We start from the raw sequence: 113,380 nt of genomic DNA on the forward strand, positions 1-113,380 counted from the left end.
CCTAGAGCCTTTTCCGCTCGAATGGAATCATTCGAGCGGAAAAATAAGGCTCTAAATCAAACATTTAGAGCGTGATAACCGCCGAAAACCGCTCACACTCTCGGCTATCACGCTCTAAGGCCGTCGCCGAACCCCATCTCCCCCAATCCCCACCGAACTTGGGCGGCGCGGCCTCGCGCCGCCCTTTTCGCATCGTTCAGCGCCGTGGCGGGCGGGAAGACGGATCTCCCGCCTTCGCGTCAGCCCGGCAGTGAGAAGTCCAGGCCTTGAACCTGGGTCAGGTCGACGTCCCGGAAACTGGCCTTGGCCACACGGGCGCCGGTGAAGTCCGAACCTCGCAGGTCCGCCCCGTCCAGCAAGGCCCCGCTGAGATCGGCCGCCTGGACCATCGCATAGCGCATCCGGACGCTTTGCAGACCGGTCTGGGTCTGACGCTCGGGTCCCAGCGGCAGGGGCGACAGGAAGGCTTGGCGAAGGTCGGCCTTGGTCAGGTTGGCGCCGGCCAGCCTGGCGCCGCGAAGGTCGGACCCCCCGCAGATTGGCCGCGCGCAGGTCGGCGTTCTGCAGATTGGCGCCCTGCAGCTGAGCGCCGGACAGATCCACCCCCACCATACAGGCGCCCCTGGCGCTCATGGCCGTCAGGCGCAGGCCTTTCAGCTTGTCGCCGAGGGGACGCAGATCCTGGCCGTCCAAACGCGCGACCGCGCCTTCCTTGCCGCCGGTTTGGCACCAGCGCTGGTTCGAAAGGCAGCGTTCATGAAGTTCCCGGGCCCTGGAAATCGCCTCGGGCGTGACCGAGCCCACCGCGCCGGCCATGCTGGCCCCGCTGACACGAGCCGTCGAGGTGTCGACGCCCGCCAGAACCGCGCCGGAAAGGTTCGCCCCCTCCAGATTGGCGCCCATCACATCGGCCCCTTCTAGGATAGCGCCGACCAGATTGGCTTCCTTGAGGTTCGCTCCGGACAGCTTCGCGCCCTTCAGCGAACAATCGCTGAAGTCAGCCTTGAACGCCGAGACGCCCTCGAAACGCGAGCCGTCGAGGGTGGCGCCGGAGAAGTTGGCCTCGTCCACCTCGCCCTGGCGAGCCTCGTGCCGCAAGGTGTCTAGGCCCCTGCGTGGGTGGGGAATGGCGATTTGACCTTCGCGAAAATCGGCCTGGGTCAGGTCGGCCTGGCCCAGGTTGGCGCCGCGCAGGCAGGCCCCGCGCAGATCGGCCCGCACAAGCGAGGCCTGGCGCAGGTCGCTCTTGCGCAGGTCACAGCCAAAAAGGCTCGCCCGGTCCAGCTTGGCGCGGACCATGCGACAGCCTTCGAGCAAGGACCCGGTCAGGTCCGCGTCGACCAGGTTTCGGAACGACAGATCTAGGCCCGACAACTGCATGAAGCGGAGCGTCGCCCGCTTGCCGCCCTGTTTGCCGGTAACGAATTTCTCGTGCGCCGTTACGATCATGTCGAGCTCGGCTTGGCTCAGGCGTCGCCGCCCAACCACGCTCTGCGCGGCGTTCATAACGATTTCCCCGTGGGTTTGTATTTTCAGCTAGGCGCACCCTAGGCGCCATGCACGAGCGAACCGTTAAGCCTGCGACGATTTGTCGCCAATTCACTCAGATAATGTCATCAAGTCCCCGAGCGCCCAGACGGATGGCGCCGGTCAGATCGATATCCCGCAGGTTGGCCCCGGTGAAGTTGGCGCGCGAGGCGTCCGCCCCGGTCAAGCGCGCCTGGCGCAGGTCGGCCCGAGCGAAATCGGCATTGGCCAGGATAGCGCCCGTCAGATCGGCCGGAAGCACGCGGTCCGCGGCGATCAGCAAGGGCCCCAACTGAACATCGCGCAGGTCGGAGCCCGTCAGCTTGGCCCCCTTCAGCCGCGCCCCGCGCAGGTCGGCCCGGCGCAGATTGCAGGCCCGCAGGTCCGCCCCTTCCAGTTGGGCGCCCTGCATCTGCACGCCCTCCATGTCGAGGCCGTAGAACACCGCCGACTTGGCCGAGAGCGCCGTCAGGTTGAAGCCTCGAATAGAGCGCAGATTACGCAGGTCGGCCTTGTCGAACACGGACGGCTTGCCCTCGACGCCGCCGGTCTCGATCCAGCGCGCGTGATCGGCGATCATCTGCTCATAGGGCATGTCGGACACGTCGGTGCCCGCCGGTTTGTCGGTCAGGGCGCCTTCGAGATTGGTGTCGTTGATGTTCCACGACATCGTCTTGGCGCCCACCAGAACGGTGTTGCGAAGGTCCGCCCCCGCCAGGTTGGCGCCCGAGAGGTCGGCGCCGGCTAGGTTCGCGCCGTTGAAATTGGCCTGTTTGAGATTGGCGCGCACCAGCTTGGCGTCCTTCAGGATCGCGTCGCTGAAGTCGGCCTTGGTGGCGACGATGCCGGAAAGCCGAGACCGTTCCAGGTTGGCGCCGGAAAGATTGGCCCCGCTGGCATAGGCTTCGCGCTGGGTCAGCTCGATCACGCGATAGCCTTCCTTGCGGTCGGCGGCGGCGATCGTGCCCTCGCGCAGATCGGCCTCGAACATGTCGGCGCCGGTCAGGTTGGCGCCGCGCAGGCTGGCGCCACGCAGATCGGCGCGGCGAAGACTGGCGTCGGACAGGTCGGCGCCCTGCATGTCCGCGCCGTAGAAATTGGCGTTGTCCAGCCGTGTCTTGCGTAGATCGCAGCCGACCAGCACCGCGCCGGTGAAATCGGCGTCACAGAGATTCCGGCCCGTCATGGACAGGCCGGAAATATCGCAGAAGGCGAAGACGGCGCGCGCCCCGCCGAGCCGCGCGGACCACAGGCGATCGTGCTTGGCGCAGATCACGTCAACGTCGTGCTGCGTCAGGCGCTTGTATTCCTGTGGTGTCGGCGAGGCGGCGCTCATGGCTCGCATGGTTCCCGGATCAGGCGGTAACCATGCGCAGAGCAAAATTAACGTCGTCTTTCCAACAAGTTCCGGCCAAGTTTAGCCGATGCTGGGGAGCGCCTCGGCCCGACTCTCGTCCAGATAGCGCGCGCCGACCGGCTTGAGCTGAGCGTCCAGTTCGATGACCAGCGGGTTGCCCGTGGGGATCTCGACGCCGACGATCTTGTCGCTCGGAACGTCGAACAGATGCTTGACGATGGCGCGCAGCGAATTGCCGTGCGCGGCGACCAGCACGGTCTTGCCCGCCTTGAGATGGGGGGCGATATCGCTTTCCCAGTAGGGCAGAACGCGCACCAGCGTGGTGGCCAGGCTTTCGGTCGCGGGCAGGTTCGCGCCCTTGTAGCGGCGATCCTTGGCGAAGTCGTACTCACCGCCCGGCGCCAGCGGCGGCGGCGGCACATCGTAGGAGCGGCGCCAGATGGTGACCTGCTCGGCGCCATGCTTCTCGGCCGTCTCGGCCTTGTTGAGGCCCGTCAGGCCGCCATAATGCCGCTCGTTCAGGCGCCAGTCCTTGGTCACCGGCACGAAGCTCTGCTTGGCCGCGTCGAGCGCCAGATTGCAGGTGCGGATCGCGCGGGTCTGGACCGAGGTGAAGGCCTGGTCGATCTCGAGGCCGGCCCGGGCGATCAGTTCGCCGCCCTTCCGGGCCTGGGCCTCGCCCTCGGCGGTCAGATCGACGTCGACCCAGCCCGTGAAGCGGTTTTCCAGGTTCCACTGGCTCTGGCCATGGCGGAGCAGGACGAGGGTCGGCATCGGGCTTCCTTCGATCGGTCGGGGAAATGTCAGGGCGGGCTAAGGCCGGACGGCGACAGCGTCAAGCGCCGAAGCCCCCGCGCCCCCTCCCCCTTGCCGCCGCCCGTGCTATAGGCGGGTCATGCCTGATCGCATTTTCATGCCGCTCCTGGGGCTGATCGCCGTGGCGCTGATCGCCTTCTCCCTCGTCTGGCCACAGGGCCAAGGCGACCGTTCCTGGGGTCCGTTCGGGCACACGCCCGTCCAGCAGACGCCCGAGATGAAGGCCGCGATCCAGCGCGAGAAGGACGCCGCGGCGCGCCGCGACGCGGCCGCGCGCAAGGCGATCGAGGACGCCGCCCAACCGCCGCCCCCGACGCCCCGATGAGCGCTTTCGACGCCGTCGCCCTGGGCCGTCGCGTTCTGAACACCGAGGCCGACGCCCTGCGCGCGCTGTCCGCGTCGCTGGACGAGACCTTCGTTCGAGCGGTCGAGACGATGTTCAACGCCAAGGGCCGCATCGTCTGCACGGGCATGGGCAAGTCCGGCCACGTGGCGCGCAAGATCGCCGCGACCCTGGCCTCGACCGGCGCGCCGGCGATGTTCGTCCATCCCGCCGAAGCCAGTCACGGCGACCTGGGCATGATCGGCCCCGACGACGTGGTGCTGGCCCTGTCGAAGTCCGGCGCCGGGCGCGAACTGGCCGACACCCTGGCCTACGCCAAGCGTTTCTCGATCCCGCTGATCGCCATGACCGCCGTGGCCGACAGTCCGCTGGGCCGCGCCGGCGACATCCTGCTGCTGCTGCCCGACGCGCCGGAAGCCACGGCGGAGGTCAACGCGCCGACCACGTCCACCACCTTGCAGATCGCGCTGGGCGACGCCCTGGCCGTGGCCCTGCTGGAACGTCGCGGGTTTACCGCCAGCGATTTCCGCGTCTTCCATCCGGGCGGCAAGCTGGGGGCGATGCTGCGCACCGTCGGCGACCTGATGCACGACAAGGCCGAGCTCCCGCTGGTCGCCGCCGAGGCGGCCATGCCCGACGCTCTGCTGGTGATGAGCGAAAAGCGCTTTGGCGCCGTGGGCGTGGTCGACGACGCGGGTCGCCTGTCCGGCCTGATCACCGATGGCGACCTGCGCCGTCACATGGACGGCCTGCTGACCCACACGGCCGGCGAGGTCATGACCCGCGGCCCGTTGACCATCGGCCCACAGGCCCTGGCGGCCGAGGCGCTGAAGCTGATGAACGAGCGCCGCGTCACGGTGCTGTTCGTGGTCGAGGATGCGCGTCCGGTCGGCATTGTGCACGTTCATGATCTGCTGCGCGCCGGCGTGATCTAGATCACAGTCGTTATTTACCGAACTTTGTCATGTGAACACGCTAGCCGTCCGCCCGGGAGACGGCTAAAGCGCCTTTATCATCATTGAAGCGAGCCTTTCGATGTTCTCCGCGCCGCGCGCCGACCTCGTTGCGAATACAGCTGCTTACGAAAACGAACCGCTGGTCAAGCCGACGGGCTTTCGCGAGTACGACGCACGCTGGCTGTTCGGCCCGGAGATCAATCTGCTGGGCGTCCAGGCCCTGGGCCTAGGCCTTGGGACCTATATCCACGAACTGGGCCAGTCGAAGATCGTGGTCGGTCACGATTTCCGCTCGTACTCGACCTCGATCAAGAACGCCTTGATCCTGGGCCTGATCAGCGCCGGCTGCGAGGTGCACGACATCGGCCTGGCCTTGTCGCCCACCGCCTATTTCGCCCAGTTCGACCTCGATATCCCCTGCGTGGCGATGGTGACCGCCAGCCATAACGAGAACGGCTGGACCGGCGTGAAGATGGGCGCGCAGAAGCCGCTGACCTTCGGCCCCGACGAGATGAGCCGCTTGAAGGACATCGTGCTGAACGCCAAGTTCGTCGAGCGCAACGGCGGCAAGCTGATCCGCGTGGCCGGCGAGGCCCAGCGCTATATCGACGACGTCGCCAAGCGGGCCAGCGTCACCCGCCCGCTGAAGGTCATCGCCGCCTGCGGCAACGGCACGGCCGGCGCCTTCGTGGTCGAGGCCCTGAAGAAGATGGGCGTTGCCGAGGTCGTGCCGATGGACACCGACCTCGACTTCACCTTCCCGAAGTACAATCCCAACCCTGAAGACGCCGAGATGCTGCACGCGATGGCCCACGCCGTGCACGAAACCGAGGCGGACCTGGCTTTCGGCTTCGATGGGGACGGCGACCGCTGCGGCGTGGTCGACGACGAGGGCGAGGAGATCTTCGCCGACAAGATCGGCCTGATGCTGGCCCGGGATCTGGCCCCGCTGCACCCCGGCGCGACCTTCGTGGTCGATGTGAAGTCGACCGGCCTCTACGCCACCGACCCGATCCTGGCCGCCCACGGCTGCAAGGTCATCTACTGGAAGACGGGCCACAGCTACATCAAGCGCAAGAGCGCCGAACTGGGCGCCCTGGCCGGCTTCGAGAAGAGCGGCCACTTCTTCATGAACGGCGAGCTGGGCTACGGCTACGACTGCGGCCTGACCGCCGCGGCCGCCATCCTGGCCATGCTGGACCGTAATCCGGGGCTGAAGCTGTCGGACATGCGCAAGGCCCTACCCGTGGCCTTCACCTCGCTGACCATGAGCCCGCATTGCGACGACGAGAAGAAGTACGGCGTCGTCGCCGACGTGGTGAAGGAATACGAGGACCTGTTCGCGGCCGGCGGCTCGATCCTGGGCCGCAAGATCACCGAGGTGATCACCGTCAACGGCGTCCGCGTCCACCTGGAAGACGGCTCGTGGGTGCTGGTCCGAGCCTCGTCGAACAAGCCCGAGATCGTGGTGGTGGTCGAAAGCACCCAGTCCGAGGACGACATGCGCGCCCTCTTCCGCCAGGAAGTGAAACCCCGCCTCGGCGACCGCGTCGGCAAGTACAATCAGGAGATCTGATCGCGACGGCCGGGGCCGGCGCGGTCTATCATCGCCGCCATGATCAAGCTCCGCCCCTCGCGTCCCGAGGATGGTCCCCGCGTCGTCCAGATCTGGGCCGCCGCCGTCGACGCCACCCACGACTTCCTGACGCCCGAGGACCGCGCCGCGATCGGACGCGAGGTCGAGGCCTTCCTGCCGTCGGCCCCGCTGACCCTGGCCGTCGACGACCGTGATCGCGCCATCGGCTTCATGCTGATCGACGGCGGCCACATGGAGGCGCTGTTCATCGATCCCGAGCATCGCGGGGCCGGCGTCGGGGCGATCCTGATCGACTACGCCCTGGCCGTTCACCCCGTGCTGACCACCGACGTCAACGAGCAGAACGCCCAGGCGGTCGGCTTCTACGAGCATATGGGTTTCGAGCGTATCGGCTGGTCGGCGACCGACGGCCAGGGTCGACCCTATCCGCTGATCCATCTGCGCTTTGGCGTCTGAGGCGGTTTTCGGCTTAGCTGACGACGTCCCTTCGCGAGTCGTCCCATGCGCCGTCTTCTCACCGCCCTCGCCCTGCTGCTGAGCCCCGGCCTGGCCTTCGCCGCGCCGCCGATCCTGCTCAAGCCCGCCAAGGTCTGGACCGCCGAGACGGCCGATCCGCCGCATGAAGGCTGGGCCGTGCTGGTCAAGAACGACAGGATCGCGGCCGTCGGTCCGGCGGCCCAAGTGGCGTCGCAAGCCGACGCGATTGGCGCGGAGATCGTCGACCTGCCGGGCGCCACGCTGATCCCGGGCCTGATGGACCTGCACAGCCATCTCTTCCTGCACCCTTATAACGAGACGTCGTGGGACGATCAGGTGCTGAAGGAGACGCCGACCTATCGGACGCTTCGCGCGGCGGTGCAGGCCAAGGCCACCCTGGAGGCGGGCTTCACCACGCTGCGCGACCTCGGCACCGAAGGCGTCGGCGCGGCCGATGCGCCGCTGAAGAAGGCGATCAATGACGGGCTCATTCCAGGCCCTCGCCTGTTCGTGGCCACGCGCGCCATCGTCGCCACCGGGGCCTATGGACCGGCGCGGCGCAACTACAATCCCGAGGCCGATCTGCCCCAGGGCGCCCAGGAAGCCAGCGGCGTTCCCGAGGTCATCAAGGCCGCCCGCGAACAGGCCGCCGCCGGCGCCGACTGGATCAAGGTCTATGCCGACTACCGCACGGGCCCGGATGGCTCGACCCAGCCGACGTTCAGCCTCGAGGAACTGAAGGCCATCGTCGAGACCGCCCATTCCGGCGGCCGCCCCGTCTCGGCCCACGCCTCCAGCGACGAGGGGATGCGCCGGGCCGTCCTGGCGGGGGTCGACACGATCGAGCACGGCTATGGCGGCGGCGAAGCCACCTTCAAGCTGATGGCCCAGAAGGGCGTCGTCTTCTTCCCGACCCTGACGGCGGTCGAGAGCACCTCGACCTATTTCGGCGGCTACGTTCCGGGCAAGAGCGAGCCGACCACGGCGATGAAGAACGCCGATCGCGCCTTCAAGCTGGCGGTGAAGAGCGGCGTCACCATCGGCATGGGCAGCGATGTCGGCGTCTTCAGGCACGGCGACAACGCGCGCGAGATCGTCTGGCTGGTCCGCGAAGGCATGAGCCCGGTCCAGGCCCTGCTGGCCGCCACCGCCGTCGACGCCAAGGTCATCGGCCACGCCGCCGATCTGGGCCAGTTGAAACCCGGCTATCTGGCCGACATCGTCGCCGTGAAGGGCGACCCGACCCAGGCGATCGAAGCCGTCCGCGACGTCGTCTTCGTGATGAAGGGCGGCCAAGTGTATCGGCGTCCCTGATCAATCGCATCGCCTCGTCATCGGTCAAACTCGCCCGAAGCATCTCGCCGCCGTTCGTTCCTCTTGGGCAAGCGGCCGACGACCGCTAAGCAGGCGGGACTTGTCGTCCTGGGAGCTTCCATGCGTCTGCCCGCCCTCGCCCTGGCCTTGCTGGCCCTGCTCGTCTCTCCCGCCGTCGTCGCGCCGGCCTGGGCCCAGCGCCTGGACGAGACCCCGCGCGTCGCGGTGATGTCCGCCTTCCCGCCCGAAATCGGCGCGCTGAACACCGCGACCAGCCAGCAGAAGACCTTCGAGATCAACGGCGTGCGCTTCACGACCGGAACGCTGGAGGGCAAGCCCGTGGTCGTGTTCCTGAGCGGCGTCTCGATGGTCAACGCGGCGATGACGACCCAGATGGCCCTGGACCGCTTCAACATCACCCGCATCGTCTTCTCCGGTATCGCCGGCGATGTCGACGAGGGCCTCGACATCGGCGACGTGGTGGTGGCCGATCAGTGGGCCCAGAACCTGGAAAGCGCCTTCGCGCGCGAGAGCGACAAGGGTTTCGAGGTGTCCGCCAGCATCCGCAACAGCGACCTGGCCAATTTCGGAATGATCTATCCGCGCGCGATCCTGCTGCCGGGCGCTGATCTTTCCAAGCCGGCCCGCGTCTGGTTCCCGGCGGACCCGGCGATGCTGGACATCGCCCGCAAGGTCGCCGCCGAGGTGGCGCTGCAGCGCTGCGTCGCCGACAAGTGCCTGGCCCATCCGCCCAAGGTGGTCGTGGGCGGCAACGGCGTCTCGGCCCCGGTGTTCCTCGACAACGCCGCCTACCGCAAGTACCTGCGCGCCACGTTCCAGGCGCGCCTGGTCGACATGGAGAGCGCCGCCGTCGCTCACGTGGCCCTGGTCAACAAGACGCCATTCGTGGTGTTCCGCAGCCTGTCGGACCTGGCGGGCGGCGGCGCGGGGGCCAACGAGATGCACACCTTCATGGCCCTGGCGTCCGACAATTCCGCGACGGTGGTGAAGGCTTTCGTGAAGGCGCTGCCGAACTAAAGAGCCGCGCCTATCGCGTCCCGAAGGTTCGATCCCCGGCGTCTCCCAGGCCCGGTACGATGTAGCCGTGGTCGTTCAGCGTTTCGTCGATGGCCGCCGTCCAGATCGGCACGTCCGGATGCGCCGCGCGCAGAGCGTCCACGCCCTGGCGCGCGGCCAGCAGGCAGACGAAGCGAAGATTGGTGACGCCGTGATGCTTCAGGCGCGCGATCGCCGCGATCGCCGAGTGGCCGGTGGCCAGCATCGGATCGACCACGATGACCAGGCGGTCGGTGATGTCCTCGGGAGCCTTGAAATAGTACTCGATCGCCTCCAGCGTCTCATGGTCGCGATAGAGGCCGATGTGAGCCACGCGGGCTGAGGGGACCAGGTCCAGCATCCCCTCGCACATGCCGAGGCCCGCGCGCAGGATCGGGGCGAAGACCAGCTTCTTGCCGGCGATCTCGTAGGCTGTCGTGGGCGCGACGGGGGTCTCGATCTCGACCTTTTCCATCGGCAGGTCGCGGGTCACCTCGTAACAAATCAGGGTGGCGACCTCTCGCATCAGGGCGCGGAAGGTCTTTGTCGAGGTCGCCTTGTCTCGCATCTTGGTCAGCTTGTGCTGGACGAGCGGATGGCCGACGACGGTGACCTGGGTCATGGGAGCGCCTTGCGAGGACAGTGACCCCAAGCTCCTAAAACCTGCCGGGTTCGGATGGAACCGTCTAAGCGACGTAAGGGGCTCTATATTCAAGCCGTTGGAGCGTTCGCGCGACCAGGCCAGGCGCCGCCGCGCCTTCCAAGCGGAGATCGCTGACGGTTTTCGCGCTGTTCTTCTCCACGCACTTAGGTATTTCAGGCTCGACGACTCACGCGATCGCGAGCGCTATTGTCGCCGCTCGCGTCGCGCGGGCCTCGGCGATGCGCCGCCGCGTAGCCAAGACCATCGTAACCGCCAGAACCGCCGCCCGCCATCGGCCGCGCGGTCCGACGACCTCAGGGTTTGAGATGAAGTGACCGATACGAGCGGGGTCAAAGGAGCTGGACGCAAGTCCGGCGGCAAGCGTCGCCAAGTCGCCGCCCTGCCCTGGCGCGGCGAGGGCGAGGCGCTGCGCATTCTGCTCGTCTCCTCCCGCGAGACCCGCCGATGGGTGATCCCCAAGGGCTGGCCGATGAAGGACAAGACCGACTTCCAGGCCGCCGCCACCGAGGCCTATGAGGAAGCCGGCCTGGACGGGATCATCGGCGAACAGTCGATCGGCGAATACGAATACCTGAAGAAGCTCAAGAACGGCATGGCGCGGCTGGTCAAGGTCGACGTCTATCCGCTCCAGGTGACGGGCGAACGCGAGGCCTGGCCGGAGCAGGGTCAACGCACGCTGCGATGGATGCCGCCGGTCGAGGCCGCTCTGGCCGTCCAGGAGCCGGCCCTGCGCGACCTGATCGTCCGCTTCGCCGGAACGACGCTCCCCGAGGAGGAATGCCCGGCCCCGGCCAAGGCCCCCACCCCGGTCCGCGTGGCCTTCGACCGTCTGCGTCGCCGCGTGACGGCGCTCTGGGGACGCTATCCGCGATAGAGGCGCGCGGGCGCCTGTGGACAAAGCCGCTCGCCGCGCATAATGTTCCCATTATGTTCTCGCGTGGCGGATTTTCCCGATGCAGCTGTCCCTAGGCCTGGCCCGGTCGCCGCTGGAAAGCGTGCGCGACGCGCTGCTGTGCGAGTTCGGTCCGCAGCGGCCAGTCGCGCGGATGGATCCGATCTCGCAATTGGTGAAGTCGTCGATCAGCGGTCGCACCCAGGACGCCGTCTCGTGGAGCGCCTTTCTGCGCCTGAGAGCCGAGTTCAAGGCCTGGGAAGACCTGGCCCGCGCTCCCGTCGCCCGCGTGGCGCGGATCATCGACGACGTGACCTTCCCCGGCGACAAGGCTCGCCATCTGACCACCGCCCTGAAGATGATCGAGGCCAAGGTCGGCTGGCTGTCATTGAACCACCTGAAGGCCCTGACCGTGGACGAGGCCCGCTGGGAATTGCAGGTGCTGCCCGGCGTGGGCGTCAAGGTCGCCGCGTGCGTGCTGAACTTCAGCGACCTGGCCATGCGGTCCCTGGTCGTCGACACCCATGTCCACCGAGTCGCCCGCCGCATCGGCCTGGTGGGCGCGGGCGACACGACCCACGCCTATCACACGCTGATGGACATGGCGCCGCCTAGCTGGACCGCCGACGACCTCTTCGAACTGCACTGGCTGCTGAAGCGTGGCCTGGGCCAGATGCTGTGCCCGCGCGAGGCTCCCAAGTGCGGGGCCTGTCCCGTCAAGGCGATGTGCGCCAAGACCGGCGTGGGCCACAGCGCCGACGTCCTGGCCTGGCGACCACGGGGCTGACCGCCCTCTCCGGCCTGAAGGCGTCCAGCAACGGAAGCTAGAATCGCGCGCTGAAGCAGGATGACCATCTACATCGGCACGGCCGGTTGGAGCTTTCCTCGCGACCTGGACTTTCCGGTCGAGGGCAGCGGACTGGCGCGCTACGCGACGCGGTTCGACGCCGTCGAGATCAACTCGTCCTTTTACCGGCCGCATCAGCGCAAGACCTATCAGCGTTGGGCCGCCAGCACGCCGCCCGGCTTTCGGTTCGCGGTGAAGGTCCCTCGCGCGATCACCCACGAACGGCGACTGATCGCGGTCGATGAACCCTTGGCGCGCTTCCTGGACGAAACCGAGGGCCTCGGCGACAAGCGCGGCCCCCTGCTGATCCAGTTGCCTCCCAGTCTGCGGTTCGAGGCCGAGCCGGTGAAAGCCTTCCTGAAGACCTGGCGAGCACACGGCGACGCGCCGACGGTGCTGGAGCCGCGGCACCCCAGCTGGTTCGCGCCGGAGGCCGAGCGGCTGCTGGCGAGAGCCCGGATCGCGCGCGTCGCCGCCGATCCCGCCGTGGTTCCGGCGGCGGCCGAGCCTGGCGGTTGGTCTGGTCTCATCTACCGACGCTGGCACGGCGCGCCGACGATCTACGAGAGCGCCTATACCCCAGCGGCGCTGGAAGACGCGGCCGCCCGCTTGCGCCATGAAATGACCACGGCCGACACTTGGTGCATATTCGACAATACTAAGTTCGGCGCGGCGACACGCGATGGCCTGGCGTTGATCGAGCGCCTGCGCGCGAGCGCATCCGACGCCGCGATATGAGAAGCCGCTCTCGTTCCCGATGCCGGCCGGCGCGATCCGCCTTTGAAAAAAGTCATCCGCCAACCGGCGGAAATCGCGATCTCGCCCGTCGGTCTTGGAAACAGGTATCGGCACGTCGGGGAACGCACCATGATGAAACCCACCCTCAAGTCCGTTCTAATGGCCACCGCGCTGGCAGGAACCTTGGGTCTGGCCGGCGTGGGCATCGCCCAAGCGGCCAAGGCCGGCGACGGCGAGGTGGTGGCGATCGTGGGCGCGACCGTCTTCGACGCGACGGGGGCGGCGCCGCATCTGGCCAATGTCGTGATCCGCGACGGCCGCATCGCCGAGGTCGGCCCGACCGTGAAGGCCCCACGCGGCGCGAAGGTGATCGACGCCAAGGGCGAGGCGCTGCTTCCAGGCTTCTTCGACCTGCACACCCACTGGACCCCGTCAGGCGTTCCGGGAACCACGCCGCAGATCGCCACGGCCTATGTCTCGTCGGGCGTCACCACGGTCAGCGACTTCAACGCCGCGCCGGAATCCTTCGCGCCCCGCCGCCAGTGGCTGTCGACCCTGGTCGCGCCGCACGTCAACTTCGCCGCCCGGATGAGCACGCCCGGCGGCCACGGCGCCGACTGGGCCGACACCGCGACCACCAAGTGGGTCAATACGCCCGAGGCCGCCCGCGCGGCGGTCAAGTCGCTGATCCCCTACAAGCCCGACCTGATCAAGGCCTTCACCGACGGTTGGCGCTATGGCGTCGCGCCGGACAACACCAGCATGGACGAGTGGACTCTGACCGCCCTGGTCGACGAGGCCCACAAGAACAATCTGAAGGTCTTCACCCACACCGTCACCGTAGATCGCGGCGAGGTCGCCGGCCGCTCCAAGGTCGATGTGATCACCCACAGCCTGCAGGATCGCCGGCTGGACGCCGAGGCCGTCGAGATTATCAAGGCCGGCGGCACGTCGGACACGCCCACCCTGGCGGTCTACGAGCCGGTCAAGCCGGGGCAGCCGCCGCGCGATCCGGACGAGAACCCGAACGTCAAACAGAGCTTCAAGAAATTCGACAACGCCCTGCACAACGCCAAGATGCTGCATGACGCTGGCGTGACGATCGCGCTGGGCACCGACGCCGGGATGCCCGGCACGCCGCACGGCGCGTCGACCCTGCACGAGATGGAGCTGATGGTCCGCGCCGGCCTGACGCCGACCGACGCCCTGATGGCCGGCACGGCCTTCAGCGCCAAGGTCATCAACCTGCTGTCGGATCGCGGCACCATCGAGGTCGGCAAGCGCGCCGACCTGGTGCTGATCAAGGGCGAGCCCTGGAAAACCATCAGCGACGTGCGCAAGACCGATCGCGTCCTGATCGACGGAAAGCTGGTCTACGGCCCCGGCGCGCCGGCTCTGACGGCCAACCAGGCGACGACCATGCCCTCGATCCCGGCCAAGGCCCAGATCGACGATTTCGAGCGCGCCGATGGCCGCTCCAGCCTCGACACCCTGCGCACCGACGACCCGGACGGCGGCCTGGACCGCACGGTCGAGATCAGCCAGGTGATCACGCGCGGCGAGCAAGGCCACGCCCTGTCGATCAGCGCCCGCATGTCGATGAAGCCCAAGCCCTATGCCGGGGTGATCATTCCGCTTACCCGCGGCTCGATCCAGCCGGTCGACGCTCGCGCCTTCAAGGGCGTGCGTTTCGAGGTGCGCGGCGACGGCGATTACGCCCTGGGCGTCAGCACGGCTGGCGGTCGCTGGTCCGCGCCGTTCTCGGCCGGTCAGGCCTGGAAGACGGTCGAGATCCCGTTCACGGCCCTGAAGCCCGCCAGCGAGCGCGGCGGCAAGAGCGAATGGACTGGCTCGGACCTGACCGAGGTCGAGTTCATGGGCGGTCGAAAGGGCGGCGAGAAAATCTGGATGGAAGTCGACAACGTCACTTTCTACTGAGCCGGAAGCGGCCGGCGCGCGGCGTCAAGATCGCGCCCGGCTGATTCCAGGGAAGACGCGGCCAAGGTCGGCCGGTTGCATCGAAGGCTCGCTCTTGGGGGGCGGGTTCAAGAAGAGGGGAACTCTAATGACTAAGACACGCGCGCTGCGCGCCGCCATGCTGGCCACCTCGGCGCTGTGCGCCGCCTGGGCCAGCCAAGCCGCTGCCCAACAAGCCGCCACGCCCGAAAGCACCGTCGAGGAGATCGTGGTTGTCGGCTCGCGCATCGAAGGCGCCAAGGCCACGGCCGCCCTGCCGGTGACGGTCGTCGATTCCAAGCAACTGGAAACGGTCGCCGCCAATTCGGGCGATGAGCTGTTCCGCGCCATCCCGCAGATGGGCGACGTCAACTACAACAGCAGCTACATTCCGGGCAGCAGCAACTCGGCCCGCGGCGACATCGGTTCGGTGAACCTGCGCAATCTGGGTTCGGGCAATACCCTGGTGCTGCTGAACGGCCGCCGCGTCGTGACCCACCCGACCAGCCAGGCCGACGGCACCAGCCTGGTCCCGACCATCACCTATAACACCAACGCCATCCCGACCACGGGCCTGCAACGCCTGGAAGTCCTGCGCGACGGCGCCGCCGCCATCTACGGCACCGACGCGGTGGCCGGCGTGGTCAACACCGTGCTGAAGGACAACTTCAACGGCGCCGACGTCTCGGCGCAATACGGCCACGCCCAGGGCACGCACCTGAAGGAATACGAATTCAACGGCTTGTTCGGGAAGAACTTCGACCGCGGCAACGTCACCGTCTTCGTCAACTACGACCACCGCACCGAGCTGAACTCGCTCGACCAGAGCTACACCGCCTCGGCCGACAAGCGTCCGCTGTTCGACGGCACCAGCTTCGCCGGCGCGGGCAGCCTGGACAATCGGGTCACCACCACGCCCTGGGGCAGCTTCACGGCGTCCGGCGCGGTCCGCGCCAACGGCGTCCTGATCACCAGCGCGGCCGGCGCCTTCCACATCCAGCCGACGACCAACAACGGCAGCCAGATCGCCGTCGGCCCGGGCATCAGCATCCAGTCGGGCGCGCCCGCGACCTCGGGCGATGATCGCAACCTGCGCTACGACGCCGCCGCCACCGGCACGTCGATCATGCCGGAGCTGAAGCGCATTAACGTCTTCTCGACCGGCCACTACGACCTGACCGACACCATCACGGCCTTCGGCGAGGTCGGCGTCTATCGCGCCAAGACCCGCGCCTACCAGGCGCCGAACAACACGACCTCGGCCCAGGTGCTGACGGCCCCGGCGTCGAACTACTGGAATCCCTTCGGCGCGGCGACCTTCGCCAACGGCACGGCCAATCCCAACCGTCTGGCCGGCACCACCGCGCCCGCCACGGGCCTCTCGGTCAACCTGACCAGCTACGACTTCGTCGATGTCGGCAAGCAGCAGGTGGACGTCACCAACAACGAGACCCGCTTCCTGGGCGGTCTGCGCGGCAAGGTCGCCGGCTGGAAGTGGGAGTCGGCGCTGCTGTACTCGCGCGCCTCGGTCAAGGACGTGTCCGACGGCATCAGCGCCACGGCCCTGGCCAAGCAGCTGGCCCTGTCGACGCCGGACGCCTACAACCCGTTCAACGGCGGCACGCTGGCCAATCCCAGCGTCGGCGACGCCACGCCCAGCAGCCAGGCGGCGATCAACGCCATCAAGATCAAGACCACGCGCTATAGCACCAGCTCGCTGGCCTCGTGGGACTTCCGCGTTTCGCGCCCGGATCTGTTCCACCTGCCCGGCGGCGATGTCGGCGTGGCGGCGGGCGTCGAGTGGCGTCGCGAGACCCAGCATGACGACCGCGACGCCCACGTCGACGGCACGATCACCTACACCAACCCGGTCACCGGCCTCGTCTATGGTTCGGACCTGATCGGCACCAGCCCCTCGCCCGACACCAAGGGTTCGCGCAAGGTCAGCTCCGCCTATGTCGAGTTCGCCATCCCGGTGATCTCGCCGGAAATGGGCATCCCCCTGGTGCGCAACGTGGAACTGCAACTGGCCGGTCGCGCCGAGGACTACAGCGACGTCGGCTCGGTGGCCAAGCCCAAGGTCGCCATGGCCTGGGACGTGGTCGACGGCTTCCGCCTGCGCGGTTCGTGGGCCCAGGGCTTCAAGGCCCCGAACCTGGAGCAGATCAACGCTTCGGTCATCAGCCGCGCCAACACCCGCACCGACTATATCCGATGCGAAGCCGACCTGCGCGCCGGCCGGATCACCAGCTTCAGCAACTGCACCCGCTCGCTCAGCGTCACGGCCCAGCGCGCCGGCAACCCCGACCTGAAGCCGGAAGACTCCGAGACCATGGGCTTTGGCTTCGTGTTCGAGCCGAAGTTCATTCCGTCCGACTACGGCAACTTCACCCTCACCGTCGACTATTGGCGCGTGAAGCAGAAGGGCATCGTCGGCCTGTTCGGCGAGGGCAACGCCCTGATCCTCGACTACCTGCTGCGCCAGAGCGGCTCCAGCAACCCGAACGTCGTGCGCGCCGCTCCGACGGCCGACGACGTCGCCGCCTTCGCGGGCACGGGCCTCGCTCCGGTCGGCACGGTGCAGTACGTCAAGGATCAGTACGTCAACACCCTGCCGCAGGAAGCTCGCGGCGTGGACATCGGCCTGATGTGGCGTAAGCACGGCACGCGCTTTGGCGATTTCGACGTGTCGGTCAACGGCGCCAACCTGCTGAAGTTCTATCAGCAGCCCTCGCCGCAGATCGCGCAGCTGCTGGCCGCGCGTTCGGCCGGTCAGATCAACGCCGGCACCAACATCACCGGCGGCGGCAGCTACATCCGCTACAACGGCAAGCCCGACTGGAAGTGGACCGCTTCGGCGACCTGGCGCCTCGACCATCTCACGGTCGGCGCGTTCACCCAGTACATCTCGGACGTGAACGACACGAGCCTGCTGGACTCGGCCGGCACGCCTTGGGTGGTCAAGTCCCAGGCCACCGTCAACATCTACGGCCAGTATGAGTTCAGCCAGGGCTGGGCCCAGCGCACCTATCTGAAGCTGGGCGTGAAGAACCTGTTCGACAAGGATCCGGCGCTGTCGTCGAACGGCTACATGGCCTCGGTGTACCAGCCCTACGGCCGGTACTACTACGCCAGCATCCGAAAGACGTTCTAAGCGTTTCTGGCCCGCGCTCTCCCTGGGGAGCGCGGGCTTCCCTTATTCGGTCTCGACATGGACCCGGCGGAAACGTCCCTGGAGATAGACCAGGGGTTCGTGATCCGGGTCGTAGCGCAGCTTCACCACCCGCCCGACATAGACGCGATGATCGCCGGCGTCGAAGGCGTGGTGGGTCTCGCACTCGAAATTGGCCATGCAGTTGGGCAGGATCGGCGCGCCCGTGCGCCAGGTCTCGGTCTCGATGCCGGCGAAGCGGTCGATATCCTTGCGCACGAACTGACGCGCCAAGGCCTGATGCTCGGCGTGCAGCACATTGACCGCCCAGCGTCCGGCCGCGTCCAGAGCCGGCAGGCTAGCCGACTTGAGGTCGACACAGACCAACGCCAGAGGCGGGTCGAGGGACACCGAGGTGAAGGAATTGGCCGTCAGCCCGACCTTGCGTCCATCCTCGCCCACGGTGGTGATCACCGTCACCCCGGTCGTGAAGCAACCAAACGCGTTGCGCAGAGCCCGGGCGTCGTGATCGCCGCCCTCCCCTAATTCGATCGTGACCGCCTTGCTCATCGAGCCAGCAGTAAGCCCCTTCCCCTTCGCGGGAAAGGGGTTCCCGTCAAGGCTCGACCAGCACGCCCGGCCGGCTGGCGTCCAGCCCGAACGTCGTCGGCAGATGGCGCACATGCGGCGTTTGCAGGCCCAGGGCCTTGGCGCCGCGCGCCACGGCCAGCTTGCCCAGAGCGGCGGGACCGAAACCCTCTTGGATCCGCGGCTTGGCGCCCAGACGCCGGCGCAACACGCCGTTGGCGTAGATGACATTGGCCCGCATCAAGGCCGGCGGCGTCATGAACTCGATCGAGATCGAGACATTCAGCATCGGGCCATTCTCGATCCGATGCGGGGCGTTCTGCTTCCAGGTGACCATGTCGCCCGGCGTCAGTTCGACCATCTGGGCGCCCTGATCCCATTCCGGCTCGAAGGCGAATTGCTCGGCGGTCTCGCGCAGCACGATCCGCTCAAGGGCCTGGTCGCCGACATAGGGGTCGGCCACCGGATAGACCCAGACCTTCTTGCGCCCCCGTAGCTGCCAGAGCGACACCAGCGGCACGTCCAAATGGTAGAAGACCTGGGCGTTGGCGCTGGAGATCAGCATGCCAAGATCGCGCTTAAAGGTTCTCAGGCCCGGAACGCTCGCTTCCTTGTCCGCGAAGATCTCCTGGCAGAGGGCGGCGTATTCGGGCACGTGGTCGTTGGTCTGGCGAAGGTTCAGCCAGATGCGGCCGCTCTTGGCCGCGTCCAGCAGTTGGTCGCCGGTCAGGGTCCCCGCCGAGCCCTTGCGCCAGGTCGTCCAGGCCTTGGGGTCCTCGCCCATGGTGAAGACGCCCAGCTTGTCGCGCGGGTAGAGATCCAGAAGGCGCGCCAAGCCCTCGTCGTCGAACATCGGACGCTCATGCAGCGCGTGCTTGAACATCAGAGTCTCGCGGCCGAAGGCCTTGGCCTTGTCCGCCGTCCAGTCGGTGATCACGCTCACGCGGTCCTCCCGTAGAATTGGATCTTGAAGGGGCCCCACCAGAAGGTCTTGCCCAGCCCCCGCGCGGCGCGGTCCAGCCACTCGGCCCGGTCCTTCGCGCGGGTCAGCCACTTGAACCCGGCCATCGCGCCGAACAGCGTGGCCTGGACGACCCCGATCGCCATCCACCGGGCCACCCCGAGGCGGTCCGGCGGCGTGGCGGCGGCGCAGTGCGAACTGGGCCCTTGTCCATAAGCAAAGGCGCGCGCGATCGTGTAGGAGAGGCTGAGGCGCGAGGGGACCGGATCTTCCCAGACCCAGGCCGCTGGCTCCCAGGCGAAGCGCGCGCCGGCCGCGCCCATGTGGCCGAACAGCATGTCGTCCTCACCGCCAATGTGATTGCGCTCGGCGGCGAACGGCGAGACGGGATCCGGCAAGGCCGCGCGACGGATCAGGCTGTCGCCGCAGCCGTAATGCCGGTCCAGGATCCCGGCTTCCGCTGGTCCCTCGCGCGAGAAGAAGCGCTCCAGATAGTCGCGGTGCTCGACGATCTGGGCCGGCGCGCGGGCCTTGACCGGGCCGAACACCACGTCGGCGTCGAAGCGGTCCTGGGCGGCAAGCAGCGCGGCCAGCCAACCGGCCGGAGCCTCCTCGTCGTCGTCCAGGAAGGCGATCAGGTCGCCGGACGCCTTGGCCATGCCGGCGTTGCGAGCATTGGCCACGCCGGCCTTGGGCTCGTGGACATAGATCAGCGGAAACGGCGCGTTCTTGGCCAGATCCTCGGCCACGGGGCGCGCCGAGGGGACCTGGTCGTTGTCGACGATCACCAGTTCCAGCGTCGCGGGATCGACGCCGACCTGCCCGAACACCGAACGCGCCGCCACGGCCAGGCCGTCGGGACGTCGCTGAGTCGGGATCATGATCGTCACGCGCGCCATCAGGCCTCCGAGAGCTCTCCGCTTCGACGCTGGGTCCGGGAGGCGACGGCCTCGACGAACTCGCGCACGCGACCGCCCATGGTCAGTTCGGTGCTGGCGATGGCGTCCATCCGGCGGCGCAGACGACCGACGGCCCCTTCGCCCCGGGCGCCGGCCAGGCTCCAGACATTCTCGACCGACATCGCCATGCGCCCGCCCAGGCCAGCGGCCGTGGCGCCCCCCTCGCCGATCGAGATCGTGTTCAGGGCGTAGGCGCGCTTATAATGGTCATGGCCCGGACCCAGATCATAGCGGGTCAGCCCCATCTCCGGCATGGCGGCGATGGCGCGCAGGAAGAAGATCTGCCCCGGCGACCAGGCGGCGTGTTCGGGGTTCGTCGAGGCGATCCACGGGTGGTAGGTCTGGCCTTGTCGGACGCCGAAATGACCCGCCACCAGGGTGTCGCCCGCATAGAGGCCGATCATCAGGCCGCGCATCGCCCCCTCGCGGGTCTGGAACAGGTCGGCCATCAGCTCGCGGGTCCAGTCGGCGCGCAGATAGTCGTGGCCGCCCGTGCGGATCAACTGTTCCCGCTTCCAGTCGATCAGCAGATTGAAACTCTCGCGCGAGATATCGCCGGCCACCAGACGAACGGGACCCACCTCGCGGTCCAACTTGTTGTCGAGACGGCGGTAGTTCTTGATCTTCTTGGGGCTATCCGCGCGAACCGCCTCAAGATAGCGCTCGACGTCCGTTTCGCGCAGGTCGATCACATAGGCCGCGCGCTCGGCGGTAGGGGCGGCCGCGAAGACGCCGTTCGGATCCAGCAGGCCGGTGTATCGAAATAGACGCACGTCGGCGGCGCGAAGCACGTCGCCAATCTTCAATCCCGCTTCGGGACGGCTGACCAGGCCGTGATAGTCGGACAGCGGAGAGCCGATCGGCCGCGCCAGGCCGCCCGGGCGGCGGTGATAGGCCAGGAAGCCCACGGCTTCGCCATCCTGCCGGACCACGGCGACACGCGCGTCTTCCCGAACCTTTCCAACGGCTTGCGCGAAGTCAGGCCCCAGCAAGGGATTGGTGAAAGCCGGCTGCGAAGCGGCCAGCCCCCGCCAGACCGCCACGTCGATGGGGGCCAGCAGGCTGGGATGAAGGGTCTCGACGTCCAGCATATCCACCTGTCCTACTCCGGCTCGGGTTAGGGAAAGATGGACCTTTCACTGCAATCCCCGCGCCAAAGGCGGGACGCCTTTGGCTACCCGAAAGTCGCCTTCAGGATGGTCTCCAGCCACCGCTGATCGGTGTCGTCAAAGGCGGCGGGCTTGTCGGAATCGACGTCGAACACGGCGATCAGCTGGCCGTCCGCGTCGTGGACCGGCACGACGATCTCGCTCTGGGAACGACCGTCGCAAGCGATGTGTCCCGGAAAGGCGTGCACGTCCGGGACGAGCTGAGTCTCGCCGCTAGCCGCCGCCGCGCCGCAGACGCCGCGCCCGTAGGCGATGCGCAGGCAGCCCAGCGTGCCCTGGTAAGGCCCGACCACCAGCTCACGCGGCTTCAGCGGATCGACGATATAGAAGCCGGTCCAGAAGTAGTGGTCGAAGCTGTTCGCCAGCATCGAAGTCACCGTCGCCATGCGCGCGGTGAGGTTGGGCTCGCCGTCCAGCACGGCGGCGATCTCGTCGGCGACCTCCGCATAACGGGTCGCCTTGTCGGCGGAGAGGGTGATGTCGTTGAACGCTTCGGCCATGGCCCGGATATAGCGCGCCCTAGAACTCCTGCCACTCCCCCGGACGCGAGCTAGGTTCGACCTTCAGCGCGTTGGCGCCTTGGACATAACGCTGGCGGAAGCTTTCGCGGGTCGGGGCGGCGGTCGGTCGCGCGGTCGAGGGCGCCGGAGCCGCCGGACGCGGGGCGCGGGGCGTGGGCATCTGGCGAACCTCCGCGCCGACCTGGAAGCGGCCGATCAGCTGTTCCAGCTCGGCCGCCTCGACCGAGAGGGCGTGACTGGCGGCGGTCGATTGCTCGACCATGGCGGCGTTCTGCTGGGTGACCTGGTCCATCTGGTTCACGGCCTGGTTCACCTCGGCCAGACCCACGGCCTGCTCCTTGGCAGAAGCGGCGATCTCGCCGACCAGTTCGTTGATCTCGGCCACCTGGACCAGGATCTGCTCCAGGGTTTCCCCCGTCTCTCCGACCAGACGCACGCCCTTGCCGACCTCGGCCGACGAGGCGCTGATCAGGCCCTTGATCTCCTTGGCCGCGTCGGCCGAGCGCTGGGCCAGCCCCCGGACCTCCTGGGCGACCACGGCGAAGCCGCGGCCCGCGTCGCCGGCGCGCGCGGCCTCGACCCCGGCATTGAGGGCCAGCAGGTTGGTCTGGAACGCGATCTCGTCGATGACGCCGATGATCTGGGTGATCGACCGCGAGGACTTCTCGATCCCGCCCATCGCCTGAACGGCCTCCTTGACCACCACGCCGCTACGTTCGGCGGCGGCCTTGGCGCTGAGCGTGACCTGGCGCGCGCGTTCGGCGCCTTCCGAGCTGCGCTTGACCGTGGCGGTGATCTGGTCGAGGGCGGCGGCGGTCTGTTCCAGGCCGGCGGCCTGCCGTTCGGTCCGCCTCGAGAGATCGTCGGCGGCGGCGCTGATCTCGGCGCAACCGCCGCGGATGCTGCGGGCGGCGCTGAGGATGCCGGCCATCGTGGCCTGCAGGCTTTCGACGGCGGCGTTGAAGTCGCGCGGCATCTTGGCCGCCTCGCCTTGGAAACCATCCTCGCGCATCCGCCAGATCAAGTCGCCGTCGGCGAGACGCTCCATGCCCTCGCCCAGGGTGGCGACGGCGCGCGCCTGGGCGCGGGCGAAGGCCTCGGCCTCCTCGGCGTGCTTCTGGCGCTCGCGCTCGGCGACGGCGCGCTCGGCCTCCTGCTCGGCCCGGCGGCGCTGGCCGTCGGCCAGATCGTGGCGGAAGCCGTCGAGCGCGCGGGCGATGGCTCCGATCTCGTCGCCGCCGTCGATGCCAGGCACGGGCTCGTCGTAGCGGCCGGCGCTCAGCCGATCGACGCTGCGGGTCAGGCCCGTCAGCGGCTTCTTGACCAGCGCGGCGCTGGCGAAGAACAGCGCGGCCAGCACGGCCGCGGTGATCACCAGCCCGCCAACGAACAGGATCTTGGCCAGACGGTCGGCTGGACCGGTGATCGCCGCGACCGGCACGTCCATGACCAGGGCCCAGGTGGTGTTCAAGGCCGGCATCGGCACGGGACGGATGATGCGCGCCATCGGGACGCCGTTGTCGACCACGCCTTGGACCTCGACCGCCTCGCCGCCCGCCAGGACGCCTTGCAGTTGATCGGCGCCGACATCGACATAGGGCTTCATGCGCTTGGCCGGGTCGGGATGGGCCAGCCACTTGCCTGTCGAGGACAGCAGCATCACGTGGCCGCCGCCCAGCGGCTTCAGACCCGAGAGTTCGCGAGAAATGCTGTCCAGGGCCATGTCCAGGCCCGCCACGCCGATGAACTTGCCATGCGAGAACACGGGATAGACCACGGAGGTCATCAGCACGGACTTGCCGGCCACGTCGTAGGGATAGGGCTCGACGACGGCGGCCTTACCCGTCTGCTTGGGAACGGCGTAGTAGGGCTCGGCATATTCGTTGCCCTGGTCCAGCGGCTGAAAGATCACCTTGCCGCCGTCGTGCACCCAGTAGGGCGAGAAGTTTCCGGCCTTGTTGGCGCCGAGAGCCGTATTGCCCGCCATCTCGGCGTCCTTGCCGTCAAAGGCGTTGGGCTCGGCCATGAACCAGCTGCCCAGCACCATGTCAGAGGACTCCGCGTTCGGCTTCAGCATCCCGATCACGGTGGCGCGGTCGACCATGCCGCTTTCGTGCGCCGCCCCGATCGAGACGGCCATGGACCGCACGGTCGACTGCACCTTGCCCAGGTCGGCCTGAACGCTCTGAATCGCGTCGTCGGCGACCGCCCCCGCATAGCGGTTGGTCAGGCCCGAAACGATAGCGCTGGTGTGGGACGACACGGCCACGGCCGCCGCGATCAACATCAGACCAATCGCGAGCCCGGCCACCAGGATCAATTTCCAGGCGATGGTCAAACGACGGAACGCTGTCATCTAGGAGAATCTCCGGCCGCGACTATGGCTTTGACCATCTCTCGCGCCCGAATCCTAAACTCCGCGTTAACCATACCGATCGCTCGAGCGACCGCGACAATACGCCACGATCCATCTCGGCCAGCCGGGCTCTACCGCGCGAAGCGGGCCTTCACCGGCGCGTAGCTGTCCCACACCTGGCCGTCACTGACGGATCGCAGCAGCTTGACGTATTCTGCATGGCTCCAGGCCAGAGGCGTGGCGCTGTCGGTGCCCTTGCCCCGCGTGTAGCCGTGCGGGCTGTCGGCGCCGACTCCGTCCCAGACCTGCTCGGGGATCAGCAGGCCTTCGTTGGCGAACAGCTCCATGGCGCGAACAAAGGTGTCGCGAATGCGCTTGAGCGCGGCGGGGTCGGGTCGGCCAGACAGGCCCGCCAAAGCCAGCGCGTAGTGACCCCGTTCGCCGGTGAAGATCGGCCACACGCGACCGCGCTGTCCCGGCCGCATCCGCCCGTCCGCGCCGTAGTTGGCGCCGGTCTTGACGTCTTCGCCATAGCCGTCGACGCCATAGCGACGCCAGCCGGGGAAAGTCCCCTCCACGCCCGGGAACGTGAAATCGTACCGGACGCGATAAAGGTCCTCCATCGCTTGGTCGTCCAGCTTGGGCAAGGTCGCGACGATGGCCGGATCGTCCGCGCGGCGCACGCCGTAGCGCACGAGCTCCAGGAAGCCGGCGTCCAGCATCTGATCCTCGGGAACCGCCGCCTGACCGTTCCGCGCCTCGACCTTACTCTTGTTGTCGGGATCCTGGTCGCCATTCAGGCGCAGATAGTAGTGACCGTCGCCGAACGCGCCCTTGGTCGTCACCGTCCGGGCCTCGACCTTGTTGGAGTAGTCGTCGGCGGTCTTGCGATAGAGATCCGCGCCGGCCTCGTCGCCCGCGGCCTCGGCGATGTCGCCGGCCACGACTAGGCCCGCGATCACGGCGGCGGTCGTCGAGGGCGAATAGCCGCCCTGCTCTTCCCAGCGTTCCTGCTGGGTGAACGGCGGGGTGATCGTCGCATGGTTCCAGCCCAGATCTACCTTGCCGCCCTTGACCAGGAAATCGGCGGCCGGCTTGAGCATACGGCCGTAATAGGCCTTCAGTTCGGCTTCCGGCAGCCAGCCCAGTTTCCAGAGCTTCCAGCCCAGCATGATCGGCATGGCCGTCTGGTCCAGCTGGACGCCGACCCACTCGGGCGTCCCGTCGACGTGCGACTTCTGCAGGAACCAGCCGCCGTCGCCCTTGTTGCCCGGCGTCTTGGGCCCGACCTGCACGGTCGGCAGATACCGGAACGCCGCCAGCGGGGTTTCCCGATCGCCCAGGGCCGCGAGGGCCATGGCGCACTGATAGAAATCGCGCGGCCAGACGGCCTTGTAGCCGGTGGAGGACTTGGTCGCGTCGACGCTGTCGCCCCAAGGGTTGGACAGCGAGGCGATCAGGGCGCCGGCGTGGGTGCGATCCTCCTGGACCTTGAGCATCAGGGCCGAGGCCTGAACCAGCTTGCCGCCATCCTCGGACGCGGCGCGCAGGCGCGGCAGTTCGGTCAGCGAGGCCAGATAGTCCTCCCAGCCGACGCGATCGCCCTCGCCGTTGAAGCGGGCCAGCACCTCGCGATAGCCGGTCTTGAGAGAGGCGCTCGCCGCGGAGCCGGCGGCCTTGGCGTTGCGGCCAAAGCCGATGACGAAGTCGTAGGTCGCCTCCTTGGCCACGGCGGGCATCTGGCCGGTCAGGACGATCGCGCCCTTGGCCGAGACCGTCGTGGCCTTCAGGCCGGCGATGGCGTCGTTGTCCTTGAGCGCGCTGGCCGACGCCCTGGCGAAGGGCCTTGAGCCCTTGAGGCTCAGGAAGTCGCGCCCCTCGAAGGCGGTCAGGGCGGCGTTCGAGGCCGCGCCCGTGTCGCCGCCACCGGTGTTGGCCATGTGGGGCTCGAGCACCAGGGTGGGCGTCACCGGACCTTTCAGCGCCTTGACGATCACCCGCACGAACAAGGCGTCACGGTCGGGGTCGGTGAAGATGTGCTTCTCGATGACGAAGCGGCCCTGCTTGTCGGTCGTGATGATCCTGTAGGCCGGCGACAGCGGACGTCCCGCCGCGTCGACATGCAGATATTCGGTCTTCGAGGTGGTGTCCGCGCCCTCCACCGCCAGACCGGTCGCGGTCTGGACGGCGACGCGCATCTGCTTGACCTGAGCCTCGTGGATCATGCCGTACATGGTCTCGGTCAGGATCCCGTCGGCGATCGAGAACCAGACCTTGGACACCGCGCCCGTCTTGCCGCCGGGCTTGTAGGCGCCGTCGACATAGACCTCGTAGGACGCCCCGACGCCGGTCTTGGCCGAATAGGCCCAAGTGGTCTCGGGCGTCGCGGCGTGGACGCCAGCGGCGACCAGGGAAGCGGCCGAGGCCAGGGCGAGAAGTTTCAGGCTGCGCATGGCGAGGACCTCGTCAGGCTTTGAAAAAAGGGGATCAGGCGGGCTGGGCGGTGTCGCGCACGGCGAACACCGCCGCGCCGGCGATGGCGAACGCGACCGCGCCCAGCACCAGGGCGAAGATCGCCTGGCCGCCGAAGAAGGTCTTCAGCAAGAGGCCCAGGACCGTCGCGGCCAGCAGCTGCGGGATGACGATGAAGAAGTTGAAGATGCCCATATAGACGCCCATCTTCCCCGCCGGCAGGGCGCCGGCCAGCATGGCGTAGGGCGTCGAGAGAATGGAGCTCCAGGCGAAGCCGACGCCGATCTCGCCGATCCACAACAGGCCCGGCTGGCGCACCACCAGGAACGACAACAGGCCCAGGGCGCCGAGACCCAGGCAAAGGGCGTGGGCGGCCTTGCGCCCCACGGCCTTGACCAAGAGCGGAATGATGATGGCCGCCAGCGCCGCCACGCCGTTGTAGATGGCGAACAACACGCCCACCCAGTCGGCGCCCTCGTTATAGGCCTTCGAGGTCGGATCGGCGGCGTGGAAATGGACCGCCGCCACCGCCGGCGTGGTGTAGATCCACATGGCGAACAGGCCAAACCACGAGAAGAACTGCACCACCGCCAGCTGGCGCATCGTCCGAGGCATCCGGAAGATGTCGGCCAGAACCTCGGAGAAGCCGTTGTCCGTCTGGCCGATCCGCTTGAAGCGCGCTCCGGCGACGCCCGCCGCGCCGAAGCCCAGCAGCAGGACGGCCAGGACGTAGAGCTCCTTCTCCAGGCGCGCCGTCCAGACGAGAAAGGCCAGGGCCAGTCCCAAGAGCACGCCGCCGACGCCGATGGCGATATAGGCGTTGACCGACGGCTCGGGCTCCTCGTGCGGACCAAAGCCCGCCGCCCGCCGCTCCGAGGTTTCGAAGGCGCGCAGTTGGTCGGGGCTGTACTCCTTGGTGGTGAACACGGTCCACATCACCGACAGCAGCAGCCCCGCGCCGCCCGTGTAGAACGCGATCCGCACCGCGTCGGGGACATGACCGGCCGGCGCGGTGTTGGCGACATGGAACGCGTTGGTCAGAATCCACGGCAGGGCCGAGGCCAGCACCGCGCCCAGACCGATGAAAAAGCTCTGCATGGCGTAGCCGGTCGCCCGCTGCTCGTCCGGCAGGTTATCGCCGACGAAGGCTCGGAACGGCTCCATGGTGATGTTGATCGAGGCGTCCATGACCCACAGGGTCGCGGCCGCCACCCACAGCGTCGGGGCGTTGGGCATGATCAGCAGCGCCAGGCTGGTGATCACCGCGCCCCAGAAGAAATAGGGCCTGCGCCGCCCCATCCGCCCCCAGGTGCGATCGCTGAAATGACCGATGATCGGCTGGACCAGCAGTCCCGTCGCCGGCGCGGCGATCCACAGAATCGCCAGATGCCCCACGTCGACGCCCAGGGTCTGGAAGATGCGGCTGGTATTGGCGTTCTGCAGGCCGAAACCGATCTGGATTCCGAAGAAGCCAAAGCACATGTTCCAGATCTGCAGCAGACTGAGCCTCTGCCTGGCCATGGATCCTCCGCCCCGCTCCGACCGCCGGTAGCCCCGGCTGGTTCGCAAGTTTTTTCATAATTTGACGCAAGGCGCATTTGCGCACGCGCCCGCGGGAGACGCAATGTAAAATCCATATTTAACAGGACATATCCGCTCATTTCGACGCCACCGCCCAGCGCTGCGGCTCACGGAGACGACCAGCGCCTCGATTTTGTTTGCATCCTTTTTCAGAGCCGATTCCGTCGAATCCGCGCCTTGACCGGGTTGCAAACCCGACCAAACGACGGCTTATGGACGGACTGAAAAAGTTTGCAGAAATCTTTGCATTAGGGACGGCTTGAGGTGAGCAAGGGGGCGACGCGACTGGAGGACCTGGCCAAGCTGGCGGGGGTCTCGATCTCGACCGCGTCGCGGGCCCTCAACGACAGCCCGGCCGTCAACAAGCGCACCAAGCAGCTGATCTGGAAGCTGGCGCGCGAGATGGACTACCCGTTCCGCCGCTACATGCCGGCCGGCCCGATCGGGGCCGAGGCGACCATCGCCATCGTCACGCCCCGCGCCCAGAGCCGCGACAGCGGCATGTCCGACCCCTTCTTTCTCGAACTCCTGGCCGGCGTCGGCGAGGCGGCGCGCGAGCGCGGCTGCGACGTCATTCTCAGCCACATCGCCCCGGCCAATTTCGAGGACCTGTCGGCGGCCATGACCACCAGCCGGGCCGAAGGCGTGATCTTCCTGGGCCAGAGCTCGCTGCACGCGGCCTTCAACCGCCTCGCCGAGACCGACAACCGCTTCGTGGTTTGGGGCGCCCAGTTCCCGGACCAGAACTACTGTTCGGTCGGCTCGGACAATATCCATGGCGGTCGGCGAGCGACCCTGCATCTGGCGCGCCTGGGCCGAAAGCGCATCGTCTTCCTGGGCGACACCGAAGCGCCCGAGGCGATGCACCGCCATCGCGGCTATCTGGACGCGCTGGAGCAGGCCAAGCTGGAGGTCGATCCCGCGCTGATCGTGCCCGCCCATTTCGAGGTCGAGTCGGCCGAGGCGGCGCTGGATTCCCTGATCCACAACGGCGTCAAGTTCGACGGCGTGGTCGCGGCCTCCGACCTGATCGCGCTCGGCGCTCTAAGGGCCCTGAAGCACGCGGGCCTTTCGGTCCCCGGCGACGTCTCGGTGATGGGCTTCGACAACGTGCCGTTCAGCCGCTACGCCAGCCCCGCGCTGTCGACCATCGCCCAGGACACCGCCAAGGCCGGCCGCCTGATGGTCTCCAAGCTGCTGGACAGCGGCGAGCGCGCCAGCCGCTCGGAGCGGGTGCCGACGGACCTGATCATCCGGGAAAGCTGCGGGGGCTGAACGCTCCCGGCGTCCGCGGAGGAAATCGGCTTCGGAAAGCCCTCACCCCCGCCGCGCGATCACCCCCGCGCACGGCGGCATCTCGCCCTCCCCGCCAAGGTTGACGCCGTCGACCAGAGTCCAGCCGTCCGGCAGCGACCAGGCCGCGCGCTCGTGACCGAGATTGAAGGCCAGCAGCAGGGCGTCGTCGCCCTCGCCGCGCTGGAAGATCAGCAGCGGGCTATTGGTCTCGAGGAAGCTGATCGCGCCGGTGCGCAGCGCCGGATAGGCCTTGCGCAGCGCGATCAGGCGGCGGGCCACATGTAGGGTGGAGTTCGGGTCGGCTTCCTGGGCGTCGACGGCCAGGGCCTGGTGCTCGGGATCGACCGGCAGCCAAGGCTCGACGGGGGAGAAGCCGGCGTTCAGCGCATGCGCGATCCAAGGCATGGGCGTCCGCGCGCCGTCGCGCCCCAGCGTCTGGGGCCAATTGGCGATGGCCTCGGGGTCCTGCAGGCGCTCGAAGGGCACATTGGCCTGGGGCAGACCCAGCTCCTCGCCCTGATAGACGAACACATTGCCGCGCAGCCCCATCAGCAGCAGCAAGCACATCTCGGCGAAGGCCTTGCGGTCGCGCCCCTCGGCCCAACGCGACACCGCGCGCGGCGCGTCATGGTTGGAGAAGGTCCAGGACGGCCAGCCCTCCCCGTCCTCGCCAGGCCACATGGCCGCGCCCCTGGGGATCATGTCCCCGGTCAGCTTGTCGGCGTAGAGGTAGAGGAAGCCATAGGCGCTGTTCAGGCGATCGTTTCCGGCGGTGAACAGCTTCATCTCGCGGTCGGCGTGGTCGCCGCCCACCTCGGCCACCGAGAAGCGGCCGCCGCTGGCGTCGGTCAGGGCCCGGATCCGGCTCAGGAATTTCGGGATGTCGGCGTGGCTCTGGTTGAAGATCTTGTCCTGGAAGTCGAACGGCCGCGTCCGCTTGCCGCCCGGCGGCAGCGGCGGGTTGTCGGTGAACTTCGGGTCGTGCATCGAGAAGTTGATGGCGTCGAAGCGGAAGCCGTCCACGCCCTTGTCGATCCAGAACTGGGTGACGGCCAGCAGGGCCTCCTGGACGGCCGGATTGTGCAGGTTCAGCTGCGGCTGGGCGGCCAGGAAGTTGTGCATGTAGTACTGGCCGCGCCGCGCGTCCCAGGTCCAGGCCGGACCGCCGAACACCGATTGCCAATTGCTGGGCGGACTGCCGTCCGACTTGGCGTCGGCCCAGACGAACCAGTCGGCCTTGGCGTTCGTCCTGTTCTGACGGCTTTCGGCGAACCAGGGGTGCTCTTCCGAGGTGTGTGAGAACACCAGATCGATGATGATCTTCAGGCCCAGATCGTGGGCCTTGGCGATCATGGCGTCGAAATCGGCCAGGGTCCCGAAGATCGGGTCGATGTCCCGGTAGTCCGAGACGTCGTATCCGAAATCCTTCATCGGCGAGGTGAAGAAGGGCGACAGCCACACCCCGTCCACGCCCAGCGAGGCGATATGATCCAGATGGGCGGTGACGCCCGGCAGGTCGCCGACGCCATCGCCGTTCGAGTCGGCGAAACTGCGCGGATAGACTTGGTAGATCACGGCGCCGCGCCACCATTCGGCGTTCATCGACGTCTCCGCGCCCGGGCGAACAAGAACCTCAGCTGTCACTATCGTCCCTCGGAAACGCAAATCATGAAGTCGAGCGGCTTGAGCTCGACGGAATAGCTGCCCGGCGCGCTGGCCGATACCGCGCAGGCGCCATGCAGGGCGCGCCAGGTGACGGAACCGGGCTCGACCGCGATATTGGCCTTGGCCGGGCGGTCGCCGGTGTTGAACACCGCCAGCACCTCGGTCTTGCCCGCCAGACGGGAGAACGCCAACAGACCGGGCTGGTCGCTGGCCAACCTCGTCACCTGACGTCCGTCGCGCAAGGCCGCCGTGGCGACGCGCAGCTTGGCCAGTTCGGCGATGCGGCCGTAAAGCGCCGCGTCGGTCGCGAAGGTCGCGCGCGGCCCCCCGCGCGTCGCGCCGATCGGCCGCTCGGCGATGTAGCCGGCGACCCGGCTGGGGAACATGTCCTGGCGCGCGGCCGCGTAGTCGCCCTCGCCGGCGAAGCCCTGCTCGTCGCCATAGTAGATCGTCGGGACGCCCCGGGCGGTCAGCATGATGGCGTTGGCCAGGGTGACGCGGGCCAGGAGCTCGTCATCGCCGATTCCCGGCCGGGCCTTCCGCACGAACCAGCCGATGCGGCCCATGTCGTGGTTGCCCAGGAAGGTCGGCAGTTGCCGGGCGCCCGCCTCGCCGCCCTCGTAGACGGAATCACTGGCGAAGACCCGCGCCAGTCTCTCGGGGCCGGCCTTTCCGGTGACGACGTCGGTCACCGCGGACTGGAAGGCGAAGTCCAGCACCGCGGGCAACTTGTCGACGCGCGTGTGGCTGGCCAGGATCGCCACGTCGGGATCGAACACCTCGCCAAAGATATGGAAGTTCGGAATGCCCCGCGCCTTGGCGCGCGCCAGCATGGCCGGCGCGAAGGCCCGCCAGAATTCTGGATTCACGTGACGGGCGGTGTCGATGCGGAAACCGTCGATCCCGAAGTCGTCGATCCACTGGCCGTAGATGTCGATGAAGCCCCGAACGACTCGCGGGTTTTCGGTGAACACGTCATCCAGCGTGGTGAAGTCGCCCAGCAGGGAGCTCTCGCCCGCGAACGTGCTCTCGCCCCGGTTATGGTAGTAGATCGGGTCGTTCAGCCAGTCTGGCGCCTTGGCGTGTTCCTGGCCGGCCGGAACATAGGGCGTGTAGGCCCAGTCGGGCCGCGTCAGCTTGCCGAAGTCCTTGCCGTCGAACCCGTCGTTGATCGGCGCGCCCGTCGTCCCGCCCTTGCGCGTGTAGGGATAGTCGGCGACGCCGCGATAGGGACAGTGACCGCCCGGGCATTCGCGATACTGGATGACGTCGGCCGTGTGGTTCACGACGATGTCCATATAGACCTTCAGGCCTCGGGCGTGGGCCGCGTCGACCAGGGCCTTGAAGTCCGCCTTGGTCCCGAAGTGCGGATCGACATCCGTGAAGTCGGTGATCCAGTAGCCATGATACGCCGCCGACTCGTGGCCCGGATCGCCCTGCACGCTCTTGTTCTTGAAGATCGGCGCCAGCCAGATCGCCGTCGCGCCCAAGCCCTGGATATAGCCCAAGCGTTGGGTCACGCCCTTCAGATCGCCCCCATGGTAGAAGTCGGCGCGCGTGGGGTCGAAACCATCGACCAACGCCCCCCGATCCGCGCCCCCGTGATCATTGGCCGCGTCGCCATTTTCGAAGCGATCGGGCAGGAGGAAATAGATCACCTCGTCCTGGGGCGGGCGCTGTCGGTAGTCGCCAGGCGCGGCGGACGCGGCCGTCGTCAACGCGGTGGCGGCCGTCAAGGCCAGCGTCAGGCGTCGCGTCCAGGACGACATGGCTCCCCTCCCCTAGGCCAACCTTAAGGCGTCGACCCTTCATTGCAATTCTTTGCAAGAATTTGCAGAAGCGGAGCAAGCCTGTCAATCCGGCAGATTGGACCACTTTGCAGCCCTGGTGACCGCGCCCGCCACGAATTAGTGGAGCAATTTCGCCACACCCGAGCGGGATGAAGCATCTCAATCCAGTCGGTTTGCAATTTTTTGGGTTGATTACGATTGGGTAATTTGCAGTAGTTTTCATCAACGGCCCGATCGCATGACTCAAAGCGCAGAGCCGGACAGGGAGGGTGAGACTCATGACCACTGAATTTTCGCGCCGCCGCGCCTGGCTGATGACCGGCGGAGCCACGGGCCTCGCGCTGGCGTTCGCGCTCGGCGGCTCGGCGCACGCGCAAGCCACCGCATCGAATGCCGCCAAGGACGACACCAAGGTCGAGGAGATCGTCGTCACCGGCATCCGCAAGGGCATCGAAGGCGCCATCACGCTGAAGAAGAGCTCCAGCTCGATCGTCGAAGCCGTCTCGGCCGAGGACATCGGCAAGCTGCCAGACGTGTCGATCGCCGAGTCCATCGCCCGTCTCCCCGGTCTGACCGCCCAGCGCCTCGACGGCCGGGCGCAGGTCATCTCGATCCGCGGCCTGGCGCCCGACTTCACCACCGCCCTGCTGAACGGCCGCGAGCAGGTCTCGACCGGCGACAACCGCGGGGTCGAGTTCGACCAGTATCCGTCGGAACTGCTGAGCGCCGTCGTGGTCTACAAGACCCCCGACGCCGGCCTTATCGGCCAGGGTCTGGCCGGCACCGCCGACATGCGCACGGTCCGCCCGCTGGCCTTCGGCAAGCGCGCCCTGGCCGTCGGCGCCCGCTACGAGTGGAACGACATCGGCGCTCTGAACGCCGGCACCAAGGCCCACGGCAACCGGGTCAGCATCTCGTACATCGACCAGTTCATGGACGGTAAGCTGGGCGTGGCCCTGGGCTTCGCCCACATGGAGTCGCCCTATCAGGCCGAGCGCTTCAATTCGTGGGGCTATCCTACCGACGCCTCGGGCAAGAACCTGGTGATCGGCGGCGCCAAGCCCTACGTGCAGTCGAGCATGTTGAAGCGCGACGGGGTGATGGCCACCGTCGAGTTCGCGCCCACCGACCGCTTCACTTCGACGCTGGACGGGTTCTACTCGAAGTTCAAGAACCACCAGATCCAGCGCGGCGTCGAGTTGCCCTTGGTCTGGGGCGGCGTGCCGCTGACCAACGCCACGGCCTCGAACGGCGTGGTGACCAGCGGCGCGTTCAATGGCGTCAAGGGCGTGGTCCGTAACGACGGCAACAATCGCGACGCCACCATCAAGTCGCTGGGCTGGAACAACCAGTTCAAGGCCGGCGACGGCTGGACCCTGACCAGCGACCTGTCGTGGTCCAAGGTCGATCGCACCGACATGGTCCTGGAGTCCTATTCGGGCACCGGCCGCTCGGGCGCCGGCGCGACCGACAACATGACGTTCAACGTCAACGGCGATGGCGAGACGATCTTCAAGTCGACCCTGAACTACGCCGATCCCAACACGATCAAGCTGACCAGCCCGCAAGGCTGGGGCGGCGACATCATCAGCGGCGGCCAGGACGGCTATCTGAACCAGCCGCATATCGTCGACGAGCTGAAGGCCGCGCGCTTCGCCGTGACCCGCGCCCTGGACGACGGCCTGTCCAGCGTCGAAGCCGGCTTCAACTACAGCGAACGCACCAAGGACCTGGTGAACGACGAGTGGTTCCTGCGGGCCAAGGGCTCGCCGGCCAGCGTCGCCATCCCGTCGTCGGCCATCCTGGGCTCGACCTCCCTGGCTTTCGTCGGTCTCGGCAACGTCATCAGCTACGACCCGTTCGCGCTGGTGAAGTCGGGCGCCTATGACCTGGTCCGCAACCCCAACGCCGACGTGCTGGTCAAGAGCTGGGGCGTCGAGGAAAAGGTCGCCGTCGGCTATCTGAAGGCCAATATCGACGCCGAACTGGGCGGCGTGCCCGTGACCGGCAACTTCGGTTTCCAACTGGTCCACACCGATCAGAGCTCGACCGCCCTGGGCGCCAGCGGCACCGGAACGGGCGTCATCCAGACCAAGCTGTCGGGCGGCAAGAAATATCTCGACTTCCTGCCCAGCATGAACCTGCAGTTCCGCCTGCCTAACGAGCAGAGCCTGCGCTTCGCGGTCGCCCGCACCCTGGCCCGTCCCCGGATGGACCAGATGCGCGCCAGCACCAACTTCGGCTACGACCCCAGCAAGTCCTCCTCGACGAACATCAACTTCTCGCCGTGGAGCGGAAGCGGCGGCAATCCGGCGCTGCAGCCCTGGCGCGCCAACGCCTATGACGTGTCCTACGAGAAGTACTTCGGCCGCCAGGCCTATGTCTCGCTGGCCGCCTTCTACAAGGACCTGAAGACCTACGTTTACGACCAGAGCGTCATCTACGACTTCACCGGCTTCCCGACCGGCGGCAATCCCGCGCCGGTGCTGCGTCAGGGCCTGCTGACCACGCCGCAAAACGGCAAGGGCGGCTCGCTGAAGGGCGTCGAATTCGCCGCCTCGATGCCGTTCGCGCTGCTGACGCCGGTGCTGGACGGCTTCGGCGTCCAGTTCAGCGCCTCGTACACCAAGAGCTCGATCCAGCCCAACCCGGGCGATCCGTCCCAGCCGATCCCGGGCCTGTCCAAGACCGTGGCCAACCTGACCGGCTACTACGAGAAGAACGGCTTCTCGTTCCGGGTCAGCGACCGCTATCGCTCCAAGTTCCTGGGCGAGGTCACCGGCTTCGGCAATGGCCGCAACTACCGCCAGGTCAAGGGCGAGTCGGTGGTCGACAGCCAGATCGGCTACACGTTCAGCGATGGACCGATGAACGGCCTATCCCTGCTGGTCCAGGTCAACAACCTGACCAACGAGCCCTTCGTCACCTACCAGAACAACGATCCGCGCCAGGTCATCGACTATCAGACCTACGGCCGGACCTACCTGGTGGGCCTGAACTACAAATTCTGACCGAGGTTCGGAAACCTAAAGCGCGCCAGGCGGACCGACCGCTTAAATCGCCCCTGGCGCGCCGATCCCTTCCCCAAGCCTGACAAGGCCCCTGTCGGACCTGCCCGACAGGGGCCCTTTTTTGTCCGCGTCACGGAGCCCGCGCGCCCGCCCCGCCCCGCCCCGCCCCGCCCCGCCCACGGGTATGGCGGTTCAAGCTCTTTTTAGGATTGAACCCCATAGTGGCGCTTCATCGTGGGGGAGCGCATCCATGTCGACCAAGTCCATTCGCCTGGCCGCCCTGCTGGCCAGCGCCGCCGCCGTGCTGGGCGCGTGCGCCACGCGCGACGAAGTCGCCGCCCTGCGCCAACCGCCGCTGCCGCCCGCCATGGTGGCCAAGGCCTCGCCCGCCCGCGCCTTCTATCGAAACGTCGTCGTCCAGTCGGTGGAAGGCGCGCCGGAGTTCCGCTGGTTCGACGGCGGCGGCGTGGTCACCACCCGCCCAACCCGCGTCCAAGTCGTCCAGAGCCTCGGCGACCACCTGCGCAAGGCCGAGATGCTGGCTCCCAGCCGCCTCGACGCCGAGTACATGCTGTACACGACCTTCGAGGACCTCCGCGGTCCGAATGTCTGGCTGGGAACCGACAAGCTGGCCTCGGCCCGCGTGACCTTCCGCCTGGTGCGCTGGCGCACGGGCGAGGTGGTGCGCGAAAAGACCATCGACGCCGCCTATGAAGCCCGCTGGACCGGCGTGACGCCCGAGATCGCCCGCGCGGCCATCGCCGGCCCGCTGGGCGTCTCCCAGGACCGCGTGCTGGCCCTTCCGGGCGGCGCGATCGGCGGCATCGCGCTGGGCTATTACGTGAACCAGAACCTCGTCGTGTCGATCGCCGACGCGCCCTATGCCGGCCTAGTGGGCGCCGCCCAGGCCGCCACGATCGGCGGCCCCAACCGCTCGGACCCTGGCTACGCCGCCGCCTTCGCCAGCGCCGTCGCCGTGGGGACCGCGCGCGGCCGCTTCCAGGACCTGGAGGCCATGCTGGCAGGCGGCGCGATCAGCGCGGCCGGCGCCGCGATGGGGCCCGCTCCGGTCGGTCGCGCGACCGCGTCCAGCGGCGAGATCACCACCGTCTTCAACGGTCGCGACCGGCGCCTGGCCGCCACGCGCGGCCTGATGGACCTGGCCTTCGACCTGTTCATGAACGATCTCGGCCGCGACGGGTCGGTGGTCTACAAGACCGCCGTCTCGTGTCGCGCGCTGAACGGCGAGTTCACCCACGGCCCCCACCTGACCGAGACCGCCACGGCCTACGCCGTCGATTGTCCGGGGGCGACCTACAACGACGCCAAGACCGCCAACGCCTATCCGCGCAAATTCTAGAGCGCGTTAGGTTTAAGTGTGAGCGGTTAAACCGCTCGAACGCGCTCTAAATGTTTGAATTTAAAGCTTCTCCGCGCGCTCGACGGCCCGACGCTTGACGATGCGAAACAGCACGGGAAGCAGCTCCCAGCTGAAGGCGCCGACCGCGAAGCCGAACAGATAGGCCTCGCGCATCGGCGGCCACGGAATCAGCGGCAGCGCCGCCTTGACGAAAAAGGCGGCCAGGATCACCGCCGACACCGCGGCGCAGCCCAGTCTGAACAGGTGCTCGAACAGGTTGGCGCGCTCGGCCGCGCCCAGCGCGCCGATCTGCACCAGCCCATAGACGGCCACGCCGCCCAGCGCGCCCACGATCGCGCGCAGGCGATCAGGATCGATGTCCATCGCGGCCTCCTCCAGCCCGGGATCCTTGGGGTGACGGCGTCCGGACGTTCCACCTGCGTCGCGGCCACGACGGCGTCGCGAAACATCCTCGCCGTTAACAAATGTGCCTACGCGGCCGCCCGGAGTCGACGGGGCTTGGAAGGCCATACGTCCGATTCTGACGCCGACGCGGCGCGATGATGAGACCTCGCGCCAAGACCGGAACAAAATAAGAACAAATGCCCGAGGTGCACGGCGAGTGGCTGCGCTGTGTTGATTTCGAGATCGCCTCAGCCCTGCTTCACAAATTAATAGCTTTCGCCAGGCCCCATAGTCAGCTCCTAGGCGGATATGTCCCCCCGCGAAAGCACTAGGCTTGTCACGCGACCTCACCACGTCCAAGTACTGTTGGGGCGACCGTCAAGAATGATCGGCCCAATTTGTCGCGGAGCCCATCATCATCCATCGGATTAGGAGTGAGACCTTGGCGCACCAATATAGGGAACATTTTCTTGGAGATCATACCGGGCCCGGCCACCAAGTCTTTGATATAACCATTCCAGTAGTCATCCCCACCTAGACGATGTCCCATGGACATTTGGGACAGCCCCCTCACGTCGCCTCGCACGGGCCTGACACTTCCCGCAGAGACGTTGTTGCCCCCCGGCCTGCCCACACTCAAGCGAGCTTGGCCTCCCCCTAAAACCTGAGCGAGCAGCACTACTTCGTGAAGCGGAGGCTCGCTCCGAATGCAGACAACGGCTTCACCATCAACTTTTAGGAACCATGCGCCGTCTATGCCGCCATAGCCGCAGGTAACCGACCGCCCCCGGTCGTCACGCATCTCCGCCAGGACGAAGTCTTGAGCAATCTGTTGACCAGCCCATCCTCCGGGCGAGCCACGCGCGAATAAGTAGCCCCCATGTGTCCATGGGACTACGCGCGCTATAGATTCCACTCCGTTGAGGGCATGAGCATCCCCCCAGTCGCGCACTACCCAGAGCGATTGGTGAGCTACAATTCCAGCCCGCTGAGCCTCATCAATCAGCGGGAGATCGTCGGTGATCAGCACCGCTCCAATTGAGTTGGCAGTACGTGCTAGAGGCTCATCCTTCGGATTGATCCCAACCAAAGCGCGCTCAGCCGCAACCTCGAGGTAGATCACACCCTCCGACCTCAAGACTGCATCAACACCGTCCCAATGGCTCGCACCGCCGCGCACAAGTTGGTTTCGGCGCGCCAGCCCCTCAGCTTCCCTACGGCTATATTCGGAAACGTATAGCTGTACGCCACGCCGCCGAAGGTGCGTAAACGCAGACGCGGCCAATCCAGTTGGATTATGGATGGCATTCAATATGAAGTTCGTATCGAGAAGCGCTCTATTCATAGCGGCCTAGCCTGCCACCACAGGCGCACGGGGACCAGCTGCGGCTCGCCTCCAAATGATCAGCCTTACGTATCGCGGGCAATCTATAAGACCTTGAGCTTCCTTCCTTTCAGCAAGATCAAAGTCTTAGAAAAGTTTTGGTAGGCCTGGAGGGACTCGAACCCCCAACCAGACCGTTATGAGCGGTCGGCTCTAACCATTGAGCTACAGGCCCGCGCGAAGCGTTTTCACGATCGGCGAGCGCGCGGATTAGCACGGGCCGAACGCGGCTTAAAGCTCCGGTTCAGGTTGAGCCTGTCACGAAGAACCCAACAAGGTTCGGCGACGTTTTGTAGCCTCGACCTTCCGTGGAGAATAAGACCGATGACCCGCCCCGTCCGTAGCGTCCTGACCACCCTCGCCCTGCCCGTCCTAGTCGGCGGCGGGCTGCTGATGGGCGCGGCCGCGCCAGCCCTGGCCCAGACCGATTCCGACGCCGCCTTCAGGGCCACCACCTTCAGCCTGTCGGCCTATGGCGAGACCCGGGTCGCGCCGGACATGGCCACGATCACCCTGGGCGTGCAGACCGACGCGCCGACCGCCGCCGAGGCCATGAAGACCAATGGCGCGCGCATGAACCAGGTGCTGGCCACGCTGAAGAAAGCCGGGATCGCCGAACGCGATATCCAGACCTCGAACCTGAATCTCAACGCCCAGTACGCCTATGAGCAGAACCAGCCGCCGAAGCTGACCGGCTACCAAGCCTCGAACCAGGTGACGATCACGGTGCGCGACCTGAGCAAGCTGGGCGCGGCGGTCGACGCCACGGTCGGCGCCGGAGCCAATACGGTGGGCGGCATCAGCTTTGGCCTGGCCAACCCGAAGGCGGCCGAGGACGCGGCCCGCCTGGACGCGGTGAAGGCCCTGCAGGCCAAGGCCGAGCTCTATGGCCGCGCCACCGGTTACAAGGCCGTGCGTCTGGTCAATCTGAGCGAAGGCGGCGGCTACACGCCTAACCCGCCCGCCGTGCCGATGTTCGCCATGGCCAAGCGCGAGATGGCCGACTCCACCGCCGTCGCCGCTGGCGAGCTGAAGATCCGCGTCGACGTCAACGCCGTCTACGAAGCGACCAAGCAGTAGCCAAGACGGCCGTCGCCGGCAGGGTCCGGCGACGGCCGCGTCACGCTTGGGCGGCTATTAGAAGCCGGCCTTGGCGAAGGCGTGCAGCACCCGGTCCTGGATCTCGACGCCCGGCAGGGCCCGGTCGCCCTCCATCACGGCGACGTAGCTGAAATGGCTGTCCGGCTTGCCCGGGCTGGGCGGCACGGGGCCCATGGCCCATCCGACCGAGTTGCCGGCCGCCGACGGACTGGGGCAGCTGATGAAGCGGGCGGGCTTGCCCGCCCCGGTCTTGGACAAGGCTTCGGCCGTGGTCTGGCCGCCATCGCAAGACGGCAAGGTGCGCGCGCAGGTGACGTAGCCGCCGCCTCGCCACACCATATGCCCCTGGGCGTCGGTGATGATCACGCAGGTCGAGGGCGAGCCGATGGAGCGTCCGATGGCCTGGGCCAGCTTGGTGTCGTCGACCCCTTCCGGCAGCTTCTGGGCGCAGGCCGAAAGGCTCAAAGCGGCGAGCGCGAAAAAGGCCGTGCGCCGCATCGCCTAGGCCGCCTTCTTGATCAGGTTGCCTTCATCCAGCAGCACGACCGTCGGGGCGTAGTTGCGCGCCTCCTCGGCCGCCATCTGGCAATAGGCGACCACGATCACCAGGTCGTTCTTCTGCACCAGGCGGGCCGCGGCGCCGTTGACGCCGATCACCTTCGAGCCGCGCGGGGCTTCGATGGCGTAGGTGGTGAAGCGCGCGCCATTGGTGATGTTGAGCACGTCGACCTGCTCGTTCGGGAGGATGCCCGAGGCGTCCAGAAGGTCGCGATCGATGGCGATCGAACCCTCATAGTCGAGGTCGGCCTGGGTCACCGTGGCGCGGTGCAGCTTGGCCTTGAGCATGGTAAGCATCATGGCGACGGGATCCATCCCTTTGAGAAATATCGTTTTTCGAGCCGCCACACACTAGAGCCTTATCCGCTCGAATGGAATCATTCGAGCGGAAAAATAAGGCTCTAAATCAAACATTTAGAGCGTGATAACCGCCGAAACCGCTCACACTTTCGGCTACCACACTCTAGGCTCATCCATCCGGCCCAGCCATATAGACACAAGCCCCAGCCCGTTCAATCGCGCCGGGCTGGCGGGCTTGGCCAAGTCGTCAAAGCTTGAACGCGCCGCTTTCGATCTTGGCGTGCAGGGCCTTGGTGATCTTCACATAGCCATTGGCTGGATCGCGGAAGTACAGCGGGTCCTTGGTCTTGGCCGGGTCGAAGCCATCATTGACCAGATCGATCTTGCGGTACTTGAACGTGCCGGTCGTCTCGATCGCCTTTTGCAGCCGCACGAAGACCGGCCGCGCGTAGCCGGGCATATGCTCGTCGACATGCTTGCCGAAACCCTCGAGGTCGAATTCGTCGTCGGTGACCAACGAGGCCATGCCGGCCTTGCCGTCCAGGTCGCCGACCTTGACCCCGTAGACATTGACCTCCAGCACGCCGGGGAAGCCGGCGATGCGCTCGGCCACCTCGCTGGTGGCGACGTTCTCGCCTTTCCAGCGGAAGGTGTCGCCGATCCGGTCGACGAAATAGATGTAGCCGTCGCCGTCGATCTTCATCAGGTCGCCGGTGCGGAACCAGGCGTCGCCCTTCTCGAAGACGTCGCGCAGCACCTTCTTCTCGGTGGCGGCCTTGTCGGCGTAGCCGGTGTAGTTCGAACGCGCGTCGCTGCCGATATGGCCGATGCACTCGCCGACCTCGCCCGGCGCGACCTCGACGCAGCAGCCGTTGGCTCCGCGCACCGGCATCTCTTCCTCGACGTCGAACTTGACGATGCGGATGTTGAACTTCTTCTTCAGATAGCCAGGCACCCGGCCGATCGCGCCGCGCTTGCCGTCGAAATTGAACAGCGAGACGTTGCCCTCGGTCGCGCCATAGAATTCAAGCACGCCGCCGACCTTGAATCGGTCGAGCATCGTGTCCCAGACGTCGGGACGCAGGCCGTTGCCGAAGATCAGGCGCAACTTGTGGGCGCGCTCCAGCTCATGTTCGGGCTGGTTGGCGAGGTAGCGGCACAGCTCGCCGATATAGACGAACATCGTGCAGTTCTCGGTGACGACGTCCGGCCAGAAATGGGTGGCCGAGAACTTCTTGCGCAGCACGATCGAGCCGCCGTTCAACAGCCCCGCGCCCAGGGCGCAGAGGCCGCCGGTGGCGTGGTACAGCGGCAGGGTCACGTAGATGCGGTCGGTCTCCTTGGCCCCCGTCGAGCCGGCGAAGCCGCGCATGTAGAGCTGGGCACGCATGTGAGTGATGCGCGCGGCCTTGGGCAAGCCCGTCGTGCCGCTGGTGAAGATGAAGAGCGCGGTGTCCTTGGCGGTGATGCCGTCGCGGGCCGTCAAGCGGTCGGGCCGCAGCTGGCTGCAGCTCTTCAGCGCCTTGACCAGATCGCGCTGGTCGTCGTGGACCGGCCCCAGCACCCACTGCTGCACGTGGCGCTCCAGCTGCCCCTTCACGTCCTCGAAGCAGGGCGAGGTTTCGGGATCGACGATGCAGTGCAGCGCTTGGGAGATGTTCAGGCAGTGGGCCAGGGCCGCGCCGGTCAACTGGTTGTTGATCAGCGCCGTGGCGACGCCGACCTTGGTCAGGCCGTACCAGATGGCCAGGTATTCCAGCCGGTTAGGCATGAACAGCGCGACGGTCTGGCCGCGTGTCAGCCCCTGCCCCTTGGCCCAGTGCGCGTAGCGGTTGGCGATGGCGTCCAGCTCGGCATAGGAAACCGTCTTGCCTTCGAAGGTGATCGCGGGCCGGTCGCCATACTTGTCGACGGCCGCCTCCAGGTCGTCGCAGATCAGATTGACACTGTCCGGAGCGATGGATTTCACGCGCTTGAGCGTGCGGGAAAGGCCCTTCAGGAACCGAACTTCCCGCCGAATCTTCTGGCTCAAGCGCATCTAGACTCTCCCTTCAAACAACCATTGGAGAGCCCCGCGCGACGGGTCAAGCCGCCGCGTGCTGCATTGCAAACCTTTCGCTGTTCGTTGAAAAACGGTGATCAGTTTAGGCCGGTCATACTGAAGCGAAACTCGCCTCGCTTGAAGTCGAGGGCCACGGATCGGAACTTCTGAAGCACGTCCGCGCCGATCAACAGCGCCGGGCGATCCGTCAGCCCCCAGTAGTCGAAAGTGTGTATCGGCCCCATAACAACGGGAACCGCGCGGATCTGGACCGGCCCGATACGCAGAAAGCTGAGAATGGCCACGGTTCCGGACATCTCTTGGCCCGTGACGCTCTTGAGGCGCAGATCCAACGCCGAGCCAAGGATGGCCTCGTGCGCCTTCGCCGCCCGCAGCAAGGCGAGATTACCGATGGTGGTCGTCGAGCCGCTGTCGATAAAGGCCGTCAGCGCCACACCGGGAATCACCGCGTCGATCAAGGTCAGGCCGTTGCGCTGGGTCTTGGCTGGTACGGTGAAGGTGTCCCCGCGTGGCAGCGGCAGATGCGGCGCGATGGTCATGCGCCGCCGCGAATAGTCCAGCATCACGTTGTTGCCCGCCAGCCAGTCCAGACCCAAGAGACCATCCGCGCCAAGGTTCTGGCGCGGCACGACCGGGACGCGCATGTCCGCCCGCTCTCGCCGACCCGAGCGCATCGACGCCACCACGACTTCGTCCACGACCGCCGAACCGGCGACGCCATGCAAGACCGTGCGTCCGGCCCGCGCTAGACCCAGGGCGTCGGCCAATTCCATTGAGATCGCGGAATTGTCGGCTCCGGTATCGACCAAGAAAGCGTAAGGCCCCCGTCCATTGACCGACACTTGAGCCGTCAGGCGCTCGGCGGGATCCAGCAAACGCAGAAGGTCCGTCGTGGCCGTTTCCGATCTCGCCACGGGCGATGGGGTATTTCGATCTTGAGCCCAGGACAGCGCCGGCGCTAGGCCCGCGCCCACGGCTGCCGTCAGGATCGCTCTTCGCGATGTCCCTTGGCGAAACAATCAGCGTCCTCCCGGATCTTTGGGAGGACGCTATGTCCAATACCGAAGTTAAGCCAGCGATCTCACCCTAAACACGCCGCGAACAAACGATATTCGGTCGCGACCATGGCGCCTCACCCCGCCGCCAACCGGCGCTGATCGTCGCGGGCCGACTTCAGCTTTTCCGCCACCAGGAACGCCAGTTCCAGCGCCTGCTCGCCGTTCAGGCGGGGATCGCAGTGCGTGTGATAGCGGTCGGCGAGGTCCGTCTCCGAGACCGCCCGGGCGCCGCCCAGGCATTCGGTGACGTTCTGGCCGGTCATCTCCAGGTGGACGCCGCCGGGGTGGACGCCCTCGGCCTGGGCGATCTCCACGAAGCTCTTCACTTCGCTCAGAATGCGGTCGAACGGGCGGGTCTTGTAGCCGGTCGAGGCCTTCAGCGTATTGCCGTGCATCGGGTCCGTGGCCCAGACCACCGAGCGGCCAGCCGACTTGGTCGCCTTCATCAGGCGCGGCAGGCGATCGGCGATCTTGTCCGAGCCGAAGCGACCATAGAGGGTCAGGCGGCCCGGCTCGTTGTTCGGGTTCAGCACGTCGATCAGGCGCAGCAGGTCGTCGCCCTCCATGGTCGGGCCGCACTTCAGGCCGATCGGGTTCTTCACCCCCTTCATGAACTCGACATGGGCGCCGTCCAGCTGACGGGTGCGCTCGCCGATCCACAGCAGGTGGGCGCTGGTGTCGTACCAGTCGCCGGAGGTGCTATCGACGCGGGTCATGGCTTCCTCGAAGCCCAGCAGCAGGGCCTCGTGGCTGGTGAAGAACTCGACGCGGCGCAGGTCCGGCTGGGTGTCGGGCGTGACCCCGACGGCCGACATGAAGGTCAGGGCCTCGGAGATCTTCTCCGACAGTTCTCGATAACGCGCGCCCTGCGGGCTGTCGCCGACGAAGCCCAGGGTCCAGCGGTGGATGTTGTAGAGGTCGGCATAGCCGCCGCTGGCGAAGGCCCGCAGCAGGTTCAGGGTCGCGGCCGATTGGCCATAGGCCTTCAGCAGCCGATCCGGATCGGGCACGCGCTCGGCTTCGCTGAAGTCCATGCCGTTGATGATGTCGCCCCGGTACGACGGCAGGGTCCGATCGCCGACGGTCTCGACCGGTTCGGAGCGCGGCTTGGCGAACTGGCCGGCGATGCGGCCGACCTTCACCACCGGCTTGCCGCCGGCGAAGGTCAGCACCACCGCCATCTGCAGGATCAGGCGGAAGGTGTCGCGGATATTGTCCGCGTGGAATTCCTTGAAGCTCTCGGCGCAGTCGCCGCCCTGAAGCAGGAAGGCGCGGCCCTCCGCCACATCGCCCAGCAGCGTCTTCAAGCGACGCGCCTCGCCGGCGAACACCAGCGGCGGCATCTGGCGAAGCGTCTGCTCGACCCGCTCCACGGCGCCCATGTCTGGATAGTCGGTGGGCATGTGCTTGGCGGGTTTGGCTCTCCAGGCGGCGGGGGTCCAGCGGGCGGTCATGACAGGCTCGATCATTGCAAGGGGCGGGGTAGATATCGCGAAAAGGACGGAAAGGCAAAATCGTGCGGCTAGATAGCGTCAATCCAACGGAGCGAGAAAAGTCGTTGTCGCGCTAGCGCGGCGAAGCGCTCGATTTTTGCGCGACGCCGCAGGCGATAGCGGCCAGAGCGCCCAGGGCGATCCACCACTCCTGCCAGACGCCAAAGCTGATGCCGCCGATGGTCAAATAGGCGACCAAGGTCGCCGCCGCCATGGCGCCGTCGCGACGGTCCTCCCCGGTCAGCCCCACGACGCGATAGGCGAGCCAGGCGAAGAAGGCCCCGGCCAGGGCCGCGCCGATCGAACCCAGCTCCAGCCACAGCTGGATGGCCGCGTCGTGGGTGTGCAGCGGGATGGCGTTTCCAAACATCCGACTGGCGTCGATGCCCCAGCCGCGCAGCGGATGCTGAACCGTCTCGTTGGCGGCGAAAGCCCAGATATTCAGGCGCGCGTCCCATGACGGCGGGGCCAGCACGTGCAGCCAGGCGATGAAGCCGCTCCGCACCGACCACAGCACCACCATCGGCGCGAAGATGAACGGCACGGCCACGATCGGGATCAGGGCGCGGGCGACCGGCTTGCCGATCAGGCGCACGCCCAGCCAAACGAGACCGCCCGCCAGCAGGGCCGCGATCGGCGCGTCGGCCCCGGTGAAGTGCGCGCCGGCGATGGTCAGAACGGCCATGGCCGCGATGATGATGGTCCGCCCCCGCACGCGCCAGGCGTCCAGGATGCGAGCGCATGGCCATAACAGCAGCGCCAGCGGATAGGCGCCCATCGACACCTTGACCATGGCCAGGTCCGGCCGGATCGGGTCATGGCTGGCTCGCCGCAGCGCCTGGAAGATCTTGGCCTGCAACGCCCCGTCCAAAGCGGTGATCAGAGCCAAGGCCGCGGCGGCCACGATCATCACCGCGCCCGCCCGCCGCGCGGAGCGCCGCGACAGGGTCCCCAGCGCCGCGACGGCCGCGCCGTAGAAGCCCAACTCCAGCGCAAGCTTGAAGGCGGTGAAGGCGCCGAGAGCCTTGTCCTTCTTCAGGTCGGCCAGATGCGGCGCCGCGGGGCTCCAGTGAAGGCTGATCAGCGCCCACGCCAGCAGCGGCAAAAGCACGAAGATGGGCAGCATCGGCGGCCGCGCGCGGGCCAGGGTCGGCGTGACCAAAAGGCCGGTCAAGGCCAGCAGCGGCGCGAACCCCAGCGGCGCCAGGTAGCCCACCAGCGGGATCATCGCCATCAGGAAGACGGCGACCGCGCCCAGCCAGGGCGTGCGGCGCTCGGGCGCGAGCTCCGACGTCATCCAATCCCGCCGACTTCGACCGGAATGTATTTCTCCCGCAGCGTGACCAGTTCCTCGGCCAGGGTCGGGTGAACCGCGCAGGTCGAGTCCCACTGCGGCTTGGTCACGCCCATCTTCACGGCGATGGCGGCCATCTGGATGATCTCGGGCGAGTCCGGCCCCACCACATGGACGCCCAGCACGCGCTGGTCGTCCTGCTTGACCACCAGCTTGATCAGGCACCGCTCCTGGCCGCCATAGAAGGTGATCTTCATCGGGCGAAACACCGAGCGGTAGATGTCGACGCCGCCGAACGCATGACGCGCCTCGGCCTCGGTCATGCCCACCGAGCCCACCGGCGGCTGCGAGAACACCGCCGAGGCGACCATCTCGTGATCGAAGGTGGTCGGGTTGTCGTAAAACTCGGTCTGGGCGAAGGCCGCGCCTTCGCGGATAGCCACGGGCGTCAAATTGATGCGGTCCGTCACGTCGCCCACGGCCCAGATGCTGGCGACATTGGTCCTGGAGTGCTCGTCGACGGCGATCGCGCCCTTGTCGTTGAGCTTCACACCGGCCTTCTCCAGCCCCAGCCCCTGGACGTAGGGCTCGCGGCCAGTGGCGAACATCACCGCCTCGGTCTCGAAGGTCAGGTCGTTGGACAGGGTGCTGACCAACACGCCGTCCTCGGCTTTCTCGATGCTCTTGTGCGAGCATCCCAAAACCACCTTGATCCCGCGCTTTTCCAGCTCGTCGGCCAGGTGCGAGCGCACATCGTCGTCGAAGCCGCGCAGAATATTGGCGCCGCGATAAAGCAGCGTGGTCTGCACGCCCAGGCCGTTGAAGATCCCGGCGAACTCGACGGCGATGTAGCCGCCGCCGACGATCAGGATGCTCTTGGGCAGCTTCGGCAGATGGAACGCCTCGTCCGAGGTGATGCCCAGCTCCGCGCCGGGGAAGTCGGGGCGCACGGGCCGGCCGCCCGTCGCGACCAGGATCTTCCGGGCGGTGTAGGTTCCCGCGTCCTTGCCGCCTTCCTTGGGCAGGACCTCGACGGTGTGGGCGTCCAGGATCTGGGCGCGGCCATGCAACAGATGCGCCCCGGCCTTCTGCAGGTTGGTGACATAGATGCCCGACAGACGCGCGATCTCGACGTCCTTATCGTGCAGGAAGCTCTTCCAGTCGAAGTGGGCGTCGCCGATCGTCCAGCCATAGCCCTTGGCCGTCTTCAGCTGGCTCGTGACCTCGCTGGCGTAGACCATGAACTTCTTGGGCACGCAGCCCCGGATCACGCAGGTGCCGCCGACTCGATACTCCTCGGCCACGGCGACCTTGGCCCCGGTCATCGCCGCAAGGCGCGCCGCGCGCACGCCGCCGGAGCCCGCGCCAATGACGAAGAGATCGAAGTCGTAGTCAGCCATCACGGCCTCCGGAAACTGCGGTTTGGCGGCTTATCTAGGGCGGCGAGCGCCGAAGGTCAGGGGCGCAGATGGATAACGCCCTGATCCGTGCCGACTAGGGCCTCATCGGCGAGGTCCAGGAACAGGCCGTGATCGACCACGCCCGTGACGCTTTTCAGCGCCGTGGCCAGGGCCGCGGGCTCGTCGATGCGGCCCGAGGCCATGTCGTAGATCAGGTTGCCGCCGTCGGTCACCACCATGCCCCGATCGGCCTGGCGCAGGCGCGGCGGCGGCAGGTCGAACTCGGCGGCGATATCGGCCAGGCGGCGGCCCGTATGGACGTGACCGAAACGCACGACCTCGATCGGCAGCGGGAACTTGCCCAGGACGTCGACCTTCTTGGCGGCGTCGGCGATGACGACACAGCGGGTCGAGGCCTCCCAGACCAGCTTCTCGCGCAGCAGGGCCGCGCCGCCGCCCTTGATCAGCGACAGCCCCGGACCGATCTCGTCGGCGCCGTCGACGGTCAGGTCGATCGTCTTGACGTCGTCCAGCGCCGCCAGCGGCAGGCCCAGCTCTCGCGCCATGTTGGCGGTGGCCTCCGAGGTGGGCACGCCGCGAATGTCGGACAGCCCGCGCGCGGCCAGCGCCTTGACGAACCAGGCGGCCGTCGAGCCGGTGCCCAGCCCCACCACCATGCCGTTCTCGACGAGCTCCGCCGCGGCTTCGCCCGAGAGGCGCTTCTGATCGTCGGCGCTGCTCATGCCTTGTTGTCCTTCTTCGCCTGCTTCAGGGCGCGGAACTTGGCCGCCCACCCCGCCTTGACGGTTTGCTCGGCGCGTCCTAGCGCCAGCGCCCCGTCCTCGACATCCTTGGTGATCACCGAGCCCGATCCCGTCATCGCTCCGTCGCCCACCCGCACGGGCGCGACCAGGGCGCTGTTCGAGCCGATGAACGCGCCCTTGCCGACGTGGGTCTCGAACTTGTCGAAGCCGTCGTAGTTGCAGAAGATCGTCCCGGCCCCGATGTTGGCCTTCTCGCCCACCGAGCCGTCGCCCAGATAGCTGAGGTGATTGGCCTTGGCCCCGGCTCCGACCTTGACCTTCTTGACCTCGACGAAGTTGCCGATGTGGGCTTCGGCTCCGATTTCCGCGCCGGGCCGCAGACGAGCATAGGGACCGATCAAGGCCCCCTCGCCCACCACCGCGCCTTCCAGGTGGCTGAAGGCCTTGATCACCGCGCCGCTGGCGACGCTGACGCCCGGACCGAAGACCACGAACGGCTCGATCGTCACGCCGCCGGCGATCTGGGTGTCCCAAGACAGGTGAACGGTGTCCGGAGCGGGCATGGTCACGCCCTCGGCCATCAGCGCCTTGCGTCGGGCGGCCTGCCAGACCGCTTCGGCGGCGGCCAGCTCGGCCTGGGCGTTGACCCCCTGCACCGAGGTCTCCGGCGCGAAGGCGGCGCGCGCCGTCATCCCGCGCCCGTTGGCCAGACCCACGACGTCGGTCAGGTAGTACTCGCCCTTGGCGTTGTCGTTGCGCACATCGGCGAGGATGCCGAACAGCGTCGCCCGATCGGCCGCCATGACGCCGGAATTGCAGGCCTTCACCTGTTTGGTCGCCGCGTCGGCTTCCTTTTCCTCGACAATGCTCAGAAGCAGGTTGTCGGGCCCCAGGACCAGCCGGCCATAGCCGGTCGGGTCGGCCGCCTCGAAGCCCAGCACCGCGACGTCCGCGCCCTCGGCCAGGACCTGGAACAGCGGTGCGATCACGCCAGCCGTCGTCAGGGGGCAATCGGCGTAGGTGACGACGACGTCGCCCTCGAAATCGGCCAGGGCGTCCTTGGCCGCCAGCACGGCGTGGCCGGTGCCCATCGGCGGATCCTGGATCACGGTCGAGCCCGCGCCCAGCCGCTTGCGGACGCTCTCGCCGACTTGGGGGCTGTGCGCCCCGACCACGACGACGATGCGCTCGCAGCCCAGGTTCTGAGCCGCGTCGATAGCGTGGTCGGTCAGGGTGCGGCCAGCCAGCTTGTGAAGCACCTTGGGCGTCGGCGACTTCATCCGCGTGCCTTGGCCAGCGGCCAGGATCACGGCGGCGCGCGGGCGGGCCGGCTTGGAGACGAGATCAGTCATGGGCGTGGGCGACTCCCCAAAGCGCGTTCAGCGTTGCATTAGCCGCGCAATTGACGGAAATGCCAGAGCCATGCGCGCGCTTCATGACCTGAACGGGGCGACCATCGCCTTCGATCTCGACGGCACCCTGGTCGACACGGCGCCCGATCTGGTCGGGTCGCTGAACTTCATCCTCGCCGAGGAGGCCCTGCCGCCCCTGCCCTTCGACGCGGTGCGGCTGATGGTCGGTCGCGGCGCCCGGGCCTTGCTGGAGCGCGGTTTCGCGGCCGCTGGCTCACCCCTCGACGCCGAGCGCGCCCCGCCGCTGGTCCAGCGCTTCATCAACCACTACCTGACCCGCATCGCCCAGGACAGCGCGCCCTTCCCTGGCGTGGTCGAGGTGCTCACCGACTTGAAGGCGGCCGGCGTGAAGCTGGTGGTCTGCACCAACAAGCTGACCCATCTGTCGGACGCCCTGCTGGAGGCGGTGCATCTGCTGCCGTTCTTCGACGCCGTGATCGGCGCCGACAGCGCTCCGGCCGCCAAGCCCGACGGCCGCCACGTCGCGACCGCCATCGCCGCCGTGGGCGGCGAGATCGGCCGCGCCGTCATGGTCGGCGACAGCATCAACGACGCCCTCGGCGCCCGCAACGCCGGCGTTCCCAGCGTGCTGGTCTCCTTCGGCTATACCGAGGCGCCGGTCGACACCCTGGGCGCCGATCGGGTCATCCACAGCTTTTTGGACGTCCCGGAGGCCTGCGCGACGCTTTTGGCCTCTTGCCCCGCGCCGAACACCAGACTATAGACCCCCTCCTCTCGCGGATCGGTCCCGCACGGACCGGCCCCAAAGGCGGATGCGTAGCTCAGCGGGAGAGCACCTCGTTCACACCGAGGGGGTCACAGGTTCAATCCCTGTCGCATCCACCATATTTTTCCGACATTGCCATGGCGCGGCGGAGGAACTCCTCAGGCATATCTCAAGCCTGGCGCGCCGTTCGCCTTCCAGTCGAAAAGCGTCGGGAGCCAAAGCCAAGTTTGCGCGTTCCTTACCGATACAGGGCTTTGGTCACGCTAGCGCCGCACAATGAGCTTAACCATTGATCCGAATCGCGCCGGACGATCGGGAGCCGCGCATCGGATGCAAACGTCGCCAGAGTCGGCGCGCCTCGTCGACACGACCATGTTCTATGCCCCCGCCAGCGGCGGGGTCCGACGCTATCTCTCGGAGAAGAGCGCGTGGATCGCCCGCGCGCGGCCCGATCTGCGTCACACGATCATCGTCCCCGGGCGGAAGACCGGCGCCCCGGGACCTGGCCTGGGCTACGTGCGCTGTCCTCCCCTGCCCCTCAGCGGCGGCTATCGACTGCCGCTGCGCCGCTCGGCCTGGGTCGATCGTATCGTCGCCGAGCAACCCGACCTGATCGAGGCGGGCGACCCTTATGTGCCGGGCTTCGCCGCGCGGGAGGCCGGGCGGCGACTGCACGTGCCGGTCGTCGGGTTTTTCCATAGCGACCTGACCGCCCTGGCCCGCGTGCGCTTCGGAGCCTGGACCGGTCCCGCCGCGCGGCGGGCGACCGCTCGGCTCTGCGATGGATTCGACCTGTTGCTCGCGCCCAGCCAGTCCGCCGCCACGACCCTGCGCGACGTCGGCTTCGACCGGGTCGCCGTGATGCCGCTCGGCGTCGATCTCGAGGTCTTCCGGCCGACACCCGAGGCGTCCCATCGCCTGCGCCACCAGCTGGGCCTGGCCAAGGACGACCGCCTGCTGGTCTTCGCCGGACGGCCGGCGCCAGAAAAGCGCGTCGACGTGCTGGTCGAGGCGGTCCGGCAACTCGGACCTCAAGCCAAACTCCTGCTGATCGGCTGCGGCGACCGCTTCGCGCGGGACCCGCAGGTGCTGGCCCTGCCCTTCGAGGCCGACTCCGATCGCCTGGCGCTGTGGCTGGGCGCGGCCGACGCCCTGATCCACGCCAATCCGTCCGAGACCCTGGGTCTGATCGCCCTCGAGGCCATGGCCTGCGGGACCCCCGTCATCGGAATCGACGCCGGCGGCATCGGCGAGGTGGTCGACGTGTCGGCCGGCGAGCTGGCCTCGGATGGCTCGCCCGAGGCCTTGGCGCGGGCCGCCCGCCGCCTGTTCGCCCGCGACCAGGACGCCCTGCGGTCGGCGGCGCGCAAGCACGTCGCCCGCCACTACAGCTGGCCCGCCGCCTTCGAGCGGCTGATGGGCGTTTATCACGAGCTGACCGGCCTGGCCGCCTTTCGGCCGCCCGTCGCGGTCCCATCCGCTCCTTTATAGCGTCGCGGCGGCCGCCTGGCAGACGCTCAGCAACCAGTCATTGGGCGAGCCCGGGCCATCCGTCGCCCGCAGCACCGCGCCGAACGGCGTCGGCGAAGGAGCGACAGGCGGTTCGATCATCATCACCTTGCCGCGCTCGGCAGCCAACTGGGCCAGACGCCGGGGAAGAACACAGACCATGTCCGAGCGACCGACCATGTTGAGCGCGCTGAAGGAGTCCTGCACCGAGAAAGGTCGCGGCGAATCTTCGCCCAGGGCATAGCGCTCGCCCCACGAGGTGACGCGGCGAAGGCCGAGGTGCCCCGCGGACGTGCGATCGGGATCGTCATTGCCGCCCGTGACCGCCAGATGCGGCAGACCTGCCAGAACCTCGTAGCTGACGCCGTCGACAAAGGCGGGATGGCCCACCCGAGCCACCCAGACGCCCGTCTCCTCGAAGAGCTGGCGATAGCTGAAACGCCCGGGGATCGCCTCGAAGCAGCCGATCACCATGTCCAGCGCGCCAGTGTCCAGATCCTCGGTCATGCCCGCGTAGAGATTGCGGAAGTGAACCTGGACGTTCGGGGCCAGCGCGAGCACGCGTTCGGCGATCAGCGGCCCCAGGACGTAGGAGATGTAACTCCCGGCCGCGATATGAAAAGCGTGGTGATCAACGGAAGGATCGAACCTTTGGGCGGTCACCGCCGTTTCCAGAAGCTTGAGAGCCGTGCGGGCCGCATCGGCGATCTCCAGCGCGCGCGGCGTCGGCCTCAAGCCTGTCTGCCCGCGCACGAAGAGGTCGTCGCGCACCATTTCGCGCAGGCGGCGCAGCGCGTGGCTGACCGCCGATTGCGAAAGGCCAAGACGCTCGCCGGCTCTTGTCGCGTTCTTCTCTTCCAGCAGAGTGACGAAGACCCGGAACAGGTTCAGATCGGCGGTTCTAAAATTCATGGGATTCATGGCTGTTGTGAAAATATATCATTTCCATCATGACAGGCGGAGTCCTATTTCGCGGCGAGGGTTCGCGACCGAACGAGCCCCGAGGATTCCCCAAAACCCAAAGACAGTTGGAGCAGCGCGTGAGCGACGCTGAAGGCTACGAGGCTATCGCCGACGCGGAGGTCGACCTGGCGGGTCGCCGCCGAAAAAGGACCTTGGGTCAAAGGCTGCGCTGGCCGTTGATGATTGGCGTACCGGTCCTGATCCTGGTCGGCGTCGGCGTCGCCATCCTGACGGGCGGCAAGTCGGAAACCACCGACAACGCCTATGTCCAGGCCAGCCGCACGGCGATCAGCGCCAGCATCGGCGGTCGCGTGACCGAGATCGACGTCCGCGAGAACCAGCCGGTCAAGAAGGGTCAGGTGCTGTTCCGCCTGGATCCGGCCGACTATCAGGTCGCCGTGTCCGAAGCCGAGGCCGCCCTCGCCCAGGCCCGCTTCGACGTCCAGGGTCGCCGCGCCATCTACGACCAGCGCCTGGCCGACCTGGCCGCAGCGCGGGAAACCTTCGGCTACGCCCAGCGTGAAGCGGCCCGCCAGCGCGATCTCGCCGCCGCCGGCGTCGCCACCAAGGCGCAGGCGGACGAGGCCAAGCACGCCGCCGACCAAGCCCAGCGCCAGATCGCCGTGGTCCAGCAACAGGTCGCCGCGGCCCTGGCCGATCTGGGCGGCCGGGCCGACACGCCGGCGGATCGCCAACCCAAGGTCCTGGAGGCGCAGGCCCGCCTGGAGCGCGCCAAGCTGGATCGCTCCTACGCCGCCGTGATCGCGCCGAGCGACGGGGTCGTCGCCAAGGTCGAACAGCTGCAGGTCGGCCAGCGCGTCGAGCAGTCCAAGCCGCTGTTCTGGCTGATCTCGGGCAAGCCGTGGATCGAGGCCAACTTCAAGGAAGACCAGTTGGCCCACATGCGCATCGGTCAGCCGGCGACGGTCAAGGTCGACGCCTATGACAAGGCGCTGAAAGCCCACGTCGAGAGCTTCAGTCCCGGCACCGGCTCCAGCTTCGCCCTGCTGCCGGCCGAGAACGCCACCGGCAACTGGGTCAAGGTGGTCCAGCGCGTGCCCGTGCGCCTGGCGCTTGACGAGGCCGCCCCCGCCAATCTCGGCGCGGGCCTCAGCGCCAAGGTCAAGGTCGACGTCCGGTCGGGTCGCTAGGATGTCCCAAGACGGCCACGCGCGTGACGTCGCCAACCGGATCCCGATCACGATCTCGGTGATGCTGGCGACGATCATGATCTCACTGGACACCACGATCGCCAACGTCGCCCTGCCCCACATCCAGGGCAGCGTCTCGGCCTCGACCGACCAGATCACCTGGGTGCTGACCTCCTACATCGTGGCCTCGACGATCATGACGCCGCTGACCGGCTTCCTGACCGAGCGGATGGGACGGAAGATGGTGCTGATCGTCTCGATCATCGGCTTCACCGTCGCGTCGATGCTGTGCGGGATCGCCGGCAACCTGGTCGAGATCGTGCTGTTCCGCCTGCTGCAGGGTCTGTTCGGCGCGGCGCTGATCCCGTTGTCCCAGGCCGTTCTGCTGGACATCAACCCGCCCGAGCGCCACGGCCAGGCCATGGCCGTCTGGGGCGCCGGCGCGGTGCTGGGTCCGCTGCTCGGCCCGGGCCTGGGCGGCTGGCTGACCGACAATCTCGACTGGCGGTGGGTGTTCTTCATCAACCTGCCGATCGGTATTCTGGCCTTTTGCGGCGTCTTCTTTTTCCTGTCGGAGAAGAAGAGCGCCGAGAAGCGTCGCTTCGACACCCTGGGCTTCCTCGCCCTCGCGGTCGCCATCGGCGCCTTCCAGCTGATGCTGGACCGCGGCCCGAGCCAGGACTGGCTGGGCTCGACGGAGATCTGGACCGAGCTGATCGTGGCGGTCATCGCCATCTGGATTTTCGGCGTGCAACTAGCCACGGCCGAGAAGCCCTTCGTGGCCCGCGAACTGCTGGCCGATGGCAACTTCGTCACGTGCTGTATCTTCGGCTTCTTTATCGGCATCCTGCTCTACAGCACGCTCTCCCTGCTTCCGCCGCTGATGCAGACGCTGCTGGGCTATCCCGTGGCCTTCACCGGCCTTGTGTCGATGCCTCGGGGGTTGGGCTCGTTCATCGCGATGTTCACGGTGGGCCAGCTGATGAGCCGAATGAACATCAAGCTGATCCTGACCATCGGCCTAGCCGTCAGCGCGATCTCGCTCTGGCAGATGAGTCACTACAATCTCGAGATGGACACCACGCTCTTGATCACCTCGGGCTTCCTGTCCGGCGCGGGCACGGGGCTGATCTTCGTGCCGCTCAGCACGATCGCCTTCGCCAAGGTCGCGCCGCAGTTTCGCGCCGAGGGCGCGGGCCTGTTCACGCTGATCCGCAACATCGGCTCGGCCGCCGGCATCTCGATCATGCAGGCCCTGTTCGTCAGCGGCGTCGAGAAGCACCACGCGGTTCTCGTCGAGCACGCACGGCCGGACAATCCGCTCTACCAGGCCTACGCGCCGACGGCCTTCTCGACCGACGCGGCCTTGGCGGCCCTGAACGGCGCCATAGGCCGCCAGGCCGCCATGTTGTCCTATCTGGACGACTTCCGGCTGATGCTGGTGATCACCATCGCCTGCGCGCCGCTCATTCTCCTCATGCGAACCCCGAAACAGGGGGCCAAGGCCGTCAATGTCGCCGACCACTAAGCTGCTCGCCGCCCTGCTGGCGGCCACCTCCCTGACCGCCTGCGCGACGGTGGGACCGAACTTCGAGAAGCCCGACGCGCCGAAGACCGCTTCAGCGCTCGGCGCGGGCGAGACCGCGCCCAACGCCGCGCGCCTCGATTCCGGCGCGAGCGTCGCCGGCCCCTGGTGGAAGGCTCTGGGCTCGCCCGAGCTGGACGCGGTCATCCGCCAGGCCCTCAAGGACAGCCCCACGCTCGCCGAGGCCGACGCGACCCTGGCCCAGGCCTCCTCGGCCCTGGCCGAGGCGCGGGGCGTGGCGGGCCCGCAGGTCAGCGGCAACGCCGGCCTCACCCGGCAGCGCGCCAATCTGCAAGCCTTCGGCTTCACCGGATTTGGCGACATCAAGCTGAGCAACCCGACCTTCAGCCTGTACTCGGTCGGCGGCGCGGTCAGCTACGACCTTGATCTCTGGGGCGGCAACCGGCGCCGGATCGAAGGCGCGACGGCCCGGGCCGAGGCGGAGGGCCGGCGCGCCGAGGCGGCCTATCTCAGCCTCACCGCCAATGTCGCCCTGCAGGCGGCGACCATCGCCACCCTGCGCGCCCAGATCGCCTGCGTGGAACAGATGATCGCCGACGACCAGGCCAATATCGAGCTCGTCCGCAAGGCCAATGCCCTGGGCGGCTCGACGAACCTGGCCAATGTCGCCGCCGCCAGCCAGCTGGAACAGGACCGCGCCCAACTGCCCGCCCTGCAAGGCGAGCTGGCCGCCGCGCGTCACGCGCTGGCCGTGTTGGTCGGCAAGGCGCCCGCCGACTGGAGCGCCCCGACCTTCGACCTGTCGACCTTGGCCCTCAGCGCGCCCGTGCCCGTCGCCCTGCCCTCGCGGATCGTGCGCCAGCGTCCGGACATCCTGGCCGCCGAGGCCGAGCTCCACGCGGCCACGGCCGATATCGGGGTGGCGACCGCGGACCTCTATCCGAACATCCGCCTGACCGCGTCCCTGACCCAGGGGGCGCTGAAGCCGGGAGATCTGTTCTCCTATGACGCCAGCGGCTGGGCTCTGGGCCCGAGCCTGACGGCGCCGATCTTCGACGGCGGCGCGTTGAAGGCGCGTCGCCAGCGGGCGCGCGAGGCCGCCCGCGCCGCCAGCGCGCGCTATCAAGAGACCGTGCTCAAGGCGTTCGGACAGGTCGCCGACGCGCTGTCGGCCCTCTCGGCGGACGAAACCGCGCTGGCCGCCCAGCAACGCGCCGAACAGCAGGCGAGCGAACGGCTGCGCTTGGCCCGTCTGGCGTTCGATAAGGGCGGCGGCACCTTGCTGGAGGTGACCGATGCTCAACGCACGCTGAACGCGGCCCGCTCGGCCCGATCGCGCGCGGAGGGCCAGCGGCTGGTCGACGCGATCCGCCTGTTCGCCGCCACCGGCGCCGATTGGCGCGCCGGTCAGGGCTGAGGCGCGATTCCCGCGCGCAGCCGGGCGGCGACATCGCCCAGGGTGATCGCCGAAAGGGCTTCGTTGACTTCCAGGACGCCTTGGCCGTGCTGCTGCGACAGGTTGCCGGTGAAGTCCGTCAGGGCGGTGACGTGCTGCGCGAGGAGGTCGACCATGTGCAGCTCCTGCAGCACCGACATCCGGTGCTCGGACGGCACCACCTCCAGCAGCTTGCCCAGGGCCACGTCCAGGTGACCGCAGGCCACGGCCGCGATGGACATCTCCGACGAGATCGCCTTCAGCACTGTCTCGACGTTCGCGGGCGCCAGCTTGTCCGACATCAAAAACCCCCTGATTCGCTCAAGGCAGGTCAACACGCGTCGGCCCGCGACGGCAAGGCCTTGATTCATGCGGCGAATTATCGCGCCGGAGGACAGGGCGCGCCCATGGACAACGTCAGATGGCGGTGCGACGCAGCAATTCGTCGCGGCGCTCCGCCATTTCCAGCCGGGTGCGTTCCAGGGCGTCGCGCTCGGCCATGGCCAGCAGAGCCTCGACCGTGCGGTTGAGATGCTCGTGGATCACCCGGCGCGCCTCCTTGGGATCGCGATCGCGCAAGGCGGCGACAATGCTCCGATGATCCTCGGCGAAGACCTCCGGCGCGGCCAGGCGCACGCGGCGCAGCTGGCCGGCGCAGTCCGGAAATTGGCGGCGCAGCGTCCAGATTTCCTCGACCGCCGCGACGATGGCGGCGTTGCGGGTGGCGTGGGCCACGGACAGATGGAAGTCATGCTCCAGCCGCTCGCCTTCCTCGGTGGCGGCCAGGCTGGCCATGTCGCGGGCCATGCGCTCCAAGGCCGCCACCTGCTCGTCGCTGACCGCCGCGGCGGCCAGGGCGCAGGCTTCGCCTTCGAACAATCGCCGAGCCTCGGTCAGTTCCAAGGCGCTGATCTCCGGCTCCGCCGCATCGTCCTCCGACTTGCCGCGCGCGATGACATAGACGCCGGAGCCCTGACGAGCCTCGACCAATCCCTGGAACTCCAGCGCGATCATCGCGTCGCGGACCGTCGGACGGCTGACCCCGAACGAGTCGGCCAGCCCCCGTTCCGACGGCAGGCGATCCCCGGGCGCGTAGCGTCCCTCGGCGATCGAGGCCGCGATCGAGCGCGCCACCTGCTGGTATAGTTTCTGGGGATCCGGCGCGCCGCGCATCAACCCTCGCTTGGGATTCTGAAGCGCCATCTTAGCGCGTGGCCAGGCCTTGGGAAGCTTGCGCCAGGGCGCGAACCTCGCTGGCCGCCAGCAGGAAGGCGCCGACGCCGTAGAGCTGGGTGTCATCACGGCCAACCTGATCGGGCGCGGCGCCGACGCGCTGCACCCAACCCAGGCGCCCGTCCGGCTCGACCGCCGCCGCAAGGGCCTTCCAACCCTTGTCGATCACCCGACCGTAGCGCGCGCGCGGCAGCAGGCCATGGTTTACGCCCCAGGCCAGGCCATAGACGAAGAAGCCCGTGCCGCTGGTCTCCGGCGTCTTTTGCGGCTCCAGCAGCGAGACGGGCCAATAGCCGCTCTCGCCCTGCAAGGCGGCGATCCGTTCGGCCATCTGCTTGAAGATCGCTTCGTACTTCTTGCGGCTGGGATGGTTGGCGGGGAGGTCCTGCAGGATTCGCGCGATGCCGGCGAAGGCCCAGCCATTGCCGCGCCCCCAGAAGATCTTCTGACCCGCATCGCTGCGTTGCCGGATGAAACGGCTGTCGCGGAAATAGAGGTGGTCGGTCTTGTCGTAGAGATAGTCCGTCGTCGCCCAGAACTCGCGATCGGCGTGCTCCAGATAGCGCTTGTCGCCGCTGACCTTGGACAGCGCCACCCAGGTGGGCGGCGCCATGAAGATCGCGTCGCTCCAGCACCAGCGCGCCTGGCAATAAGGATCGCCCTTCTCCGGCTTGGGCTCGAAGTCCAGCGACACCGTGGACGGATTGGCCAACACCGCATCGAAGCGGGCGCGGATCGGCGTCAGCTTGGCGGGATCGCGCGTGCGGGCGGCGGCCCAGACCCAGGCCGCGCCGATCGCGTCAGCGTCCGCGTGACGCGGTCGCCCGTCGAAGCCCCAGCCCTCGGCCTCGCCGTGCTGGATCACCGCGCTGGCCAGATAGGGATCCTGAACCGCGTCGGCGAAGGTGTAGAGGCCGATATAGAACGCCGCCTGAATCCAGTTACGCGGCGCCGCCGTGTCCCTGCGGAACTGATTGACCGGTACGTAGTCGAACTTGTCCATGTGCCGCAGTTGCCAGGCGGCGACCTGGCGGCCGACGGTGTCGACCGAGGCGACCGGTACGCCGACCACGGCGGGGGCGGCGGCGCGCGGCGCGGCCAGGGCCGGCGCGGCGACGCCCAGCGCGACGGCGGTCGCCGCGGCCTTCAGCAAGGTCTTCAAGCTCATTTGGCCCCCTCTCCCGTCCCCGCGCCCACGCCAAGGTCCGACACGGCCAGCACGTCCATGTCGTCGAATTCCAAGTTCTCGCCGCCCATCGACCAGACGAAGCTATAGGCCCCGGTGCCGACGCCGCTATGGATCGACCAACTGGGCGAGAACACCGCTTCGCCATCGTCCATGAACACCGCGCGCGGCTCGGCGGGATCGCCCATCAGGTGCATGACCCGCCCCGGGGCGGCGTCGAAATACATGTAGATCTCGCTGCGCCGACGATGGGTGTGCGGCGGCATCGTGTTCCAGACATTGCCGCTTTCCAGCTCGGTGAAGCCCATGACCAGCTGGCAGGTGTCGACGATGCCAGGGCGGATGCTCTGGCGGATCACCCGGCGGTTGGCGGCTGACGCCTCTCCCGCGAAGATCACGCGGGCCTCCTCGCGACGCACCCGCTTGCAGGGGTGGCTGGCGTGGGCCGGATAGCTGACGAAATAGTAGCGGGCTGGCTCGGCCGGATCGTCGCTGGCGAAGCTGACCGACTCGACCCCTCGGCCGATATAAAGGCTGTCGCGACGATCCAGATCATGGCGCTGGCCGTCGAGGCTCACCGAACCGGGACCGCCGATATTGATGACGCCGACCTCGCGCCGCTCGCAGAAGAACCGCGCCGCCAGCGCCTTGTCGGTAGGCAGGATCAGCGGTGCGTCGACGGGCATGGCCGAGCCCACCACCGCCCGCTCGACCTCCAGATAGCTCAGGCGCAGTTGTCCGGGCTGGAACAGGCCGTCGATGACGAAGGTGTCGCGCAGTTCGCGCGCGGTCATGCGGCTCATCCCCGCCCGGTCGGCGCTCTCGCGATACTCCATGGCGACGCTCATCGCCGACGCCCGCGAGGCGAGCGCGCGCCGACCGTCAAATCCAAGCGTGGCCGCTGCTTGGTCCGCATTCGCCCCCCGATTTTTCTCTGGTTTCTAAATCGACTTTACCAATCTGGGCGCGACGCCGTAAAGCCCGATCACACATCCAACGACCACGGAGCATCATTCCGTCGCAAGCCAAGAAATCCCGGGCGATGCGATCAATTATCCTGACCAGATTTAACCAACGCGGGCGCCCGTTATACAATTGGCCAACCCAATGCCAAAAGCCCGGACATGCCAATTGGAACACTGGCGCGAACCGACCAGCGAGGGCCCGAGGGCGATTACTTTTTGAGGAAGGGACCTACTTCGCGGCGCTGGCGGCGCGGAGGGCGATTTCCTCGCGCTTGGCCGCGAGGCTCTCGCGCGTGCGCTCGATGGCTTCCAGTTCGGCGGTCAGCAGCAGGTTCTCGATCAGCCCGCCCAGATGCGCCTGCATGGCGCCGCGCGCGGCCTTGGGGTCGCGGGTGCGCAGGGCCTCGACGATCTCCTGGTGTTCGTCCTTCAGCGGCCGCTTGCGGACGTGCCGGGCCTTTTCCAGCATCTGCATGCAAAGGCGCGAACGGTAGCGCAGGTCCCAGGTGTTCTCGACGATGCGAACAACGGCGTTGTTGCGCGTGGCGGCCGCGATCGAGATGTGGAACTGGCGGTCGGCCAGCTCGGACTGCTCCTTGGTGGCCTCCTCGCTATTCATCTCGGTGACCAGGGTTTCGAGATAGGCCAACTCTTCATCGGTGATCAGGGTGGCCGCCAGAGCCGCCGCCTCGCCTTCGAACAGGCGACGCGCCTCGGCCTGCTCGAAGGCTCCGATATCGAGGTCCTTCACCGGCGGCGGCGGCTGGTCCAGACGCACATAAACGCCGGAGCCCTGGCGGGCCTCCAGCAGGCCGCGCATTTCCAGGGCGATCACGGCGCGACGCACGGTCGGACGCGAGACGCCGAACTCGTCGGCGAGGTCGCGCTCGGACGGCAGGCGCTGGCCCGGCTGGTAGGTTCCATCGGCGATCGCCCCGCTGATCGCGGCGGCCACCTGTTGATAGAGCCTGGAATCGGTGGGCGGAGCGTCCGGCGAGGAAGTCGACATCTTGAAAACGGCCGCGGGAGGCGCCGAGGATCGACGCGCGTTCCGCAAGGACTAACGCGCGTCCCGCCGGCTCACAAGCCATGCCCGACGCCCAGTGGCCTTACCAGGACGCGCGAAACGCGTCGGGGCGACCGGAGGGAGGACTCCGGCCGCCATCGTCTACCGGCCCCGGGAGGAGGTTGGGCGCAAGATACGCAGCGTCCGTGGTCGACGAGCACGCGTTACACGGAGCGGAGACTCCATTCCGTCGCGCGTCAGCACACTAACGAAATTGGCCAGTCCCGCAACAGGAAATGGCCTTACCAATATCGCCAAACTTATTCGACCAATCTGTTAGCGGTCTCAAACCTGGAGCTTCAGCGCTTGGCCTGGTTGGGTCCAATCCCGGCGGGCGGTCGGATCCTCCAGCGCCGAGAGCTTGGGCTTTTCATGGTCCTTGGCGTTGATTCCATAGGGACCATCCTGGGGATGAGCCGGGTCGATGTGCTTCTTGGCGTAATCGACGTCCGTGCAGTTCTTGCACGAAAAGCCATTCACCGTGACGGGTTGCGGATAGTCGCCATTGATGGCCAACGCCCTGCCCTCCTCGTTCGCGCGGGATGCGCGATCGGCTATTCGCGCGAACGGGAGCGAAGGTTACAGGGTGCGCTTCAAGCCGCCTGGCGCAGGTTCCAGGGATGGGCCGGATAGAACTCGGCCATCATCCGCCCGACATAGCCGACAAGCCTGGGATAGCGCTCGGCCTCGTCGCGTAGGGGCGAGTCGAAGAACGGCGTCAGCATGGCCGCCAGCATCGCGAAGGCCGTCGCGTCGACGCCGACCGGGTGGCTGTCGCGCATCAGATAGGCCTTGTCCTCCAGCAGCTCATCCAGGGCCCGAAGCGACAGTCCGCCCAGCCAGATCACCTCTTCGCGCAGGTGGCGACCGACGCCGACGGCCCGAACATTGGTCGCCACCGCTTCCAGCAGCCCCTTGCGTAGGTCGTCTCGCAAGTGCTCCGGGGCCTGATCGAACCACCGGCCAGGGCCCCGCGCGAAGTTCCGAGGCTCCAGGAAGCGGAAATAGGTCGACACCCAGCCCAGCTGGTTCTCGATCATCCGCTCGATCGCCCAGGCCTGGGCGCGCTCCTTGCCCGACAAGCCCGTGTCCAGATCGACGCCGTACTTGTGCTCGATATGCGCGCGGATGAATGTCGAGTCGCCGATGGCCTGGGCGGCGTCCTCGATCCACGGCAGCTGGCCCTTGGGCGCGGTCTCGCGGCTGCCCTTGGTCTTGCGGTAGGGCAGCCCCGCCATCTTCAGCTGGACCTCGGTCTTGGTGACGTAGGGGCTGATCTCCGGCAAACCGAAGCCCTCTCCGGCGGCGAACAGCGTGATCATGACCCTCTCCCTCGTGCAAAGTCGCGATGACGACTTGCTACCGCCACGCTACTGCCAGCATGTTGTCAGCATCGCCGCCGGATAACGGACGCCATGAGACGCGCCGAACGCCTTTTCCAGATCATCCAGATCCTGCGCCGCAGCCGCGCGCCGGTGACCGCCGACGCCATAGCCGCCGAGCTGGAGACCTCGAAGCGCAGCGTCTATCGCGACATCGCCGCCCTGGTCGGCCAACGCGCCCCGATCCGCGGCGAGGCGGGCGTCGGCTATGTGCTGGAGGCCGGGTTCGACATGCCGCCGCTGATGCTGACCCCCGACGAGATCGAGGCGGCGGTGCTGGGCGCGCAGTGGGTGGCGGGGCGCGGCGACCCGGTTCTGGCCAAGGCCGCCAGCGACCTGATCAGCAAGATCGCGGCCGCCGTCCCCGACCGTCTGCGGCCCTATGTGCTGGAGCCGGCCGCCGCCGCCTCGCCGGCCTGGAAGCCGCAGGCCGACCGCATCGACGTCGCCCAGGTCCGGGCCTGGATCCACGCGGGTCGCAAGATCCGCCTCGACTACAGCGACGAGGCCGGCGCGATCAGCGAACGGGTGATCTGGCCCGTCACCGTGGGTTACCGCGAGACGGTGCGGATGATCATCGCCTGGTGCGAACTGCGCGAGGCCTTCCGCACCTTTCGCACCGACCGCGTGGTCGGCGCCGACTTCCTGGACGAGCGCCATGGCAAGCGGCCCGCCGTGCTCCGCGCCGAGTGGATCAAGTTCCGCGCGGCCGAGATCGCCGCCTGGACGTCGCGCGAGAACGCCGCCTGCTGATCACAGGCCGTGGCGCTTGGCGAAGGTCTCGAAGAGGCCGGGCCAGGCCGCCACCGGTTTGCCGGGCGTGGCGCGCAGGCCAAAGCCGTGGCCGCCTTCCTCGAAGATGTGCATCTCGGTCGGTACGGCCTTGGCCTTCAAGGCCGTGAACATCGCCAGCGAGTTCTCGACCGGCACGACCTTGTCATCCGCCGCGTGGACCTGAAACACCGGGCCAAGGCCTTCGCGCACCTGTTTCTCGGGCGATAGCTCGACCACGCGCTCGGGCGCGGCCTGGCCGCTCAGCAACTGCTTGCGCGACCCCGTGTGGCCAAAGGACAGGTCCAGGGTGATGACCGGATAGATCAGCGCCGACAGGCTGGGCTTGGCGGTCAGCTGGTCCGCCGCGTCGATCGGCGCGTAGGTGGCCGCGTCGAACCGGGTGGTCAGGTTGGCCGCCAGGTGCCCGCCGGCCGAGAAGCCCATGACCGCCACGCGGTCGGGAGAGAAGCCCATGGCCTGGGCCTTCGAGCGGATCAGGCGAACGGCCCGCTGGGCGTCCTGCAAGGGCGCGTCGCCGCCCGCCGCCCAGCCGTCGCCCGGCATCCGATAGAACAGCACGAAACAGGTGTAGCCGCGCTCGGCCAGCCACCGGCCCATCTCGTAGCCCTCCTTGTCCACCACGACCCGTTCGTAGCCGCCGCCCGGGATCAGCATCACGGCCGCGCCGTTCGCGATCTTCGGACGGAAGACGGCCAGGGTCGGCGTGCGGGTGTGGATCTGGGCGCGGTCGCGCGGCCCGTTGGGGCCGCTCCGCTCCAAGATCTTTTCCTCCACGGTGACCCCTTCGCCGCCCGGCGCGCCGCCCGGCCACAGGACGATGACTTCGGTGGGATCGGCTTGGTCCAAGGCCGCGGCCTCCGCTCCGCGCGCCGCCAGCGAGGCTAGAGCGCCGGTGACGAAGGCTCCCAAGGCGCCGCGACGGTTCAGCATGGATATGGCCTTCTGACGGGTTGTTGTTCACGCCGAGCCTAGAACGCGCCGGCGAATTTTGGAAACCGGTTTCCTACGCCTCGGCGAAGCGCAGGTGGTGAAGCACGATCCCGCTGGTCGTGGCGACGTTCAGGGAATCAAAGCCCTTGGCCATGGGGATGCCGACGGCGCGCGCCCTGGCCATCAGGTCGGGCGCCAGACCCGGCCCCTCGGCGCCCAGCAGCACGGCGGCGCGCGGGGACGGCTTGACGCGCGCCAGGATCTCGCTGGCGGCGGGGCTGAGCGCCAGTCCCTCGAAGCCGGCGGCCGCAAGAAGAGCGGCGATGTCCTCGCCCCGCGCCAGTCGGGCGGTCGGAACCGACAGCGCCGCGCCAACCGAGACTCGGATCGCCTTGCGATACAGGGGATCGCAGCAGTCGGCGTCGAGCAGCACAGCGTCGACGCCGAAGGCGGCGGCGTTACGATAGACCCCGCCCATGTTGTCGTGATTGGCGATGCCGCAGAGCACCAGGACGATCGCCCGTTCTGGCAAGCCGGCCAGCAGGTCGCGCGCGGCGATTGGCGAGGGCTTGCGGCCCACCGCCAACACGCCGCGATGCAGGTGAAAGCCGGCGATAGCGTCCACCACCGCCTGGTCGGCGAAATGGACGGGCGTCTCGTCCGGCAGTCCCTCGAATATGTCCGCCAGCTTGTCCCTGCGCTTGGGATCGATCAGCAGCGAAACCACCCGCTCCGGCGCATCTCGGACGAAGGCGCGCAACACTGTTTCGCCCTCGGCGATGAACAGCCCTTCGCGACCGACCAAGTCCCGCTCCTTGATCGCCCTGAAGGGCGCGACGGCGGGATCGTCGGGGTCGGTGACGACACGAAACTGCGGCAAGGCGACCTCTGAATTCAACTATTTAGAGCGCGTTCGAGCGGTTTGACCGCTCACACCTAAACCTAACGCGCTCTAACGCACCCCTCGTATCGGCAGGATCGCCAGACCGCCAGCCATGGCCAGGCTCGCGGCGGTCAGGAACAGCAGGTGGAAGTTCAGATGCGTCGGGCCAAGCGCCCAAACCGCCAAGGCCGGCGCCAGAGCCTGGGGCAAGGTATTGGCCAGGTTGATCACGCCGAGGTCCTTGCCCGTGTCGCGCTGCGAGGGCAGCACCTGGGTCACCATGGCGATATCGACCGCGTAGAAGCACCCGGCCCCGCAGCCCAGCACGGCGTAGGCCGCCACCATCACCGGCCATTGCGGGCTCAGCGAAAACACCGCCATGGCCAAGGCCATGGTGAAGGCCGCCCCGCAGGCGAACAGCTTGCGCCGCTTCAGACGGTCCGACAGCACCCCGCCCGCCAGCGCCAAGGCGACGTTCGACAGCGTCGACACCGCCGTCAGGATCGCCAACCCCTGCTCGGCGCGCTGCCCTGGAAACAGGCGCGAATAGCCCATCGCGTCCTGCAGGAAATACAGCATGTAGCTCTGGATCAGGCTAAGCGCGACCAGCACCATGAACCGCCCGAGCCACGCGAAGGCGAAGTCGGGATGCTTGCGCGGGTCCACCCAAAGGCCCCTGAGAAAGCCGGCGAGGTCGAACGGCGGGGCGTCGGCTTTCGGCAGCGGCGGGTCCTTGAAGCCCAGCACCAGCGGCGCCAAGCCCAGCAGCAGCACGGCCGAGATCGTCGCGTAGCGGGAGCTTTCGGTGACCAGCACGCCGCCGATCAGTACGGCGCCGGCCGCCGTGCCGATCGGGTTGCCGAGGCTCTGGAACGCCGCGACTAGGCCCTTCTGATGGTCCGGCACGCGGTCGGGCATGACCGCCACCAGGGCCGAGAAGCACAGGTTGAAGGTCAACTGGAACAGGATGATCCCGCCGATCAGCGCCAGCGGCGTCTTCGCCTGCATGATCGCCAGATAGGCCAGCGCCGCGCCAAGCGCCCCGACCACGATCCCCGGCCTCCGACGTCCAAAGCGGCTGGTCGTGCGGTCGCTGATCGCGCCGGCCAGCAGGTTGGCGACACTGGCGACGATCGCGCCATAGAACGTGACCTGGCTGAGCACCAAGGCCTTGTTGGCCGGATCGATCGCGCCGGCCTTGAGCGGCAACAGCACTTGCAGAAGCGGCTGAAAAGACAGGAAGGCCCCGATCTGAGCCAGGGTGTAGGCGGCGATGAAATTCGCGCGAACCGGCTCCTTGGGCCGGGCCCGGTCGTCAAACCCCATCACGCCTCCCCCGCGGCGCGGCGACCGAAAGCCAACGCGGTTTCGGCGCCTGCCATGTCCGGCGTCTTCACGTCGCGCCAGCTGGGTCCTACACTGACGGGCCGTCCGCCCTCGCACAAGGCCCTCTCGCCGGGGGAGTTTCCCTTGGGGAGCGACAGGTTCTAGTTTGAGCGCGTGAGCCTGAGTCTCGGGGGACGTATCGATGGCTTCGGTGACGATCTACGACGTCGCCGCGAAAGCGGGCGTCTCGATCAAGACCGTTTCGCGGGTGATGAACAACGAGCCGAACGTCCGGCCCGCGATGCGGGACCGCGTGTTGGCGGCGGCCGGCGCCTTGGGCTACAGCCCCAACCTGTCGGCGCGCAGCCTGGCCGGTTCGCGCTCGTTCGTGATCGCCGTCTTCGTCGACGCGGCCTTGACCATCGACCACTGGCGCAGCGAACGCGGCGCCGACTATCTCAGCCGCATCCAGCTGGGCGCCACGCTGCAGTGTCGCGAAGCCGGCTATCATCTGCTGGTCGAGCTGATCGATCATGAAGGACCTCGGGTTCGGCAAGAGGTCGCGGCCCTGCTCGCGGCCTTGAAGCCAGACGGCGTCATTCTGACGCCGCCGTCCTCGGACAACGCGGTGGTGCTGGAACTTCTGGACAAGGCCGGCACGCCCTATGTCCGCGTCGGTCCCGAGCGCGCCGAGGGCCTGGGTCCTCGGGTGCATATGGATGACGTCGCCGCCGCTCGCGAAATGACCGAGCACCTGGCCAAGCTGGGCCACAGGCGCATTGGCTTCATCGTCGGGGAACCGCGCTATGGCGCCAGCCAGGCCCGGCGCGACGGCTATCTCGACGCGATGAAGGGTCTAGGCCTGCCGGTCGCCGACGGCTGGGTGCGTCAGGGCGACTTCACGTTCCAGTCCGGCCTCGACCAGGCGAAGGCGCTGCTGGCCCTGCCCGACCGTCCGACGGCGATCTTCGCCAGCAACGACGACATGGCGCTGGGCTGCATGGCGGCGATCGCCGAGGCGGGCCTGATGACGCCCGGAGACGTTTCGGTGGCGGGGTTCGATGACAGCCCCAGCGCGCGCTTCAGCCGGCCGCAACTGACCACGGTGCGCCAGCCGGTGGCGGAAATGGCCTCGGTGGCGGCCAAGCTGCTGATCGGCCAAGCCCGAAGCGGCGCGGCCGCCGAACGGCCGGTGGACGAGCTACTGCCCTTCGAGCTGATCCACCGCGCCTCGACGGCGCCGCCGCCGCGCTAGCCGTTACCGCCCAGGACGCGCGAAGGCCGCCACACGGGCGCGAGCGGCGTGGACGGCGTTCTCGGCGGGACGCTCCTGATAGCTTCGCGAGGCGATCTGGGCGCGACCACCCAACCGGAACGCGCCGACGCGGTTCGCCAGATCGGCCGCCTCGACCCGCAGGGCGTGGGTCGCCTCCGTCGATCGCGAGACCATGGCCGCGTTGCGCTGGGTCACCTGGTCCAGCTGATTCACGGCCGAATTGACCTGGCCCAGGGCCGTGGCCTGTTCGCTGGCCGAAGCGGCGATGACGTTCACCAGCTCGTCGATGCCGCCCACCTTGTCGACGATGCCCCGCAGCGCCTCGCCCGTCTGGCCGACGAGATCGACCCCCTCGCTGACTTGGCGGCTGCTCTCGGTGATCAAGGACTTGATGTCGCTGGCGGCCTGGGCCGAGCGCTGGGCCAGGGCCCGCACTTCCTGGGCGACGACCGCGAAGCCCTTGCCCGAGTCCCCGGCGCGGGCGGCCTCGACCCCGGCGTTCAGGGCCAGGAGGTTGGTCTGGAAGGCGATCTCGTCGATCATGCCCAGGATCTGGTTCACCTGCTGCGACTGGGCCTCGATCTTGGTCATGGCCTCGGCGGCGCGGGTGACGATGTCGCCCGAGCGGGAAGCTTCGGCCGACGCCTCGCCGACGCGAGCGGAGACTTCGCGCGCGCTTTGCGCCGTCTTGCCGACGGCGCCGGTCAGTTGCTCGACGGCGGCGGCGGTCTGTTCCAGCGTGGCCGCCTGCTGTTCGGTGCGCTGCGACAGGTCCTCGGCGTTGCGAGCGATGTCATCCACGCCCGCGCGGATACCCTCGGCCGAGTGCTCCACCGCGCGCATCGCGCCGGTCAGGCATTCGACCGCCTGTTCGAAATCGGCGCCTAGGCTCTGGAACTCGGGCGCCAGCTCCGCCTGAACGCGCGCGCTCAGGTCGCCGCCAGCCAAACGGGCCAGGGCCTCGCCCACCGCCTTGACGGCCTGGGCCTGATGCCGTTCGGCGACCTCCCGCTCGGTTTCCAGAGCGTTTCGCTCCTCCTGGAGGATGCGCAGATAGCTGGAAATGGCCAGCTCCATGTCGAGGAACACCGCCTTGACCAGGGCCGACAGGCTGTCGGCCAGCTCGGCGTCGGACTTGGCGGCGTTGAACAGGCTCTTGGCGCGCTTGCCGATCACAGCGCGGATCAGCGTTTCGGCCACCAAGGCATAGCCGCCGATGTACCATTGAGGCTCGAGGTCGGCGTTGACGTGGGCGCGGCCAATCCGCTCGACGTCGCGCATGTAGGTTTCGCCGTAGTCGGCTTGGACGATCCGCCGCCAGTGGTCGGCCTGGGCGCGCTCCGCGCCGGCCATGTGCGCGTCGTCTCGGAACTTGCTCCGCGTTTCGGGAAAGGCCCGGACCTGGTCGTAGAACTTGCCGAGCGCCGATCCGATCTCGGCGTCGATCACCGGCTTGATGGATCGCAAGGCGGTGCGATCCCGTTGGTCGAACCGCATGAAGGCCATGCGCTGTTCCAGCTTCAAAAGCGCGCTCATCCGAGCCCCGAGTCACTGATAAGGATTGGTTCACCACGTTGGTGCGCCCAATCCGTTAACCAAGCTTAAAGGCCGACCGCCCACGGCGTGGGAGCGCGCGAAAACCCTTGGGAAGCCGTATCAACGCGCTGTTTCGCCGCGCTCGGGACGTTGGCCTATAAAGGTTTGGCAACAAGCTGCGCCTTGGCGCGTTTTGGGCTTGTCAGGTCCACGGCAGGGCTTGGATATACCCTCGAAACGAGCCCCAAGGACGATATGGCGCTTCCCGCGGACTTCACCTTGACCGAGCAGGACGGCCGCAGGACCGCCGCCCTGTCCGGAGACTGGACCGCGCGGGGCCTGTTCGATGCCGGCCTGCGCCTGGCCTCCGCCCTTTCGGATTCGCGGCCGCTGAGCCTGGACCTCACCAGCGTCAATCGTTGCGACACGGCCGGCGCCTACGCCATCATTCGCGCGGCGGGCGACCAACTCACCCCCCAGCACATCCAGGCGCGCCGCGAGATCCTGCGCCTGCTGGAACTGGTGGGCGCGGCGATCCAGGTCGAGCCCGAGCCCACCGTGCGGGTTGGCGGGTTCCTGGCCCTCCTGGAGCGCATCGGGCGCGGCGTGTTCGGCCTGTTCCAGGACGGCTACGGCACGCTCGTCTTCCTGGGTCACCTGCTGGTGGCCCTGGGCCGCTCCATCGCCGATCCTCGCCGCATCCGCTGGGCGCCGACCATCGCCCTGTGCGAGCGCGCGGGCCTGGACGCCATGCCCATCGTGGCCGTCACGACCTTCTTCATCGGCGCGGTGGTGGCCCTGCTGGGCGCGAACCTGCTGACCGACTTCGGAGCCCAGGTCTATTCGGTCGAGCTGATCGGCATCTCGGTGATGCGCGAATTCAACATCCTGATCACCGCCATCCTGCTGGCCGGACGCTCAGCGTCCAGCTTCGCGGCCGAGATCGGCTCCATGAAGATGAACCAAGAGATCGACGCCATGCAGGTCATGGGGGTCGATCCCTACGAGGCCCTGGTGCTGCCAAGATTCGCGGCGCTGCTGTTCACGATCCCCCTCCTGACCTTCATCGCCACCATCGCGGGCCTGGCGGGCGGGATCCTGGTCGTCTGGGTCGTCCTGGACCTGTCGCCGACCTTCTTCCTGCAACGCATCGTGGACTCGGTCGGGGCCACCCATTTCTGGATCGGTCTGTCGAAAGCGCCGGTGATGGCCACCGTGATCGCCGCGATCGGCTGTCGGCAGGGCATGGAGGTCGGCAACGACGTCGAATCCCTGGGCCGGCGCGTGACCGCGGCGGTCGTGCACGCCATTTTCGCGATCATTCTGATCGATGCCGTCTTCGCCCTGATCTACATGGAGCTGAACGTTTGATCCGCTCCCCGAAGATCGAGGCGGAAACCGAATCCGCCGCCATCGACGCCGCCGAGGCCGAGAAGCATCCCATCGAGGTGCGGGGCCTGGTCTCGCGCTTCGGCGACAACGTCGTTCACGACGGCCTGGACCTCTCGGTCGATCGGGGCGAGGTGCTGGGCGTGGTCGGCGGCTCGGGCACCGGCAAGTCGGTGCTGCTCAACACCATCATCGGCCTGAAGGCTCCCGATGGCGGCTCGGTGCGCTTGTTCGGCGGCGACATGCGAACGGCCTCCCGCCGCCGCTGGTCCTCGGTCGAGCGCCGCTGGGGCGTCCTCTTCCAGCAAGGCGCGCTGTTCTCGAACCTGACCGTGCGCGAGAACGTCGCCGCGCCGCTGCACGAGCATACGCGCCTTCCCCGCCGCGAGATCGAGGAGATCGCCGACCTGAAGATCGCCATGGTGGGTCTGCCAGCGCGCGCCGCGACGCTGAAGCCGGCGGAGCTGTCGGGCGGCATGAGGAAGCGGGCGGGCCTGGCGCGCGCGCTGGCCATGGACCCCGAGCTGCTGTTCCTCGACGAACCCACCGCCGGCCTCGACCCCATCGCGGCCGAGGCCTTCGACGGCCTGATCAAGGATCTGTCCGACAGCCTGGATCTGACCGTCTTCATGATCACCCACGACCTGGACAGCCTGTACGCCATCACCGACCGCGTCGCCGTTCTGGCCAACAAGAAGGTGGTGGCCGTGGCGCCCGTGCGCGAGCTCGAGCGTTCAGAGCATCCCTGGATCAAGCAATACTTCCTGGGTCCGCGAGGACGCGCCGCCGCGACCTCCGAGAACCGGCCCGAGGCGAGGATCGACTGATGGAAAGAAACGCCAACTACGCCCTGGTCGGGGCCATGTCCCTGGCGCTCTTCATGGGCCTGGTGATCTTCGTGGTCTGGCTGGCGAAGCTCAGCTTCAATCGCGACTACGACCTCTATGACATCCTGTTCGTCGGCCCGGTGCGCGGCCTGTCGACCGGCGGCGAGGTTCACTTCAACGGCATCAAGGTCGGCGAGGTGACCCGCATCGAGCTGGACAAGAGCGACCCCAACCGCGTCATCGCGCGGGCGCGCGTCACCTCCGACGTTCCGATCAAGATCGACAGCTACGCCACTCTGGAACCGCAGGGCATCACCGGCGTCAACTACGTCCAGATCACCGCCGGCTCGCCGAACAAGGAGCTGCTGAAGGACACCGTCAAGAACGGCAAGGTCCCGGTGTTGCGCAGCCAGCGAAGCGCCCTCTCCGACCTGCTGGAGGGCGGCGGCACCGTGCTGAGCCGCACGATCGAGGCCCTGGACCGCGTCAATCGAGTCCTGTCTGACAAGAACATCAAGACCTTCGGCGCCACGCTCAGTGACGTCCAGTCGGTCACGGCCGAACTGCGCGAGCGCAAGGAAATCATCGCGGACGCCCAGAAGACGCTGAAGAGCATCGACCAGACCGCCCAGTCGATCACCGAACTTTCCAAGAGCGCCAACGGCCTGGTCGACGGCGACGCCAAGCGCACCCTGAAGGAACTGGGCGACGCGGCCGAGGAGTTGAAGGGCGCCGCCAAAGACGCCCGCGGCATGGTCAGCAAGCTCGATGGTCCGACCAGCGACTTCGCCACCACGGGCCTGCCGCAGTTGTCGGCGGCGATCGTCACCCTGCAATCGGCCGCAGAGTCTCTCGACCGTCTGGTCGGCGAGGTCGAACAGAACCCCCGGGGCTTGGTCGGCAAGCCGCCCGCCAAGGAAGTGGAGGTCAAACCGTGAGCCCAATGATCCGCAACGCCTCCAAGACCCTGGGCCGAGCCCTGGCCGTAGGCCTTCTGGCCGTGAGCCTCTCCGGCTGCATCAGCGTCTTCCCCAAGTCCAAGCCGGTCGGCCTCTATCGCTTCGGCGAGGCCGAGGTGAGCGCGCCCAAGGGCCCACCCGGCGCGATGTTCGGGGTCTTGAAGGCGCCAACGATCTTCACGCGCTCGTCGGCGGGCGACCGCATCCTGACCAGCGCCAACGGCCAGGTGGCCTACATCTCCGACGCCCGCTGGGTCTCGCCGGCCTTCGTCCTGTTCGAGGAGGCCACGGCCCGCGCGTTCGAGAACGATCCTGGCCGCGCTCGCCTGATCGGTCGCGGCGAGGTCGCCAAGGCCGACCTCGTTCTACGGCTCGAAGTCCGCGCCTTCGAGGCCGACTATGTCAACGGACCCAAGGCCGCGCCCGAAATCGTGGTGCGGGTGCGCGGTGTCCTTAGTCGAAGCCAGGACCGCGCGCTGGTCGGCGATCAGATCTTCGAAGCCCGCGTGAAAGCCGCCGACAATCGCGTCGGCGCCATCGTCCCCGCCTTCGATCAGGCCACCGCCAAGGTGCTGGGCGAGATCGTGGCCTGGGTCAACGCGGCGGGGCCGGGACTGAAGAGCTGAGGCTTACAGCGCGTCCAGCGGCTCGGTCACCGCGCCGTATCCCGCGTCGTCGGGAATGCGCAGCACCTTGCCCTCCACCCAGGGCTCGACGGTGACCAGCGGCCGCGCCGCCGACCGCGCCACCGCGTCGGCGGGGCTCGCGCTCTCGGCCAGCAGTTGCAGGTTCATGCGCGTGGGGAAGATCACCTTGCGCGCGCCCGAGGCCGCCAGCTCAAGGGCCTTGGCCGGCGCGATCCACTCGGCGTCGACAGCCTCGTGACCATCGCAAATCGCTTGCTGCGCCAGGGGCGCGTGGGCGACGTAGAACCAGGTGTCGAAGCGCTTGGGCATTAGCTTCGGCGTGATCCAGCGCGCGAAGACCGTCAACGCCGAAAGGTCCAGCTTCAGACCAAGGTCGCCCACCACATCGATGAAAGCGACCTTGTCCTCGGCGACGGCGGCGCGCACGTCCTTGGCGGCTTCCCCCGCATAAAGGTTCCCGTCCGCGTCGCGGGCCAGCAGCACGCCCGCCTCCTCATAGGCCTCGCGGATGGCGGCGACGCGCAGGGCCGCGTCATCCTGGCCGACCGCGTCGAAACCTGTCGCGAGTTCTCGCCAGCGCGGGTCGTTGTCGCCCTGATGGCTCTTGCCGCCCGGAAACACCAAGGCGCCGGCGGCGAAATCGATCTGATGATGCCGCTTGACCATCAGCACCTCGAACGAGGGCGCGTCTCGAAGCAGCAGTACGGTGGCGGCGGGACGGATCGCGCCCAACGAGGAGTCGGCCATTCGGCAAGTCTGGCGCCGCTTGGCCGCCTTGCCCAGACGTCTTTCGAACGCTTGTTCTATTCGCCCGTCAGGCCGACTTGGCGCGGCGGCGGTTGGCGCCGCGGTCCATCCGCTCCAGAAGATAATCCGCGTCTTCGCGCGAGGCGTTCTGAGGCGAGGTCAGGAAGCGCTGGATCATGCGTTCCTGGAAGCGCTCGCGATCCTGGGCGCCGCCGTCGAACTCCAGGCTGTGAAACGCGTCCACGCCGGCGCGGAAGGCCGAATAGAGGCGCGGCGGCAGGCCCGCGCGCTCGCAGATCGCCTTCAGACCCAGCGGGCCGGCGTCATGGATCATCAGCCAGGTCCGATGATGCGGCACGCCCGCCAGCTCGGCCACAGCCCACTCGAAGAAGGTCATGTGGCCATGGGCCAGCGCGCGCAGCAGCAGCGACGGCGACAGGCGATCGACCTTGTGCAGGTGCGCGACGAAGGCCTTGGGATCGGCGGCGCGGCCGGCCTGGTCGACCAGATCGATCGTCGCCCGCTCCTTGGCGCCGATGATCAGCTCCAGGGTCCGTTCGGCCGAAAGGCCGTGATTGGCCAGAATGTGGTCGCGCAACTGATCGCCAACCATGTCGACCAGACGCTCGGCGACCGACAGCGGCAAAGCCGTGCGGTAGGCGACCGCCTGCAGCACCTCTTCGGACTTGGCGAAGCGGTCCAGGGCCTTTTGCAACGTCACTTCCGAGAAGCGGGCGTTGTCATTGGCGCAGGCCGCGGCGACCACGTCTTCCGGTGCCTGGTCGACCAGCATCGCGGTGATGCGGCTGGACAGCTTGGGGCGCTTGGCCACGGCCATCTGACGGACGGGTCCGCCCACGCGGACGATCTCGGCCAGATCGGTATCGGTGAATACCGGGGAGAAGCTGATGATCGGCAGGCTGACGCTCTCGACATCGCGCGCCAGGCGATTGGCGACGTCGGGCGGCAGAGCCGCGGAGTTCTTCAGCGTGACCGCCAGGGCGCGACGCACGAGCTCGGCGGCGTCGGCGGCCATCACGCGCAGGATGTCGTGGGCGATCTGTCGCTCTTCGTCGCTCAGAGCGGCGCGGTCGATCGTCCGACACAGCTTGTGCGCGGCCAGGGCGCGCTCGTCGGGAGTCGCGCCCTTCACGAGCATCCGGATGTCGGAATCGGTCAGTGCTGCGCGTGTCGTGGCCATGGTTCGCCGCCCAGGGGAGCTATGCTTGGAGTCGATCCTCCTCGCTTAGGCTTAATGATTGTTTGAACCACGAAGCCGGGCGTTAAGTATATCCCGTAACCGGGGACAAACCACGCTTGGGTAAAGTGCGCCCTCATCGATGAGGAACGCCATCTTGCTCGCCGAGCGCCCCCAACAAGCCCCGACCGACGGCGCTCATCGGGCCAAGAACCAAGACGCCCAGACGGCGCTCGCGCTGGACGCCCAGACCGCGCTTTTGCCGTATGCTCTGGGCGTTTTCGCCATCAGCCTGCCGGTGTTCGTCTGGATGGCCTCGCTGGCCGACAACCGCGCCTGGATGACCGTCAGCTTCGCCCTGTTCGCGATCAACTGGGGAGCCTTCTACGCCGTGGTGAACTGGCTGCGCGGCGAAGAGTCGCGCGATCTGGCTCGCCGCGCCCGCGTTCAGGTCCTCTGCGGCGCGTTGTGGACGGTCACCGTCGCCCAGATCTCGATCCTGGCCGAAGGCGCCGGTCCAGCCCGCGAATCGCTGCTGATGCTGGCCACCGCCGGCGCGGTGCTGTGCGCCTTCTTCTCGGCGCCTTACCTGCCGGGCCTTCTGATCATCGCCCCCCTCGCCGCCGCCGGGCCGTTGGTCGCGCAGTTCTCCCACCCCGAGAACCAGGGCGCCGGCGAGCTGACCTGGGGCGCGACCGCCCTGGCCCTGACCCTTTCCCTGGTGCTCAACCGCATGTTCCGGCGCCAGCATGATCTGGCGGTGGCCCATGAGCGCCTGCTCGACGAGCGGATCCGCGTGCTGGAGGACGCCGAGCGCACCGCCCGCAGCAAGTCGGACATCGTCGCGACTCTGAGCCATGAAATTCGCAATGGTCTGACCGGCGTCACCCACGTGCTGGCCGCCGCCGCCGGTCGGGGCGGTCGCGCCGCGCCCTCGCGAGACCAACTGAACGCCGCGCTCGACGCGGCCCAGGACCTGATCGCGGTGCTGAACGCCACGCTCGATAGCGAGACGGCGGAAAGCGGCCGCCTGAACGTCGAGACCCAACCCTTCGATCCGGTGCGGCTGGTCCAGGACCTGGTGCTGCTGGATAAACCCAACGCGGCGACCAAGGGCCTGGAGCTGACGGTCCATATCGATCCGCCGCTGCTGGTCCGGGACAAGGGCGCTGTGGTCGCCGACGCCCTGCGCACCCGCCAGATCATCGCCAACCTGCTCGGCAACGCGGTCAAGTATACGGTTCGCGGCCGCATCGAGGTGCGCCTCGAGCTACGCGAAGGCCAGGTGGCGTTCGAGGTTGCCGACACCGGTCCGGGCCTGTCGAACGAGGAGCTGGAACAGGCCTTCGAACCATTCCGCCGCGTCGAGCGCACCGGGGCCGGCGTCAACGGCGCGGGCTTGGGCCTGTCGCTTTCGCGGCAGTTGGCGCGACTGATGGGCGGCGCGCTGGAGGCGCGCAGCGCCGTGGGCGTCGGCAGCTGCTTCACCCTCACCCTGCCCTTCGACCCGGCCGCGGCGTGCGACCTCGAGGAGCAGACCGAGACCGTGATCGCCGAGGCGCCGGGCGCGCCGCGCGCGATGCGCATCCTGATCGCCGAGGACGAGGCCCTCAACGCGGCCATGCTACGCGCCATCCTGGAGCAACTCGGCCACCAAGTCGTCCACGCCCAGAACGGCCGACGCGCCGCCGACCTGGCCCGTATCGCCGAGTTCGACCTGCTGATGCTGGATCACCGGATGCCGGTGATGGACGGCCCCGCCGCCTCGGCCGCCCTGCGCGCGGCCGACGGCCCCAATCGCCAGGCCCCGATCGTCGCCATCATCGAGGGCGACGCGGAGGAAGCCTCGGAATTCCTGGAAGCCGGGGCCGACGTCATCCTGCGCAAGCCCGTCACCGTGGCCGGCGTGGCCCGCGCCCTGGCCGACGCGGCGGCGCTGGATCGCGACCTGGCGCGTTCCGAGGCGGCCTGAAGAAGGCTGCCGCAAGGTAAGCTTTCGCGCGGACGCGCCCTCGCCCATCCTTCCCGCAACGAAGAAAACGGGAGGATGCGATGCTGGAAGGACTGCGCGTCGTCGAACTGGCGACCTACATCGCCGCGCCGGGCGCGGCCGGGATCATGGCCGACTGGGGCGCCGAGGTCATCAAGGTGGAGTCGCCGGAGGGCGATCCGATGCGGCGGTTCTTCGACACCATAGGCTCGGACCAGGACGCCAACCCCGTCTTCGAGCTCGACAATCGGGGCAAGAAGGCCGTGATGCTGGACATCCGGTCCGATCTTGGCCGGGAGGCGCTGAAGGCTCTGGTCGCGACCGCCGACATCTTCCTGACCAACGTGCGCCCCGCCGCCCTGGCCCGGGCAGGGCTTGATTACGAGGCGCTGAAGGCGGTCAATCCGCGCCTGATCTATTGCAGCCTGACGGGCTACGGCCTGACTGGCCCGGATCGCGACAAGCCGGGCATGGACGTGGCGGCGTTCTGGTCTAGGGCGGGCGTGGGATCGATCACCGCGCCCAAGGGGACCGAGCCTTTCCCGATCCGCACCGGCATGGGCGATCACGTCACCTCTCTGGCCACGGTCTCGGCGATCCTCGCGGCCGTGTACGAGCGGACGGTCACGGGCGTCGGGCGGCTGGTCGAAACCTCTCTGCTGCGCGCGGGCGTCTATGCGATCGGCTCGGACATGGCGATCCAGCTGCGCTTCGGAAAGCTGGCCTCCACCCGCGGCCGGCGCGAGACGGTTCAGCCCCTGGCCAATTTCTACAAGACCCTCGACGGCCGCTGGATCTGTCTTCTGCCCCGCCAGGGTTCGGTCGACTGGCCGCGCATCGCCGCCGCCGCCGGCCGGCCCGAACTGGTCGACGACCCCCGCTTCGTCTCCGCCAAGAACCGCCGCGAGCATGGTCAGGCCCTGGTCGACATCCTGGACGCGGCGTTCGGAGCCATGACCTATGACGAGGCCGCCGAGGCGCTGGACGCGGGCGACATCACCTGGGCGCCCTACCAGACCCCGCGCGAACTGGCGACCGACGCCCAGGCCCTGGCGGCGGGCTGCTTCGTCGAGACGCCTGACGGCGCTGGCGGGACCTTCAAGGCGCCCGCCGCCCCGGCGCGGTTTCCGGGCGCGCGCGACGGCCCGCGCGGACCGGCGCCGAAACTGGGCGCGGACACCGCGTCCGTCTTCAAGGCCCTGGGGTGGGACGAGGCGAAGGTGGCGGCTCTGACCAAGGTCAGCGCTGCTTGACCTTCTCGTTGGCGTCGGCCAGCACGCGCAGCATCTCGGCCGAGAACATCGAATTGGCCAGGCGCTGGCCGCCGCTCGCGCCCGTATCGGAGGACGCGCTGAACGGATTTCCCGCGTCCTGCGAGCCGCGCAGGATCAGGTCGACCATCGCCTCCTGCTGACGAATGCGCTCCAGACGGCGACCGCCGGCATATTGCAGGAAGCCCTGGTCGACATCGTCGCCCTGCCGATTGGAAGCCGGGTCGGTGACCCGCCCCGCCGAGGCGCCAGTCTTGGTCAGGTTGGCATAAACCTCGCCCACCGTGGCGGGCCGGCCGTCCTTGTAGAAGATTGACCGGTTGGCTTCGGCGGCGTCCGGGAACATGGCCGCGGCGTTGGCGCCGGGCGATGCGGTCGCCGCTTCGATCAGACGCGCCGAACCCGATGGCCCCAGGAAATGGGCGGCGTACAGCTCGCCCGCCGTCGGCGAGCGCCCCACCCGGCCGCGCAGATAGGAGGCGTGATCGCTGGTCAGTTCGCCGGCCATCAGGGCCGCGGCGTGCGGATCGGTCTTCAAGCCCAGCACGGCCTTGCGCGCCTCGTCGCCATCGACGCGATAACGACCGTCCGGGCCTTGGGTGATCAGGTCGGCGTAGCGGGCGTAGCCATATTTCGCCCCGTGCTTCTTCAGCGTCGAGAGCCACGTCTGATCCACGAACTGGAAGAGACCCGAGGCCGAGGAGGTCCGGGCCTTGGCGACCGGGTTGAAGCCGCTCTCGCGCTTGGCCGCGCCCATCAGGAACGTGAAGTCGACCCCCGTCGCGCTGGAGGCGCGCTGGATCGCCGACTCGACGACGCTGCGGATGGAACTGACGGCGGGCATGGACCTCAGGAGTCGGCGATCATGGTTAATCGCCGATTAACCACGTTTCCAAAACCGCGTCGCCGCGCGCCTTGCCGCACTCATTCTTACAAGCGTAAGACAAATCGCCTTCCAGATTACGATTGTCAATTTACAGGGCGCCGCCCCCGTGCTGATCTTATCCTACGACTGTAAATTCCACCAAGGATGGTCGACATGGCCCTGGCCCTAAACCCCAATGGCTCCGGCATTCCCGGCCTGGACGCTCCACCCCGCAAAGCCTCTCGAATACTGGCGGTGGGCCTCGCCGTCTCGGTCGCGGCGCACCTCGGCCTGATCGGCTATCTGGCCTATCAGAAATGGATCGAGCCGCTGCCGACCATGGTCGATGACAAGCCCATCGTCGTCGATACGGTTCCGCTGGAGCGCAAACCGCCGCCCCCGCCGCCGCCCATCGACAAGCCGCCTCCGCCCACGGCTGGGCCGAAGCTTCACGCCCCCATCCTGACGACCGTCGACACGCCGCCGCCCCTGCCGGCCGACCCCAGGATCGTTCAGGATGGGCCTCCGACCACGGGTCCGATCGCCTCGCTGACCTCGCCCCCCGGTCCGGCCCCGACGCCTCAGCCGCCCCCGAAGGTGATCACCCGCGCCAATTGGTTGAAGCTGCCCTCGGCCGAAGACATGGCGCGCTACTATCCCGACAGCGCGCAGCGACGCGGCGTCTCGGGCGCGGCGACCCTGAACTGCGTGGTGGCGGTGAACGGAACGGTCCGCGACTGCGCGGTGGTGTCGGAAACACCCGCCGAGGAAGGCTTCGGCAAGGCGGCGCTGAAGGTCTCGCGCTTCTTTCGCATGAAGCCACAGATGGAAAACGGAGAGGCGGTCGACGGGGCCACCGTCGTCATCCCGATCCGGTTCAACGCGGGCGCTTGAGCCCATCCTCCAGCGTTGAAACGGCGGCCGGGTCGCTCTTTCCGAGCCCCGGCCATTCCGCCCTAACTAGTAGCTCTTGGGCAGGCCCAGAACGCGCTCGGCGATGAAGTTCAGGATCATCTCCCGGCTGACGGGCGCGATGCGGGCGATCATCGCCTCGCGGAAGTAGCGCTCGACGTCGTACTCCTTGGCGTAGCCCATGCCGCCATGCGCCAGCACGGACGCCTCGCACGCATGGAAGCCCGCCTCGGCGCCCAGGTACTTGGCGGCGTTGGCCTCGGCGCCGCACTCCTTGCCCGCGTCGTAGAGCGCGGCCGCCTTGAAGGCCAGGAGGTTGGCGGCTTCCAGCTCGGCCCAGGACTTGGCCAGCGGATGGGCCACGCCCTGGTTCTGGCCGATCGGTCGACCGAACACGACGCGTTCATTCGCGTAGGTCGCGGCCTTGGCCAGGGCGGCGCGGCCCAGGCCCACGGCCTCGGCGGCGAACAGCACCCGCTCGGGATTGAGGCCATGCAGAAGGTACTGGAAGCCCTTGCCCTCCTCGCCGACGAGATCCTGGGCCGGAACGAACAGGTCCTCGATGAAGAGCATGTTACATTCGACGGCCTTGCGGCCCATCTTCGGGATCGGCTTGGCCTCGATCTTCTCGCGGTCGGTGTAGAACAACGACAGGCCCTGGGTCGGCTTGGCGCACTGATCCTTGGGCGTGGTCCGGGCGATGATCAGGATCTTGTTGGCGCGCTGAGCGCCGGTGGTCCAGATCTTCCGGCCGTTGAGCCGATAGCCGCCGTCGACCTTCTCGGCCCGCGTCTCCAGACTGGAGGTGTCCAGGCCCGAGTTCGGCTCGGTGACGGCGAAGCACATCTTGTCCTCGCCCGAGATGATCCGGGGCAGCAGGCGCTCGCGCTGTTCGTCCGATCCGAACTTCACCAGCGGCATGGGACCAAAGATGTTGAGGTGGATGGCCGAGGCGCCGGAGAAGCCCGCGCCCGACTGGGCCACGGTCTGCATCATCACGGCGGCCTCGGTCAGACCCAGGCCAGCGCCGCCGACGTTCTCGGGCATCGCCACGCCCAGCCAGCCGCCCTCGGCGATGGCGGCGACGAAGTCCTCGGGAAACTGGCCCGTCTCGTCGGTGCGGCGCCAATATTCGTCGTCGAAGGCGGCGCAAACCTTAGCCACCCCCTCGCGAATGGCTTCCTGCTCGTCGGTCAACCAGAATCCGGACATCCGGCCGTACTCCCCTGCGCGCTTTGCTTCTTTAGGTCTCGGGCTCCTCGAAGCGGCGCGCGTCCATCGCGACGGCGTCGGGACCCGGGTTGTCCCCCGTCACATACGCCGCGACCATGTTGGCCACAAGCGGGGCCAGCAGCCAGCCGTTCCGGCGCGCGCCGACCGCCAGGATCACGCCGGGCGAACGGCTCCACCCGACCAGGGGCAGGCCGTCGGGCGTGGTGACCCGCACCCCGACCTCGACCTGCGCCGCGTCCAGATCCAGGGCCGGCCGCAGCGCCCAGGCCGCCGCCCGCAGGCCTTGGGTCGCAGAAGCGTCGGGCGAGAGATCGTCGCGGCCGACCTCCATCGTGGCGCCGATGGCCACGCGTTCGCCGGGAGCCAGATAGACGCCCTCGCCCCGCACCACCTCCACGGCCTCATCCACGGGCGTCGCGCGCAAAATCTGACCCTTGATCGGCGCCAAGATCGCGGTTTCCGGCGCCAGCCGTCCGTCGCGCGCCCCCGGCCCGGTGGCCAGCACAAGGATGTCGAACACCTCGGCGCCACCGTCGGCGCGCCGCAACTCGCCGGGCGCGAAGGCCTCGACGGCCACGGCCTCGAACCGACCGCCCGCCGCCAGGATCGCGTCGCGGAGGCGCGCCAGGGCAGGACGGGCCTCGATCCGCCAGTCCTCGGAGATCGTCTCCTGGTCCGGAAGGCCAAGCGTCGTGAGGCGCTCGGCGATACGAGCGCGCCAAGTCTCCGCGCCCTCCAGCCGCACGCCCGTCCGCGCGAGTTCGACGCCCAGATCCTCCGCGAAGTCCGGCCAGAGATCGCGCGCCCGTCGCATCAGGGCCAGATGCGCGCTCGACAGCGGGTCGAACAGCGCCTCGCTGACCGGCGCCAGCATGCCGGCCGCGACGCCCGATGCATTGTCGCCGGGCGCGGCGGGTTCGAACACCGTCACCGCGAACCCCATGCGCGCCAGGCGCAAAGCGGTCGCCAATCCCAACGCCCCGGCTCCCGCCACGGCGATACGCGCGCCAGATACTGTTTTCATGCCCGGCAAACACCTTCCGAGAACGTCGACGTCAAGTCCGCACGGATGCTGATGTCGAAAAGCTTAGGTTGAATCCAAGTCTCGAAACGGCCACAAAAGGTAAAAATATTCTCGCCATCAGCGAGCTTAAGCAATTATACGACCCATAAGCGCGACACTTCGGCGCGAAGACCCCTTTCCGAGCACACACACACGTGACGACGCAGCCAAGCTCGGTCTATACCCGTTAAGACTCGCATGAGCCGCTACGCGGCGTTAGAGGGATACAAGGCGGATGAACGAACGACCTGCAGCCGATCAGGCCCACCCCGTTGACCTCTATGTGGGCGCTCGGTTGAGAATTCGCCGCAAGATGATGGGGCTCAGCCAGACTCAAGTGGCCGACGCCCTTGGCATCACCTTTCAGCAGATCCAGAAATACGAGCGCGGCGCCAACCGCATCAGCGCCAGTAAGCTGTACGACGCCGCCAAGCTTCTGCAAGCTCCGGTGTCTTACTTCTTCGAAGGGCTGGACGAGACCGACGGCGGGCTGGACGACGGGTTCGCCCAGCGCATGACCGAGTTCGTCTCCACGCCGGAAGGTCTGGAACTGGCGGGTCTGTTTCCGCGCTTGGCCGATCGCCGCCTGCGTCGTCGGGTCGTCGACCTCGTGCGCGCCATGGTGGATGACGAAGCGCCTTAAGACCCCTTCCTTCTGGCGAGGCTTTTCAGGCCCGCGGCGATCCCGCCGCGGGCCTTTTGCTTGGACGCTTGGGGACCCGCCGGACGCGCCGTCCAACCTCTACGGGCCGAAGAATCGTTCCTCGAGCGGGGTCGTCAAAACGCGCCTCGCGAGAGCGCCATTAGGGCCTCCACCCCAAGCTTGACCATTCCAAGGGCCGTGAATTTGTAAAAAACCCCGTTCCACGGGCGTTTTGTCCCCGTGAATCGGCTTTTTAACCTTTCCTAACGGGTGACAAACGCGATTGGCCTCGGCAGGCTCGCAATTCCCTGATTCACAGGAATGAGCTGAGAAGATGAACGTTTCCGATCTGGTCGACGCCGCCGTCGCCGCCGACGACAAGCTGACCAAGACCCAAGCCAAGGCCATCATCGACGGCGTCTTCAAGTCGATCTCCGACGCCGCCGTGAAGGGCGATGAAGTCTCGATCCCCGGCTTCGGCAAGTTCAAGGTCCAGGCCAAGCCGGCTCGCACCGGCCGCAACCCGGCCACGGGCGCGACCATCGAAATCGCCGCCAGCAAGAAGGTCGCCTTCACGCCGGCCAAGCAACTGAAGGACGCCGTCAACGGCTAAGCCTTTGGCGGGAAGCGGCGCGCGAGCGGCCGCTTCCCGACGCTTTCCGTCACGCGCGACGCTTTTTTAGAAAATCGTCGCGCGTGAGGACTTTAAAGAACAAAACAAGAACGATACCATTCCCCAATGGCCGTTCTCGATCTCCGGCGCAAGCTCGCCATTCTCTCCGACGCCGCCAAGTACGATGCGTCCTGCGCCTCCTCCGGCGCGGAAAAACGCAATTCAATCGGCGGTCGCGGCATAGGTTCGACCGAAGGCATGGGCATATGCCACGCCTATGCGCCCGACGGTCGTTGCATCAGCCTGCTGAAGATCCTGCTGACCAACTTCTGCATCTACGACTGCGCCTACTGCATCAACCGCGTGTCCTCGAACACGCCCAGGGCCCGCTTCAGCGTCAAGGAAGTCGTCGACCTGACCCTGAGCTTCTACAAGCGCAACTATATCGAAGGCCTATTCCTATCGTCGGGCGTCATCCGCACCGGCGACTACACGATGGAAGAGATGGTCAGGGTCGCCAAGGCGCTGCGGCTCGATCACGACTTCCGGGGCTATATCCACCTGAAGCTTATCCCCGAAGCCTCGCCGGAGCTGACCGCCCAGGCTGGCCTCTACGCCGATCGGGTGTCGATCAATATCGAGCTGCCGCGCGACGACAGCCTGAAGGCGCTCGCGCCCGAAAAGGACCCGACCGACATCAAGCGGGCCATGGGCCGCATGCGGCTGGCGATAGACGAGCACGCCGAACCCGCGCGGAAAGCTGGCCGGCGGACCTTCGCCCGCGGGCAGTCGACCCAGTTGATCGTCGGCGCCGACAGCGCCAGGGATGGCGACATCCTGGCCCGCAGCGCCAATCTGTATGGCGCGTATCGCCTCGGGCGCGTTTTCTACTCCGCCTTCAGCCCTATCCCCGACTCCAGCCAACGCCTGCCGTCGATGCGACCGCCGCTGCTGCGTGAGCATCGCCTGTACCAGGCGGACTGGCTGATGCGGTTCTACGGCTTCACCCAGCCCGAGATCATCGCCGAGGGCGAGGACCTGGACCTGGCCGTCGACCCCAAGACCAGTTGGGCGTTGAGGCATCGCGGGCGCTTTCCGGTCGACGTCCATACCGCCGACAAGGAAATGCTGCTGCGCGTGCCAGGCCTGGGCGCCAAGACCGTCGAGCGCATCCTGGCGGCGCGGCGGATGACGCGCCTAACCCTGGACGACCTGAAACGCGTCGGCGCCGTCCTTAAACGCGCCAAGGCGTTCCTGATCACCGCCGACTGGACGCCCGGCGCCCTGGTCGACCAGGAGAGCCTGAAGGCGAGGTTCGTCCAGCCTCGGCAGTTGAGTCTCTTTTGATGCGCGTGGCGCGGCTGGCCTCCGAGATCGACTTCGCCGGCTGGCGGTCGGCGGCCCGGTCGCTGCGGGCGGAGGGCGTGGAGCCAAGGGCGGTGGTATGGACGGTCGAACGGGAGCTGTTCGACCAGGAACCGGCCGACGCCGCGCGCCAGACGCCCGGCTTCACCGTTCCTGCGGCGTTCGTCGGGCTGGCGGAACAGGTCATCTTGAACCGCGCGCCGGACCGCCTGGCGCTGCTCTACCGCATTCTGTGGCGGCTGGAGCATGAGCCGCGACTGATCGACAATCCCGCCGACCCCGACATGACTCGCGCGCGCGACATGGCCAAGGCCGTCAGTCGCGCCGCCCACAAGATGAAGGCCTTTATCCGTTTTCGACGCCTGGAGGACGCTAAGACCGAGTCCTACGCGGCCTGGTTCCAGCCCGCTCATCGCGTGACCGAGGCGGTCGCGCCGTTTTTCGCGCGACGCTTCACCAATATGGACTGGACGATTCTGACGCCGGACGCCTGCGTGGCCTGGGACCGCGAAAGGCTGACGGTCTCCGAGGGCGTGGATCCCGCCGACGCGCCCAGCGAAGACGCCCAGGAAGACCTCTGGCGCACCTATTACGCCTCGATCTTCAACCCCGCGCGCCTGAACCCAAAACAGATGCGTCAGGAGATGCCGAAACGTTATTGGCGGAACTTGCCCGAGGCGGCCCTCATTCCACACATGATCGAAACCGCCCAGGAGCGCGCCTCGGCCATGGTCGCATCGACGCCGCGCCAACCGTCCGAACGGGTGCTGAAAGCGGCCCTGCGCCACGCGCGGGACGCTTCCTATGAGGGCGCCATCCCGAAGCGCTTGAGCGAGGTCGCGGCGGGCGTGAATCTCTGCCGCCGGTGTGAGCTTTGGCGCGACGCGACCCAAGGCGTGCCCGGCGAAGGCGCGGAGCACGCGCCGCTGATGTTCGTTGGCGAGCAGCCGGGCGACCAAGAGGATCTTTCGGGACACCCTTTCGTCGGCCCAGCGGGGCGTATGTTCGACAAGGCGCTGGCCGAAGCGGGCGTGCCGCGCGATCGGACGTTCGTCACCAACGCCGTGAAACACTTCAAGCATGAGCTTCGCGGGAAGCGGCGGCTGCACAAAACGCCGGATCGGGGCGAGGTCATGTCCTGCCGCTGGTGGCTGGACGCCGAACGCCGCCTCTTGCGTCCGCGCGTCGTGGTGATGCTGGGCGCGACCGCCGCCTTGGGCGTGATCGGCGAACCGACGCCCATCGCGGCCAATCGCGGCAAGCCGCTCCGCCTATCCGATCGGGAGCAGGGCCTGGTGACGTATCACCCTTCGTTCCTGCTGCGTCTGCCGGATGAGACCAAGAAGGCCCAAGCCTATGCCGCGTTCGTTGCGGACCTGAGGCAAGCGGGGCGGCTGGCGGGGATCGTCACATAGCGGACCTCCCCCGCGCCGCGGGGGAGGTCCAGCCGTCAGTGAGCGGCCTTGCCGGCCATCTGGGTCATCAGTTCTTCCTTGCGAGCCTTGAGGCGTTCGCCCATGGCCTCCAGGTCTTCGTCGCCCTTCTTGGCCTGGGCGAAGAAGCCGCCGGGCTGCTCCTCTTCCTTGACGTGGTGCTTGATGTACTCGCCCAGCACCTTGACCTTGGCGTCATAGAATTCCTGTCCAGGCTTCATCGCCTCGATCTCGGCGATCAGCTTCTTGGCCCCATCGTGTTCGACATAGGCCTCGTCGATCAGGTCGTCCTCGACCTCGCCCCGGCTTTCCGGATAGAGGATCTCTTCCTCGATCCGCGTATGGACCTTCAGCGCCAGAGCGATCTTGTCGAAAAGCGCCTGCTTTTCGCTGTCGCTTTCCAGCTGCTCGTACTCGTCGAACATCTTTTCCACCTCGCGGTGGTCCTGCTTGAGCAGGCGGATGGCCAGTGGATCGCGCGTGCCCGTGCGGCGGGTCGCCTTGCGCGGCTTGGCGGACTTGGATTTCGCGGACGAACTCTTGGCGGCGGCGGCCATGAACATGCTCCCTCGGTAACCCCGACCGCCAAGCAACACGCGGGGCGCGCGTCGCGTTCCAGAGTCGGGTCGCCGACGGGATCTAGGCGGGCCGTCCGCCTCCGGAGAGCACCGCCTCCAGCTCGCTGGCCAGGGCCTCGATGCGATAGGGCTTGACCAGCACCCGCCGCCCCTCGCCAGACGCCGCCGTCGCCGCGGCGCTGTAGCCCGTGGTCAGGATCACCGGCAGGCGCGGCCACCGACGCTGGATCTCCCGCGCCAGATCCAGGCCGCCGATGTCGCCGGGCATCACCATGTCGCTGAACACCAAGTCGAAGATCTCGCCCGCTCCCAGCAGGTCCAGCGCCGGCGCGGCGGCGGCGACGCGCCGCGTCTCGTAACCCAGCTCCTGCAGCATCTCCTCGACCAGATGGGCGACATTGTCGTCGTCCTCGACCAGCAGAATGCGCTGACGCCCCTCGGGATTGGCCCTGACCGGCGGGGCTGGGGCCGGTTCGGCCGGCGCGGCCTTGGTCGAGCGCGGGATGCGCAACCAGATGGTGGTGCCTTGACCCAGGACGCTGTCCACCCCCGCCTCGCCGCCCGAGGCGCGCGCGAAGCCATAGACCTGCGACAGGCCGAGCCCCGTGCCCTTGCCGACCTCCTTGGTGGTGAAGAACGGCTCGAACAGCCGGCTCAACATTTCCGGGGCCACGCCAACCCCGGTGTCGCGGATCGACAGGCGCACCATGTCTCCGACGCCGTCCGGCCGCCCCGAGGGCTCGTTGCGCCCCTCGATCGTGATCGCGCCGCCGTCCGGCATGGCGTCGCGGGCGTTGATGGCGATGTTGAGCACCGCCACCTCCAGCTGGGACGCATCCACCTCGATCCGCCAAAGATCGGGCGCCAGCTTGACCTCAACCGTGACGTTCTCGCGCAAGGAGCGATCCAGGAGCGCGTGCATCCCGGCCAAGCGGCGGCCGATATCGACCACCTCCGGCTTCAGGGGGCTGCGGCGCGAGAAAGCCAGCAACTGCTGCGTCAGGCTGGCGCCTCTGTCGATGGCTTGGCGAATGCCTTGGCGCAGCCGTTCGCGGCGCGCGGGATCGGTCGTGCGGTCCATCAGGTCCAGCCCGCTGGAGGCCACCATCAGGAGATTGTTGAAGTCGTGGGCGACGCCGCCGGTCAGCTGGCCCATGGCTTCCATCTTCTGCGATTGACGCAACGCCTCCTCGGCCTTCTCCCGCTCGCGGATCTCGGCCCGCAGCTTGCGGAAGGCCTCGGCCTCGCGCGCATTGGCCGCGCCGAGGACCGCCACCAGCAGGGCGGCCATGATGATCAGCAGGGCGAAGCCCGCGTAGCGCATCGCCCGCCGAGCGGGCGACTCCAGCACCGTGCGCAGATAGACCGAACCCAGCACCGTCTCGCCCTCGGTCACCGGATAGGTGACGACCAGCCGGGCGCCCTCCACACGCGGCGGGCCGACGGTGTTGGCGGTCGGCAGAGCCTCCCCGCCGCGTAGGAAGCTCGCCGCCAGACGCCCCCGCATGTCGTAGGCGGCGACAGCCTCCACGTCGGGATTGGAGCTGAGGGCGTCGACATATTCGCGGGCGGCGGCGCGGTCGTCGAACGCTAGCGGCGCGGCGACGCTGCCGGCCAGGATGTGGACCTGCACGGCCGCCTGCCGGACCCGATCCCGCTCGCTCAGACGCTCGTTGTACAACGCCATGACGAAGGCCGCGAGGACGATGGCGATGGCCAGACCGACGGCCATCGAGACGGTCAGGACCGGACGCGGGCCGCGCGGCTTTTGGCCCTTCCCGATCATCGCCCGTCTCCTTTCGTCGTCGCCGAAAGGGCCTCTAGCTTCGAGCTCACGGCGAGACCGCTGACCTGGGCCACGGCGGAGCGGATCTCGAAGCGGACATGCCCGTCGATGAGGACGAATTGGATCATCGCGCGCTTGGTCGGGAAGCGGTCATCGGCGACGGTCAGCACGGGCTGGCCGTCCACCGCCGCCAGCATCCGCCGGGGCGACTGCAGGCGCGAGCGGCCCAGGAACAGAAGATGGCAGGGCGCCCCTCGGTCCACCGTCTTCAGGCGAATGACGATGACCGGATGGTCGCCCACCTTATGATCGCGCACCGCCTCATCGACCACCGGGCCGAACGGATCCTGTCCGGCGACGCAGAGCTTGAATGGCCCGACCGGCCCGTCGAAGGCCGTCGTCGGCCATTCGACGAACGGCGTGAACTTGTAGAGGTAGTCGGCCTTGATGGCGTATTCCAGCGAGGGATCGCCCGCCCAGGCTGGGCGGACCAGCGCCGCGCCTAGGGCTAGGCCCGCCGCCGCCACGGCCAGACCACGCCTCGCGGCGTCAAGACACGTCCCTGCCATGCGGGAGTGTTTGTCCGGCGCGCGGGCGGCGTCGCGGCTAGAAGGGGCGATGCTCGAAGCGCCGCGGGGTCCAGCCTTGACCGCGCGCGCCCTGTCCGCTCGCATCGAGACGGCCGGCGACCGCCCGCCGCGCGCCGGTGGATGTGCGATCCTGGCTCCCAGACCCTTCACAAGACCTTCCAGACCGTTTCCCCCAAACAAGGGCAGGAAGCCGACGGCGATCGACTCGATACCGCGCCAACCTTGATAGACGTCACAATAGGCCGAAACTGAGACCAAGGCCTGGCTTGACGGCTCCAGTCGCGCTTCGTTCGCGCGGACGACCACCACATCTCGGCTAGCGCGATTGTCATCCAGCGCATGGACTTCGCCCTCCGCGATCCCGGAAGGCCCAGGGTGGCCGCTCAATCCGGTCGCGTCCACCTTTCCGTCGCTTTTCCGGCCTGGCCAAGACCCGAGCCAAAAAGCAAAAAGCCCGGGCGAACCCGGGCTTTTCAAGGACTTGCGATGGTACCAGCTCTCGGGCTCGAACCGAGGACCTCTAGATCCACAATCTAGCGCTCTAACCAACTGAGCTAAGCCGGCTCATCGCGAGGCGTCGTCTTTAGTCGGATCAGCCCTCGGGATCAAGCGCCGATGCGGACGATTTTCGCCCGAAGGCCGCGTCTCCACAAGAAAAACGCCCCGGAGCGAACTCCGGGGCGTTTCCGAGCTTTCGCCTGGAACCAGGACCTATTGCGGGACCTGGAACACCAGCGGGATCGTCACCTGACCACCGTCGACGGGCGCGCCGTCGAGGGTCTTCGGCTTCATCCGGAACAGGCGGGCCAGCTTGATCGCCGCGTCACCAAAGCCCATGTCGGCCGGGGTTTCGCTAACAATCGAACAGCCTTCCAGCGTGCCCTTGGCCGTGACCGAGCACGACAGGGTCGCCTTGCCGCTGACTTCCATCCGCTGAGCGCGGTCGGGGAAGTAGCGAGCCATGTCTTCCGCGCTGGGCTTACGGGCCCAGTCCGGACGGGTGATGACCGAGGCGCGAGCCGGCGGATTCGTCGGCACCGGCGGAGCCTGCGAGATCACCGGCGGAGCCGTCGTTTCCACGCGCTTTTCAACGGGCGGGATCGGCAGCGGCGGCGGCGGCGTCACATCCGGGGGCGGAGCCACCGGAGGACGGGGCTGCACCACGGCCGGAGGCGGCGGCGGTTCGTTGGTCGGCGGCGGCGGCGGCGGAGGCGGCGGCGGCGGCGGGGGAGGCGGAGGCAGCTCCACCTTCACCGCGTCGTCCGAGTACTCCTGGAACACCGCTTCGAACTTCTGCTTCGCGAGGTAAGCGAAGAGCAGTCCGTGCAGACCCAGCACCACGAGGAGGGCGATGCCGAACGGCCCCATGCCCTTTTTGCGACGCGGACCTTCCGAAGTGAGCGGATCGTAGTGGCGATGCTCGGGCGTTTGTTGTTCAGCCATGCATCACCCCTACTGGTTAGCATCCCGTCCAACGAGAGCCACGCTATAGAAGCCGTTATCCTGGAGGGTGTTCATCACCTCCATGAAAGCCCCATAGCGAACCTTTTCGTCGGCCCGGATGAAAACGCGCTCGTGAGCCGGGTCACGCTTGCCAATGTTCTTGGCAAGGTCCTGACCCATCTCGTCGACCGTGGTCGGAAAATCCCCAATGAAGATCTGACCCGACTGCTTGATCGAGATGTAAATCGGCTTCGGCGGGTTGGGAGTTGCTTTCGCCACCGCCGGCGGCAGGTTCACCTCGACCGACACGGAGGCCAGCGGAGCGGCCACCATGAAGATGATCAGGAGCACCAGCATGACGTCCACGAAGGGCGTGACGTTGATGTCGCTGTTCTGTTCGACGTTGAACCTGTCGCCCCCACCGCCTGAGAGTTTGGCGGCCATGGGTGTTACGCCCCCTTGTCGAGCTGACGCGAGATGGCGTTCATCAGTTCAGCGACGAAACCTTCCGAGCGGGTGCCGTAACCCGAGATGCGGGTCTGGAAGTAGTTGTAGAAGATAACGGCCGGGATAGCGGCGAAGAGGCCGATACCGGTGGCGAGCAGGGCTTCAGCGATACCCGGCGCCACGACGGCGAGGTTGGTCGTGTTGGTGTTCGCGATGCCGATGAACGACGTCATGATGCCGTAAACCGTACCGAACAGACCGATGAACGGACCGGCCGAACCGACCGAGGCCAGGAACACCATGCCGCCCGACAGACGCTTGGCCAGCGAGGACTGGACAGCGTTGATGGCGTAGGTGGCGCGAGCCAGCGTCGAGTCGCGGTGCTCGCCGGCGACGGCCAGACCCGCTTGACGCGACAGTTCGACTTCCTGCGAGGCGGCGGCGGCCATGTCGGCCATCGGGTTGCCTTCGAATTCTTCCGACGAGCTGATGCGCGCGATGTCGGCGATCGAGCGAGCGCCGCGGAAGGCTTCCAGGAACTTGTCCGATTGCTTGTTCAGACCGGCGAACTCGAAAATCTTGGTGAGCAGCAGGACCCACGAGAAGACGGACGAGAGCAGCAGGCCGATCATGACGACCTTAACGACGGCGCCGGCGGCGAGGAACATGCCGACCGGGGTCAGCGAGCCGCCCTTCTTGCCGCCTTCGGCGGCGGCGACGTCGGCCGGCGGGGCTTCCGGAGCCGGAGCCGCGGCGGCCGGAGCGGCGGCGGCGTCGGCCGGCTTGGCGGCGGCGTCAGCGGCGGCCGGAGCGGCGGGCTTGGCGTCCTGAGCGAACGCCGGGGCGCTCGCCATCAGCGCCACGGCGCCGATGAGAGCGATGAGGGGGGTCTTCCGTTTAATGTCGAGCATCTGTCGCCAGTTCCTGATTGGTCTAGCACGTTTGGACCGAGGGTCGTCGCGCGAGAGCGTCTCCACCCTAACTCTGAATAGCCCGCCCGGAGATCGATCGCTCTTTCTCCAGCGGACCCGCTTCGCTGCGCTCGACCCGTTACGCCCCTCGCGAGGACTAGGCCTCCAGAAGGATCGTTTCGAAGCGCGTGCGACCGAGGCCCTTTCGGGCTCCGGTCTTACCGCAATGTTAGAATTGCGGCTGTGGTCCTTTGGCAACCCCTTTTCGCACCGTCAAGGGGATCATTTAGGCACAAAATCGTCGTAAAAGGCCCAGCCCCTCGCCGCCTACTGCGCCGCACAAAAGGAAATCCCGGAAATAAGGACGGTTTTTCCCTGGCAACGAGAATTGCGCTGCTGCATCGCAGCATAGCAACAAAACGCCGGTCGATGAAGAAAGGCGCCTGTCCTGGCGGCAGATGGGCCCACGGGCGTCACGGTCAAGTCGCGGGGCGAGCCGGCGCCGACGCCGCCATGGCGAAGCTACGACCAGCAAATGGCCGGGCCCGAACGCGCCATGAACGAGGAAGGAAAGTGGTGCCTGGGGCCGGAATCGAACCAGCGACACGCGGATTTTCAATCCGCTGCTCTACCAACTGAGCTACCCAGGCACTCGGGCTTTACGACGACCAGGGCCGCCTCGGCGGCCTCGCCGTCAAGCGAGGAGCGGCTCTATAGGGGAGGCTGAAAAGGAAGTCCAGCGCCCTTTTGTCATTCCCTGTTGATGTCTCCGGACAGGGGATTTTCGTCGTCGTCCTCGCCGCCTTCGACGACGTAGCGGCCGCTCAGCCAGCGCTGCAGATCCACGTCGGCGCAGCGCTTGGAGCAGAAGGGGCGAAAGGCCGGATCGACCGGCTTGCCGCAAATGGGACAGCCCGTGCTCATGGGACGCGCACCTCCAGGCGATCGGCAGGCCAATCCGATTGGGGCGAGACCGCGAACCTGCGGCCCAGGCGCTCAGCGACGCCGGCGTCCAGCTCGGCCATGAACGCTTCGGCGACGGCCGGCGCGCAACGGGCTTCCAGGCGAGCGCCAGGATCGGCCCTTCCCTCCCGTTCGAGGGCCCGCGCCAGGCGCCGGGCGGCATGTCGGGGATTCGCCGCCCCGGTCGGGGTCAGCAGCCGATCGAGAATCGGCGGCGCGCGGCGCGGCACGATCATCTCCAGCGTTCCGAACTTGCTGATCGCCCCGATTCCCACGCCGGGGTTATCGGGCGCGAACGCGTTGCGCGCGGCGGTCGTCAGGGCCTGGCCGTCGTGGCCGCGTCCGACCAGATCGAAGACGACGATGCCGCCCAGTCCCTTCAGACGCAGAACCCGCGCCGCGACGCTCAGCGCCGCCATGTTGGCCTGCCGGGCCGCTCGCTTCGAATCGGTCGCGTCGCGGCCGCCCAGATCGACGTCGACCGCCGTCAGGGCGCGGGTTTCCTCAACGGCGATATCGCCCCCGCCCGGCAGGCCAAAGACGGTCGCCAGCGCGTCGCTCTCGGCTTCCTCCACGGCCAGAAGCGCCGGCTGGCCCGTCGTTGGCGATCCAGCCTTCACGACCTGTCGCAAACGCTCCTCGACGCTTGGCGCGGCCGCCAGCACGCGCGGCTCGCCCGCCCCCTCCCCGACGAAGCGGGCCACGGCGGCCTTGTCGCGGCGAGAGGCGGTCTTGATCTCGATCTCGACCAGACCCCCCTCGACCAACTTGGGCATGTCGGGCCTGATCGGCAGGATGACGTCCCGCCCGCCCGGAAGGGCCACGAAGGCCGAGGCGAAGGTCTTTTCGACGCTCTTGATCCGCGCCACGCCACGAACGCCCTCGGCGTCCAGGGGATCGTCCGTGGGCCAGGAGACGAACAGGCGCTCGGGGCGGCCGTCCAGGGTCACGACCCCGACCGTCTCGCCGACGCCCTTATGGAGATAAGCCCGGCGCTCGCTCATGGACGATAGCCCAGGCCCGACAGCAGGTTCAGGGTTTCATAGAGCGGCAGGCCCACGACGCTGGGATAGGACCCGTTCAACTCGGTGATGTAGCCGCCCGCGAGACCCTGGACGCCATAGCCGCCGGCCTTGCCCCGCCACTCGCCGCTGGCGACATAGGCGTCCCGCTCGGCGTCGGACAGCCGCTTGAAGCCGACCCTGGTCTCGACCAGGCGCGAGGCCTCGCGGCCGCCGGGCGCGATCAGGGCCACGCCGGTCAGCACCTTGTGGTTTCGGCCGGACAACAGCTTCAGGCAGTAAAGCGCGTCAGCCTCGGTTTCCGCCTTGGGCAGGATGCGGCGGCCGACCGCCACGACGGTGTCCGCGGCCAGCACATAGTCGTTCGGCGCGCGGGCCGCGACCGCCCGCGCCTTCTCCCGCGCCAGGCGCAAGGCGTGCTTGCGCGGGATCTCGTCGCGCAGGGGCGTCTCGTCGATGTCGGCGGGGTCGACCCGGTCGGGCGTGACGCCGACCTGGGCCAGCAGATCGAGGCGCCGAGGGCTCGCGCTGGCCAGCACCAGCGCCGGCTGGGGAGCCATCATCGGCGATTACTTGAAGCGGTAGGTGATACGGCCCTTGGTCAGGTCGTAGGGGGTCATCTCGACCAGGACCTTGTCGCCGGCCAGCACGCGGATGCGGTTCTTGCGCATCTTGCCGGCGGTGTGCGCGATGATCTCGTGGTCGTTTTCCAGCTTCACGCGGAACGTGGCGTTCGGCAGCAATTCGCTGACCGTGCCGGGAAACTCGAGCAGTTCTTCCTTAGCCATCAGGCCTCTCAGTAGGGACGAATCACGTAGCCGCGAGGGTGCGCCCGACGGTCGAGTCGGGACGAGGCCTTCGCGGCGAAGGCGCCTCTATAACGCAATTATCCCCCAAACGTCGATGGCGCCCCGAAACGTCGCCGGATCGCCTCGGCCAGGGCGTCGCGCACCTCTCGATAAGCCTCCAGCCGCGCCTCGCGCGAACCGTTGTTGAGGGTGGGGTCGTGGGTCGGCCAGTATTCGATCTCGACGGCGCGGTCGCGCGACAGCTCGACGGCGCGGTGCTGCGCCTCGGGCGTCAGCGAGATGACGACGTCGAAGCTGTCATCTTCCAGCTCGGCGAAGGTCTTGGGCCTGTGGTCGGAGACGTCGAGGCCCAGCTCGTCCATCACCGCCACGACGAAGGGGTCGATCCCCTCCCCGTCCGGATCCGCCTTCAGACCGCAGGAGTCGACAAACGCCCGCGTGCCGTAGAAGCGCTTGAACAGCCCTTCGGCCATTGGCGAGCGCACGCGATTGTAGTTGCAGGAGAAAAGCACCGCGTCCGGCAGCTGGGCGGCCAAGGGATCAGCCTCGCCAGTGCAGCGCGCAGATCAGGGTGAAGAGGCGGCGGGCGGTGTCCAGATCGGTCTTGACCTTGCCCTCCAGACGCTCGCGCAACAAGGACGAGCCCTCGTTATGCAGACCGCGCCGGCCCATGTCCAAGGCCTCGATCTGCTGCGGCGTCGAGTTGCGGATCGCCGCGTAATAGCTGTCGCAGATCAGGAAGTAATCCTTGATCACGCTTCGGAACGGGGACAGCGACAGCAGATGCCGGCGCGCGTAGCCAGGGCCGGTGATGTCGAAGGCCAGGCGGTTTTCGATCAGCGACAGGCGCACGTCATAGGGACCGCCGCCGGCTTCGGCGGGTTCGAAATAGTTGCCCTCCAGCAGGTCGAAGATCGCGACCTGACGCTCCTGTTCCTGGTCGCGCGAAGCGGCCGCGAGGCTGTCCTCGTCGATCTCGATCGACTTGATGGAATGCTGGGCGCGTTCGTGGGTGGTCATGTGGCCGGAAGTTCGCCCGTCAATCGTCGGAACGCAACCGCACTGAAGCCGACAGGGCGTGCGCGGGCAAGCCTTCGGCCTCGGCCAGCGCCACCGTATGCGGTCCCAGGACGGCGAAGGACGCCGCGTCGCACTTCACGATCGAGGTGCGCTTGATGAAGTCATAGATGGACAGGCCCGACTGGAAGCGCGCCGCGCGGCTGGTCGGCAGCACGTGATTCGAACCCGCCACGTAGTCGCCGATCGCCTCGGGCGTCACGCGGCCCAGGAAGATCGCCCCCGCGTGGCGGACGCGATCCGACAGGGCTTCGGGCGTCTCGGTCGCGAACTCGACGTGCTCGGGCGCGATGGCGTCGACCAGGGCCGGGCTCTCATCCAGCGGGGCGATGATCACCGCCCCGTGGTCCCGCCACGAGGCCGCGGCGTCAACGCCGGTGGCGAGGGTCTTCAGGCGCTCCTCGACAGCGCGCTCGACAGCCTCGGCGAAGGACTGATCGTCCGTGATCAGGATCGACTGGGCGGCCGGATCGTGCTCGGCTTGGCTGAGCAGGTCGGCGGCGATCCAGTCGGGATTGTTGTTCTTATCTGCGACGACGACGATCTCGGACGGTCCCGCCAGGGCGTCGATGCCGACCACCCCGTAGAGCCGCCGCTTGGCGGCGGTGACATAGGCGTTGCCGGGGCCGACGATCTTGTCGACCGGCTGGATCGGGCCCGCGCCATAGGCCAGGGCCGCGACGGCCTGAGCCCCGCCGACGCGCCAGATTTCGGTGACGCCCGCTTCCTTGGCCGCGGCCAGTACGGCTGGCTGCAGCTTGCCCGGCGGGGTGACCATGGCGATACGGTCGACGCCGGCCACCTGGGCGGGCACGGCGTTCATCAGCACGGTCGAGGGATAGGCCGCGCGGCCCCCGGGCACGTAGACGCCCACGGCCTCGAGCGGCGTCCAGCGCCAACCCAGCTCGACACCGGCCTCGTCGGTCCAGGCCTGATCGGCCGGGCGCTGGCGGCTGTGATAGGCGCGGATGCGGGCCGCGGCGAAGGCGATGGCCTCGCGCACCTCGGCGGGCGTCTGGGCCCAGCCTTGTTCGATCTCTTCCGGAGAGACGCGGATCGTCTCGGCGGTCAGCTCGACCTTGTCGAAGCGACGGCCATAGTCGAGCACGGCCTCCAAGCCATGCGCCTTGACCGCTTGAAGGACCTCGCCCGCGGCGGCGTCGACGTCGGCCGGCGAACCACGGCGCTCATCGAGGAAAGCCCTGAAGGCGGCCTGGAAATCGGAGTCGGTGAAGGAGAAGCGGCGCATGGCCTGCTAGATGCGGTTTTTTGGCGGGGAGGCAAGTCAGAAAGCCCGCGACCCTACCCGCATCGTCGCTTCGAGGGCCGTCCGGGGGTCGCGAGGCGGAGCAGCGTCGCGTCCGGACCAGCGCGGCCAGGCTCGGAGCCCGTCCTTCAGTCGGCGTGCCCCGGCGTTCGCGGCGTCGTCCACGGCTCGGAGACATCGGCCAGCGCGACGTCCAGGCAATCGACCGAGACCCGCATGTCGCCGCCGCCCGCGAAGGTCAGGGTGACGACGCCGGCCGGCGCCTCCTCGGCGGGCTCGAAGCCCATCGAGAGAAGCTCGACGACCGCGCCCTTGGCGTCACGTCGCAGATTGCGCGCCTGGACCCCGGCGACATCGCCGAACTGCAACGCCGATCGCACCCGCTCCCCCGACTTGCCTTTGGCGGCTTCCCAGCGGAAGCGGTTGCAGGCCATGGTCAGGGTGCGCGCCTGGGCGTCCCAGCGGATGTCGCCGATCTTGGCCACGGCGTCCTGCAGGGCGGCCGACAGCACCGCGAGGTCGTCGGCGTCGTGCGCCAGCAGGCGAAGAGGCTTGGCGGTTGGCGCCATCGATCAGAGCTCCGGCTCGCCGTCGCCCTTGATGCGACGGACCTGAGCGCCGCACGCGCCCAGCTTTTCTTCCAGACGCTCGAAGCCGCGATCCAGGTGATAGATGCGGCTGACCGTGGTTTCGCCGCGCGCGACCAGCCCGGCGATCACCAGGCTGACCGAGGCGCGCAGGTCGGTGGCCATCACCTCGGCGCCTTCCAGGCGCTCCACGCCCCGCACGCGCGCCTCGCCGCCCGAGACCGAGATATCGGCGCCCAGACGCATCAGCTCCGGCGCGTGCATGAAGCGGTTCTCGAAGATGGTCTCGCGAATGCGGCTCTCGCCCTTCGCCGTGGTCATCAACGCCATGAACTGGGCTTGCAGGTCGGTGGCGAAGCCGGGGAACGGCGCGGTCTCGATATCGACCGCGTTCAGGCGTTCGTCGCCCCGCCGGATGATGCAGCCGTCGGCGGTCTCCTCGACGCCGGCGCCGGCTTCCTCCAGCTTGCGAAGCAGGGCGTCGATGAGACCCGGTCGGGCGTTGGTCAGTCGCACTTCCCCGCCAGCCATGGCGGCCGCGACGGCGTAGGTGCCCATCTCGATCCGGTCGGGGATCACCGCATGGGTCGCGCCCGCGAGGCGTGACACGCCGTTGATGGTGATGGTCGGCGTGCCCGCGCCCTCGACCCTCGCGCCCATGGCGTTCAGGCATTCCTGCAGGTCGGCCAGCTCCGGCTCGCAGGCGGCGTTACGGATCACGGTGGTCCCATCGGCCAGCACCGCCGCCAGCATGGCGTGTTCGGTGGCGCCGACGGACACCATCGGGAAGACGATCTCGGCGCCCTTCAGGCCGCGCGGGGCCTGGGCGTAGACATAGCCCTCGTGCAGATCGATCTTGGCGCCCAGGGCCTCCAACGCCTGCAGGTGCAGGTCGACGGGGCGCGCGCCGATGGTGCAACCGCCCGGCAGCGAGACCTTGGCTTGGCCCGAGCGCGCGACCAGCGGACCCAGCACGTTGAACGACGCCCGCATCTGGCGAACCAGATCATAGGGCGCGAAGCCGCTGGTGATCTCGGCGGCGTGCAGCACCGTCTCCTGGCCGTCGGCGCCGTCGCGCTCGGTCACCTCGACGCCCAGCCGCGCCAAGAGCTTGCCCAGGAACCGCGTGTCGGCCAGTCGCGGCATATTGGTCAGGCGCAGCGGCTCGTCGGTAAGCAGGCTGGCCGCCATCAGCTTGATGGCCGAGTTCTTGGCGCCGCTGACCGGGATCGATCCGTTCAGCCGCGCGCCGCCGGTGATGGCGATGCGATCCATTCAGGTCCCTCGAACGCGCGGAGGTGGGGCTCTCGGCGCGCTTCACATGTGAGGAGCGGGTTCTATCGGTTGCAAGAGGGCTTGCAAGGCCTTCAACGTCTAAATTGGCGCGGAGAGGTCGTAGGGCGCTTCGTCTTCCGGCCAACGCAGGTCGTGGGTGATGCTGGCCAGATCGATGGCCACCTGGACCAGGTCGATCGCCTTGCGCGTCGCCGAAAGCCCATCCCGCCCGAAAGCCGCCTTACCGGCCTCGGTGTCGAACTGCCCGCCGTCCCCGACCAGGCGCACGGCCACCGCCCACTCGCTCGAATCCGGCGCTCGAAACGGCGCCGACATCTCGACCGTCAACGCCACGCGTTCGCCGTCGCCATGACTTATCCCCAGCAATTCTCGAACGACGCCGTAGGGTCTGGGCGCCAGCTTGGCGGCCTCGAGCGCCGCCGTGTTTTCATCGAAACTCCCGCGGGCCGGCGCTTTTCGCTTCCGGAGATTGGTGCGCAACGCTTCGGCGAGCTTGGCTTCGCGGGTCGATGGGTCGTGGCTGATCGGCATGTCTCGGGGGTGCGGCGACAAAGTTCTTCGGTCAAGACGATTTTGGGCTTGGCGTTCGCGATTCTCCTCGCTATACGCCCCCTCCTCGTCGCCGCCGTAGCTCAGTGGTAGAGCGCATCCTTGGTAAGGCTGAGGTCGGCAGTTCAATCCTGCCCGGCGGCACCATGGGGGCCCAAAGCAAGTTCAAGGCTTTGGGCCCCCGCCAGTTTTCAGACATTGACGGCGCTTGAGCGCCCCTTCCGGACGCTAGGGCGCGCCAGCGCATTCGCCTTCCGCCAGGCGACGGCGCTGATCGCCGTTTCCGGGCGGTCATCGTCTGGATGTTCATGGCCAGCCTAAGACCGGCTCTGATCGGACGCGGCTTCCAGGACCGCGCGGTTCAGCAAGGTTAGCTGCGCCCCGCGCATATCGATCAGCCCATCACGTCGCATCTGCTGCAGGGTGCGATTGACGTGCACGAGGCTGAGGCCCAGGGCGTCCGCCAGAACCTCCTGCTTGATCGGGAGATGGAAACTCTCGCCGCGCGCCTCGCCGATCTCCGCGAGCCGGCCATGCAGCTCAAGCAGCAGATGCGCCATGCGTTCGTAGGCGGTCTGTCGCCCCAGGCGCACGATCTGGTCGATCAGTCGCGACTGCTGCGCGGCCGCCGCGCCGGCCAGGGCTCGGCTCAGCCCCTCGCTGGCGGGAGAGAAGCCAGGCTGGGTGGACCGCGCTCGCAAGGGCGTCAGAGCCACGGCCTGGACGGCGTGTTGGGAACGGGTCAGCAGGTCGAACCCGATCCCGTCGCCAGGCAGCAGGAAGGCCACGATCTGTCGCCGCCCGTCGCGCAGCGAATGGGCCAGACACGCCCAGCCCGATAGCAGGAACATCGGCGCGGCGCGGGCGCTATCCAGGTCCCTCCCCGCTGGGTAAGCCTCGATCCGGCCGAGCCGGGCCTCGAGCGCGGCCGCGTCCTCGTCCAGGAGCGGACCAAAGCGCCTCAACCGACGAAGATAAGCCTTCTCCACGGGCCGTTCGGGGACAACGGCTAGCATGGGGCGTCACGCCGGGTTCGATTGCGACGCGGAACCGCCCTTTTCATCACTCGCCCTGTCCAATCAGCGAGCCCCATCCCGGCCCCTATCATCCGCCGCTCCCAAGGCGACGTCGAGGCGAAATGGGCGTTCGCGTCGAGACATGGCCCCCGCCGAGATCCTGACCGCCGCCTCCATCGCGTTTCGTTCCTGGCGGCGTCCAACGGGCGACAATTCTCTTCCTGATCATGGCGTCCCAGGTCTCGCGGACATAGCGCTTCGAGGTCGATGCTAAGGGCCATCTAAAGCCGCACGCGGGTGAGGTTCCCCGCCCTATCGACGACCGCCAGCCGGGGGACGAACCCGCAAGACGCCAGCACCCTCGCCTGACGGCGCGCCTGCCGTTCGGCCTCGGCGCCCGAGCGAAAGATCTGCGCCAGCGCGTTCCGATCACAGAACAGGACCCAGCCGCCGTTCAGCGGCTCGATCCTAAGCAGGCTCACGGCCGGGAAAGTCGAAACCGTGCGCGAAACGTCGTTCCGGCTCGCGGCGGGCATCACCACGCGCGAAAACCGCGATAAGCGCGGCGAAAGAAGCGAGGCGGGTCGCGGAGGCTGATCGCCATCGATGATCCTTTCAGGCCGTTGCGCGCCCGCGGAGCCATGCCGCGGGCGCGCGATCGCCTAAGCCGTGGGCCTAGCGGCGGTCTTCCCAGCCGCGACGGGCGGCCTCGGCGTGACCTTCGCTATCGCCGAACCAGCCACCCTGACCACGACCGCGGCCTCGGCCGCCCCGGTCGTCGTCATCGTCTCGGCCGCGCGAGCGCGAGCCGCCTCGGTCGTCGTCCTCCCAGCCTCGACGCGCGGCGCGGGCGTGGCCCTCGCTGTCGCCGAACCAGCCGCCATGTCCGCGACCGCGGCCGCCGCGATCGTCATCGTCGTCACGGCCGCGCGAGCGCGCGCCGCGATCATCGTCGCTGGCGAACCGGCCATATTCGTCGCGGTCCCGGTCGTTGCTTCCGCGCCCACGGCCGCCGCGATCGTCGTCTTCCCAGCGTTGGCGAGCCGCGCGGGAATGTCCCTCGCTATCGCCGAACCAGCCGCCCTGGCCGCGGTCGCGACCGCCGCGTCCCTCATCGTCACGGCCGCGAGAGCGCGAGCCGCCACGATCGTCGTCGCCGGCGAACCGGCCGTACTCGTCTCGGTCGCGCCCCCGCGATCCATAGCCGCCGCGATCATCGTCGCTCACGAAGCGTCCGTACTCGTCACGGTCGCGTTCGTTGGAGCGCGAGCGATAACCGCCGCGATCGTCGTCGTCGCGGAAGCTGCGGGACTCGCCGCCCCGACGCGCGGCCCAGCCACGACGCGAGGCTTCGGAATGCCCCTCCGAGTCGCCGTACCAGCCACGCCCATCGTCGTCGTCACGTCCACGCGACCGGTAGCCGCGATCCTCGTCGTCCCGACCGCGAGACCGGCCCCGATCGTCGCTGGTGAAGCGGCCCTGATCGTCGCGGTCGCGACCGCCTTGTTGTCTGGCCATGGGATCCTCCTGTTGTTGGCCTTGGGAGAAGTCTGAAATCTCGAGCGCCACCAGGGGCGTCGGTCGAGGACGACCGCCGCGCGCCGTGAGCGCTTCCTTGCGCTGGCGCAGTTCGCGGCCCAGCGCCTCGACATCGACGCCGGCCGCCCGGGCCTTGGCGAAGATGCCGGAACCCGGCTTCTCCTCCTCGGCCACGTGATGCTTGATCTGCTCGGACAGCACCTTGAACTTGGCGTCGCGGTACGGATCGTCCTCGTCGCTGGCCAGCAGGTCGGCGATCAGGACCTTGGCCCCGTCATGCTCCACCTGGGCTTCGTTCAGCGGCTCGTCATCGGACGCCGCTTCGCGACAGGCGGGATAGAAGATTTCCTCCTCCAGACGCGTGTGCGCGATCAGTTCGGCGCAAGCTTCGCGGATGATGGCGGTCTTGCGGGCCGGCGCGGCCTTTTCGTAGTCCTTGAACAAGGCCTCGACCTTGCGGTGGTCGGCCTTCAACAGCTCGATGCCGTCGGCCGTCGTCACCCCGGCCTCGGTCGTCTTGGACGACGTCGCCTGGGTGGATGCGGCGCCCGAGGTCGGGCTCTGGGTCGCGGAGGCCTGTGTCTGCTTTTCGTCGCTTCCCGACGCCGCGGCGTTCGACGCCGGCTTGGCGTCGTTGTCTTCCTGCTTGGCCATAGAGGCGTTTCCCATTGTGCGTGAAATCCGCCAGCGCATCGCCCTCGAACGATGCGACGGATCGTGGGAAAGAACGGCGCCGAGCCGACCGACGTTTCGGTCAATATCAAATGTAATAGATTGAAAACTCTACAGTAATGGCGTTTCCAACTACCCGTTCAGCCACGCTTTCGAGCGACGCGAAGGCCTTGTGATCGCTACGGTTTCGCGCCTCGCCCCGAGCGGGCGCGACGTCGGCGCGGAACTTTAAGACGTTGTTCATCCAAGCCGGGAGGCGGGCCGTATCTCCTGAAGACGATCGATGTCGTGAGGGATTTGATGACCATCGCGAAAGGATGGAAGGTGCTGGGCGCCGTGCTGAGCGCCAGCGCCTTGAGCGGCTGCTCGGGCCTGGCGACCGTCAACGCGCTGCAGCCCAGGGGCGGGGTGACCATTACTCGCGACATCGCCTATGCCGGCGGAGAACGCGGCAAGCTGGACATCTATCGCAACGCCCGCGCCGACCGTCACGCCCCGGTGGTGGTGTTCTTCTACGGCGGCGGTTGGGACTCCGGAAAGAAGGACGACTACGCCTTCGCCGGCGCGGCCTTGGCGCGCGAGGGCTTCGTCGCCGTGGTTCCGGACTATCGGATCTATCCCGAGGCGCGGTGGCCCGCGTTCGTGCAGGACAGCGCCGCGGCGGTCGCCTGGACCAAGGCGCACATCGCCGAATATGGCGGCGACGCCCACAAGCTTTTCCTGATGGGCCATTCGGCCGGCGCCTACAACGCCGTGACCCTGGCGACGGATCGGCGCTGGCTGGCGGCGGTTGGAATGGCGCCCGAGCGCGACCTGAAGGGCGTCGTGGGCTTGGCCGGCCCCTATGACTTTCTACCACTGCGCAGCGACCGGCTGAAGATCATCTTCGGGCCGGAAGGCCAGCGTCCCGACACCCAGCCGATCAACCATGTCGATGGCCGGTCCCCGCCCCTGCTGCTCGTCACCGACGCGGGCGACAAGGTGGTGGACCCGGGCAATACGACCCGGATGGCCCAGCGGGTCGGCGCCGCCGGCGGCATCGTCGAAACCCGGACCTATAAGGGCCTGGACCACGCGCTTCTGATGGGCGCCGTCGCCGCGCCGTTGCGTTTCCTGGCCCCGGTTTTGAGGGACAGCACCGATTTCATGCGCGCGCGGCTGGCGGAGGCGGACCGGTGATCCCGCTCCTCGCCGCCATCTTGATCGCGATGCTCGCCATCATGGGCTGCGGCTGGTTCGTTCAGCGCGCGGCCAACAATGGCGGTTGGACGGACGTGTTCTGGACCTACGGAACAGGCGCGACCTGCGCGCTGGCCGCCCTGGCTCCCATGGCGGGCGCGAGCGGGCCCAGCTGGCGCCAGATGATGATCGCCGCGCTGGTCGCCGCCTGGTCGCTGCGTCTTGGAACCTATGTCGCGATCCGCGTGGCCAAGGGGGCCGAGGACGTCCGCTATGCTCAGTTGCGCAAGGAGTGGGGCGACAGCTTTCCCCGGCGCATGGTCGGTTTGATGCTGATCCAGGCTCCGGCCACGGCGCTCTTGGCGGTGTCCATCCTGTTCGCCGCGCGACAACCCGCGCCCGATTTCCGCCCCGCCGACGCGCTGGGCCTCGTGATCCTCCTCGGCGCCATCCTCGGAGAAGGCATGGCGGACGAGCAGATGAAGCGCTTCAAGGCCGACCCCGCCCATCGGGGCCAGGTCTGCGACACCGGCCTGTGGGCCTGGTCGCGGCACCCCAACTACCTGTTCGAGTTCGTCGGTTGGATCGCCTATCCGGTGATCGCCCTGAACCTGGCCGACCCGTGGAGCTGGCTGTCCCTCATCGCGCCGATCGTGATGTTCGCCATCCTGCGGTTCGGTACGGGCGTGCCGCCGCTGGAGGCCGCCATGGTCGCCTCGAAGGGCGAGGCCTATCGCCGCTATCAGGCCCGGGTCAGCCCCTTCCTTCCCCGCCCGCCCAAGGAGAGCAACACATGAGCACCGTCGCCGCCGTCATCAACGCCTTCGAGGGCGCGCCGCTGCCCGACGCCCTGCGCCGCGCCGCCGTCAGCTTCCTCGTCGAGGGGGCGCGTCGCGGCCTTCAGGGCTCGGCCGCCGAGATCGACGCCGAATTCGCCCGCGAGATGGCGCGACGTCCCATCGCAGAGCACACCAAGGCCGCCAACGACCAGCACTACGAGCTGCCGGACGCCTTCTTCGAGCGGGTGCTGGGCCCTCGGTTGAAATACTCCTCCTGTCTCTACCCCAGGGGCGACGAGACCTTGGCCCAGGCCGAGATCGCGGCGCTCAGCGCCACCTGCGCCCACGCCGACCTCGAAGACGGTCAGGCTATTCTCGAACTGGGCTGCGGCTGGGGCTCGCTGAGCCTGTGGATGGCCGCGCACTATCCCAACGCCCGGATCACCAGCGTCTCCAATTCCGCCTCGCAGCGCGCCTTCATCGAGGGCCGCGCCGCAGCGCTGGGTCTGTCGAACCTGACCATCGTCACAGCCGACATGAATGATTTCGCGCCGAGCCAGCGGTTCGATCGCGTGGTCTCGGTCGAGATGTTCGAGCACATGGCCAACTGGCGCGAGCTCCTGACCCGCGTCCACGGCTGGCTGAAGCCCGAAGGCGCCCTGTTCATCCACGTCTTCAGCCACCGGACGACGCCCTACCGCTTCGACGTCAATGATCCGGCCGACTGGATCGCGCAGCACTTCTTCACCGGCGGCGTGATGCCTAGCCACGGCTTGATCCGCCAGTTCGACGACCTGTTCACCGTCGAGGCGGACTGGGTGTGGAACGGCTCGCACTACGCCAAGACGGCCGAGGACTGGCTGGCCAATTTCGACCGGCACGCCGAGGAGATCGGCCAGGTGATGCGCGAGGTCTATGGCAAGGACGCCAAGCTGTGGACCCGTCGCTGGCGGCTGTTCTTCCTGTCGACCGCCGGGCTGTTCGGCCACGCGGGCGGCGAGGAATGGGGCGTCAGCCACTATCGCCTGCGACCGGCGGCCAAGGCATGAGAACGCTCGTCTCCTACGTCGCGACGGCTCTGGCCTTCCTGCTGCTGGACGCCTGCTTTCTGACGCTGGCGGGGCCTGGCGTCTATCGGCCGACCCTCGACCCGATCCTGGGCGAGACCGTGCGGCTCGCGCCGGCGATGCTGTTCTACGCGCTGTACGTCGCCGGCCTGACGCGCTTCTGCGTCGCGCCGGCGCGGGGCGCGTCCTGGACCAAGGCGCTGTCGGCCGGCGTGTTCCTGGGCCTGGTCGCCTATGGGACCTATGACCTCACTTGCCAAGCGGTGATGCGCGTCTGGACTTGGCGCATCACCTTCATCGACCTGGCCTGGGGCGCGTTCGCCAGCGGAACCGCCTCTGCGGTCGGGGCTCTGGTGGATTCCAGGATCGGTGGCCTAACGAACCGAGCCCAAGATCGCTGAACTTGAGGATCAAGTGATCGCCGCCGCATCGCTGGCGGCGATCACCCCCATCGCCTCCCGCGTTCGGGCGGCCTTTCGGCGGCAGGCCTGGCGCTCGGTCTCGGCCATGGTCTCCAAGGTCCGCAAGGGCATTATCATACGCCCCTGTCCCCGTAGCCGCGTCAGGTTGCGGTCGAGGAAGTCCCAATAGAGGGCGTTAAACGGGCAAGCGTTGTCGCCCAGCCGATCCTTGACGTCGTAGCGACAGCCCCGACAGTAGTCGCTCATCCGATCGATATAGGCGCCGCTAGCCGCGTAGGGTTTGGACCCGACGACGCCGCCATCCGCGAACGTGGCCATGCCGCGCGTATTGGGCATCTCCACCCATTCGTAGGCGTCGGCGAACACGACCATGTACCAGTCATCGACCGCGTCGGGATCGACTCCCAGCAGCATCGCCAGATTGCCCGTCACCATCAGCCGCTGAATGTGATGCGCGTAGGCGTGGTCGTGCGCCGCACGCACGGTGTCGGCGACGCACGCCATGTCGGTCTGGCCCGACCAGTAGAAGCCAGGCAGCGCGCCGCGCGCGTCCAAGGCGTTGAGGCGACCATATTCTGGCATCTTCAGCCAATAGACGCCGCGCACGAACTCCCGCCAGCCGATGATCTGGCGGATGAAGCCCTCGACCGCGTTCAGGGGCGCGCGCCCTTGTCGGTAGGCCGCTTCCGCGCGCCGACAGATATCCAAAGGATCCAGCAGACCGATGTTCAGCGCCGGCGAGATCAGACCGTGCCAGAGGAAAGGACGCCCCCAGGCCATGGCGTCCTGCCAATCGCCGAACGCGGGCAGCATATCGTTCAGGAAATGCTGGAAGGCGGCCTCGGCCTCTTCGGCGTTGGTCGGCCAGCCAAAAGGCTCGACGGCGCCGAAATGGTCCTCGAACCCCTCACTGACCCGCCCGATCACCGCGCGCGTGACGGCGTTGGGCGTCACGCGCAGCCGATCCGGAGGACGGACGCCGGCCGGCAGCTTGCGGCGATTGTCGGCGTCGAAGTTCCAGCGACCGCCGGCGGGCTGGTCGCCGTCCATCAACAGCCCGGTCTTACGGCGCATCTCGCGGTAGAAGTACTCCATCCGCAGCTCGCGCCGGTTCGCCGCCCAGCCCGCGAACGCCGCCCGGGAACAGATGAAGCGGTCGTCCTCGCGCGTCTCGATCGGCACGCCGAGATCGAGCGCCGACAGACGCGCCTCCAGCGCCCACTTGCCGCAGGCGGTTCGGATCACGCGATCAAAGCCGCCCTCGCTCAAGACGCGGCGGATCTCGCCTTCGATCGAGCCCGTGTTGTCGGGATCGTCCAGACCGACATAGCGGACGTCCAGGCCTTCGCGCCGCAGTCCCTCGGCGAACTGCCGCATCGCAGACCAGACCAGAACCAGCTTTTGCCTGTGATGCTTCCAGGCCCTGGCCTCGACCCGGCTCTCGACCATCAGGATGACGTCGTGGCCGGGCCGCGCGCCTTCGAGGGCGGACAGGGTCCTGCTCAGCTGGTCGCCCAGAACCAGCCGCAAGCTTCTCACGGCGCGCGATCCAGGCCCACGTCCTGGAGCGTATTGTCGAAGCCGAGGGCGCGGATGCGGGACTTGAGGGCGGCCAGCTTGGCGGCCGGAAGGCCGGGCGTGCGCGCCAACAGCGCCACGAACTTGCCGTCGGCGGTGCTGGCGATCATCCAGCCGTAGTTGTCGCCGTGGTCGATCACCCAGTACTGGCGACGGATGAGGCCGCCAAAGAAGCTGGCCTCGAACTTGGCGTTGGTCGTCGGATCGACGATCCGGGCCGAGGTCGCGACATGACGCTGCGGGCCGTCACGATCCCCGACGTGACAGACCTGATCGATGTGAAACCCGTCCTTGGGCGCCTTGGCCCAGACCTGATAGGCGCCATGGCAATTGCGCTGACGATCATTGGGTGTACGGACGATCTCGTACCAGCGCCCCATGAAGCGATCGATGTCGATCGCCTGGCGCGGCTCTGGCCCGGTCGTCGCGAAGGCCAGGGCGGGCGCGACTAAAGCCAGGCTGGCGGCCGCCAGCCCCGCCAACAGGCGGCGGAAAAGAGGACGGAAAAACGAAGGGCTCGGCATCGGCGGCTCCAGAACGCGGTGTCGGCTTACGTCTGTTGAGCTACGGGTGGACCGTCCGATCGGATGTGTCTCGGGCGGCATATTTCAGCCGCGCCTTTTGACGGGACACCCCGGAACGATTTCGTCGTGAAAATCGTATCCTGGATCCATCCGGGGCAAGGCTTGGCCCGTATAGTGGTCATGTATGCGAATCGACACGCGGAAGCTCGACGCCATGGCGCACGTTCGGTGACGTCCTCGGCGCGCGCCTATGATGGTCTGCTGTCGCGCGTCGCCCAGACGCGCGATCGCGCGGCGTTCGCGGAGCTGTTCGAGCACTACGCCCCGCGCGTGAAGACGCTCCTGATGCGCAGCGGCTCAACGCCCTCGGCGGCCGAGGAGCTTGCGCAGGAAGCCATGCTGCTGGTGTGGCGCAAGGCGCACATGTTCGACCCGGCGCGCGCCTCCGCCGCGGCCTGGATCTTCACCATCGCTCGGAACCTCAGGATCGATAACCTGCGGCGAGGGTCTTCGACCCTTTACGAGCTGGATCCCACCTTCGGCATGGAAGAGCCACAACAGCCCGACGCCATCCTGTGCGGCGCCGAGGACGCCCAAAGGATTCGCGCCGCGATGCGGACCTTGAACCCTGAACAAGCCCTAGCAATTGAAATGGCGTTTTTCCAAGAACAGACCCACGCCCAGATTTCCCAGACCCTCGGGGTTCCGCTGGGCACCATCAAGGCCAGGATTCGGTTTGGCATGATGAAGCTGCGCGCCTTTATCGAGCGAGACGCGGGGGCCTCGGCATGAGCGCGAGACGCCACCCCAGCGAGGAGCGACTGCTGGCCTTCGCGGCCGGCACCCTGAGCGTCCCCGAGGCCGTGGTCGTGGCCACGCACCTCGCCCTTCGCCCCGAGACCCGCGCCTGGGCAGAACTTGGCGAGGCCGTCGGCGGCGCTATGCTGGACGATCTGGCCCCGAGCGGCCTGGAGCCCGACGCCTTGGATGGCGTGATGGCGCGCCTGGACGACGCCTCGGACATTGCTCCGCCCGTTCCGCGCACGGCGGACCCCAGCCTTCCGGCCCCTCTGCGCGGCTTCGCGCTTGGCCCCTGGCGCTGGCTGGGTCCGGGCGTTCACGTGCGCGACGTTCTGGGGCCCCGAGACGGCGACTGCCGCGTGATCCTGCTGCGCATCGCCCCTGGCCAGTCGGCGCCCCGTCACACCCATGGCGGCGTGGAGCTGACCTGCGTCATCGAAGGCGCCTACGCCACCGAGGATGGCGTGTTCTCGCGGGGCGACTTCGAGGAAGCCGACCCCAATGTGACGCACCAGCCTCGCGTGGTCTCCAGCGCGCCGTGCCTGTGCGTGGCCGCGCTCGACGGTCAGATCGTCCTGCCCGGTCGGCTGGGTCGCCTGCTCGCGCCGTTCGTCAAGCTGTAGGACGCGGAGCGGATCGCGTGGATCGCGGGCCGCGACACCCCAGTGGCGCCTTTCTAGGCCGCGCGGGCCTTCAAGGCCTTGGCGACGACGGGCGCGAGGGCCTCTCCGATCCGCCGAGCGCCCTCGGCGTTCGGGTGGATGCCGTCCTTCTGCAACAGGGCTGGGTTGCCGCCCACGCCCGCCAGGATGTTGGCGTAAAGCGGGACCGAAAACTCTCGCGCCAGGCTCGGATAGAGAGCGTTGAACTCGCGGGCATAGGTCGCGCCGATCGCTGGGGGCGCGCTGACGCCCACCAGCACGGCCCCGATGTTCCGCGCCTTCAGCTTGGCGAGAACCCCGCGCAGATTGGCCTTGGTCTGGGCGGGCTCGACGCCTTGCAACAGGTCGTTGCCGCCGAGGGCCACGACACAGAGCCGCGTGTCGCCCGCGACGCTGAAGCCGACCCGCGCCAGCCCCCCGCCGCTGGTGTCGCCCGAAACGCCGGCCGCTCGAACGATCGCCGGAACACCCCGTCGGGCCAACGCGGCCTGAAGCTGAGCGGGCATGGCGTCACGCGCCGGCAGACCCAGACCGGCGGTGATGGAATCGCCCAGCACGGTGATGACCGGCGGCTTCGGCGCGGCGGCGATCTGGGTCAGCAGGCCCAGGCCGATCAGAAATCGGCGGCGATCTGGAAAACGCTGTGCGGTCGAGGTCATGCCTTCCTATGTAGGTCGTCGACCGGCCGGACAAGACCACCCCTACAGGAAGCGATATGACCGACGACGCCCAACCCGCCGCGCCGCTGGTGCTCGACGCGGTGACGCTGACCCTGCCCTCGGCCGCCGGCCCGGTGAACATTCTGCGCGGCGTCGACCTGGTCGTGAGCGCCGGAGAGCGCGTGGCCGTGATCGGTCCGTCGGGCTCGGGAAAGTCCTCGCTGATCGCCGTCGGCGCCGGGCTGGAGGAGCCCACCGCCGGAACGGCGCGCCTGTTCGGGCAGGACCTGGCCAAGTTGGACGAGGACGGCCGGGCGCGTTTGCGTCGCGGCCGCGCGGCCCTGGTGTTTCAGGCCTTCCACCTGCTGCCCAACATGACCGCTGAGGAGAACGTCGCCACGCCGCTGGAAATCGCCGGCGCGCGCGAAGCCCTCTCCGTAGCGCGCGACTGGCTGGGCCGTGTCGGGCTCTCGGGGCGCCTGACCCACTATCCGCACCAGCTGTCCGGGGGCGAGCAGCAGCGCGTCGCCCTGGCCCGCGCCCTGGCGGCCCGCCCGGCCCTGCTGTTCGCCGACGAGCCGACCGGCAACCTGGACGGCGCCACCGCCGCCTCGGTCGCCGATCTGATGTTCAGCCTCGTCGCCGAGCTCGGCGCGGCGCTGGTGATGGTCACCCACGATCCAGCCCTGGCCAGCCGCGCCGACCGCATCGTGCGGATGGCCGACGGGCGCGTCACGGCGTGACGATGAAAGCCCCCCTCGCCTTCCGGCTGGCCGCTCGGGAATTGCGCTCGGGCGTGCGCGGCTTTCGGATCTTCCTGGCGTGTCTCGCGCTGGGCGTCGCCGCCATCGCCGCCGCCGGCTCGACCGCCGAGGCCTTTCGCCAGGGGCTGGCCAGCCAAGCCCGCGAAATCCTGGGCGGCGACCTCTCCTTTTCGGTCGAGAATCGCGACTTCACCGACAAGGAGCGCGCGACCTTCGACCGGTTGGGCGTGGCCAGCTACGCGGCCGGCGCCCGCGCCATGGCCCAGGCGCCCAACGGCGAGCGACGGCTGGTCAGCCTGCGCGGGGTCGACGACCGCTTTCCGCTGGCGGGCGCCGTCAAGCTGGAGGGCGCGCAGAGTCTCGCCGCCGCCCTGGCTGATCGAGACGGCCTGCCCGGCGCGGCGGTCGAACCGGCGCTGCTGGACCGCCTGGGCCTGAAGCTTGGCGACACGTTCGAGGCCGGGTCCATGACCCTGGTCGCCCGCGCCCGGCTGATCAGCGAGCCCGACGGCCTGTCTCGAGGCTTCTCGCTGGGGCCGCGCGTGCTGGTGCGTCGCGACGTGCTGGAACGATCCGGCTTGCTGGCGCCCGGCGGACTGTCCAATCGCGCGGTCAGGATCGCCCTGCCGCCCGGCCAGGACCCCCGCGCCGCCGGCAAGGCCGTCCAGGCGGCGCTGC

Annotated in this window: 101 protein-coding genes, 5 tRNA genes and 3 pseudogenes (1 of these 109 cut by a window edge); 43 read left to right on the forward strand and 66 right to left on the reverse strand. The window is 67.7% G+C overall.

Annotated elements, in window-relative coordinates; genetic code table 11:
• Positions 1-239 precede the first annotated feature (239 nt).
• The 3 genes and pseudogenes from OR37_RS06985 to gpmA all read right to left on the reverse strand — a co-directional run bounded on the left by OR37_RS06985 (position 240) and on the right by gpmA (position 3,658).
• A pseudogene (locus OR37_RS06985) lies at positions 240-1,506 on the reverse strand (pentapeptide repeat-containing protein).
• Positions 1,507-1,603: 97 nt separating this feature from the next.
• Positions 1,604-2,863 (reverse strand): pentapeptide repeat-containing protein, encoded by a 1,260-nt coding sequence (locus OR37_RS06990; RefSeq protein ID WP_004617508.1) that lies wholly within the window; start codon positions 2,861-2,863, stop codon positions 1,604-1,606.
• An 81-nt stretch (positions 2,864-2,944) separates the two neighbouring features.
• Positions 2,945-3,658: a 2,3-diphosphoglycerate-dependent phosphoglycerate mutase gene (gene gpmA, locus OR37_RS06995; RefSeq protein ID WP_004617510.1), complete on the reverse strand. Its 714-nt coding sequence runs from the start codon at positions 3,656-3,658 to the stop codon at positions 2,945-2,947.
• Positions 3,659-3,797: 139 nt separating this feature from the next.
• Here gpmA and OR37_RS07000 point away from each other — a divergent pair, with 139 nt between their 5' ends.
• The 6 genes from OR37_RS07000 to OR37_RS07025 all read left to right on the forward strand — a co-directional run bounded on the left by OR37_RS07000 (position 3,798) and on the right by OR37_RS07025 (position 9,425).
• Positions 3,798-4,025 (forward strand): hypothetical protein, encoded by a 228-nt coding sequence (locus tag OR37_RS07000; RefSeq protein ID WP_081612898.1) that lies wholly within the window; start codon positions 3,798-3,800, stop codon positions 4,023-4,025.
• On the forward strand, positions 4,022-4,978 hold the full coding sequence (locus OR37_RS07005) for a KpsF/GutQ family sugar-phosphate isomerase (RefSeq protein WP_004617514.1): 957 nt from the start codon (positions 4,022-4,024) through the stop codon (positions 4,976-4,978). The genes OR37_RS07000 and OR37_RS07005 overlap by 4 nt, the downstream gene beginning before the upstream one ends.
• A gap of 100 nt (positions 4,979-5,078) precedes the next feature.
• A complete protein-coding gene (locus OR37_RS07010) occupies positions 5,079-6,575 on the forward strand; it encodes a phosphomannomutase/phosphoglucomutase (RefSeq protein ID WP_004617516.1) in 1,497 nt (498 codons plus the stop codon).
• 39 nt (positions 6,576-6,614) lie between these two features.
• The gene (locus tag OR37_RS07015) at positions 6,615-7,052 is read left to right on the forward strand and encodes an acetyltransferase (protein WP_004617519.1); all 438 of its coding nucleotides are present in this window, start codon (positions 6,615-6,617) and stop codon (positions 7,050-7,052) included.
• Between the two features lie 45 nt (positions 7,053-7,097).
• Complete coding sequence (locus tag OR37_RS07020; RefSeq protein ID WP_004617521.1) at positions 7,098-8,387, forward strand: metal-dependent hydrolase family protein; 1,290 nt, start codon at positions 7,098-7,100, stop codon at positions 8,385-8,387.
• A 120-nt stretch (positions 8,388-8,507) separates the two neighbouring features.
• Positions 8,508-9,425 carry a 5'-methylthioadenosine/S-adenosylhomocysteine nucleosidase gene (locus OR37_RS07025; protein ID WP_004617524.1) on the forward strand — a complete coding sequence of 306 codons (918 nt, stop codon included), beginning with the start codon at positions 8,508-8,510 and terminating at the stop codon, positions 9,423-9,425.
• Between the two features lie 10 nt (positions 9,426-9,435).
• On the opposite strand, the gene upp is transcribed toward OR37_RS07025, so the two are convergent.
• The gene (upp, locus tag OR37_RS07030; protein WP_004617526.1) at positions 9,436-10,065 is read right to left on the reverse strand and encodes a uracil phosphoribosyltransferase; all 630 of its coding nucleotides are present in this window, start codon (positions 10,063-10,065) and stop codon (positions 9,436-9,438) included.
• A gap of 352 nt (positions 10,066-10,417) precedes the next feature.
• Between upp and OR37_RS07035 the strand changes: the two genes are divergently transcribed.
• From OR37_RS07035 to OR37_RS07055, 5 genes are all read left to right on the forward strand, one after another.
• Positions 10,418-10,981, forward strand: coding sequence for an NUDIX hydrolase (locus OR37_RS07035; protein ID WP_004617527.1), 564 nt, complete (start codon positions 10,418-10,420; stop codon positions 10,979-10,981).
• A 79-nt stretch (positions 10,982-11,060) separates the two neighbouring features.
• Positions 11,061-11,786, forward strand: coding sequence for an endonuclease III domain-containing protein (locus tag OR37_RS07040; RefSeq protein ID WP_004617528.1), 726 nt, complete (start codon positions 11,061-11,063; stop codon positions 11,784-11,786).
• A gap of 60 nt (positions 11,787-11,846) precedes the next feature.
• Complete coding sequence (locus OR37_RS07045) at positions 11,847-12,584, forward strand: DUF72 domain-containing protein (RefSeq protein WP_004617531.1); 738 nt, start codon at positions 11,847-11,849, stop codon at positions 12,582-12,584.
• 129 nt (positions 12,585-12,713) lie between these two features.
• Positions 12,714-14,522: an amidohydrolase family protein gene (locus tag OR37_RS07050; protein WP_004617533.1), complete on the forward strand. Its 1,809-nt coding sequence runs from the start codon at positions 12,714-12,716 to the stop codon at positions 14,520-14,522.
• Between the two features lie 127 nt (positions 14,523-14,649).
• Complete coding sequence (locus OR37_RS07055) at positions 14,650-17,694, forward strand: TonB-dependent receptor plug domain-containing protein (protein ID WP_004617535.1); 3,045 nt, start codon at positions 14,650-14,652, stop codon at positions 17,692-17,694.
• Between the two features lie 42 nt (positions 17,695-17,736).
• Here the strand turns inward: OR37_RS07055 and OR37_RS07060 are convergent, their stop codons facing one another.
• The 8 genes from OR37_RS07060 to OR37_RS07095 form a co-directional block, all read right to left on the reverse strand.
• On the reverse strand, positions 17,737-18,261 hold the full coding sequence (locus OR37_RS07060; RefSeq protein ID WP_004617538.1) for a flavin reductase family protein: 525 nt from the start codon (positions 18,259-18,261) through the stop codon (positions 17,737-17,739).
• Positions 18,262-18,307: 46 nt separating this feature from the next.
• Positions 18,308-19,333 (reverse strand): hypothetical protein, encoded by a 1,026-nt coding sequence (locus OR37_RS07065; protein ID WP_131368815.1) that lies wholly within the window; start codon positions 19,331-19,333, stop codon positions 18,308-18,310.
• Entirely contained in the window at positions 19,219-20,139 is a 921-nt protein-coding gene (locus OR37_RS07070) for a glycosyltransferase family 2 protein (protein ID WP_004617542.1), read from the reverse strand. The genes OR37_RS07065 and OR37_RS07070 overlap by 115 nt, the downstream gene beginning before the upstream one ends.
• A complete protein-coding gene (locus tag OR37_RS07075) occupies positions 20,139-21,290 on the reverse strand; it encodes a GNAT family N-acetyltransferase (protein ID WP_004617545.1) in 1,152 nt (383 codons plus the stop codon). Before OR37_RS07075 ends, OR37_RS07070 begins: the two co-directional genes overlap by 1 nt.
• A gap of 83 nt (positions 21,291-21,373) precedes the next feature.
• Positions 21,374-21,868 (reverse strand): GAF domain-containing protein, encoded by a 495-nt coding sequence (locus tag OR37_RS07080; RefSeq protein WP_004617548.1) that lies wholly within the window; start codon positions 21,866-21,868, stop codon positions 21,374-21,376.
• Between the two features lie 19 nt (positions 21,869-21,887).
• Positions 21,888-24,245, reverse strand: a complete 2,358-nt coding sequence (locus OR37_RS07085) for a methyl-accepting chemotaxis protein (RefSeq protein ID WP_004617550.1) — start codon at positions 24,243-24,245, stop codon at positions 21,888-21,890.
• Positions 24,246-24,376: 131 nt separating this feature from the next.
• Positions 24,377-26,698, reverse strand: coding sequence for a glucan 1,4-alpha-glucosidase (locus OR37_RS07090; RefSeq protein ID WP_004617552.1), 2,322 nt, complete (start codon positions 26,696-26,698; stop codon positions 24,377-24,379).
• Between the two features lie 34 nt (positions 26,699-26,732).
• Positions 26,733-28,238, reverse strand: coding sequence for an MFS transporter (locus tag OR37_RS07095; protein WP_004617555.1), 1,506 nt, complete (start codon positions 28,236-28,238; stop codon positions 26,733-26,735).
• Between the two features lie 246 nt (positions 28,239-28,484).
• Here OR37_RS07095 and OR37_RS07100 point away from each other — a divergent pair.
• Positions 28,485-29,573, forward strand: a pseudogene (locus tag OR37_RS07100) (LacI family DNA-binding transcriptional regulator).
• A gap of 42 nt (positions 29,574-29,615) precedes the next feature.
• Here OR37_RS07100 and OR37_RS07105 read toward each other — a convergent pair.
• Both OR37_RS07105 and OR37_RS07110 read right to left on the reverse strand, forming a co-directional pair.
• Positions 29,616-31,259 (reverse strand): alpha-amylase family glycosyl hydrolase, encoded by a 1,644-nt coding sequence (locus tag OR37_RS07105; RefSeq protein WP_165570581.1) that lies wholly within the window; start codon positions 31,257-31,259, stop codon positions 29,616-29,618.
• On the reverse strand, positions 31,238-33,028 hold the full coding sequence (locus OR37_RS07110) for an alpha-amylase family glycosyl hydrolase (protein ID WP_004617562.1): 1,791 nt from the start codon (positions 33,026-33,028) through the stop codon (positions 31,238-31,240). The genes OR37_RS07105 and OR37_RS07110 overlap by 22 nt, the downstream gene beginning before the upstream one ends.
• A gap of 299 nt (positions 33,029-33,327) precedes the next feature.
• On the opposite strand from OR37_RS07110, the gene OR37_RS07115 reads away from it, so the two are divergent.
• Positions 33,328-36,060: a TonB-dependent receptor gene (locus OR37_RS07115; protein WP_004617564.1), complete on the forward strand. Its 2,733-nt coding sequence runs from the start codon at positions 33,328-33,330 to the stop codon at positions 36,058-36,060.
• Between the two features lie 250 nt (positions 36,061-36,310).
• Positions 36,311-37,420, forward strand: coding sequence for a hypothetical protein (locus tag OR37_RS07120; protein WP_004617566.1), 1,110 nt, complete (start codon positions 36,311-36,313; stop codon positions 37,418-37,420).
• Between the two features lie 153 nt (positions 37,421-37,573).
• Here OR37_RS07120 and OR37_RS07130 read toward each other — a convergent pair.
• Positions 37,574-37,804: pseudogene (locus OR37_RS07130) on the reverse strand (hypothetical protein); the annotation flags it as partial.
• A 1,504-nt stretch (positions 37,805-39,308) separates the two neighbouring features.
• A tRNA-Ile gene (locus OR37_RS07135) sits at positions 39,309-39,384 on the reverse strand.
• Positions 39,385-39,533: 149 nt separating this feature from the next.
• On the opposite strand from OR37_RS07135, the gene OR37_RS07140 reads away from it, so the two are divergent.
• Positions 39,534-40,289, forward strand: a complete 756-nt coding sequence (locus tag OR37_RS07140) for an SIMPL domain-containing protein (RefSeq protein ID WP_004617572.1) — start codon at positions 39,534-39,536, stop codon at positions 40,287-40,289.
• A gap of 57 nt (positions 40,290-40,346) precedes the next feature.
• Here OR37_RS07140 and OR37_RS07145 read toward each other — a convergent pair whose 3' ends face one another.
• The 9 genes from OR37_RS07145 to glmU form a co-directional block, all read right to left on the reverse strand.
• On the reverse strand, positions 40,347-40,808 hold the full coding sequence (locus OR37_RS07145) for a hypothetical protein (protein WP_004617574.1): 462 nt from the start codon (positions 40,806-40,808) through the stop codon (positions 40,347-40,349).
• 3 nt (positions 40,809-40,811) lie between these two features.
• Complete coding sequence (gene panD / locus OR37_RS07150) at positions 40,812-41,168, reverse strand: aspartate 1-decarboxylase (RefSeq protein ID WP_004617575.1); 357 nt, start codon at positions 41,166-41,168, stop codon at positions 40,812-40,814.
• 247 nt (positions 41,169-41,415) lie between these two features.
• Positions 41,416-43,206, reverse strand: coding sequence for a long-chain-acyl-CoA synthetase (locus tag OR37_RS07155; RefSeq protein WP_004617577.1), 1,791 nt, complete (start codon positions 43,204-43,206; stop codon positions 41,416-41,418).
• Between the two features lie 101 nt (positions 43,207-43,307).
• Positions 43,308-44,144, reverse strand: coding sequence for an aspartyl protease family protein (locus OR37_RS07160; protein WP_165570582.1), 837 nt, complete (start codon positions 44,142-44,144; stop codon positions 43,308-43,310).
• Between the two features lie 218 nt (positions 44,145-44,362).
• Positions 44,363-45,742, reverse strand: a complete 1,380-nt coding sequence (locus tag OR37_RS07165; protein ID WP_004617581.1) for a class II 3-deoxy-7-phosphoheptulonate synthase — start codon at positions 45,740-45,742, stop codon at positions 44,363-44,365.
• 112 nt (positions 45,743-45,854) lie between these two features.
• Entirely contained in the window at positions 45,855-47,078 is a 1,224-nt protein-coding gene (locus OR37_RS07170; protein ID WP_004617583.1) for an O-antigen ligase family protein, read from the reverse strand.
• Positions 47,075-48,475 carry a glutathione-disulfide reductase gene (gene gor, locus OR37_RS07175; protein WP_004617585.1) on the reverse strand — a complete coding sequence of 467 codons (1,401 nt, stop codon included), beginning with the start codon at positions 48,473-48,475 and terminating at the stop codon, positions 47,075-47,077. The genes OR37_RS07170 and gor overlap by 4 nt, the downstream gene beginning before the upstream one ends.
• Before the next feature lie 56 nt (positions 48,476-48,531).
• A complete protein-coding gene (gene rpiA, locus OR37_RS07180) occupies positions 48,532-49,218 on the reverse strand; it encodes a ribose-5-phosphate isomerase RpiA (protein WP_004617587.1) in 687 nt (228 codons plus the stop codon).
• Positions 49,215-50,591: a bifunctional UDP-N-acetylglucosamine diphosphorylase/glucosamine-1-phosphate N-acetyltransferase GlmU gene (gene glmU, locus OR37_RS07185; RefSeq protein WP_004617591.1), complete on the reverse strand. Its 1,377-nt coding sequence runs from the start codon at positions 50,589-50,591 to the stop codon at positions 49,215-49,217. Before glmU ends, rpiA begins: the two co-directional genes overlap by 4 nt.
• Positions 50,592-50,661: 70 nt before the next feature.
• Between glmU and OR37_RS07190 the strand changes: the two genes are divergently transcribed.
• The 3 genes from OR37_RS07190 (at position 50,662) to OR37_RS07200 (ending at position 52,869) form a co-directional block, all read left to right on the forward strand.
• Positions 50,662-51,375 carry a phosphoglycolate phosphatase gene (locus tag OR37_RS07190; protein ID WP_004617593.1) on the forward strand — a complete coding sequence of 238 codons (714 nt, stop codon included), beginning with the start codon at positions 50,662-50,664 and terminating at the stop codon, positions 51,373-51,375.
• Positions 51,376-51,422: 47 nt separating this feature from the next.
• Positions 51,423-51,497: transfer RNA gene (locus OR37_RS07195), tRNA-Val, on the forward strand.
• A gap of 211 nt (positions 51,498-51,708) precedes the next feature.
• Positions 51,709-52,869 (forward strand): glycosyltransferase, encoded by a 1,161-nt coding sequence (locus OR37_RS07200; RefSeq protein ID WP_004617595.1) that lies wholly within the window; start codon positions 51,709-51,711, stop codon positions 52,867-52,869.
• On the opposite strand, the gene OR37_RS07205 is transcribed toward OR37_RS07200, so the two are convergent.
• Positions 52,864-53,799: a LysR family transcriptional regulator gene (locus tag OR37_RS07205; protein ID WP_165570583.1), complete on the reverse strand. Its 936-nt coding sequence runs from the start codon at positions 53,797-53,799 to the stop codon at positions 52,864-52,866. The genes OR37_RS07200 and OR37_RS07205 overlap by 6 nt on opposite strands.
• A gap of 128 nt (positions 53,800-53,927) precedes the next feature.
• On the opposite strand from OR37_RS07205, the gene OR37_RS07210 reads away from it, so the two are divergent.
• Genes OR37_RS07210 through OR37_RS07220 form a run of 3 tightly spaced genes read left to right on the forward strand, consistent with a single transcriptional unit; the run spans position 53,928 to position 57,964 of the window.
• Positions 53,928-55,001: an HlyD family secretion protein gene (locus OR37_RS07210; protein ID WP_004617599.1), complete on the forward strand. Its 1,074-nt coding sequence runs from the start codon at positions 53,928-53,930 to the stop codon at positions 54,999-55,001.
• 1 nt (position 55,002) lies between these two features.
• Entirely contained in the window at positions 55,003-56,529 is a 1,527-nt protein-coding gene (locus OR37_RS07215) for a DHA2 family efflux MFS transporter permease subunit (RefSeq protein WP_004617601.1), read from the forward strand.
• Positions 56,513-57,964, forward strand: coding sequence for an efflux transporter outer membrane subunit (locus OR37_RS07220; protein WP_004617604.1), 1,452 nt, complete (start codon positions 56,513-56,515; stop codon positions 57,962-57,964). The genes OR37_RS07215 and OR37_RS07220 overlap by 17 nt, the downstream gene beginning before the upstream one ends.
• Here the strand turns inward: OR37_RS07220 and OR37_RS07225 are convergent.
• From OR37_RS07225 to OR37_RS07255, 7 genes are all read right to left on the reverse strand, one after another.
• On the reverse strand, positions 57,955-58,284 hold the full coding sequence (locus OR37_RS07225) for a hypothetical protein (RefSeq protein ID WP_004617606.1): 330 nt from the start codon (positions 58,282-58,284) through the stop codon (positions 57,955-57,957). The two genes, OR37_RS07220 and OR37_RS07225, sit on opposite strands and share 10 nt — an antisense overlap.
• A gap of 115 nt (positions 58,285-58,399) precedes the next feature.
• Positions 58,400-59,155 (reverse strand): FadR/GntR family transcriptional regulator, encoded by a 756-nt coding sequence (locus tag OR37_RS07230; RefSeq protein WP_004617608.1) that lies wholly within the window; start codon positions 59,153-59,155, stop codon positions 58,400-58,402.
• A 31-nt stretch (positions 59,156-59,186) separates the two neighbouring features.
• Positions 59,187-60,383 carry a glycoside hydrolase family 88/105 protein gene (locus tag OR37_RS07235; protein ID WP_004617610.1) on the reverse strand — a complete coding sequence of 399 codons (1,197 nt, stop codon included), beginning with the start codon at positions 60,381-60,383 and terminating at the stop codon, positions 59,187-59,189.
• A complete protein-coding gene (kduI, locus tag OR37_RS07240; RefSeq protein WP_235046553.1) occupies positions 60,380-61,249 on the reverse strand; it encodes a 5-dehydro-4-deoxy-D-glucuronate isomerase in 870 nt (289 codons plus the stop codon). The genes OR37_RS07235 and kduI overlap by 4 nt, the downstream gene beginning before the upstream one ends.
• A gap of 346 nt (positions 61,250-61,595) precedes the next feature.
• Positions 61,596-62,375 carry a FadR/GntR family transcriptional regulator gene (locus OR37_RS07245; RefSeq protein WP_035017068.1) on the reverse strand — a complete coding sequence of 260 codons (780 nt, stop codon included), beginning with the start codon at positions 62,373-62,375 and terminating at the stop codon, positions 61,596-61,598.
• 342 nt (positions 62,376-62,717) lie between these two features.
• A complete protein-coding gene (locus tag OR37_RS07250) occupies positions 62,718-62,948 on the reverse strand; it encodes a hypothetical protein (protein WP_004617616.1) in 231 nt (76 codons plus the stop codon).
• Between the two features lie 77 nt (positions 62,949-63,025).
• Positions 63,026-63,754 carry a glutathione S-transferase family protein gene (locus tag OR37_RS07255; protein ID WP_004617619.1) on the reverse strand — a complete coding sequence of 243 codons (729 nt, stop codon included), beginning with the start codon at positions 63,752-63,754 and terminating at the stop codon, positions 63,026-63,028.
• A gap of 93 nt (positions 63,755-63,847) precedes the next feature.
• Between OR37_RS07255 and OR37_RS07260 the strand changes: the two genes are divergently transcribed.
• Entirely contained in the window at positions 63,848-64,567 is a 720-nt protein-coding gene (locus OR37_RS07260) for a helix-turn-helix transcriptional regulator (RefSeq protein WP_004617621.1), read from the forward strand.
• On the opposite strand, the gene OR37_RS07265 is transcribed toward OR37_RS07260, so the two are convergent.
• The 3 genes from OR37_RS07265 to OR37_RS07275 form a co-directional block, all read right to left on the reverse strand.
• The gene (locus OR37_RS07265) at positions 64,568-65,539 is read right to left on the reverse strand and encodes an alpha/beta hydrolase (RefSeq protein WP_004617623.1); all 972 of its coding nucleotides are present in this window, start codon (positions 65,537-65,539) and stop codon (positions 64,568-64,570) included.
• A gap of 73 nt (positions 65,540-65,612) precedes the next feature.
• The gene (locus OR37_RS07270; protein WP_004617625.1) at positions 65,613-66,419 is read right to left on the reverse strand and encodes a TrmH family RNA methyltransferase; all 807 of its coding nucleotides are present in this window, start codon (positions 66,417-66,419) and stop codon (positions 65,613-65,615) included.
• Between the two features lie 72 nt (positions 66,420-66,491).
• On the reverse strand, positions 66,492-67,748 hold the full coding sequence (locus OR37_RS07275) for an MFS transporter (RefSeq protein WP_004617628.1): 1,257 nt from the start codon (positions 67,746-67,748) through the stop codon (positions 66,492-66,494).
• A gap of 202 nt (positions 67,749-67,950) precedes the next feature.
• On the opposite strand from OR37_RS07275, the gene OR37_RS07280 reads away from it, so the two are divergent.
• On the forward strand, positions 67,951-69,003 hold the full coding sequence (locus tag OR37_RS07280; RefSeq protein ID WP_004617630.1) for a LacI family DNA-binding transcriptional regulator: 1,053 nt from the start codon (positions 67,951-67,953) through the stop codon (positions 69,001-69,003).
• A gap of 3 nt (positions 69,004-69,006) precedes the next feature.
• Here the strand turns inward: OR37_RS07280 and OR37_RS07285 are convergent, their stop codons facing one another.
• Positions 69,007-70,560: a methyl-accepting chemotaxis protein gene (locus OR37_RS07285; RefSeq protein ID WP_004617632.1), complete on the reverse strand. Its 1,554-nt coding sequence runs from the start codon at positions 70,558-70,560 to the stop codon at positions 69,007-69,009.
• 255 nt (positions 70,561-70,815) lie between these two features.
• Here OR37_RS07285 and OR37_RS07290 point away from each other — a divergent pair, with 255 nt between their 5' ends.
• From OR37_RS07290 to OR37_RS07305, 4 genes are read left to right on the forward strand one after another with little or no spacing between them, the layout of a single operon-like run.
• Positions 70,816-71,931, forward strand: coding sequence for an ABC transporter permease (locus tag OR37_RS07290; protein WP_004617634.1), 1,116 nt, complete (start codon positions 70,816-70,818; stop codon positions 71,929-71,931).
• A gap of 14 nt (positions 71,932-71,945) precedes the next feature.
• Positions 71,946-72,776, forward strand: coding sequence for an ABC transporter ATP-binding protein (locus OR37_RS07295; protein WP_054508525.1), 831 nt, complete (start codon positions 71,946-71,948; stop codon positions 72,774-72,776).
• On the forward strand, positions 72,776-73,714 hold the full coding sequence (locus OR37_RS07300) for an MlaD family protein (protein WP_004617638.1): 939 nt from the start codon (positions 72,776-72,778) through the stop codon (positions 73,712-73,714). The genes OR37_RS07295 and OR37_RS07300 overlap by 1 nt, the downstream gene beginning before the upstream one ends.
• On the forward strand, positions 73,711-74,361 hold the full coding sequence (locus OR37_RS07305; RefSeq protein WP_004617640.1) for an ABC-type transport auxiliary lipoprotein family protein: 651 nt from the start codon (positions 73,711-73,713) through the stop codon (positions 74,359-74,361). Before OR37_RS07300 ends, OR37_RS07305 begins: the two co-directional genes overlap by 4 nt.
• Positions 74,362-74,364: 3 nt before the next feature.
• Here OR37_RS07305 and OR37_RS07310 read toward each other — a convergent pair whose 3' ends face one another.
• On the reverse strand, positions 74,365-75,129 hold the full coding sequence (locus tag OR37_RS07310; RefSeq protein WP_004617642.1) for an NUDIX hydrolase: 765 nt from the start codon (positions 75,127-75,129) through the stop codon (positions 74,365-74,367).
• A 67-nt stretch (positions 75,130-75,196) separates the two neighbouring features.
• Complete coding sequence (gene spbR / locus OR37_RS07315; RefSeq protein ID WP_004617644.1) at positions 75,197-76,330, reverse strand: pole-localized protein SpbR; 1,134 nt, start codon at positions 76,328-76,330, stop codon at positions 75,197-75,199.
• Positions 76,331-76,484: 154 nt separating this feature from the next.
• On the opposite strand from spbR, the gene OR37_RS07320 reads away from it, so the two are divergent.
• On the forward strand, positions 76,485-78,299 hold the full coding sequence (locus tag OR37_RS07320; protein WP_004617646.1) for a hybrid sensor histidine kinase/response regulator: 1,815 nt from the start codon (positions 76,485-76,487) through the stop codon (positions 78,297-78,299).
• 80 nt (positions 78,300-78,379) lie between these two features.
• The gene (locus OR37_RS07325) at positions 78,380-79,570 is read left to right on the forward strand and encodes a CaiB/BaiF CoA transferase family protein (RefSeq protein WP_004617648.1); all 1,191 of its coding nucleotides are present in this window, start codon (positions 78,380-78,382) and stop codon (positions 79,568-79,570) included.
• On the opposite strand, the gene OR37_RS07330 is transcribed toward OR37_RS07325, so the two are convergent.
• On the reverse strand, positions 79,557-80,432 hold the full coding sequence (locus tag OR37_RS07330; RefSeq protein WP_004617650.1) for a transglycosylase SLT domain-containing protein: 876 nt from the start codon (positions 80,430-80,432) through the stop codon (positions 79,557-79,559). The two genes, OR37_RS07325 and OR37_RS07330, sit on opposite strands and share 14 nt — an antisense overlap.
• A gap of 195 nt (positions 80,433-80,627) precedes the next feature.
• Here OR37_RS07330 and OR37_RS07335 point away from each other — a divergent pair, with 195 nt between their 5' ends.
• Entirely contained in the window at positions 80,628-81,347 is a 720-nt protein-coding gene (locus OR37_RS07335) for an energy transducer TonB (RefSeq protein WP_004617652.1), read from the forward strand.
• Positions 81,348-81,413: 66 nt separating this feature from the next.
• On the opposite strand, the gene OR37_RS07340 is transcribed toward OR37_RS07335, so the two are convergent.
• Together OR37_RS07340 and OR37_RS07345 are read right to left on the reverse strand one after the other, a co-directional pair.
• Complete coding sequence (locus OR37_RS07340) at positions 81,414-82,577, reverse strand: acyl-CoA dehydrogenase family protein (RefSeq protein WP_004617654.1); 1,164 nt, start codon at positions 82,575-82,577, stop codon at positions 81,414-81,416.
• 31 nt (positions 82,578-82,608) lie between these two features.
• Positions 82,609-83,622, reverse strand: coding sequence for an NAD(P)/FAD-dependent oxidoreductase (locus OR37_RS07345; RefSeq protein WP_004617656.1), 1,014 nt, complete (start codon positions 83,620-83,622; stop codon positions 82,609-82,611).
• 274 nt (positions 83,623-83,896) lie between these two features.
• On the opposite strand from OR37_RS07345, the gene OR37_RS07350 reads away from it, so the two are divergent.
• From OR37_RS07350 to OR37_RS07365, 4 genes are all read left to right on the forward strand, one after another.
• Positions 83,897-84,304, forward strand: a complete 408-nt coding sequence (locus OR37_RS07350; RefSeq protein ID WP_004617658.1) for a helix-turn-helix domain-containing protein — start codon at positions 83,897-83,899, stop codon at positions 84,302-84,304.
• A 334-nt stretch (positions 84,305-84,638) separates the two neighbouring features.
• The gene (locus OR37_RS07355) at positions 84,639-84,917 is read left to right on the forward strand and encodes an HU family DNA-binding protein (protein ID WP_004617663.1); all 279 of its coding nucleotides are present in this window, start codon (positions 84,639-84,641) and stop codon (positions 84,915-84,917) included.
• A gap of 126 nt (positions 84,918-85,043) precedes the next feature.
• Positions 85,044-86,264, forward strand: a complete 1,221-nt coding sequence (locus OR37_RS07360; protein ID WP_004617665.1) for a putative DNA modification/repair radical SAM protein — start codon at positions 85,044-85,046, stop codon at positions 86,262-86,264.
• Entirely contained in the window at positions 86,264-87,697 is a 1,434-nt protein-coding gene (locus tag OR37_RS07365) for a UdgX family uracil-DNA binding protein (RefSeq protein ID WP_004617667.1), read from the forward strand. The genes OR37_RS07360 and OR37_RS07365 overlap by 1 nt, the downstream gene beginning before the upstream one ends.
• A gap of 35 nt (positions 87,698-87,732) precedes the next feature.
• Here the strand turns inward: OR37_RS07365 and OR37_RS07370 are convergent, their stop codons facing one another.
• The 18 genes from OR37_RS07370 to OR37_RS21790 form a co-directional block, all read right to left on the reverse strand.
• Positions 87,733-88,272, reverse strand: a complete 540-nt coding sequence (locus tag OR37_RS07370; RefSeq protein WP_004617669.1) for a hemerythrin domain-containing protein — start codon at positions 88,270-88,272, stop codon at positions 87,733-87,735.
• A gap of 82 nt (positions 88,273-88,354) precedes the next feature.
• Positions 88,355-90,079: an ATP-binding protein gene (locus tag OR37_RS07375; RefSeq protein WP_004617670.1), complete on the reverse strand. Its 1,725-nt coding sequence runs from the start codon at positions 90,077-90,079 to the stop codon at positions 88,355-88,357.
• Positions 90,076-90,606, reverse strand: a complete 531-nt coding sequence (locus OR37_RS21785) for a YfiR family protein (RefSeq protein WP_004617672.1) — start codon at positions 90,604-90,606, stop codon at positions 90,076-90,078. The genes OR37_RS07375 and OR37_RS21785 overlap by 4 nt, the downstream gene beginning before the upstream one ends.
• 550 nt (positions 90,607-91,156) lie before the next feature.
• A tRNA-His gene (locus OR37_RS07385) sits at positions 91,157-91,233 on the reverse strand.
• A gap of 147 nt (positions 91,234-91,380) precedes the next feature.
• Positions 91,381-92,112 carry an energy transducer TonB gene (locus OR37_RS07390; protein ID WP_004617674.1) on the reverse strand — a complete coding sequence of 244 codons (732 nt, stop codon included), beginning with the start codon at positions 92,110-92,112 and terminating at the stop codon, positions 91,381-91,383.
• A gap of 9 nt (positions 92,113-92,121) precedes the next feature.
• Positions 92,122-92,556: a biopolymer transporter ExbD gene (locus OR37_RS07395; RefSeq protein WP_004617676.1), complete on the reverse strand. Its 435-nt coding sequence runs from the start codon at positions 92,554-92,556 to the stop codon at positions 92,122-92,124.
• Positions 92,557-92,561: 5 nt separating this feature from the next.
• On the reverse strand, positions 92,562-93,470 hold the full coding sequence (locus tag OR37_RS07400; protein WP_004617677.1) for a MotA/TolQ/ExbB proton channel family protein: 909 nt from the start codon (positions 93,468-93,470) through the stop codon (positions 92,562-92,564).
• Between the two features lie 574 nt (positions 93,471-94,044).
• Positions 94,045-94,120, reverse strand: a tRNA-Phe gene (locus OR37_RS07405).
• 100 nt (positions 94,121-94,220) lie between these two features.
• The gene (locus OR37_RS07410; protein WP_004617680.1) at positions 94,221-94,394 is read right to left on the reverse strand and encodes a DNA gyrase inhibitor YacG; all 174 of its coding nucleotides are present in this window, start codon (positions 94,392-94,394) and stop codon (positions 94,221-94,223) included.
• Positions 94,391-95,437: a ribonuclease E/G gene (locus OR37_RS07415; protein WP_004617683.1), complete on the reverse strand. Its 1,047-nt coding sequence runs from the start codon at positions 95,435-95,437 to the stop codon at positions 94,391-94,393. Before OR37_RS07415 ends, OR37_RS07410 begins: the two co-directional genes overlap by 4 nt.
• Positions 95,434-96,018, reverse strand: a complete 585-nt coding sequence (locus OR37_RS07420; RefSeq protein WP_004617685.1) for a Maf family protein — start codon at positions 96,016-96,018, stop codon at positions 95,434-95,436. Before OR37_RS07420 ends, OR37_RS07415 begins: the two co-directional genes overlap by 4 nt.
• A 6-nt stretch (positions 96,019-96,024) precedes the next feature.
• Positions 96,025-96,243, reverse strand: a complete 219-nt coding sequence (infA, locus tag OR37_RS07425; protein WP_004617696.1) for a translation initiation factor IF-1 — start codon at positions 96,241-96,243, stop codon at positions 96,025-96,027.
• 98 nt (positions 96,244-96,341) lie between these two features.
• Positions 96,342-96,800 (reverse strand): arsenate-mycothiol transferase ArsC, encoded by a 459-nt coding sequence (locus tag OR37_RS07430; RefSeq protein ID WP_004617698.1) that lies wholly within the window; start codon positions 96,798-96,800, stop codon positions 96,342-96,344.
• Positions 96,801-96,804: 4 nt separating this feature from the next.
• Positions 96,805-97,284, reverse strand: a complete 480-nt coding sequence (locus tag OR37_RS07435) for a UPF0262 family protein (RefSeq protein ID WP_004617700.1) — start codon at positions 97,282-97,284, stop codon at positions 96,805-96,807.
• 19 nt (positions 97,285-97,303) lie between these two features.
• The gene (gene hisD / locus OR37_RS07440) at positions 97,304-98,590 is read right to left on the reverse strand and encodes a histidinol dehydrogenase (RefSeq protein WP_004617702.1); all 1,287 of its coding nucleotides are present in this window, start codon (positions 98,588-98,590) and stop codon (positions 97,304-97,306) included.
• A 146-nt stretch (positions 98,591-98,736) separates the two neighbouring features.
• A complete protein-coding gene (locus OR37_RS07445; RefSeq protein WP_004617704.1) occupies positions 98,737-99,177 on the reverse strand; it encodes a DUF2948 family protein in 441 nt (146 codons plus the stop codon).
• 3 nt (positions 99,178-99,180) lie between these two features.
• A complete protein-coding gene (gene murA, locus OR37_RS07450; RefSeq protein WP_004617706.1) occupies positions 99,181-100,470 on the reverse strand; it encodes a UDP-N-acetylglucosamine 1-carboxyvinyltransferase in 1,290 nt (429 codons plus the stop codon).
• A gap of 99 nt (positions 100,471-100,569) precedes the next feature.
• Positions 100,570-101,022, reverse strand: a complete 453-nt coding sequence (locus tag OR37_RS21790; protein ID WP_004617708.1) for a hypothetical protein — start codon at positions 101,020-101,022, stop codon at positions 100,570-100,572.
• A gap of 90 nt (positions 101,023-101,112) precedes the next feature.
• Here OR37_RS21790 and OR37_RS07460 point away from each other — a divergent pair.
• Positions 101,113-101,187 (forward strand) — tRNA-Thr (locus tag OR37_RS07460).
• A 170-nt stretch (positions 101,188-101,357) separates the two neighbouring features.
• Here OR37_RS07460 and OR37_RS07465 read toward each other — a convergent pair.
• The 3 genes from OR37_RS07465 to OR37_RS21975 form a co-directional block, all read right to left on the reverse strand.
• On the reverse strand, positions 101,358-102,056 hold the full coding sequence (locus tag OR37_RS07465) for a Crp/Fnr family transcriptional regulator (RefSeq protein WP_004617710.1): 699 nt from the start codon (positions 102,054-102,056) through the stop codon (positions 101,358-101,360).
• A 281-nt stretch (positions 102,057-102,337) separates the two neighbouring features.
• Positions 102,338-102,538: a hypothetical protein gene (locus OR37_RS07470; protein WP_131368817.1), complete on the reverse strand. Its 201-nt coding sequence runs from the start codon at positions 102,536-102,538 to the stop codon at positions 102,338-102,340.
• A 193-nt stretch (positions 102,539-102,731) separates the two neighbouring features.
• Entirely contained in the window at positions 102,732-104,249 is a 1,518-nt protein-coding gene (locus OR37_RS21975; protein ID WP_004617713.1) for a hemerythrin domain-containing protein, read from the reverse strand.
• Between the two features lie 318 nt (positions 104,250-104,567).
• On the opposite strand from OR37_RS21975, the gene OR37_RS07485 reads away from it, so the two are divergent.
• From OR37_RS07485 to OR37_RS07500, 4 genes are read left to right on the forward strand one after another with little or no spacing between them, the layout of a single operon-like run.
• A complete protein-coding gene (locus tag OR37_RS07485) occupies positions 104,568-105,446 on the forward strand; it encodes an alpha/beta hydrolase (RefSeq protein ID WP_004617716.1) in 879 nt (292 codons plus the stop codon).
• Positions 105,443-106,243: a DUF1295 domain-containing protein gene (locus OR37_RS07490; protein ID WP_004617717.1), complete on the forward strand. Its 801-nt coding sequence runs from the start codon at positions 105,443-105,445 to the stop codon at positions 106,241-106,243. Before OR37_RS07485 ends, OR37_RS07490 begins: the two co-directional genes overlap by 4 nt.
• Positions 106,240-107,274, forward strand: a complete 1,035-nt coding sequence (locus OR37_RS07495; RefSeq protein WP_004617719.1) for an SAM-dependent methyltransferase — start codon at positions 106,240-106,242, stop codon at positions 107,272-107,274. Before OR37_RS07490 ends, OR37_RS07495 begins: the two co-directional genes overlap by 4 nt.
• Positions 107,271-107,693 carry a DUF2177 family protein gene (locus OR37_RS07500; protein WP_004617720.1) on the forward strand — a complete coding sequence of 141 codons (423 nt, stop codon included), beginning with the start codon at positions 107,271-107,273 and terminating at the stop codon, positions 107,691-107,693. Before OR37_RS07495 ends, OR37_RS07500 begins: the two co-directional genes overlap by 4 nt.
• Before the next feature lie 9 nt (positions 107,694-107,702).
• Here OR37_RS07500 and OR37_RS07505 read toward each other — a convergent pair whose 3' ends face one another.
• Entirely contained in the window at positions 107,703-109,253 is a 1,551-nt protein-coding gene (locus OR37_RS07505) for a cryptochrome/photolyase family protein (protein ID WP_004617723.1), read from the reverse strand.
• A complete protein-coding gene (locus tag OR37_RS07510; RefSeq protein WP_004617725.1) occupies positions 109,250-109,816 on the reverse strand; it encodes a lipocalin family protein in 567 nt (188 codons plus the stop codon). The genes OR37_RS07505 and OR37_RS07510 overlap by 4 nt, the downstream gene beginning before the upstream one ends.
• Positions 109,817-109,990: 174 nt before the next feature.
• Between OR37_RS07510 and OR37_RS07515 the strand changes: the two genes are divergently transcribed.
• Positions 109,991-110,608: a sigma-70 family RNA polymerase sigma factor gene (locus tag OR37_RS07515; RefSeq protein WP_035017084.1), complete on the forward strand. Its 618-nt coding sequence runs from the start codon at positions 109,991-109,993 to the stop codon at positions 110,606-110,608.
• Positions 110,605-111,240: a cadmium/peroxide/UV radiation responsive anti-sigma factor ChrR gene (gene chrR / locus OR37_RS07520; RefSeq protein WP_004617729.1), complete on the forward strand. Its 636-nt coding sequence runs from the start codon at positions 110,605-110,607 to the stop codon at positions 111,238-111,240. The genes OR37_RS07515 and chrR overlap by 4 nt, the downstream gene beginning before the upstream one ends.
• Positions 111,241-111,293: 53 nt before the next feature.
• Here chrR and OR37_RS07525 read toward each other — a convergent pair whose 3' ends face one another.
• Entirely contained in the window at positions 111,294-111,938 is a 645-nt protein-coding gene (locus tag OR37_RS07525) for an arylesterase (RefSeq protein WP_004617731.1), read from the reverse strand.
• Positions 111,939-111,994: 56 nt separating this feature from the next.
• Here OR37_RS07525 and OR37_RS07530 point away from each other — a divergent pair, with 56 nt between their 5' ends.
• Positions 111,995-112,681, forward strand: a complete 687-nt coding sequence (locus tag OR37_RS07530) for an ABC transporter ATP-binding protein (protein ID WP_004617734.1) — start codon at positions 111,995-111,997, stop codon at positions 112,679-112,681.
• Positions 112,682-112,683: 2 nt separating this feature from the next.
• Positions 112,684-113,380 carry the 5' end (the start) of an ABC transporter permease gene (locus OR37_RS07535; RefSeq protein WP_004617736.1) on the forward strand. The gene runs 1,823 nt beyond the window's last position, so the window shows 697 of its 2,520 coding nt (coding positions 1-697); the start codon lies at positions 112,684-112,686; the stop codon falls past the right edge of the window.

Source organism: Caulobacter vibrioides OR37 (assembly GCF_000372645.1).
Lineage (GTDB): Bacteria > Pseudomonadota > Alphaproteobacteria > Caulobacterales > Caulobacteraceae > Caulobacter > Caulobacter vibrioides_E.

Coding starts and splice junctions, on each gene's coding strand:
- OR37_RS06990 (WP_004617508.1), bottom strand. CDS start 2,863: ATGAGCGCCGCCTCGCCGACACCACAGGAATACAAGCGCCTGACGCAG.
- gpmA (WP_004617510.1), bottom strand. CDS start 3,658: ATGCCGACCCTCGTCCTGCTCCGCCATGGCCAGAGCCAGTGGAACCTG.
- OR37_RS07000 (WP_081612898.1), top strand. CDS start 3,798: ATGCCGCTCCTGGGGCTGATCGCCGTGGCGCTGATCGCCTTCTCCCTC.
- OR37_RS07005 (WP_004617514.1), top strand. CDS start 4,022: ATGAGCGCTTTCGACGCCGTCGCCCTGGGCCGTCGCGTTCTGAACACC.
- OR37_RS07010 (WP_004617516.1), top strand. CDS start 5,079: ATGTTCTCCGCGCCGCGCGCCGACCTCGTTGCGAATACAGCTGCTTAC.
- OR37_RS07015 (WP_004617519.1), top strand. CDS start 6,615: ATGATCAAGCTCCGCCCCTCGCGTCCCGAGGATGGTCCCCGCGTCGTC.
- OR37_RS07020 (WP_004617521.1), top strand. CDS start 7,098: ATGCGCCGTCTTCTCACCGCCCTCGCCCTGCTGCTGAGCCCCGGCCTG.
- OR37_RS07025 (WP_004617524.1), top strand. CDS start 8,508: ATGCGTCTGCCCGCCCTCGCCCTGGCCTTGCTGGCCCTGCTCGTCTCT.
- upp (WP_004617526.1), bottom strand. CDS start 10,065: ATGACCCAGGTCACCGTCGTCGGCCATCCGCTCGTCCAGCACAAGCTG.
- OR37_RS07040 (WP_004617528.1), top strand. CDS start 11,061: ATGCAGCTGTCCCTAGGCCTGGCCCGGTCGCCGCTGGAAAGCGTGCGC.
- OR37_RS07045 (WP_004617531.1), top strand. CDS start 11,847: ATGACCATCTACATCGGCACGGCCGGTTGGAGCTTTCCTCGCGACCTG.
- OR37_RS07050 (WP_004617533.1), top strand. CDS start 12,714: ATGATGAAACCCACCCTCAAGTCCGTTCTAATGGCCACCGCGCTGGCA.
- OR37_RS07055 (WP_004617535.1), top strand. CDS start 14,650: ATGACTAAGACACGCGCGCTGCGCGCCGCCATGCTGGCCACCTCGGCG.
- OR37_RS07060 (WP_004617538.1), bottom strand. CDS start 18,261: ATGAGCAAGGCGGTCACGATCGAATTAGGGGAGGGCGGCGATCACGAC.
- OR37_RS07070 (WP_004617542.1), bottom strand. CDS start 20,139: ATGGCGCGCGTGACGATCATGATCCCGACTCAGCGACGTCCCGACGGC.
- OR37_RS07075 (WP_004617545.1), bottom strand. CDS start 21,290: ATGCTGGACGTCGAGACCCTTCATCCCAGCCTGCTGGCCCCCATCGAC.
- OR37_RS07080 (WP_004617548.1), bottom strand. CDS start 21,868: ATGGCCGAAGCGTTCAACGACATCACCCTCTCCGCCGACAAGGCGACC.
- OR37_RS07085 (WP_004617550.1), bottom strand. CDS start 24,245: ATGACAGCGTTCCGTCGTTTGACCATCGCCTGGAAATTGATCCTGGTG.
- OR37_RS07090 (WP_004617552.1), bottom strand. CDS start 26,698: ATGCGCAGCCTGAAACTTCTCGCCCTGGCCTCGGCCGCTTCCCTGGTC.
- OR37_RS07095 (WP_004617555.1), bottom strand. CDS start 28,238: ATGGCCAGGCAGAGGCTCAGTCTGCTGCAGATCTGGAACATGTGCTTT.
- OR37_RS07110 (WP_004617562.1), bottom strand. CDS start 33,028: ATGTCGTCCTGGACGCGACGCCTGACGCTGGCCTTGACGGCCGCCACC.
- OR37_RS07115 (WP_004617564.1), top strand. CDS start 33,328: ATGACCACTGAATTTTCGCGCCGCCGCGCCTGGCTGATGACCGGCGGA.
- OR37_RS07120 (WP_004617566.1), top strand. CDS start 36,311: ATGTCGACCAAGTCCATTCGCCTGGCCGCCCTGCTGGCCAGCGCCGCC.
- OR37_RS07140 (WP_004617572.1), top strand. CDS start 39,534: ATGACCCGCCCCGTCCGTAGCGTCCTGACCACCCTCGCCCTGCCCGTC.
- OR37_RS07145 (WP_004617574.1), bottom strand. CDS start 40,808: ATGCGGCGCACGGCCTTTTTCGCGCTCGCCGCTTTGAGCCTTTCGGCC.
- panD (WP_004617575.1), bottom strand. CDS start 41,168: ATGATGCTTACCATGCTCAAGGCCAAGCTGCACCGCGCCACGGTGACC.
- OR37_RS07155 (WP_004617577.1), bottom strand. CDS start 43,206: ATGCGCTTGAGCCAGAAGATTCGGCGGGAAGTTCGGTTCCTGAAGGGC.
- OR37_RS07165 (WP_004617581.1), bottom strand. CDS start 45,742: ATGACCGCCCGCTGGACCCCCGCCGCCTGGAGAGCCAAACCCGCCAAG.
- OR37_RS07170 (WP_004617583.1), bottom strand. CDS start 47,078: ATGACGTCGGAGCTCGCGCCCGAGCGCCGCACGCCCTGGCTGGGCGCG.
- gor (WP_004617585.1), bottom strand. CDS start 48,475: ATGGCTGACTACGACTTCGATCTCTTCGTCATTGGCGCGGGCTCCGGC.
- rpiA (WP_004617587.1), bottom strand. CDS start 49,218: ATGAGCAGCGCCGACGATCAGAAGCGCCTCTCGGGCGAAGCCGCGGCG.
- glmU (WP_004617591.1), bottom strand. CDS start 50,591: ATGACTGATCTCGTCTCCAAGCCGGCCCGCCCGCGCGCCGCCGTGATC.
- OR37_RS07190 (WP_004617593.1), top strand. CDS start 50,662: ATGCGCGCGCTTCATGACCTGAACGGGGCGACCATCGCCTTCGATCTC.
- OR37_RS07200 (WP_004617595.1), top strand. CDS start 51,709: ATGCAAACGTCGCCAGAGTCGGCGCGCCTCGTCGACACGACCATGTTC.
- OR37_RS07205 (WP_165570583.1), bottom strand. CDS start 53,799: ATGAATTTTAGAACCGCCGATCTGAACCTGTTCCGGGTCTTCGTCACT.
- OR37_RS07215 (WP_004617601.1), top strand. CDS start 55,003: ATGTCCCAAGACGGCCACGCGCGTGACGTCGCCAACCGGATCCCGATC.
- OR37_RS07220 (WP_004617604.1), top strand. CDS start 56,513: ATGTCGCCGACCACTAAGCTGCTCGCCGCCCTGCTGGCGGCCACCTCC.
- OR37_RS07225 (WP_004617606.1), bottom strand. CDS start 58,284: ATGTCGGACAAGCTGGCGCCCGCGAACGTCGAGACAGTGCTGAAGGCG.
- OR37_RS07230 (WP_004617608.1), bottom strand. CDS start 59,155: ATGCGCGGCGCGCCGGATCCCCAGAAACTATACCAGCAGGTGGCGCGC.
- OR37_RS07235 (WP_004617610.1), bottom strand. CDS start 60,383: ATGAGCTTGAAGACCTTGCTGAAGGCCGCGGCGACCGCCGTCGCGCTG.
- kduI (WP_235046553.1), bottom strand. CDS start 61,249: ATGAGCGTCGCCATGGAGTATCGCGAGAGCGCCGACCGGGCGGGGATG.
- OR37_RS07245 (WP_035017068.1), bottom strand. CDS start 62,375: ATGTCGACTTCCTCGCCGGACGCTCCGCCCACCGATTCCAGGCTCTAT.
- OR37_RS07255 (WP_004617619.1), bottom strand. CDS start 63,754: ATGATCACGCTGTTCGCCGCCGGAGAGGGCTTCGGTTTGCCGGAGATC.
- OR37_RS07260 (WP_004617621.1), top strand. CDS start 63,848: ATGAGACGCGCCGAACGCCTTTTCCAGATCATCCAGATCCTGCGCCGC.
- OR37_RS07265 (WP_004617623.1), bottom strand. CDS start 65,539: ATGCTGAACCGTCGCGGCGCCTTGGGAGCCTTCGTCACCGGCGCTCTA.
- OR37_RS07275 (WP_004617628.1), bottom strand. CDS start 67,748: ATGGGGTTTGACGACCGGGCCCGGCCCAAGGAGCCGGTTCGCGCGAAT.
- OR37_RS07280 (WP_004617630.1), top strand. CDS start 67,951: ATGGCTTCGGTGACGATCTACGACGTCGCCGCGAAAGCGGGCGTCTCG.
- OR37_RS07285 (WP_004617632.1), bottom strand. CDS start 70,560: ATGAGCGCGCTTTTGAAGCTGGAACAGCGCATGGCCTTCATGCGGTTC.
- OR37_RS07290 (WP_004617634.1), top strand. CDS start 70,816: ATGGCGCTTCCCGCGGACTTCACCTTGACCGAGCAGGACGGCCGCAGG.
- OR37_RS07300 (WP_004617638.1), top strand. CDS start 72,776: ATGGAAAGAAACGCCAACTACGCCCTGGTCGGGGCCATGTCCCTGGCG.
- OR37_RS07310 (WP_004617642.1), bottom strand. CDS start 75,129: ATGGCCGACTCCTCGTTGGGCGCGATCCGTCCCGCCGCCACCGTACTG.
- spbR (WP_004617644.1), bottom strand. CDS start 76,330: ATGGCCACGACACGCGCAGCACTGACCGATTCCGACATCCGGATGCTC.
- OR37_RS07325 (WP_004617648.1), top strand. CDS start 78,380: ATGCTGGAAGGACTGCGCGTCGTCGAACTGGCGACCTACATCGCCGCG.
- OR37_RS07330 (WP_004617650.1), bottom strand. CDS start 80,432: ATGCCCGCCGTCAGTTCCATCCGCAGCGTCGTCGAGTCGGCGATCCAG.
- OR37_RS07335 (WP_004617652.1), top strand. CDS start 80,628: ATGGCCCTGGCCCTAAACCCCAATGGCTCCGGCATTCCCGGCCTGGAC.
- OR37_RS07340 (WP_004617654.1), bottom strand. CDS start 82,577: ATGTCCGGATTCTGGTTGACCGACGAGCAGGAAGCCATTCGCGAGGGG.
- OR37_RS07345 (WP_004617656.1), bottom strand. CDS start 83,622: ATGAAAACAGTATCTGGCGCGCGTATCGCCGTGGCGGGAGCCGGGGCG.
- OR37_RS07350 (WP_004617658.1), top strand. CDS start 83,897: ATGAACGAACGACCTGCAGCCGATCAGGCCCACCCCGTTGACCTCTAT.
- OR37_RS07355 (WP_004617663.1), top strand. CDS start 84,639: ATGAACGTTTCCGATCTGGTCGACGCCGCCGTCGCCGCCGACGACAAG.
- OR37_RS07360 (WP_004617665.1), top strand. CDS start 85,044: ATGGCCGTTCTCGATCTCCGGCGCAAGCTCGCCATTCTCTCCGACGCC.
- OR37_RS07365 (WP_004617667.1), top strand. CDS start 86,264: ATGCGCGTGGCGCGGCTGGCCTCCGAGATCGACTTCGCCGGCTGGCGG.
- OR37_RS07370 (WP_004617669.1), bottom strand. CDS start 88,272: ATGGCCGCCGCCGCCAAGAGTTCGTCCGCGAAATCCAAGTCCGCCAAG.
- OR37_RS07375 (WP_004617670.1), bottom strand. CDS start 90,079: ATGATCGGGAAGGGCCAAAAGCCGCGCGGCCCGCGTCCGGTCCTGACC.
- OR37_RS07390 (WP_004617674.1), bottom strand. CDS start 92,112: ATGGCTGAACAACAAACGCCCGAGCATCGCCACTACGATCCGCTCACT.
- OR37_RS07395 (WP_004617676.1), bottom strand. CDS start 92,556: ATGGCCGCCAAACTCTCAGGCGGTGGGGGCGACAGGTTCAACGTCGAA.
- OR37_RS07400 (WP_004617677.1), bottom strand. CDS start 93,470: ATGCTCGACATTAAACGGAAGACCCCCCTCATCGCTCTCATCGGCGCC.
- OR37_RS07410 (WP_004617680.1), bottom strand. CDS start 94,394: ATGAGCACGGGCTGTCCCATTTGCGGCAAGCCGGTCGATCCGGCCTTT.
- OR37_RS07415 (WP_004617683.1), bottom strand. CDS start 95,437: ATGAGCGAGCGCCGGGCTTATCTCCATAAGGGCGTCGGCGAGACGGTC.
- OR37_RS07420 (WP_004617685.1), bottom strand. CDS start 96,018: ATGATGGCTCCCCAGCCGGCGCTGGTGCTGGCCAGCGCGAGCCCTCGG.
- infA (WP_004617696.1), bottom strand. CDS start 96,243: ATGGCTAAGGAAGAACTGCTCGAGTTTCCCGGCACGGTCAGCGAATTG.
- OR37_RS07435 (WP_004617700.1), bottom strand. CDS start 97,284: ATGACCACCCACGAACGCGCCCAGCATTCCATCAAGTCGATCGAGATC.
- hisD (WP_004617702.1), bottom strand. CDS start 98,590: ATGCGCCGCTTCTCCTTCACCGACTCCGATTTCCAGGCCGCCTTCAGG.
- OR37_RS07445 (WP_004617704.1), bottom strand. CDS start 99,177: ATGGCGCCAACCGCCAAGCCTCTTCGCCTGCTGGCGCACGACGCCGAC.
- murA (WP_004617706.1), bottom strand. CDS start 100,470: ATGGATCGCATCGCCATCACCGGCGGCGCGCGGCTGAACGGATCGATC.
- OR37_RS21790 (WP_004617708.1), bottom strand. CDS start 101,022: ATGCCGATCAGCCACGACCCATCGACCCGCGAAGCCAAGCTCGCCGAA.
- OR37_RS07465 (WP_004617710.1), bottom strand. CDS start 102,056: ATGCTAGCCGTTGTCCCCGAACGGCCCGTGGAGAAGGCTTATCTTCGT.
- OR37_RS21975 (WP_004617713.1), bottom strand. CDS start 104,249: ATGGCCAAGCAGGAAGACAACGACGCCAAGCCGGCGTCGAACGCCGCG.
- OR37_RS07485 (WP_004617716.1), top strand. CDS start 104,568: ATGACCATCGCGAAAGGATGGAAGGTGCTGGGCGCCGTGCTGAGCGCC.
- OR37_RS07495 (WP_004617719.1), top strand. CDS start 106,240: ATGAGCACCGTCGCCGCCGTCATCAACGCCTTCGAGGGCGCGCCGCTG.
- OR37_RS07500 (WP_004617720.1), top strand. CDS start 107,271: ATGAGAACGCTCGTCTCCTACGTCGCGACGGCTCTGGCCTTCCTGCTG.
- OR37_RS07510 (WP_004617725.1), bottom strand. CDS start 109,816: ATGCCGAGCCCTTCGTTTTTCCGTCCTCTTTTCCGCCGCCTGTTGGCG.
- chrR (WP_004617729.1), top strand. CDS start 110,605: ATGAGCGCGAGACGCCACCCCAGCGAGGAGCGACTGCTGGCCTTCGCG.
- OR37_RS07525 (WP_004617731.1), bottom strand. CDS start 111,938: ATGACCTCGACCGCACAGCGTTTTCCAGATCGCCGCCGATTTCTGATC.
- OR37_RS07530 (WP_004617734.1), top strand. CDS start 111,995: ATGACCGACGACGCCCAACCCGCCGCGCCGCTGGTGCTCGACGCGGTG.